The organism is Mesorhizobium sp. M0159, assembly GCF_040322295.1.
GTDB lineage: Bacteria > Pseudomonadota > Alphaproteobacteria > Rhizobiales > Rhizobiaceae > Mesorhizobium.
In genome coordinates, this window is record NZ_JAMYTF010000003.1 from 56,064 (window position 1) to 170,285 (window position 114,222).

Genomic DNA, 114,222 nt, shown 5'->3' on the forward strand with positions numbered 1-114,222 from the left:
ACGTCAGGCCGACACGATGGCACGCGCCGCGCACTTTGGCGATCTGGCTGCCGATCTGGCTGGGGCCTGTTCTGCTGGTCTGGGCTTTCACCGGCCCTGCCAGCGTTTGGACTCAAATCGGTGGCTTCTTCAGTGTCATGGCGGTCGTCACCTTCGGCGGCGCCTACGCAGCCCTTGCCTATGTCGCGCAGGCAGCGGTCGAGTACTTCGGCTGGCTGGCACCCGGTGAAATGGTCGACGGCCTCGGACTTGCCGAAACCACGCCGGGTCCGCTCATCCTGGTCTTGCAGTTCGTCGGCTTCGTTGCCGCGTTCCGCCAGCCGGGCTTGCTGGCGCCGCTGCTTGCCGGACTGTTTGGCGGGCTGTTCACGCTGTGGGCGACGTTTACCCCATGTTTCCTATGGATATTCCTTGGGGCGCCTTACATCGAAGCGCTGCGCGGCAACAAGGCGCTGTCGGCGGCGCTCGGTGCGATCACCGCCGCCGTCGTCGGCGTCATCATGAATCTCGCTCTATGGTTCGGCTTGCACGTCATCTTCGGCGAAGTGCGCAATGTCGGGCTTGGAATGGACGTGCCGGTGCTTTCATCGATAGACTGGCGCGCGGCGCTGCTTTCCTGTGCCTCGATGATCGCCATTCTGAAGCTGAAGATCGGTATGCTGCCGACGCTTGCCGGATCGGCGCTGGCCGGTGTCTTGTTGCTGGCGGCGAGCGGGTAACGCTCAGCCGCCCATTCTGCCGCGCGGCAGCTTGATCATATCGCCGAAGCGGGCGCGCAATTTGTCGTCGACCGGCTTTGGCACATGGCGCGGGAAGCGTTCGGCAAGCACGCGTTTCTTCTCGACGATCGCCCGCTGCAGGATATCGGGCCTGCCTTTCTCATTCCATTCCTTCGGCGAAAAGCGGTCGCCGACGGCCGGATAGAAATATTCGGTCTGCATCAGCCGCAGCGTCTGCTCGTTGCCGAGATAATGGCCCGGGCCCTTCAGGCAGACATCGGCAATCGTGTCGATCGACAGCGACTCGTCCGTCACTTCGATGCCGCGCACGCAGCGCAGGCAGTGGCCGAGCATGTCGTTGTCGATGATCAGGCTCTCAAGGCAAAAGCCGAGCAGCGAGGCGTGCATGCCGGCCGATTCGTAAACCAGGTTGAGGCCGGCAAGACCGGCCATCACGTCGGTTATGCCCTTTTCGTAGCCGGACTGAATATCAGGCAGTTTCGAATCTGTCATGCCGGCGGCCGAACCGCCCGGCAGGTCGTAAAATTGCGCCATCTGCGCGCAGGCCGCGGTCAGCACCGCCTGCTCGGCCGAACCGCCCGACATGGCGCCGGTCCGGAGATCCGAGACAAACGGCCAGGTACCGAAAATCGCCGGATGGCCTGGCTTGATGGCGTTGACGTAGATGAGGCCGACGAGCACTTCGGCGACCGCCTGCACCACGGCGCCGGCAATCGCCGCCGGTGCCGTCGCACCCGCCTGTCCTGCCGACAGCAGCAGGATCGGAATGCCGCCCTCGACGCAGGCTTCGAGAACGCCACAGGCGTCCTCGGCAAACTTCATCGGCGGCACGACGAAGCAGTTCGAATTGGAGACGAAAGGCCGCGCGCGAAAATTCTCTTCGCCGCCCGCGATCGCATAGAGCATGTCGAGCGCCGGCTTGACGTTCTCACGCACGGTAAACGAGGTGCCGACATGCTTCGACGTGCCCATGACGCAGGCGTAGAGCGTGTTGAAATCCATATCGAGCGGGTCGGGAATGTCGCGCGGCACCATCGGCCGCTGGAAGAAATGGATGTTGTCGAGCCCTTCGACTAGGCGCGCGGCATCATAAATGTCCTGCAGCAGCGACTCGCGATACTCACGCTTTTCGACATCGACAAGATGCACCGCAGCACCGGCCGTGCCGTAGTGCACACGCTTGCCCTGGATCACCATGTCGTGCTTCGGATCCTGGCCGTGGAGGGTGAAATGCCGCGCCGCGTTCTTGATGGTGTCGAGCACAAGGCCGCGAGGAAAGCGCAGGCGGCCGTCCTCACTGAAGGTCGCGCCGGCTTTGGTCAGCGCCTCGATGCAGGAGGGGATGGCGTTGGCGAAGCCGACCGTCTCAAGAAGGGTAAGCACGGCCTCGTGGATACGTTCGCAATCGCTGCCGCTGAGCGGGCTGTAGCTTCCGCCTTCGAGGCCGGCACGCACCGGCTTGACGTCGTCGGCAAGCGGTGCCGCCCGCATGGCGCGGCGCGCCTCGCGCCCGCCGGACCGCCGCGAACGCTGGTCTGCGGACACGTCCTGCTTCTCATGGGCCATTGGCATGAAGGCACTCCAACTTTAGCTGCGGAGCGGGCGCGGCGGTTGGTCCACCATCGGCCTGCTTCGTCCCCTCTATACAGCGACTATGCCGCCGGCATTGGCACAGCCTATGTGCCAGCCGGTCCCGTCGCATATGCCAAGGAGCTAAAGAACCGGCGCCGCACTACATGCGCCAGGCTCCGGTCGGGGAAGGGAGATCAGGCCGCTGCCGGCCTGCGTCCAGCTGCCGTCGCCAGTTCGCGGATGCCGGGTTCGATGTGCTGCAACGCGATCGAGGAAATGCCCAAGCGCATGAAACGCGATGGCTTTTCGGTGCGGTCGAAGAAGCGGTCGCCAGGCTCGATGATGACGCTGCGCGAGGCCGCGGCCTCCGCCAGCCCGCGCGAATCGGTGCCGCGCGGCCCCTCGAGCCAGAGCGACGTGCCGCCGGCCGAATCGGTCGAGCGCCACTCCGGCAGGAAGGCGGAAATCGCATGGACCAGACGCTTGCGCCTCTCGTCGAAGGCGCTCGACAGCCGCCGCACCAGCGCCTCGTGATGGCCGAGCGACAGGAACAATGCGACGGCGCGCTGGTTGTTCGCCGGCGGATGGCGCAGCATGAAGCGGCGTAGCGCCCGAAGCTCGGAGATCAGCCCGGCCGAGGCGACGATGTAGCCGAGCCTGAGGCCGGGAGCCAGCGTCTTCGACATCGAGCCGACATAGACGACGCGGCCGGAGCGATCGAGGCTCTTCAGCGCCTGCTGCGGCGCCTCGTCCAGGAGCTGGCTGTCATATCCGTCCTCGATGATGATCTGGTTGTGCCGGTTGGCGCGCGCCAAAAGCTCCTGCCGCCGCTCTGCCGACAGCGGCACCATGGTCGGGCAATGGTGGCTGGGCGTGACGAAGACGAAGCCGGAATCATTGGGAATGGCCGAGGTTACGATGCCGGAGTGGTCGACCGGAACCGGCTGGATCTCGGCGCCGGCCAGCCGGAAGATCGAACGTGCATCGGGATAGCCCGGGTCCTCCATCGCCACCTTGGAGCCCTTGGTCATCAACAGCGTCGCCAGCATGTAAAGCGCGTTCTGCGCGCCCAACGTCACGATGATCTCGTCCGGATTGGCGAAGATGCCGCGTCGCGGCAGCAGCCGTGCCTGGATCTGCTCGATCAGGAGCGGATCGTCGCGGTCGACCATGTCGGATGCCCAGTTGCGGATTTCGAGCACCGCCAACGCCATGCGGTTGCACTCGCGCCATTCGGCGGTCGGGAACAGCGCCGGGTCGAATTGGCCATAGACGAAGGGGTATGACGACTTGATCCAGTTGTCGTGCTTGGCCGGCGGCGGCATGTCGCTCGCCGCGATCTGCCGACGCGCCTTCCAGTCGATCTCGTTGGCCTGGTCGGGCGCCTTCTGATGCGGCTTGGCCGGCGTCGCCAGCACTTCGGGATTGACGAAATGGCCGCGGCGCTCGCGCGCCACCAGGAAGCCCTGATCGACCAGCTGCTGGAAGGCCAGCACCACGGTGCCGCGCGCCACGCCGAGTTTTTCGGCAAGAATCCGGCAGGACGGAAGCGGCATGGAAGCCGCGATCTGCCGGTCGAGGATGGCGGCGACGATCGCCTGGCGGATCTGCGCCTGCAGGGTCTGACCGGATTCCGCCGAAATCCGGAACAGGCCGGACCATATGGCCGTGTCGTTTCGCTGTGGCATGGGAGATGTTCCTCGATGGCCAGCTTTTTTCACTTGGCTGGACCAGTCGAATGTACCGGTGGCACAAGGTGTTGCGCCAATCAATTTTTCTGATCGCTGGGATTTATGCCAGTGATCCTTTGAGCCGGCCCACGCTGCGCTGCGGCATCGCTGCGCATTGAAACAGATGGAATTCGACCCGATAGTTTGCCGCGACGACACGCGCCGGAAACATCCGGCCTGATAAGATGCATCTCAAGAGACCGGAGCGAAGCAGTGGATCAATCGTCCTTTCAAAAGCAGCTCGACGCATTGCGCGATCATCGTGCGGCCAAATCGGGCTCGATGCGCGAGGCTTTCGCTGCCGATCCGCAGCGCTTCGAGAAATTCTCCGCCAGTGACGGCGACCTGCTGCTCGACTGGTCGAAATGCGCGGTCGATGCGCGGACTATGGAGTTGCTGGAGAAGCTGGCTGAGGCCGCTGACCTCGAAGGCCGGCGCGACGCGATGTTTGCCGGCAAGAAGATCAACGTCACTGAAGGCCGTGCCGTGCTGCACACGGCGCTGCGCAACCTGACCGGCAAGGGCATCGTGCTCGACGGCCAGGACGTGAAGGCGGAAGTCCTTGCCGTACTCGACGCGATGGGCGCCTTCGCCGACGCGGTGCGTTCCGGCAAGGCGGCCGGCGCGACCGGCAAGAAAATCACCGACATCGTCAACATCGGCATCGGCGGCTCCGATCTCGGCCCGGCCATGGCGACGCTGGCGCTGGCGCCCTATCATGACGGGCCGCGCGCGCATTACGTATCCAATATCGACGGTGCCCATATCCACGACACGCTGAAGGGTCTTTCCGCCGAAACCACCCTGTTCATCATCGCCTCCAAGACCTTCACCACGGTCGAGACGATGACCAATGCCGAAACCGCGCGCAGATGGGTCGAGAAGGCGCTCGGCAAGGAAGCGGTCGGCAAGCATTTCGCCGCCGTCTCGACGGCGCTCGACCTGGTCGCCAAATTCGGCATCGCGCCCGATCGCGTCTTCGGCTTCTGGGACTGGGTCGGCGGCCGCTATTCCGTCTGGGGTGCGATCGGTCTGCCGGTGATGATCGCCATCGGCCCGAAGGATTTTCACGCCTTTCTCGACGGCGCCCATGAGATGGACGAGCAGTTCCGCACCGCGCCGCTGGCGAAGAACCTGCCGGCGCTGATGGGGCTGATTGGCTGGTGGCACCGCGTGATCTGCAAATACCCCGCTCGCGCCGTCATCCCCTACGATCAGCGTCTGTCCAGGCTACCGGCCTATCTGCAGCAGCTCGACATGGAATCGAACGGCAAGAGCGTCACCCTGGACGGCGGCGCTGTAACGACGCCGACCGGCCCGCTGGTCTGGGGCGAGCCCGGCACCAATGGCCAGCATGCCTTCTTCCAGTTGCTGCATCAGGGCACCGATTTCATTCCGGTCGAATTCCTCGCCGCTGCCGTCGGCCACGAACCGGAGCTGAAGCATCACCACGACCTTCTGCTTGCCAATTGCCTGGCGCAGTCGGAAGCCTTCATGAAGGGCCGCACGCTTGAGGAAGCCCGCGCGCAGATGCTGGCGAAAGGCATGAAGCCCGCCGATGTCGACAGGATTGCTCCGCACCGCGTCTTCTCCGGCGACCGCCCCTCGGTGACGATTCTCTACAGAAAGCTCGACCCGCATACATTCGGACGGCTGATTGCGCTTTACGAACACCGCGTCTTTGTCGAAGGTACGCTGTTCAACATCAACTCCTTCGACCAATGGGGCGTCGAACTCGGCAAGGAACTGGCGACCGGGCTGCTGCCCGTCGTTGAAGGCAAGGAGAACGCCGCAAAGCGGGATGCCTCGACTGCCGGACTGGTGGAATACATCCACCGCTTGCGCGGCCCGGAGTGAAAAGCTTGGCGGACATTAAGGGAATATTGTTCGACAAGGACGGCACGCTCGTGGATTTCAACGCGACATGGCTGGGCATCGCCGACTTCATGGCGATGGATGCGGCCGAAGGCGATCGGTGGAAAGCAGACAGGCTGCTTGCGGCGGCGGGCTTCGACTTCGCCACCAAGCGCTTCAAGCCGGATTCGATTTTTGCCTCCGGTACCAACATGGACGTCGTCGAGCTGTGGTTTCCACGGCTGTCCGACGAGGACCAGATGCTTGCCGTCGCCCGCTTCAACGCCATCACTTCGGCGCAAGGATCGGCAATGGCGGTGGCGCTGCCGGGTGTGGTCGAGACGCTTGGGCTGCTTCACAGAAAATCCTACCGGCTTGGCGTCGCCACCAACGACTCGACCAGCGGCGCGGAAAAAACCTTGGTCACGCTGGGCGTCGCGCAGCTTTTCGACGCCGCCTATGGTTACGATGCGGTGGCCAATCCAAAACCGGCGCCGGATACGATCCTTGCCTTCTCGGACCTGACAGGGCTCAGGCCGGCGGCGATCGCAATGGTCGGCGACAATCGCCACGATCTGGAAATGGCGCGCGCCGGCGGCTGTGGCCTGGCGATTGGCGTGCTGTCCGGCACCGGCACACGTGAATCGCTGTCGCAGATCGCAGACGTCATCCTCGATTCAGTTGCCGATCTGCCCGATTTTCTAGCGGCGCGGGTCAGCGAGACAGTCTAGACTCGCAGCTAGCTGGTTCGAACGAGAACACGCCGCTCGGTTTCATCGCCGCATTCCTGCCTTCGCCGACATCCGGCACCTCGTATTCGGCCAGCAGGCGAAGCCGCGAGCGGGGCAGATAGGCGCGGCCCGGATCGCCGATCAGCACGGCGATGCCGGCTGCAAGGCAGCGGTCGAGGAAAGAAAGGGCCCGGCCGGCAAGATCATGGGCGTAAAACAGGTCGCCGACCACCACGACATCCACCGGTGGCGGCGGACCGCTGGTGATGTCTTCGCCAATGATCATGATAGCGACGCCGTTCGCAGTCGCGTTGAGACCGAGCGCAACCACACCATTGCGATCGATCTCGGCCGCGACGACCGCGCTTGCCCCGGCTTTTGCCGCTGCAATGCCGACGAGACCCGAACCGGCGCCGAGGTCGAGCACGCGACGGCCGGCCACGGTCTCCGGCCGGTCGAATATGTAGCGGGCGAGCACCGCGCCGCCGGCCCAGACATAGGCCCAGTACGGTGGCTCCGGTTCAGGTCCGTCTTTTTCGGTCGCATGTTGGTTCCATTCGAGAAGCCGCCTGAGCCCGCTTCCCGGATGGGCGGTGTAAAGCCGAATTTCGGGAAGCGCGGGCACGGGGGCGATCCGCATGTTCGCCCGGATGAACTCTGCCGGGTCCGGGCGCGAACCTATACTCACGGCGTTGGCGCCGGCGATGCAATCGCTCAAGCTGCGCCTAGCCCCGCAACGCCCGTCGCAGGATCTTGCCGACCGGTGTCTTCGGCAGCTCGGTGCGGAACTCAATATACCTGGGACGCTTATAGCCGGTCAGGTTCTCGCGGCAATAAGCCGTCAGCATGTCGGCGGTCAGTGCCGGGTCCTTCTTGACGACGAACAGCTTCGGCACTTCACCCGAATGCTCGTCCGGCACGCCGATCGCCGCCACTTCGAGTACGCCTGGATGCTGCGCCACCACTTCCTCGAGTTCGTTCGGATAGACGTTGAAGCCGGAAACCAGGATCATGTCCTTCTTGCGGTCTACGATCTTGGTGTAGCCAAGCTCGTCCATGAAGCCCATGTCGCCCGATTTGAAGAAGCCGTCCTCAGTCATCACCTTGGCGGTCTCGTCCGGCCGGTTCCAGTAGCCGGCCATCACCTGCGGTCCGCGGATGCAGATTTCGCCGACTTCGCCGAGCGGCAAATTGTTGCCGTCGTCGTCGCGGATGGCGATCTCGGTCGAGGGCAGCGGCAGGCCGATCGTACCGGTGTAAACGCCGTCGCTGAATTTGTTGATGGTTGTCCCCGGCGAGGTCTCGGTGAGCCCGTAGGCCTCGCTGATCGGGCAGCCGGTCAGCGCCTTCCAGCGTTCGGCGATGGCCCTCTGCACCGGCATGCCGCCACCCAGCGTCAGGATCAGCGGCTTGAAATCGAGCTTGCGAAAATCCTCATTATTGAGCAGCGCATTGAACAGCGTGTTGAGGCCCGGAAAGATGTGGATCGGGTATTTCTGCAGCTCCTTGACGAAGCCGGGAATGTCGCGCGGATTGGGGATGAGGACATTCTGCGCGCCTTGCTGCATGCCTACCAGCACGTTCGCCGTCAGCGCAAAAATGTGATAGAGCGGCAGCGCGCAGAGGAAGTTCAGATGCGCCGGCTTCGGCTTGACGGTAAAAGCGTCTTCGGCCCACAGCGCGTTCTGCGCGACGTTCGCCAAAATGTTGCTGTGCAAAAGCATCGCGCCCTTGGAGATGCCGGTCGTGCCGCCCGTGTATTGCAGGAAGGCGATGTCGTCGGCCGCGACCTTTGCGGGCCTGAAGGCCATGCCGGTGCCGGCCTTCAGCGCGGCGTTGAACTTGACATGGCCGGGCAGCGACCATGCCGGCACCATCTTCTTGACGCGGCGTACAACGAAGTTGACGATCGTTCCCTTGAGCCCGCCGAGCATGTCGCCCATCGAGGCGACCACGACATGCTTGACTGCGGTCCTGGCGATCACCGCCTGCAGGGTGCAGGCAAAATTTTCGAGGATGACAATGGCTTGAGCGCCGGAATCCTTGAGCTGGTGCTCCAGCTCGCGCGGCGTGTAGAGCGGATTGATGTTGACCACGACATAGCCGGCGCGAAGCACTGCCATAATCGCCACCGGATATTGCAGCACATTCGGCATCATCAGGGCGACGCGCGCGCCCTTCTGCAGCCCCGTTGATTGCAGATAGGCGCCGAAGGCGGCCGACTGTCGCTCGAGGTCGGCATAGGTGATCGATTTGCCCATGCAGACGAAGGCCGGCCGATTCGCAAACTGCTTGCACACGGCGACGAGAAAGTCGCCGATCGAACTGGAGGGCAGGTCGCCAATCTCGGCCGGCACGATCTTTGGGTAACTCTGGAGCCACGGTTTTTCAGGCAGGCCAGCGGCCAGTGCGGTGATCGCCCTCGGTAATCTCTTGGCCGGACCTGCCGGCGGTCGTGGCGCTGTCGGCACTGCCTTCGCCGCCGGCTTGGCGGCAGATTTTGCAGCAGGCGCAGTCTTGCCTGTTGCCGGTTTAGCAGCCGTTCCAGCCGTGGTCTTCGCCGCCGGCTTCGCGCTTGCCTTCGCGGTAGCCGTCGGCTTGGCGGCGGCCGCTTTTGGCTTGACCGCTTTCGATGTTGCCTCGGCCTTTGCTTTCGCCGCGTTGGTTGTCTTTGCCGGTTTTGCCACCTGTCGCTCCCTCAATCGTTCTTATTGTTTCGGCATGCTTGCGCGCCACCACCGCCTGATCAACAAAGATATCCCACCGCTTGCCGCAATATCCGGAACCTGGGAAAATCCGGCACGCTGCCCATCTATCTATGTATTGCCACAAGCGGCGGCCGTGCAAGCCTCGCCACCTGGAGTGCGGCAAGACTTGCCGTCAAACCTCTTGGCCGCGACCGGTTTTCGGACGCGCATCTCTTGAACCGAACGGCTCGATTCCCCCAATCGGCGGCATTACCGATCAACAAAAAATTGAAGTCGCTAATAATGTCGTGATCTGCGGATTCGGCTCGTTTTTTCCACAATTTGCCGCGTGCCGGAATTTTTTTCTGCTTCCCGTGGGTTAGGCAAACAAGCAGTTCCAAAGCTAGAAAAACGGTGCTTATATGCGGCCTTCGCGAGCCTGACAGAGGGGCTTGGAAGAACATCAGGGAGTGCTCAATGAAAAAGAAACTGACTTTTGCAGCCGCGTTGCTGGCTGCAAGCGTCCTCGGCGGCGTGGCCAATGCAAAACAACTGGTCTATTGCTCGGAGGCTTCGCCGGCCGGCTTCGACCCGTCGCCATGGAGCGGCGGCAACGACTTCGATGCCTCGTCGCGCACCATCTATTCGCGCCTGGTCGAGTTCGAGCATGGCAAGACCACCATCTCGCCCGGCCTGGCCGAGAGCTGGACGGTTTCCGACGACGGTCTCGAATACATCTTCAAGCTTCGCCCGGGTGTGAAATTCCAGACGACCGATTATTTCACGCCGACGCGCGACCTCAACGCCGACGACGTGATCTTTTCCTTCGAACGCCAGTGGAAGAAAGAAAGCCCGTGGTACAGCTATCTGGAAGGCACCGGCTGGGAATATTTCACCGGCATGGGCTTCCCCGATCTCCTGAAGGAAATCGTCAAGGTCGACGACCTGACGGTGAAATTCGTGCTGAACAAGCCTGAAGTCGCGTTCCTGCCGGACCTCGGCATGGATTTCGCCTCGATCGTTTCCAAGGAATATGCCGACCAGCTCGACAAGGCCGGCACCAGGCAGCAGTTCACCCAGAAGCCGGTCGGCACTGGTCCGTTCCAGTTCGTCGACTATCAGGTCGATGCGGTCGTGCGCTATGCAGCATGGGACGGCTACTATGGCGGCCGCCAGAAGATCGATGATCTGATCTTCGCCATCACGCCCGACCCCGCCGTGCGCGCGCAGAAGCTGAAGGCGGGCGAATGCGATATCATGTCATACCCGGCGCCGGCCGACATTGCCGGACTGCAGGCCGACGCGAACCTCAAGGTCGACGAGCAGGAAGGCCTGAACATCGGCTACATGGCTTACAACACGACGCAGCCGCCCTTCGACAAGGTCGAGGTCCGCAAGGCCCTCAACATGGCGGTAAACAAGAAGGCGATCATCGACGCGGTCTATCAGGGCGCCGGTGCGCCGGCCATCAACCCGATCCCGCCGACCATGTGGTCCTATAACAAGGACATCAAGGACGATCCCTATGATCCGGAGGCGGCCAAGAAGATGCTGGCCGATGCAGGCGTCAAGGATCTGTCGATGAAGATCTGGGCTATGCCGGTCAGCCGCCCCTACAACCCGAACGCCCAGCGCGTCGCCGAGTTGATCCAGGCCGACTATGCCGCCGTCGGGGTCAAGGCGGAGATCGTCAGTTACGAATGGACCGAGTATCGCCAGCGCGGCAAGGCTAAGGATCGCGATGGCGCCTTCCAACTGGGGTGGACCGGTGACAATGGCGATCCGGACAACTTCTTTTTCCTGCTCGGTTGCGATGCCATCGGCCAGTCCAATTATGCGATCTGGTGCAACCAGGAATTCGAAGCCCTGCTGAAAAAAGGCAAGGCGACGACGGACGTCGCTGAGCGCACCAAGATCTACGAGGAAGCTCAGGTGGTGTTCAAGCGTGAGGCTCCGTGGCTGACCATCGCCCACTCCAAGGTCTTCATGCCGATGAACAAGAAGGTGTCGGGCTTCGTTATGGACCCGCTCGGCATTCATCGGTTTGACGGCGTCGACGTCACCGAATAAGTCCTGAGAAATTGAACGGCGGCGCTGGACTTCCCGCGCCGCCGTTCTATGAAGCAAGATGCTCCGTTATCTCCTCCACAAGCTCGCTTTGATCATCCCGACCGTGTTCGGCATATCGCTGGCGGCGTTTGCTTTCGTCCGGCTTCTGCCCGGCGATCCTATCCTGGCCCTGGCGGGCGAGCGCGGCGTCAGCCCCGAGCGCTACGCCCAGCTCATCGAGCAGTTTGGCTACAACCGGCCCTATGTCATCCAATACCTGGAATATATCGGCAGGGTCCTGACCGGCGATTTCGGCATATCTATTGCCACCAAGCGGCCAGTGCTCGGCGAATTCCAGGCGCTGTTTCCAGCCACGCTGGAACTGGCGACAGTGGCGTTGATCATCGCCGTCCTGCTCGGCATTCCTGCCGGTATCTTCGCCGCGGTCAAGCGCGGCTCGTGGTTCGACCAGGCGACGATGGGTGTCGCGCTGACCGGCTATTCGATGCCGATCTTCTGGTGGGGGTTGCTGCTCATTATCTTCTTCTCCGGCTATCTCGGCTGGACGCCGGTTTCCGGCCGCATCGGCCTGCAGTATTTCTTCAGGCCGACGACCGGGTTCATGCTCATCGACAGCCTGATCTCCGGCAGGAGCGGCGCTTTCAAATCTGCCGTCAGCCATTTGATCCTGCCGTCGATCGTGCTGGCGACGATCCCGCTTGCCGTCATAGCGCGCCAGACGCGCTCGGCGATGCTCGAGGTGCTGGGCGAGGACTATGTCCGCACCGCGCGCGCCAAGGGCCTGGCGCCGCGCCGCGTCATCGGTCTGCACGCTTTTCGCAACGCGCTGATCCCGGTAGTCACCACCATTGGACTGCAGGTCGGCACCTTGATGGCGGGCGCCATTCTGACCGAGACCATTTTTTCCTGGCCGGGCATCGGCAAATGGATGATCGATGCCATCGGCAAGCGCGACTATGTCGTCGTCCAGAGCGGATTGCTGATCATCGCGCTGATCGTCATGGCGGTGAACCTGATCGTCGACGTGCTCTACGCCGTCATCAATCCGCGCATCCGGGTGCAGTGAGATGACCGACGAATCCGCCGCCGAAGCTACCGCCGCCTCCATCCCGACAGGCGGCAGGCAACGGGCTTTCGCCGAGTTCTGGCACTACTTCTCGATGAACACCGGCGCGGTCATCGGCCTTGTCGTGTTTTCGGCGCTGGTGCTGGTGGCGATCTTTGCGCCGTTCGTCGCCCCACATTCGCCCGACGAGCAGTTTCGCGATGCGCTGCTGGCACCCCCTGCCTGGCAGGAAGGCGGCAAATCGATGTTCCTGCTCGGCACCGACGCGGTCGGCCGCGACATGCTTTCACGGTTGATCTTCGGGGCGCGTTTCTCGCTGTTCATCGGTCTGGTGGTCGTTGTCTTCTCGCTCACCAGCGGCATCGTGCTTGGCGTGCTCGCCGGCTATTTCCGCGGCTGGGTCGACACGCTGATCATGCGCATCATGGATATCATCCTGGCCTTCCCGTCGCTGCTTCTGGCGCTGGTGCTGGTGGCGATCCTTGGCCCCGGCCTTTTCAATGCCATGCTGGCGATCGCGCTGGTGCTGCAGCCGCATTTTGCGCGCCTCACCCGCGCCGCCGTGATGGCCGAAAAGAACCGCGAATATGTCATCTCCGCCAAGGTGGCTGGTGCCGGTCATCTTCGCTTGATGGTGAGGACGATCCTGCCGAACTGCCTGGCACCGCTGATCGTGCAGGCGACGTTGTCCTTCTCCAACGCTATTCTCGAGGCTGCGGCGCTCGGCTTCCTCGGTGTCGGTGCGCAGCCGCCGACGCCGGAATGGGGCACGATGCTCGCCTCGGCGCGCGAGTTCATCCTGCGCGCGCCTTGGGTGGTGACCTTCCCCGGCCTTGCTATCCTGATCACTGTGCTTGCCATCAATCTGATCGGCGATGGCTTGCGCGATGCCTTCGATCCCAAGCTGAAGAGGTCATAATCCAATGCCTCTTCTCGAGATCAAGAACCTGACCGTTTCCTTCGACACCGCCGCTGGACCATTCATGGCGGTACAAGGCATCGACCTGTCGGTCGAACCGCGCGAGGTGCTGGCGATCGTCGGCGAATCCGGTTCGGGCAAGTCGGTGGCGATGCTGGCGGTGATGGGGCTTTTGCCCAATACCGCGACAGTGAGGGCCGACCGCATGGCCTTCGACGGCATCGACCTGCTCAAGCTCGGCCCATCCGAGCGGCGCAAGATCGTCGGCAAGGACATTTCGATGATCTTCCAGGAGCCGGTCGCCAGCCTCAACCCGTGCTTCACCGTCGGCTTCCAGATCGAGGAGGTGCTGCGCTTCCATATGGGCATGGACCGCGCCCAGCGCCGGGCGCGTGCCATCGAATTGATGAAGTTGGTCGGCATCGCCGACCCCGAGGAACGGCTGGGCTCCTTCCCGCACCAGATGTCGGGTGGTCAGTGTCAGCGCGTCATGATCGCCATCGCCATCGCCTGTAATCCCAAGCTTTTGATCGCCGACGAGCCAACCACGGCGCTCGACGTCACCATCCAGAAGCAGATCCTCGATCTGCTGGTCGGCCTGCAGGCCAAATATGGCATGGGCCTGATCATGATCACCCACAATATGGGGGTGGTTGCCGAGACCGCCGACCGTGTCATCGTCCAGTACAAGGGCCGCAAGATGGAAGAGGCCGACGTGCTGTCGCTGTTCGAGTCCCCCAAGAGCAACTACACGCGCGCGCTCCTGTCGGCACTGCCCGAAAACGCCGTCGGCGACCGGTTGCCTACTGTTTCCGACATGCTGTTTGAGCCGGCCCCATCTGTAGTCGCAGCCCGGTCCGCAGGAGGAACCGCCTCATGAGCGTGACCGTAGTCGAAGGCAAGAACATCGTGCGCGACTATCATGTCGGTGGCGGGCTTTTCCGCCCCTCCCGTACGGTTCATGCGGTCAAGGGTGTTTCGTTCAGCGTCGACAAGGGCAAGACGCTGGCCATCGTCGGCGAGAGCGGCTGCGGCAAGTCAACACTCGCCCGCATCATCACCCTGATCGACCCGGCGACCTCCGGCGAGCTTTTCATCGACGGCAAGAAGGTAGACATCGGCAGGAACGGCCTGTCGAAGGAAATGCGCCGCAAGGTCCAGATCGTCTTCCAGAACCCTTATGGTTCGCTCAATCCACGCCAGAAGATCGGCGACGTGCTTGGCGAGCCGCTGCTCATCAATACCGACAGCACGGCCGACGAGCGGCGCGATCTTGCCATGAAGATGCTAAAGAAGGTCGGTCTCGGCCCCGAGCACTTTAATCGCTACCCGCATATGTTTTCGGGCGGCCAGCGCCAGCGGATCGCCATCGCCCGCGCGCTGATGCTCAACCCCAGCCTTCTGGTGCTGGACGAGCCGGTCTCGGCACTTGATCTTTCGGTGCAGGCGCAGGTGCTGAACCTGCTCGCCGACCTGCAGGACGAGTTTCAGCTAACCTATGTTTTCATCAGCCACGACCTGTCGGTGGTGCGCTACATCGCCGACGACGTGATGGTAATGTACTTCGGCGAAGCGGTCGAATACGGCTCGCGCGACGAGGTCTTCGCCGACCCCAAGCACAGCTACACCAGGACGCTGTTCGCGGCGACGCCGCGTGCCGACGTTGCCAGCATCAAGGCACGGTTGGCCAAGAAGAAGGCCGCCTGATCCGGCGAGGTTTGCCGGCCGGCTACCGCTTCTCGATCCCCGGAATGCCGGAGATCTGCTCGGCGAGAAAGTCGACCAGCAGCCGCACCCGGGCAATGCCCGCACGCTCCGGAACGATTAGCATGCTCAGCGGGACGGGAGGCGGAAAATAGCCCGGCAGGACCACTTCCAGCCGGTCGGCCGCCAGAAGATCATCGACAAGCCAGTGGTGGGCGGGTGCGATGCCGCGTCCGGCGACAAGGGCTTCGCGCGCAGCAAGCCCATGGTCGACCAGAAATCTGCCGCCAAAGGGCACCGCAAAGGTCTCGTCGCCCGGCCCCTGCAAGGTGAGCGTGTCGCTTCCCGCGATGTTCGACATCCGGATGCCTTCATGGCCAGGCAGATCCTGCGGGACAGCCGGTCTGCCCCGCGCCGCCAGATAGGCCGGCGCCGCCACCAGCAGACGCCGGGATTGCCCGAGCGCCCGCAGTTTCATTGAGCTGTCGGTGAGCGGGCCGAGGCGAAGCGCGATGTCGACGCCCTCCCGCACAAGGTTGATGCGCTCGTCGGTAAGGCTGAGATCGATGCCGATGTAGGGATAGCGGTCCTGAAAGGCGAAGATCAGCCGGCTGACATGTAAGACCCCGAGCGCCGCCGTGCAGGATATCCGGATCGTGCCGGCTGACGCGCCGCGCGTGCCCCGCGCCTCATCGCCGGCCTGCTCGACGAGGCGCAGGATCTGGACGCTGTCGGCATAGTAACGGCTGCCTTCATCGGTCATCGTGACGCGCCGGGTGGTCCTGCTGAGCAAGGGCACTCCGACGGCCTCCTCGAGTTCTCGCAAATGCCGTGTGACCGTCGACTGCCCAACTCCGAGCTCGCGCGCCACCGCCGAGAGGCTGCCGCGCTCGGCGACGCGAACGAAGGTGCGCATGCGCTCAAGGGTGACGTCCGATCTATCCATTATTCGGCATTATCTTATACATTTCCTACATATAGTGGATCAGCCCACAGCTGGCTACCTTTGGTGTCTATCGTCCTTCTTCGGAGTAGACCCATGAAAGTCCTGCTTGTTTTTGCTCATCCTGAACCGCGTTCGCTCAACGGCGCACTGCGTGACGTCGCCATCGGGGAACTTGAGGCCCAAGGCCATGAGGTGCGGGTGTCTGACCTCTACGCCGATGGCTGGAAAGCCGAGGTAGACCGTGCCGACTTTCCGTCGTGGCCGCCTGAAGCACGCTTCCTGCCGGCCGGCGCCTCCAAAAAAGCTTTTGCGAGCGGCACTCTGACCGAAGACGTCAAAGTGGAGATCGACAAGCTGCTATGGGCCGATACCCTGATCCTCCAGTTCCCGCTGTGGTGGTACGCCATGCCGGCGATCCTCAAGGGCTGGGTCGATCGCGTGTACGCCTACGGCTTCGCCTATGGCGTTGGCGAGCACAGCGACAAGCGGTGGGGTGACCGCTTTGGTGAGGGAACGCTCGCCGGCAAGCGCGCAATGCTGATCGTGACCACCGGCGGCTGGGAGGAGCATTATTCCGCCCGCGGCGTCAACGGCCCGATCGACGACCTGCTGTTCCCGATCAATCACGGGATTCTATACTATCCGGGCTACGACGTGCTTCCGCCGTTCGTGGTTTACAGGGTGGACCGTTTCGGGGAGGCGGATTTCGAGCCTGTCGCGGAGCGACTGCGCGAAAGGATGCGAACGCTCGAGACAATCCGGCCCATTCGTTATCGGCAGCAGAATGGCGGCGATTACTTGATCCCAAGCATGCAATTGCGCCCCGGCTTGGAGAACCCGGGTGCGACCGCCTTTGCGCTTCACGAGGATCGCGCCGGCGCCGCCGCCCAGTCCGATCAGGACAGCCGGGCGATGATGGTGCGCAGCGCCTCGCCGAAGCGCCGGACTTCCTCGATCGTATTGTAATGCACCAGCGAGGCGCGCACGGCGCCGCTGTCCATGCTGAGGTTGAGCCGCTTCATCAGACGCGGCGCATACATGTGGCCGTCGCGAATGCCGATCTGCATCTCGGCCATTTCCTCGACGATCCTCTGCGGCGACAGCGTGCCGACATTGAAGCAGAAGGTCGGCACGCGCTCGCTGAGGCGTGCCTCTTCGGCCACGCCGTAGATCGTCGCGCCGCAATCTTTGAGCACCGCCAGCATTTCGCGCGCCAGCACCTGTTCGTAGTCGCGGATGGCATTCATGCCGGCGACGATGTTGTCGCGGCGCGACCGGTTATTCTCTGACAAGAAATTGCGGCCGATCGATTCGAGGTAGCGCACCGCGGCATCCATGCCGGAGACGTTCTCGTAAATGAAGGTACCGGCCTCGATCTTGTAGGGCGGCTCGTCGGGGATGAAATCTTCGCGGAAGGTCGGCAGGCGCTTCAGAGTTTCGAAGCGGCCCCACAGGAAGCCCATATGCGGCGAGAAATTCTTGTAGCCGGAGCAGACCAGATAGTCGCAATCCCAGGCCTGCACATCGATCAACCCGTGCGGCCCAAAATGCACGCAGTCGAGGAACACTTCGGCGCCTGCCGCATGCGCAATCCCAGCCACGGAGGCAACGTCGACAATCGAGCCGATCGAATGCGCCGTTACCGTGCAGGCGACGAGCCGGGTGTGCTCTGAGACCAGCGGGCGCAAATCGTCGACATGCAGATTGCCGTCCTCGCGCATCCGCCACCATTTGAACTTGGCGCCGGCGGGCGCCAGCGCCAGCCACGTCGCGATATTGGCATCGTGATCCATGTCGGTGATGACGATCTCGTCACGCTCCCCGTTTGGGCGCTCGGAAAGCATCTGGCCGATGCCGAGGCTGACCAGGCGGATGAACGAAGTGGCGTTCATGCCGAAACAGATCTCCGCCGGGTCGGTGGCGTTGATCAGCAAGGCCACGCTTTCGCGAGCGCCGGCGACGGCTTGGTCGACGGTGACGCTGCGGCCATAGCGGCCGCCGCGCTGCACATTATGCGCGACCAAATGGTTGGTGACCGCATCGAGCACGCTTTGCGGGATCTGCGCGCCGGCGGCATTGTCCATGAAGACGAAGTCCCCGGCTTGCTGCAAGGCGGGAAACATGGCGCGGATCGTCTCGACCGGGAAAGCTGCGGCATCGCCGGTTTTCGAAATCTGATGCTGGTTCAAGGTCGTCTCCTGCGAGGTGCGCTGACAGATTCAGCGGGTCTTTTCGGTTTGAAAGCGGCGTTCAAGGAGGCTGACGAGACGGACCATCGGCCAGAGAAAGATGAGATAGACCAGCGCCGCGCCGATCAGCGGTGAAGGATTGGCATAGAGCGATTGCGCGTTGGTCGCTTCCTTCAGCAGTTCGGGCAGCGCCACGGTGGAAGCGAGCGAAGTATCCTTGAACATCGAAACGCAATTGCTGGTCATTGGCGGAATGACGACGCGGATCGCCTGCGGCAGCACTACCTTGCGCAAGGTCAGCAAGAACGGCAGGCCGAGCGCCTGCGCCGCCTCGAACTGGCCGCGCGGAATGCTCTCTATACCGGAGCGGAACACCTCGGCCGAATAGGCCGCCATGATGATGGCGAAGGCCATCACCGCGGACGTCCACGATGACAGGCGAATACCGAGGAACGGCAGCGCATAGTAGATCAGGATCAGCACGACCAGCACCGGCATCGCCCGGAAAATGTCAATGTAGCCGACAGCCAGCAGCCGAAGCGGCTTTGGCGCATAGAGCCGCACCAGGCTGATCGCGAGGCCGACGGGAATACCGATGCCGATGCTCATGATTCCGAGCAGCAGGGTGTTCAGGAAACCGCGCAGCAGCGCCGGCAGGCTGGAGACCATGACGTCGGCGTTGAAGAAGGTGTCCAGCAGCGACATCGCAGCATTTCCGAAACGTTTGGCGTCCCGCGACGCTCGAGCCCGAGCCCGAAATCCGACATCGTGCCGGCATCGAAAGCCGGCACGACATTTAAGCGCGAACTGCCGCTCAGGCCTTCGGCATAGGCATTTCCTTGACGGTCGAGGAATCGGCAGGTGCGTCGCTGCCGAACCACTTCTTGTGGATCGCGGCCAGCGTGCCGTCCTTCTTCATCGCGGTCAGCGCGTCGTTCAGCTTGCCGAGCAGCGGGTGGTCTTTGGTCATCATCAGACCGTACTGCTCGCCGGTCTTGATGCGCTCTTTTACGGCGAGATCCTTCATCCTGGTGAAAGAATATTCCAGGCCCGGAATATCGCTGACCGCCGCATCGACGCGGCCGGAGCTGAGATCGAGCAGCAAATTCTGCTGCGTGTCGTAGCCCTTGACGTCACTGAACCCGTCCGCTTCCTGGTGGGCCGTGACCCAGGCTTCGCCGGTCGAGCCGGACAGCACGCCGACGATCTTGCCCTTGAGGTCGGCCTCGGCCTTGATCGGGCTGTCGGCCTTCGCGGCGATGCCCATGTCGGAATCATAGTAGGGCTGCGTGAACGACTGAGACTTCAGCCGCTCCGGCGTGATGGTGATCGACGAGATGGCGACGTCGATGCGCTTCGAGGTGGTGGCGGCGAACAGCGCCTGGAAACCGAGATCGGCGATATCAGTGGTCATGCCGATACGCTTTGCCGCCTCATTGATGATGTCGACTTCGAAACCCTCGAACGTGCCGCTCTCGTTCTTGTATTCAAAAGGCGGATTGGTCGGATAGGCGCCGACATTCAGCGTGCCTTCGGCGTAGGCCGGGCCGCCAGCGATGCCGATGGCAGCAGCAAGAAGCAGCAGGTTGCGACGGGTGAAGTTCATTTTCGTTCCCTCTGGTTGTGATCGGACGGGTTTGGCCCCGCACGGTTTTGATGCGCCAAGTGACGGGACTGCCGGAAAGCCCTCCCGGCACGGCAGTCGCAAGACATTGGATGCTATCCAAAGTACCGCGCTTTTCAAGGCGAAAGTTTTAAGCTTAAAAAATTGCCACGTGTTGCCGTCACTCCGGAATAACCGCCGTGGCCTGGATCTCGACCTTGGCGCGATCCTCGACCAGCGCCATCACCTGCATGGCGGCCATCGCCGGGAAATGCCGGCCGATCACCTCGCGATAGACCTCTCCGATCCCCTTGAGATTGGCCAAATATTCCGCCTTGTCGGTAAAGTACCAGGTCATCGAGGTGATATGTTCCGGCTTGGCGTCGGCCTCGGCGAGCACAGCAACAATATTGGCCAGCGTCTGCCGCACCTGGCCGACAAGATCATCGGTCTCGAAGCGGCCCTGTCCGTTCCAGCCGACCTGCCCGCCGACGAAGACAAGCTGCCCACGCGCGGCGACGCCATTGGCGTAGCCGACGGGTTTCGCCCAGCCTTCCGGCTGCAGGATGGTGTGCATGTCAAAACCTCCCAATGCTCAAATCCGGTCGCTCAAAACTCGAAGACAATAATTTTCACGCAAACTCCTGTCTCAGGCCGCTCCCATCACTTGCCGTGCAATCACCACCTTCTGCACGTCGGACGCTCCCTCGTAGATGCGCAGCGCCCGGATCTCGCGATACAGGCTTTCGACGATATGGCCCTTGCGGACGCCGTCGCCGCCATGCAGCTGCACAGCCTTGTCGATCACCTCCTGCGCTTTGTCGGTAGCGAACAGCTTGGCCATGGCGGCTTCGCGGGTAACCCGAGCCGCGCCCATGTCCTTGGTCCAGGCGGCACGATAGACCAGCAACGCGGCGGCATCGACATCCAGCGCCATGTCGGCGATGTGGCCCTGCACCATCTGCAGCTCGGCCATCGGCGCACCGAACAGCCTGCGCTCGGCCACTCTTGTGATGCTTTCGTCCAGCGCGCGCCGGGCAAAGCCGAGCGCCGCTGCGCCGACGGTCGAACGGAACACGTCGAGCACGGACATGGCGATGCGAAAACCGTCACCGGGTTTGCCGATCAGCGCCGAGGCTGGAATGCGTGCATTGTCGAAGGACAGCCGGGCGAGCGGGTGCGGCGCGATCACCTCCAGCCGCTCGGCAACGATCAGCCCCTCGGTTTCGGAAGGCACGACAAAGGCGGATAGCCCCTTGGCGCCGGGCGCTTCGCCGGTGCGGGCAAAGACAGCATAAAAGTCAGCGATACCGCCGTTGGAGATCCAGGTCTTTTCGCCGGACAAGAGATAGCTGTCGCGGTCACGCGTGGCCGTCATTTCCATATTGGCGACGTCCGAGCCCGAGCGCGGCTCCGACAGCGCGAAAGCCGAAATCGCCTTACCGGCCCGTGTCTTAGCCAGCCAATGCTGCTGGTCGGGCGAGCCGAACAGGCTGAGTGCGCCGGTGCCGAGCCCTTGCATGGCGAAGGCGAAATCGGCCAGCCCGTCATGCCGGGCCAGCGTCTCGCGCGTGAGGCAGAGCGTGCGCACGTCGAGTGCTGCAGGGTTGTCGGTATCGAGCGCCGTCGGCTTTAGCCAGCCGTCCTTACCGAGCTTGGCCACCAGCTCGCGACAGGCGGCGTCGACATCGTCATGCGCAACCGGCAGGTTCTTGGCGCACCATGCCTCCAGCCGCTCCGCCAGATCGCGGTGGCGATCCTCGAAGAACGGCCAGGAGAGGAAGGAACGGTCAGGCATTGCTGCCTCCACAATTCTCCGGCCCTGGCGCTCCACGGCGCCCCCCTCTGTCCTGCTGGACATCTCCCCCTCTAGGGGGGAGATTGGCGGCTTCGCTGCCACGGCTCTCCCTGCGATGTTGGAGATTGGCGAAAGCGGGCCTGATATCCAATCTCCCCCCTTGAGGGGGAGATGGCCGGCAGGCCAGAGGGGGGTGCTGTCCCGCCAGCGTGGAAGCGATCATCTCAATTTCCCTCGAACACCGGCTTCTCCTTGGCCACGAAAGCCGTGTACGCCCGCTCGAAATCGCGGGTCTGCATGCAGATCGCCTGCGCCTGCGCTTCCGCTTCGATCGCCTGGTCGAGACCCATCGACCATTCCTGGTTCAGCTGCGTCTTGGTCATGCCATGGGCGAAGGTCGGGCCGGAAACGATGCGCGCGGCCATGTCGAGCGCGTCGGCCTCAAGCGTTGCGGTATCGACCAGCCGGTTGTAGAAGCCCCAGCGCTCGCCTTCCTCGGCACTCATCGTGCGGCCGGTATAGAGCAGCTCGGCGGCCCGGCCCTGGCCAATGATGCGCGGCAGGATCGCGCAGGCCCCCATGTCGCAGCCGGCAAGGCCGACGCGGGTGAACAGGAATGCTGTCTTGGCCTGGGGCGTGGCGATGCGGATATCGGAGGCCATGGCGATAATCGCGCCGGCGCCGACCGCCACGCCATCGACCGCCGCAATAATCGGCTTGCCGCAATTCAGCATCGCCTTGACGAAATCGCCCGTCATGCGGGTGAAGGCGAGCAGCGCCTTCATGTCCATCTTGACCAGTGGGCCGATGATTTCGTGGACATCGCCGCCCGAGCAGAAATTGCCGCCATTGGGCAGGACCACCACAGCATCGACATCATCGGCGTAGACAAGGTCGCGAAATATGTCGCGCAATTCGGCATAGCTGTCGAAGGTCAGCGGGTTCTTGCGCTCCGGTCGATCGAGCCGGATCTTTGCGATCTTGCCTTCGACCTGCCAGAGGAAATGCTTCGGCTTGCGGCCGGCCAGCTTCGTCATTCCCGTCCCTCCCAATTGCTGCGGAAGGAGGTCAGCATGCCGGTCAGCCGGCGCGCCTCATCCTCGCTCACATTGCCCAGCAACTCGCCGACCCATTTCTCATGCGCGGCGGCGATCACGGCGAAAATCTTCGATCCCTCTTCTGTCAGCCGCACCATCGAGGTGCGGCGGTCGCCATTGCGTCGGGCCCGCATCACCAACCCTTCCGAGACCAGCCGGTCGATGATGCCGGTGACATTGCCGTTGGACACCAGCAGGAAGCGCGAAAGATCGCTCATCAGCATGCCCTCCGGCGCGCGGTAGAGCGCGGCCATCACGTCGAAGCGTGGCAGCGTTGTGTTGAACTCTTGCCGCAGTCGTTCGCGCAGCTCGGCCTCGATGGTGCGCGAGGCGCGCAGCAGGCGTATCCACAGCCGCAGGCGGTCCTTGCCGGGTCCGGAAGGGGCGGGCAGGGGACCGGCTACCATGTCTCACCTCCGGAGATCGAAATCGTCTGCCCGGTAATCGACCGGGCGGCGTCGCCACACAGATAAAGTACCGCGGCCGCAATTTCTTCCGGCTGGATGAAGCGGCCTTGCGGGTTGGTCGCGGCTAGGCTTGTCCGTGCCTGCTCGGACGAGCGGCCGGTCGTTTGGACGATGCGCTGGACGGTGCTCTCCAGCATCTCGGTTTCGACAAACCCTGGGCACACGGCATTCACTGTTATGCCGGACTTGGCGGTCTCGACGGCGAGTGCCCGCATCAGGCCGACGACGCCATGCTTGGCGGCAACGTAAGCTGCGACATAGGGATAGCCTTTCAGTCCGGCGGTGGAAGCGACGAAGATGATACGGCCAGTCTTGCGCACTGCCATGCCGGCCAACGCCGGCTTCACCGTCAGGAACGTACCGGTCAAGTTGACGTCGAGCGTGCGCTGCCAGTCTGCCAGCGAGGTCCGCTGCGCCGGGGCACTGCCGGACATGCCGGCATTGGCAACGACGATGTCGAACGCTCCGCGTGCCGCTTCCGCGGCCTCGTAGAGCGACGCCATCGACGTCTCGTCGGTGACGTCGGCGGCAATGGCGAAGATGGACTTGTTCTCCGCGGCGACCTCGGCAAGCGGCTCCACGCGCCGGCCGCAGATGGGCACGTCAACGCCCGCGCCGGCCAGCGCCAGCGCGATCGCGCGGCCGACGCCGGAGCCGCCGCCGGTGACCAGCGCATGACGCCCCGAAATCGTCGCCGCGGCACTCATACTTTCAACCCCGCTGCCGCTTCGCGTTCGGCCAGCCGGTAGAGCTGGTCGCGGCCGGGCAGATAGGGATCCGGCCATTTGACGCCGCGATCGCCAAGCATGACGGCCGCGTGCAGCGTCCAATACGGATCGGCAAGATGCGGCCTAGCCAGTGCGACGAGATCGGCGCGGCCCGCCATCAGGATCGAGTTGACGTGGTCCGGCTCATAGATATTGCCGACCGCCATCGTCGCCATGCCGACCTCGTTGCGGATGCGATCGGAAAACGGCGTCTGGAACATGCGGCCATAGACCGGTCTTGCCACGGCCGAAGTCTGGCCGGCCGATACGTCGCAGATGTCTACGCCGGCCTCATGCAGCAGCCGCGCGATCTCTACGGCATCGGCCGGCGTCACGCCTTCGATGCCCAGCCAGTCATTGGCGGAGATGCGCATCGAGATCGGCTTCTCGGCCGGCCACGCGGCGCGCACCGCATGAAAGATTTCCAAGGGGTAGCGCATGCGGTTTTCCAGCGAGCCGCCATAGGAGTCGGTGCGCCGGTTGGTCAAGGGCGTGATGAAGGAGGACAGGAGATAGCCGTGCGCGGCGTGGATTTCGAGCATGTCGAAGCCGCAGCGCGCCGCCATCTCGGCCGAAGCGACAAACTGGTCGCGCACCATATCCATGTCGGCGCGGTCCATCGCCTTAGGCACCTGGTTTTCCCGCGACCACGGCACGGAAGACGCTGCCATGACGGGCCAATTGCCTAAGGGCAGCGGCACGTCGGTTCCCTGCCAGCCGAGCCTGGTCGACCCCTTGGCACCGGAATGGCCGATCTGGGCGCAGATCTTGGCCTCGGTTTCGGCATGGACGAACTCGACCAGCCGCTTCCAGGCGACCTCATGCTCGGGCGCATAGAAACCGGGGCAGCCAGGCGTGATGCGGCCCTCCGCGCTGACGCAGGTCATCTCGATGTAGAGGAGACCGGCGCCGCCCTTGGCCCGTTCGGCGTAATGGGCGAAATGCCAATCGGTCGGACAGCCGTCGACCGCTTTGTACTGCGCCATCGGCGAGACGACGACGCGGTTCTGCAGCGCCATGCCGCGCAGCCGGAACGGCGCGAACATCGGCGCGCGACGCAGATTGTTGCCCCCGGCGCCGGCCTGGCGCTGGAACCACTCCTCGGCGCCGGCCAGCCATTCGGCATCGCGCAGCCGCAAATTCTCGTGACTGATGCGTTGCGAACGCGTCAGCAGCGAATAGTTGAACTGCACCGGATCGAGGCCGAGATAGCGCTCGACCTCCTCGAACCATTCGAGCGAATTGCGCGCCGCCGACTGCAGCTTCAGCACTTCGGTGCGGCGGGCGTCCTCATATTTGCTAAAGGCGGCCTCGAGGTCTGGCTCGGACTCGAGATAGTCGGCCAGCGCCACCGCGCTTTCCAGCGCCAGCTTGGTGCCGGAACCGATCGAGAAATGCGCGCTCGCCGCCGCGTCGCCCATCAGCGCCAGGTTCTTGTAGGACCAGCGTTCGCACAAGACGCGCGGGAAATTGATCCACGCCGAGCCGCGGATATGATTGGCGTTGGTCATCAGCGCGTGGCCGCCGAGATGACGGGCAAAGATGCGCTCGCAGACGGCAATCGATTCCTGCTGCGACATCGCGCCGAAGCCGAAGCGCTGCCAGGTCTGCTCGCTGCATTCGACGATGAAGGTCGCGGTATCGCTGTCGAACTGGTAGGCATGCGCCCACACCCAGCCATGCTCGGTCTTTTCGAAGATGAAGGTGAAGGCGTCGTCGAATTTCTGGTGGGTGCCGAGCCAGACGAACTTGCATCTACGAATGTCGATATCGGGCTTGAACACGTCGACGAAGGCGCTCCGCGCTTTCGAGTTCAACCCGTCGGCGGCGACAACCAGGTCGTGCGTCTCCATATATGGCTTGGGATCGGCGATGTCGGTTTCGAAGACCAGCTTGACGCCGAGTTCGCGCGCGCGCCGCTGCAGCAACGTGAGCAGCCGCTTGCGGCCAATGCCGCAAAAGCCGTGACCGGTCGAGACCGTGCGCACGCCGTCATGGATGACGGCGATATCGTCCCAAAAGGCGAAATGCTTGCGGATCCAGACGGCGCTGACCGGGTCGTTTTTGGTCAGATTCTCCAGCGTTTCGGCCGACAGCACGACGCCCCAGCCAAACGTATCATCGGCACGGTTGCGCTCGAACACCGTGACCTCATGCGCGGCATCCCTGAGCTTCAGCGAGATTGCAAAGTAGAGCCCGGCTGGTCCGCCGCCGAGAACCGCAACTTTCATCGTGCGATCTCCTCTTCGCTTCTGTTTGTCGAGTTTACGCCTGAGACGGATTAATTCAAGCTTGAAGTTTCAGGATTGAAACAATCCGCCCCAGAAACCCAGCTTGCCGGCAGTCGGCTTGCGCAGGCCAGGGACGCCCCGGGCTATTTTTCCGGGTTCTTCGGGCTCCACAGCACCGTCTCCGCATCTTTTTCATAGGCCATGCCATTGGGATAGCTGATCGCTTCCAACTGCAAGCCCCAGGGCGCCTGGAAGTAGAGGATGGTCTGGCCGGCGGCCGGGCCTTCGGTAACCGGCAGCGGTCCCATCCGCGTCTTGACGCCCTTGCCGTCAAGATAGGCTTTTGCGGTGGCGATGTCGTCGACATAGAAAGCGATATGGAAGCCGCCTATGTCGCTGTTGCGAGGCGTCAGGTCCTTCTGGTCCGGCGCGGTGTATTTGAACAGCTCGATGTTCGACCCGTGTCCGCAGCGGACCAGGGTGATCTCCTCAATCACCGCCTTGGGATCGACGCCCAGCAGATCCTGCATGAATGTGCCCTTGTCGTCGGCGAACGGGCCGAACGACATCGCCTTCTTGCAGCCAACCACCTCGGTGAAGAAATCGACCGCCTGCTCCATGTCGGGGACGGTGACGCCGGTGTGGTCGTGGCCACGCATGCCGGGAATGGAACTGGCGTAAGCCGTGCCGATGCCTCCCAGCACGGTGGCGGTGAGCACTGCGTAGCGGATTGCATTCTTCATGTCAGTCATCCTCCATCGCGGGACATTTTGCCGGGTGCACGCCTGAGGCCCGCTCTTTAGCGTGCGAATAGGATTGTGTTTCATGCCGGCGCCTTTGCGGCGGGAAGTAGCCAGGCATCATCGATCTCGGGCAGCGGAATGGCGGCGAGGAGGTCGCGCGTGTAGCCCTGCTGCGGCTGCTCGAACAAAGTATCGGTCGCGCTGGCTTCGACGATCGCGCCTTCGCGCATGACGATCACGTGCCGGCAGAGCCGCCGGATCACCGACAGGTCATGGCTGATGAAGGCAACGGTCAGGCCCATTTCGGCGGCGAGTTTTTCCAGCAGCGCCAGGATCTGTGCCTGCGTCGACACGTCGAGGCCTGAGACGATTTCGTCGGCCAGCACGAATTTCGGCGACAGCGCCAGCGCGCGGGCAATGCCGACGCGCTGGCGCTGGCCGCCCGACAGTTCGTGGCGGTAGCGGCTGGCGAAACCTTGCGGCAGGCCGACGCGCTGAAGCGCTTCAGCAACTCGGGCTTTCAGATTGTCGCCGAGGCCATTCTGTTTGAGTGGTGCGGCGATGATGCTGGCGATGGTGCGGCGCGGGTTGAGCGACGACATCGGATCCTGGAAGATCATCTGCAGATTGCGGCGCAGCGGCCGGAGCTCGGCCTCAGGCAGGTGTGTGATGTCGCGGCCGTCGAAGATGACGTTGCCGGCACTGGGCTCCAGAAGCCGCACCAACGCGCGGCCAAGCGTCGATTTGCCGGAGCCGGATTCGCCGACGATGCCGGTCACCGATCCCTTTGGCAGGTCGAAATCCAGCCCTTTCAGGATCTCGGCCAAGGGCGCGCGGCCGATCAGCGGCTTGCGCGTCATGTCGGGCAGCGCGACCTTCAGCCCACGCACGGAAAACAGCGGCTCAGCCATGCGGGCGCCTCCAGGCCTGATCGGCGGCGGCGATCTCCGAAGCAAGCCCGGCCAGCACCGTCTCGTCCACCGGCTTCAGCGAGGCGAAGGGGTCGGTGTAGCGTGGCGTCGCGGCCATCAGAGCTCGCGTGTAGGGGTGCTGCGGAGCGGCGAAGAGAGCGGCCGTTTCGGCCTCCTCGACCACCTTGCCAGCATAGAGCACCGAGACCTTCTGGCTGATCTTGGCGACGACGCCGAGATCATGGGTAACGAACAGGATCGCCGTGCCGTGCTCGCGCTGCAGTTGCGCGATCAGCCGCAGGATCTGCTTCTGCACAGTCACGTCGAGCGCCGTGGTCGGCTCGTCGGCGACGATCAGCCTTGGTTCGGCAGCAAACGCCGCGGCGATCAGCACGCGCTGGCGCATGCCGCCGGACAGCTCGTGCGGATAGCATTTGAGGACACGCTCGGGGTCGCGGATTTGCACCTCGTCCAGCAATTGGCGGATGCGTGCATCGGCCTTCTCGCCGCTCCAGCCGAGGATGCGCACCAGCCGGTCGGTCATCTGCGGGCCGATGCGGCGTGACGGGTTGAGTGCGGTCAGCGGATCCTGCGGGATCAGCGCCGTGCGCGCGCCGATCAGGGTGCGCCGTGCCTTGGCCTGCAGTTTGCCGAGGTCCTCGCCCTCAAGCAGCATGTCGCCTTCGACGATGCGCACGCTCGAAGGCAGCACGCCAAGCACCGCCTTGCCGATCATCGTCTTGCCGGCGCCGCTCTCGCCGACCAGCGCGCGCACCTCGCCGGGCTCGACGGCGAGCGACACCGAGCGCAGCACGCGCAAGCCATTAGGCAGCACCGCGCTAAGGCTGCGTATGTCGAGGCAGGGTTTCGCCAGCGCGTTCATCGCAGCACCGGATCGAAACGTGCCCTGAGGCCCTCGCCAAACTGGCTGAACGACAGCACCGTCAGGATCAGCGTGACCAGCGGGAACACCAGCACCCACCAAGCCTGATGGATCGACAGGCGGCCCTCGGCGATGATGCCGCCCCAGGTCGGGTCGTCGGTCGAGATCGACAGATTGACGAAGGACAGGATCGCCTCGACGATGACGGCAATGCCCATCTCCAGCGACAGCAGCGCGACGATCGATGGCACCACATTGGGCAGCACCTCGCACAGCATGATGCCGATGCGGCCGTAGCCGGCGATGCGGGCGTTCTCGACATAATCCATGCGCGACTGGCCCATGGTCTCGGCGCGGATCACCCGGCAGAAGCGCGTCCAGTCGATGACGGCAATGGCAATGATGACCGAGCTCAAGCCGGTGCCGAGCACGGCGACCAAAAGGATGGCAAACAGCACCGGCGGAAACGCCATCCAGACATCGACAACGCGCGAGATGATGCGGTCGGCCCAGCCGCCGAAATAACCAACGATCAGGCCGAGCGTCGAGCCGACCAGGCAGGCCGCGATGGCGGCGGCGAAGGCGACGATGAAGGCGATACGGGCGCCGAAGATCAGCCGTGACAGGAGATCGCGGCCGAGACTATCGGTGCCGAGCCAGTAGCCGGGCTCGGCTCCATCGAGCCAGAACGGCGGCAGGCGCTCCAGCATCAAATCCTGCGCCAGCGGGTCCTGCGGTGCGACCAGCGGCGCAAAAATTGCGGCCAGCAGCGCAATCAGCAGCCAGCCGCCGGCCAGCCACAGGCGTGCCCGCGAGCCATGTCTCGAAATGCGGGCCTCATCCATGGCGCAGCCTCGGATTGAGCAGGGCGTACATCATGTCGACGGCAAGGTTGATCAGCACAAACAGCAGCGCGAAGACCAGCACGATGCCCTGGATCAGCAGCAGGTCGCGGTTGATGACGGCATCGATCGCCATGTTGCCGAGACCTTCATAGGAAAACAGTCGTTCGACGATGACCGTGCCGCCGATCAGGAAGGTGAACTGCACGCCGACCAGCGTCAGCGTCGGCAGGGCCGCGTTCTTCAGCGCCTCGCGCAGGATGACCTGCGTTTCCGAAAAGCCCTTTACCCGCGCCAGCACGACGTAGTCGAGGTCGAGCACTTCCTTCAGCGACTGTTTCAGCAGCTGCGAGATGATCGCGGCCAGTGGCAGCGCCAGCGCAATCGCCGGCATCAGCATGTGTGCCAGCAGGTCCCTGGTCAGGTCGAAGCGCAGCCGTACGATGCTTTCGAACAGATAGAATTGCGTGGCGAAGGGCAGGTCGAGCTGCGGCGACACCCGGCCAGAAATGTCGAAGATAGGCACCAGCACGCCGAACAGAAGGATCAGCACCAGGCCCCACAGGAAATCGGGAATCGAGAGTGCCGCACCGCCGGCAATGTCGATGCCGGCTTCGACCGCGGTGCCGCGTTCGCGCGCGCCGAGGATCGCCGTCGTGCCGCCGATCGCCAGCGCCATCACAAGCGCGACGATGGCGAGTTCCAGCGTGGCCGGGAGGCGATTGAAGACCAGCCCAAGCACGTCCTGCCGCAGTGAGATCGACGTGCCGAAATCGCCCCTGACGACACCGGCCAGCCAGATGAAGAATTGCTGGACGATGGTCTTGTCCAGCCCGTAAAGCGCGCGCAGCCGAGCGATGTCGGCATCGGTCGCGCCGGGCGGCAGCATCATCGCGATCGGGTCGCCCGGCGCGACACGGATGACGATAAAGACGACGACGGCCACGCCGAACAGCGTGATCGCCATCGTCAGAAGACGGATCAGGAATCTTTGCAGCAGCATGGTCGCCCGTGGCGGAAAATGCGCGCCGTCATTCCGGACGGCGCGCGGCAAGCCGAAGACTGTCTCAGGCCGGGCTCATCAGCGCCGGCAGAAGTGCGCCCGACACATGCTGCACCACATTGACGCCCTTGGCATGCACGATCGGCTGCGCATACTGGATCAGCGGCAGCACATAGGCCTGTTCGGCGATGTATTTGTCGACGGCCTTCCAGCCGGCAATGCGCTTGGCCTCGTCCTTCTCGCCCCATAGTGGATTGATCATGTCGATCAGGTCCTGGCTGTCCCATACCGAATGCGGGCTTGGGCCATACATGGCAAAGCCGGTCGACGTGGTGGGATCGCCGATGGCATTGCCCCAATTGTAGAAGGCCGCCGGCGCCAGCTTGTCGGCGGCGCGCAGCTCGTAGTGCTTGGCGATCTCGTAGACCTCGATCGTTGCCTCGATGCCGACCTTGCGCCACATGCCGACGATCGCCTGGATCATCTCGTAGTCCTTGGGCTTGAAGCCCTTGGTCGTCTGTATCGTGAACTTGACCGGCTTTTCCGGCGAATAGCCGGAGGCGGCCAGCAGTTCCTTGGCCTTGTCCGGATTGTGCTCCACCTTGATCGACGCATCGTAGGCCTCGTATTCCGGCGTCTCCAGCGTATCGATGGGCTGGCCGTAACCGCGCAGCAGCCGGTCGACCAAAAGCTTTTTGTCGACCGCCATCACCGCCGCCTGGCGCACGTTCTTGTCCAGCATCACGTCGATGTCGTTGAAGAAGATCATGCCGATGTCGGAGACGTTCTTGCATGAGCCGGCAAGTCCATCCTTGGCGATCAGGCGGTCATATTCCTCATAGGGGATTTCCAGCGTCACCTGCGAGGAACCGGACTCGATCTCGGCGACGCGGCTCGCCGCATCGGTGACGAACTTGATGGTTACGTTTTCGAAGGCCGGCTTGCCGCCCCAGTAGTTCGGGTTGGCCTTGAGCCGCAGGAAGGCGTTGCGCTCGAATTTGTCGACCATATAGGGCCCGGTGCCGATCGGGGCTTTCTCAAAACCCTCGGCGCCGACCTTTTCGTAATAGGCCTTCGGCATGATGTAGCCGGTCAGGAACGACATCCACTTGAAATACACCGGGTCGAATTGCACGACGTCGCCGGTGATCTTGTTGCCGTCGATCTTGAAGTTGTTGACGTTCTTCCAGACGAACTGGATCGGGTTGCCGGTCTTTTCATCGCCCGCCCGCTGCAGCGACCAGACCACGTCTTCGGCCGTGAATGGCGAGCCGTCATGCCAGGTGACGCCCTCGCGCACCGTCATCATGATCTTGCTGCGATCCTCGTTCCAGCCCCATTCGGTGAGCAGGCCGGGCGCGAAAGAAAGATCCGGCTTCTGCGGGATGAACTGGTCGAACACCGACTGGTAGAGACCCTGGATGGTCGGGTTGACCGCCGAAGGCCCGGTGGTCGGGTCCCAGGACGGCAAATTGACATTGTAGGCGATGGTCAGTTCGCCGGCAGCCTTGGCGATTTGCGGCAGGCCGAGCGCCGTGGCGCCAAGTGCGGCCGCGCCATATCCGAGCAATTCTCGTCTGTTGATTGTCATGGTCGTTCCCCTGTTGCTTTTATGCGCGGTGTCGTTGTCAATCGGTGGGTTCAGGCTCCTTGGGCAACCGCGCCTTGTCCTCCTTCACCCTAGATGAAAAATGGAGCCTACCTCCCGCCAAGTTGTTGCGCGAGCATGTAGCCCGACGCCGCCCCGGTGCCGGCGCCGGGCCATGTTGCCGCCCCGGTCAGGTGCAGATTGCCGACCGGCGTGTTCCAGCCGGCGTAACCGCGCGCCGGCCGGAACAGGAAATTCTGCGCCAGATGATGGCTGCCGCAGATCTGGTCGCCGCCGACAAGGTTCGGGTTCTCGCGTTCGAGGTCGATGGGCGAGAACACGGCGCGGCCGAGGATCTTCCGACGAAGGCCGGGCGCATAGCGCTCGATAATGTCGAGGACGCGCTCGGCGTAGTGCTCCCTAGCCTCGTCCCAGTGAGCCGCCGCGATCGTGCCCGCTGCATCGCCTGCAATCTCGGCTGGCAGCATGCGCACCTGCACCCAAAGTACGTGCTTGCCGTCCGGCGCGCGCGAGGGATCGACGGCCGTCGGCTGGCCGACGACCAGCACCGGTTCATCCGGCAGCATGCCTGCCATCACCTGCTGGTAGGTCAGCGACATGGCGTCGAGCGACGGCGAAAGGTGCACATAGGCGAACTGCCGAAGCTCGGCGCCGGCGCGCCAGTCCGGCAGATCGTCGAGCGCCAGATGGATCATCAACGTCCCCGGCGCGTGGCGGAATTTTTTCACGGCCGTGTCGAAGCCGGTGTCGCCCGATCCGTTAGGCAACAGTTTCCCGGTCAGCGCCTTGGGCGCGACACCGGCGATGACGGCCTTGGTGGCTGTGTGGGTCTCGCCGGAAGCGAGCCGCACGCCGGTCGCTTTGCCGGCCGAAACCGTGATCTCGGCGACATCAGCCCCGGTGACGATCTTGCCGTCGGCGGCCGTGAGCATGCCCGACAGAGCGCGGATAATGGTGTCGGCGCCGCCTCTGCCGAGCACCATGCCGAAGCGCTGGTTGGCCATGGATTCGAGGTAAGGGAACACCGCGCCGCCGGCGATATCGGGGGCGAAGTCGAGATGCATGCCCCAGGTGGCGAGCGTCGCCCTGACATGCGGTGACTGGAAAGTCTCCTCGAGCCAGGCGCGGGGTGACGAAAGCAGCAACCGACCAGTATCGAGCGCGCCCGCAAAACCCTTCTTGCGCCAGAGGTTCCAGGCGGTGCCGGCGAGCGCACGGCCGCTCATCGGCGAGCCCAGCAGCCGGAACAGATGCTCGGCCTCCGCCGGGAATGCCGCAACCAGACGGCGCCATGTCTGTGCGTCCGCGTCGGAAAAAGCGGCCATGCGCGAGGCGGTCTTTTCCAGGTCGCTGCTGACGCCGAACCAGCGACCGTCGGGGAAGGCGCTGGCAAAACAGTCGGCCACCGGCACGAATTCCAGCCCGTGGGTTTTCAATTCATTTGCATATTTCTTGTGAAAGGCCGAGCCGGCGAACAGGCTGAGATTCATCGCGCCGAAATCGTGCCGGAAGCCCGGAAGCGTCAATTCGCGCGTCTGGACGGCGCCGCCGATCGTTGCATTACGCTCGAAAACTGCCGTTTTCCAGCCTTTGAGCGCCAGATGCGCGGCGCATGCCAGACTGTTGTGGCCTGCCCCGACAAATATGGCGTCGAACTCGCTCACGCCCCGTCCCATTTGCTTTATGCTTAAAGATAATTGCAGATGCATATGTTTTCGTCTAGTAGGATATTAAGGGCCGCGAGAGCCTTCAGCACCATCGAGAAAGAGGGAACAGAGACCATGGACACACAACAACTTCTAGGCGAAGTCGCCGGCCAGCTGCTTTCAGGCGCCATCCAGGTGGTCGACCTGACGGCGCCGCTCGGGCCCAACACGCCACTGATCAAGCTGCCGCCGGAACTGGCGGTCGACACGCCGAAGATCGAGATCCACGCCATCTCCGCCTATGACAAGAATGGCCCGTGGTGGGCGTGGAACTGGCTCAAGCTCGGCGAGCATTCGGGCACCCATTTCGACGCACCCAACCACTGGATCACCGGCAAGGATTATCCGGACGGCGCCACCGACACCATTCCGGCGCAGAACTTCGTCGGCCCGGTCAACGTCATCGACTGTTCGAAGCAAGCGGCAGCCGATCACGATTTCCTGCTCACCGTCGATCACATCAAGGCATGGGAAGCCGAACATGGCGCTATCAATCCCGGCGAGTGGGTGGTGATGCGCACCGACTGGTATAAGCGCAACGGCTCGGAAGCCGAGTTCCTCAACGCCAATGAGACCGGACCGCACACGCCTGGCCCGACCGCCGAAGCCATCCAGTATCTGATTAGCAAGGACATCAAGGGCTGGGGCAGCGAGACGATCGGCACGGATGCTGGAAAAGCAGGGGGAATGGAGCCGCCGTTTCCGGCGCACAGCCTGATGCACAAGGCCAACCGCTACGGCCTCGCCAGCCTCTGCAACCTCGACCGGCTGCCGCCGAAAGGCGCGATACTGATCGCTGCACCGCTCAAGATCGAGCACGGCACCGGCAGTCCGATCCGCGCGTTGGCGTTGGTGCCAAGGCAATAGGGTAGCTGCGGTCTTCGGGAGAAGATCATGTGCGGAAATGGCACTGTGGTGACGGAGTGGGAGCGGCAGCCTTGCAAAGCTGCGGCTCTACGGCGCCGTAGAGCGCCAATCTCTGCAATTGAACTCCTGCCGGCTAGGAGCACGCATCGATGAGCGCTCCCGATCACATCGTCGTCGGCAGCGGCATCAACGCGCTGGTCTGCTCGGCGATGCTTGGCGGCAAGGGGGCGAAGGTGCTGGTGCTCGAGCGCAACGACCGCATCGGCGGCTGCATGCGAACCGAAGAAATCACCGCGCCCGGCTTCATCCACGACGTGATGGCGACGACCTTTGTCCTGTTCATCACCTCGCCGGCGTATGCGGCGCTGGGCAAGGATCTGGCGCGGCACGGCCTGGAGTTTTGCAACACCTCCACGCCGACCGGTGTGCTGCGCCCGGACGGCAGCCATGCCGTCCTGCGCACCGATCGTATCGCCAATGTAGCGGCGATCAATGCGCTTGCCGCGGGCGACGGCGACCGGCACGCAAACGATGTCGGCGAGATCGAGCGCAACGCCGGTCTGCTGTTCGGACTGCTCGGTGGCAGCCTGTGGTCCTACCCGACGGCCAGGCTGCTGGCGGGTGAAGCCTGGCGGTGCGGCCCGCGTGGCCTTGCCGCCTTTCTCGGCAGCGCGCTGGTGCCAGCGCGCGGTTGGCTGGAAAGCACCTACCAGTCGGAAACCATGCGCGCGCTGTGGGCACCCTGGGTGCTGCATGCCGGCCTCGGGCCTGAGGACGCGTTCTCCGGCCAGATCGCCAAGGTCATCGCCTTCGCGCTTGAGGCGGCCGGCGCGCCGATCGTCAAGGGCGGTGCCAGGAATCTGCTGGCCGCCTTCGAAGCCTTGATCAGGGAACGCGGCGGCGAAATCCGCACCGGCGCCGACGTCGCGGCTATTGTCCAAAGCGGAGGCCGCGCCGCCGGCGTGCGGCTGGCTTCGGGCGAAACGATCAACGTGAACAAGAGCGTCATCTGCTCGGTCACGCCGACCCAGCTCTACCAGCGGCTGCTCGGCGACGCGGCGCCGAAAGCCGACGTCGAGGCAGCGCAAAAATACCGCTACGGCAAGGGCAATTTCCAGATCCACTATGCCTTGGACAAGCCGCCGGCATGGCGCGGCGAGGGCCTGGACAAGGTCGCGCTGCTGCATCTGACGCCGGGGCTCGACGGCGTCTCGAAGGCCTGCAACGAAGCCGTGCGCGGCATGCTGCCGGAGGTGCCGACCATGTGCGTCGGCCAGCCGCACGCGCTCGACCCATCGCGCTGCCCGGCCGGCAAGGCGGTCCTGTGGCTGCAACTGCCCGAGGCGCCACGGCATATCAAGGGCGATGCCGCCGGCAAACTGCAAACACCGGCAGACGGTCGCTGGACCGAGGCGCTGCGCGAAGCCTATGCCGACCGTGCCGAAGCGATCCTCGCCAGCCATATCGATGGGTTCAAGGACAGCGTCATCGCACGCCGCGCCTGTTCGCCGACCGACCTGGAAGCTATGAACATCAATCTGGTCGGCGGCGACCCCTATGGCGGTTCCTCGGCTATCGACCAGTCGTTTCTGTGGCGGCCGTTCAAGACGAGCCGCAATCACGCCACCGAGGTCAGGGGTCTCTACCACATCGGTGCCTCGACCCATCCGGGTGCTGGCTTGGGCGGCGGCTCCGGCTTTCTCCTGGCGGGGAGGCTGTGATGGAACAGAAGGTTGAAAAGCGCCAGCGCATCTCGACTTTGGGCCAGATCGGCCTGCAGCAATTCGCGCCCTATCTGATGAACCGCATCATGGGCCGCTACAACGCCACCTTGCGCGACAATTTCCGCAAGCAGGGCCTGACCATTCCGCAGGTGCGCACGCTGGCGGTGTTGTCGGTCACCGATGGCGTCACCGTCAACGATCTCTCGGTCTATACCGTCATCGAGCAGTCGACCTTGAGCCGGACGCTCGACACGCTGGAGGGGCAAGGGTTTGTGCGGCGCGAGCAGGGGGTCACCGACAGCCGTATCCGCCATGTATTCCTGACCGACGATGGCCGCGCCGAGTTCGCGCGCGCCTGGCCGGCCATGCACGACGCTTTCGAGGCAATGTTCGACGATGTCGACGATGCCGAATACGCGGCGCTGATCGCGACATTGCAGAAGATGCTGAAGAACATTCGCAAGCACGACATCTGATCTTACGCGCCGCCATCGGGGCGGTAACGGAAGGAGCCCAAAATGGCCGAACGGTCTTTTGCCAAGGAAGTCGAAAAGCTCAGGCTCGGCGCCGGCGAGGAGTTTTCCGGCGAAGGCATTCTCGCCATCACCAAGGCGCTGCTGCAATGCGGCGTCGGCTATGTCGGCGGCTATCAGGGCGCGCCGATCAGCCATTTGATGGACGTGCTGGCCGACGCGCAGGATATCCTGGGCGAGCTCGGCGTGCATTTCGAGGCGAGCGCCTCGGAAGCCACGGCCACCGCCATGCTTGCCGCATCGGTGCATTATCCTATCCGCGGCGCGGCGACCTTCAAGTCGACGGTCGGCACCAATGTCGCCTCCGACGCGCTCGCCAATCTCGCTTCCGGCGGCGTCACCGGCGGTGCATTGATCATCGTCGGCGAGGATTACGGCGAAGGCTCCTCGATCATGCAGGAGCGCAGCCACGCCTTTGCCATGAAGAGCCAGGTCTGGCTGCTCGACCCGCGACCGAACCTGCCGTCGATCGTCAAGGCGGTGCAGGACGGCTTCGAGCTGTCCGAGGTTTCCAACACGCCGGTCATGCTGCAGGTCCGTATTCGCTGCTGCCATGTCCACGGCCATTTCATCGCCAAGGACAACAAGCGCCCGGCAATGACTGTGGCCGATGCGCTCGAGGCGCCGCGCCGCGACACCGGCCGCATCGTGCTGCCGCCCGCGTCCTTCCTGCACGAGAAGGAAAAGGTGCAGAAACGCTGGCCGGCGGCGGTGGATTTCATCCGCACCAACAAGATCAACGAGTTTTTCGGCCCGGAGCACGGCTCGGTCGGCATCGTCATGCAGGGCGGCATGTACAATTCGGTCATCCGGGCGCTGCAGCGGCTTGGCCTCGCCGACACTTATGGCGACACCGACGTGCCGCTCTATGTGCTCAACGCCGTCTATCCCTTAGTCGACGACGAGTTCCTGTCTTTCTGCGAAGGCAAGGACGCCGTCCTCGTCGTCGAGGAAGGCCAGCCCAACTACATCGAACAGGCCTTTGCCGCGATGCTGCACAAGGCCGGCCGCGGCACCAGGCTCGTCGGCAAGGAACATCTGCCTATGGCCGGCGAATATACCGGCCAGGTGATGCTCGACGGCATCGGATCGTTCCTGCGCGCCACCATCCCGCATCTGCTGCCAAGCGAGGTCCGCGCGCCGAACAAGATCGGCGACGGGCTCGACACCGCCGACCTGATCAACGTCGTCCCGGGCCGGCCGCCCGGCTTCTGCGTCGGCTGCCCGGAGCGGCCGATCTTCGCCGCCACCAAGCTGGTCGAGCAGGAGCTGGGCAAGCACCACATCGCCTCCGACATTGGCTGCCATCTGTTCTCGATCATGCCGCCTTTCGAGCTAGGTGCCACTACCATGGGCTACGGGCTGGGGCCGGCCTCGGCTTCGGCGTTCAATTCGCCCGATGCCAAGCGCCGCTCGATCTCCTTCGTCGGCGACGGCGGCTTCTGGCACAACGGTCTGACCTCGTCGATCGGCAACGCGGTGTTCAACAAGAACGACGGCGTCATCGTCATCGTCGACAATTTCTATTCGGCCGCCACCGGCGGCCAGGACATCCTGTCGTCCCGCGCCGGCAACAAGACCAAGTCGACCAAGCACCCGATCACCGAGGCGGTGAAGGGCATGGGCGTCAAATGGCTGCGCCACATCGACCGCACCTACGACGTAACCAAGATGCAAGACACGCTGCGCGAGGCGCTGACGACGGACGAAAAGGGCCCGAAAGTCATTGTCGCCTCGTCCGAATGCATGCTCAACCGGCAGCGCCGCGAAAAGCCGCTGGTCGACAAGGCGATCAAGGGCGGGGCGCGCATAGTCAAGCCGAAATTCGGCGTCGACGAAGATATCTGCACCGGCGACCATGCCTGCATGCGGCTTTCCGGCTGCCCGTCGCTGTCGGTGAAGTCGCTGGACGACCCCCTGCGCGACGATCCGGTGGCGCATATCGACCAAAGCTGCGTCGGTTGCGGCAATTGCGGCGAGGTCGCCGATGCGGCGGTGCTCTGCCCATCCTTCTACCGCGCCGATGTCGTGCACAATCCGAGCCGCTGGGACCGTTTCCTTGAAGCCGCTCGCCGCGCCATGATCGGTCTCTTGCAGCGGCGCCGTGAAAGCCGGCGCCTGATATTCGCCGATGCTTGACGCCGTGCCCTCATCGCGCTCGAAAGCCGGCGCCCCCGAAGACGAGCGCGTCATCAAGCTTGCCGTGCTGGCGGTCGGTGGCCAGGGCGGTGGCGTGCTGGCCGACTGGATCACCGACGTCGCCGAGCGCAACGGCTACGTCGCGCAATCGACCTCGGTCGCCGGCGTCGCCCAGCGCACCGGCGCCACCATCTATTATGTCGAAATGTGCCCCGACACCGGCCGCCTGCCGGTCTTCGCGCTGTCGCCGTCGCAGGGCGACGTCGACATCCTGATTGCCGCCGAACTGATGGAGGCCGGCCGCGCCATCATCCGCGGCTTCGTCACGCCCGAGCGCACGACGCTGATCGCCTCGTCGCACCGCATCGCCGCGGTCTCGGAGAAGATCGAGCCCGGCGACGGTCGCGCCTCGTCCGCCAAGGTGCATGCCACGGCGGAAGCCGCGGCCAAGCGCTTCATTGCCTTCGACATGGAGAAGATCGCCGCCGACAATGGCTCGATGATCTCGGCCAGCCTGCTCGGCGCGCTGGCCGGCTCCGACGCCTTGCCGTTCAGTCGCGAAAGCTATGAGCAGGCGGTCAGTGCCGGCGGCCGCGGTGTGAAGGCCAGCCTCGCCGCCTTCGGCGCCGCCTACGATCGGGCGCGCGGCATCGCGAGTGCGCCTTCGGGCGACAAGACTGCAGGGCCGGCGGCCGCTGAAACCGGCTCGGGCGCCGCGACAGAAGTCAGCGGCCCGGAAAGCCTGTTGAAGGGCTGGCAACAATTGGCGGCGCGCGGCGCCACGCTGCCTGTACCCGTGCGCGAAATGGCGCTTCGCGGCCTGAAAAAAGTGGTCGACTATCAGGACGTTGCTTATGGCGGCGAGTATCTCGATAGGCTCGACCGGGCCGTCGCTCTGGACGATGCCGAACACGCCTACGCGCTGTCGATCGCCGCCGCCAAGCATCTGGCCAACGCGATGTGCTACGACGACATGATCCGCGTCGCCGACCTGAAGACGCGTTCTAGCCGCGACCGACGCGTACGCCGTGAGGTTGGCGTCAAGGACGGCTCGGTCCTGCAGGTGACCGAATATTTCCATCCGCGCATCGAGGAATTCTGCGGCACGCTGCCGGCCGGGCTCGGCAGCTACATCGAGGCGCGGCCGAAGCTCGCCGCCTTCCTCGACCGCCGCATCAACCGCGGCCGCCATATCCGCACCGACAGTTTTGCCGGCTTTGCCGCATTGTGGTTCATCGGCGGCCTGCGCCGCTGGCGCCGCCGGCTGCTGCGCCACAAGATCGAGACCGCGCATCTCGAGCGCTGGTATGCGCTGGCGCTGGGCCAAGTCGGCGAGGACTACGCGCTTGGCACGGAGATCCTCAACTGCCGCCGGCTGATCAAGGGCTACAGCGACACCCACGCCCGCGCGCAGTCGAAATTCGACCGGGTGCTGTCGGCGCTCGACCTGGTCAAGGGCCGCCCGGACGCCGCAGACTGGACCCGGCGCCTGCGCGAAGCCGCGCTGAAGGACGAAAAGGGCGACATGCTCGACGGCGCGCTGAAGACGGTGGCGTCGCTGGGCGACGGCGACGTTCCATCAAGTTGATCTGTGAAATGGTCCCGTTTAATTCATCGAGAATTTTGGTGCCGCTTAGGTGACTCGAACACCTGACCCCATCATTACGAATGATGTGCTCTACCAACTGAGCTAAAGCGGCCCGGGAAGCCGAGCTTCCAGGATGGGCTGCGTGATAGACGCAACCGGCCGCGAATTCAAGATGGCAGTCGCGATTTCAGGACGAGGCAATTCGTGCCGCCTCCGGCCGGGCGCAAGGGCAGCCGCCGCGCGGATCTACCATTGGCCGCGTGATGCCGCATCGGCACGCCGCCCGCCGCCGTGACCGGGAAAATCAGCGAAAAATGTTGATTCCTTTACCGAAAATCACCGAAATGAGCTTTGTGCCCCTCGGCAAGGCAGAATGCGGCCGCTCGCTTGTTGATTGATTGGTCGCCTGCGGCTAACGATCATGGCAAAGTGAGTGAAATTGCAGAGGGAATTCGCTTGGACGCGATCGAAAAAGCGATCCGCAATGCCTTCGAGAAAGGCAATGCCGACGACCGGGCGTTTCGCGAGCGGGTCTATCGATCGGCTTTCGCGGCACTCGACCGTGCCCTGCAGGCCAATCCAAACGTGACAGTGGAAGTCGCCATCAAGCGCCGCAAGGCGGTCCAGGCGAAGATCACCGAAATCGAATCGGAATTCCTGCCGGCGGTTGCCGACGTCGCCGCGCCGACCGACAGTTTGCAGGCAGCACCGGAGGTGGAGCCCCCGGCCGAAGCCGAAGCCGCGCCGTCGCCCGATGTCGTCGTTGACGGTCCGGCGCAGCCGCCCGAAGCCGATGCGCCGCGGTCGCGCGTCCTGCCGGTCGTTCCCGACATCATGCCCGATGCGCCTGTTGCCGAGGCGCCGGTGATCGACATGGGGGCTTCGGCTCCGACCGAAACCGACGATGCGGAAGTGACGCCCGACCGCGACGACCGGCGGGCGAGGCGGCGGCGCCTGCCCTTGACCGCGATCTTCTTCGGTGTGACGCTGCTCGCAGCCGCCGGCATCGGCCTTTATTTCGCCAACCAGACCGGCGTCTTCAAATCGGCGACCGAGCTCGACACAGCGCCACCGGAAGCGCCGCCAACGGTCGATGGCGAAGATTTCACGCCGGACGACACCGCTTCGCCGCCAAAGCAGGGCGAGGAGGACCAGGCGCGCGACTGGATCAACGTCTTTTCGCCGGGTGACCCGACGCAGGTCAATGCACCGTCGGACGCCAAGGCCGACGTTGTCCAGGACGAAAGCGGTTCCTTCCTGCGCATCCGCTCGGGCGCATCCGGCTCGGCCATCAGCTTCGACGTCGGACAAGGCGTGTTGGAAAGACTAGCCGGCAAGCATGCCACATTCGACATCATCGCGCGCTCCGAGGAGGGGCAGGAGACGCAGATTTCCGTCGATTGCAATTTCGGCGAACTCGGCGACTGCGGCCGCAAGCGCTATGCGGTCGGTCGCGAGCGCAATGAATATCTGTTCGACGTGCGCTTTCCCGACAAGCGTCCGGGTGCTGCCGGCACCATCGCCATCAATTCCGACTTCGACAAGCAGGGCAAGTCGGTCGACATCTACGAGATCCGCGTTTCAGTCGTTCCCTAAAGCACGTGGCGTTCGGACCGGCCTCATGCGACGCACTTTAGGTTCTTGTTTTGATGCATGTCGTTACCGCAAAACCGCTGCACACTTTTTGCGCGACATGCGTTAACTATCGAGCAGCGCCTGCAGCGTCTCGATGCGGTCGGCTTCCGCCGCCGGCTTGTCCCAGCGCAGCCGCGAAATGCGCGGAAAGCGCATGGCGACGCCGGATTTGTGCCGCGTCGAGCGGTTGAGCCCTTCGAAGGCTACCTCAAGCACCAGCCCGTTCCTGCGGTCGGCACGCACCGAGCGGACCGGGCCAAAGCGCTCGATCGTGTTGTCGCGGACATATTTGTCGATCTGCCTCAGTTCCTCGTCGGTGAAGCCGAAATAGGCCTTTCCCACCGGCACCAGCTCCTCCGATCCTTCCGGCCCGGACCAGACGCCGAATGTGTAGTCGGAATAGAAGCTCGAACGCTTGCCGTGGCCGCGCTGGGCATACATCAGCACCGCGTCGACCGTGTGCGGATCGCGCTTCCATTTGAACCACGGGCCCTTCGGCCGCCCGGCCACATAGGGCGAATCCCAGCGCTTCAGCATGACGCCTTCGATAACCGGATGCAGCGGCTTGCGGCGCAATTCCTCGAGTGCCTGCCAGTTGCTGAATTCGACCAGCGGCGACAGATCGAAGCGGCTCGGATCGAGTGTCCTGACGAAGGCCTCGAGCCGGCCGCGCCGTTCGCGGAAGGGAAGTCCGCGCAAATCCTCGTTACCAATCTGCAGCGCATCGTAGCAGCGCATGAAGGCGGGGTATTGCTGCTGGATCTTGGGTGACACGCTCTTCCGGTTCAGCCGCTGCTGCAGGTCCGAGAACGTGCCCGTCGCCTGCCTGGGGTCACCGACCAGAAGCTCGCCGTCGAGGGCTCCTGAAAAATCCATAGCCTCGGCAAGATCCGGAAAGGCGCCGGAGACGTCGTCACCGGTGCGGGAATAGAGCCGACGAATGCCGCCTTCGCAAACCGCCTGGACGCGGATGCCGTCCCATTTCCATTCGGCCGCGTAGTCGGCCGGGTCGAGCTTTTCGAGGTCGCCGTCGCCGACGGCATTCGACAGCATCACCGGCCTGAACAGCGCCAGCGCCGTCTTCCTGGGTTTTTCCGCTTTACCCTCCAGCCAGGCGAACAGCCCGATATAGGGCGGCGTCAGCCCGTGCCAGAGTTCCTCGATCTCGGCGATTTCGACCTTGCCGAAATCGGCCAGCGCCTGCTTGGCCAGCCGCGCCGAGACGCCGATGCGCAGGCCGCCGGTGACCAGCTTTATGATGGCGAAGCGCGCCGAAGTGCTGGCGCTGTCGAGCAGCCGGGCCAGCACCTGCGGCCCGTCGGAACGGCTCGCCGCCTGCAGCTTCGCCACCACCTCGGCCAGCGTCGGCTCGTGGTTCGCAATGTCGACCGGCGCCTGCGGCCAGACCAGCGACACGGTCTCGGCCAGGTCGCCGACATAGTCGTAGGAATAGCCGAACAGCACCGGATCCATGCGCTCGATCACCAGTGTGCGCAGCATCGCCGGCTTGACCGCGGCGATGGACAGATCGCCGGTGATGGCAGCCAGCGCCAGCCCGCGGTCCGGATCCTCGACGCTGCGGAAATAATCGGTCAAGAGCGTCAGCTTGCCGTTGCGCGACGGCGTCAGCACCAGCCGGTCGAGAAGCTCGGCGAAGCGGTTCATGAGCGGCGCGCCAATGGGAAAGGCTTGCGTTCTGTCGCGCCCCCCTCTGTCCTGCCGGACATCTCCCCCTCAAGGGGAGAGATTTGCTGTCGCGACTGCTTTCGCCAATTTCCAACGTTGCAGGATGAGCGGCAAAACCAAAGCTGCCGATCTCCCCCGTTGAGGGGGAGATGGCCGGCAGGCCAGAGGGGGGCGCCGTAGAGCGCCGTACCGGCGATTGCTGGATCCAAAAACACCATCAATCGCCCTCGTCCTCATAGCCGACGAGATGCAGCGGCCGGGCGGCAATGCCTTCGAGCTCGCACCAGCGCACCAGCGCCTCCTCGCGGCCATGCGTTACCCAGATTTCTTCGGCGCCGGTCTCCTTGATCGTCGCCGTCAGTTCGTCCCAGTCGGAGTGATCGGAAATGATCAGCGGCAGCTCGACGCCGCCCTGCTTGGCGCGCTGGCGGATGCGCATCCAGCCTGAGGCGAAGCACGACATCGGATCGGGAAAACGCCGCGCCCAGCGATCGGCGAAGGCGGATGGCGGGCCGACGACGAGGGCGCCGGCAAAGTCGCTTTTTTGGCCGGTCTCGACGGTCGCCGGTTCCAATGTGCCGAGATCGATATTCTGGCTCTGGTAATACTCGCTGAGCTTGGCCAGCGCGCCGTGGATGTAGATCGGCTTTTCGTAGCCGGCATCGCGCAGCAGCCGCATGACGCGCTGCGCCTTGCCCAGCGCATAGGCGCCGACCAGATGCGTTCGCTCGGGAAACTGCTCGGTCGATTTCAGCAGCCGGGCGATCTCTTCGGTATCGGGCGGATGCCGAAACACCGGCAGACCGAACGTCGCCTCGGTGATGAAGACGTCGCATTTGAGCGGCTCGAACGGCTCGCAGGTCGCGTCCTTCTGGCGCTTATAGTCGCCGGACGCGACGATGCATGTGCCCTGATGCGCGACCTTGATCTGGGCCGAGCCAAGCACATGACCAGCCGGGTGAAAGCTGACGGCCACACCGCCAAGCGCAATCGTCTCGCCGAGCACGGCGACTTGCGTCGTTCCGGCAAAACTGTCGCCGTAGCGCAGCCCCATGATATCGAGCGTCTGCTGCGTCGCCATCACCAAGCGGTGGCCGGAGCGGGCATGGTCGGAATGGCCATGTGTGATCAGCGCCCGGTTGACCGGCCGCACCGGGTCGATGAAGAAATCGCCGGGCGGGCAATACAGCCCTTCCGGCCGGGGATGAAGCAGGTCGCTGGCGCGCATGGCCCCAAGATAGGCGCTAATTCCGGCGCGGGAAGCCTGTTGTAAGTCACTGCTGACTCCAGCATAGAGCGCAAGCCGGCTGCAAACACCCGGCGGAACCCGATCGCATGAAACCGCTCCAGACCTCGTCCGGCGATTTGACCGCCGACCGCCGCGCCGACTATGCCGAAATGCTCTATGCATCCGGCGATCATGCGGCAGCGGCGGAATTGCTGCTCGGCGCGCTCGAACTGGCGCCGCAATGGCCAGCCGGCTGGTTCCGCCTCGGCGAGATGCAGGAGGCGGCGGGCGCGCCCGATCGTGCCGCGCAGGCCTGGACGACGGCACTGCGGCTCGACCCGGCGGACAGGCTCGGCGCGGTGCTCAAGCTGCAATTGATCGGCAGGGCGGCGGCGGCACAGGCGCCGCCCAGCGCCTTCGTCGAGACGCTGTACGACCACTATGCCGGGAGTTTCGAGGCTGAGCTGGTCGACAGGCTCGGCTATCGCCTGCCCGAATGTCTCGACCGCGCCATCCGGGCGGCACGGCCGGGCCGGTTTTCGCTGGTGCTCGATCTCGGCTGCGGCACCGGCCTCATGGGCCAGAAGCTGCGGCCGATCGCCGACCGGCTGGAGGGTTACGACATCTCGACCGGCATGCTGAGGCAGGCGCGCGCCAAAGGCGTCTACGATCTGCTCGTCAAGACGGACCTGCAGGATTTTTGCTATTCTGGCCCGAAAGCCGATCTGGTGACGGCGGCCGATGTGTTCATCTATCTCGGCGCACTCGACAAGGTGGTGAACAAGATTGCCGGAATGCTTGCCGGCGGCGGTCTGTTTGCGTTCTCCGTCGAGACGCTCCCGGGCGGAGAATCGTCTGACAGCGCCGGCTTCGCCCTGCAGCCGTCGCGCCGCTACGCGCATTCGCAAGGCTATGTAGAGCGGGTTCTGGATGCCGACGGCTTTTCGATCCTGTCGCTGCAGGCAACAATCATCCGGCAGGATCGCCGCCAACCGGTCGAAGGGCTGGCCGTAGTGGCAAGCTTGCTTTCCGGCAGCGTAAAATCTGGCTAAGACTTCTGCCGCTGCGCATGAGAAGCCGCAGCTGCGAAAGACAAGGAGCACGTTCATGCGCTGGAACATGACGGTCTTGGCATCTTGCCTGGCGATGGCCGGCTGCGTCGGCAATTCGATGTCCGAACGGCAGGACGAAAACGTCCAGTCCTCGCTGCAATATGACAAGGTGCCTTGCGATCAATTGCTGGCGCAACGAAACGGCCTGGCGCAGCAATATCATTTGCCGGTGGACGCCAAGCCGTCCTTCTCCAACCCGGCGACGGGCTTTGGCCCGTTCACGCCGGACATGCGCTCGAAAGCCAAACGCGACGCCGACCAGGCAAGCGGCAAGATCGACGCCATGAACCGGTCGATCAGCCGGCGCGAATGCGGCAAGCCGGCCAAGCAGAACAAGCTCGGCCTGACCTGACCGGATCCTAATCCGCCACCTTCCATTGCTCGCGCGAGGCGCTGGCGGGATAGACGCCGAGAATGCGCATTTCGCGCGAGAAAAAGCGCAACTCGTCGAGTGCCAGCTTGACCAGCGGATCGTCGGGATGGCCCTCTATGTCGGCGTAGAACAGCGTCGCCGTAAACGCGCCGAGCTGGTAGCTTTCCAGCTTGGTCATGTTGATGCCGTTGGTGGCAAACCCGCCCATCGCCTTGTAGAGCGCCGCCGGCACGTTGCGGACGCGGAAGATGAAGGTCGTCATCATCCTGGCGTCGGCCGAGGGACGTTCGGCCCATTGCTTGTTCTTGGTCAGCACAACGAAGCGGGTGACGTTGCTGTCGGTGTCCTCGACATTCTCCTCGATGATGTCGAGTCCGTAGAGGGTCGAGGCCAGCGCCGGCGCCAGCGCGGCCATGGTGCGGTCCTTCATCGCGGCGACCATCTTGGCGGCGCCCGCGGTGTCGCCGGCAACCGTCGCCTTCCAGCCGTTCTTGCGGATGTATTTGCGGCATTGGCCGAGCGCGTGGATGTGGCTGTGCACGGTCCTGATCTCGTCGCGCCTGACGCCGGGCAGCACCATCAGCTGGAAGTGGATCGGCAGAAAGTATTCGCCGATGATGTGCAGCTTCGATTCCGGCAAGAGGTGATGGATGTCGGCGACGCGGCCGGCAATGGTGTTCTCGATCGGGATCATCGCCAGATCGGCTTTGCCGGTCTCGACCGCATTGAAGGCGTCCTCGAAGGTCGGGCACGGCAACGGCTCCATCGACGGGAACATGTTGCGGCAGGCGGTGTCGGAATTGGCGCCCGGCTCGCCCTGGAAGGATATTTTGTTGGTCTTTTCAGCCATGCGCAGAGTCTCGGGGATTGGGGGAAGAATTTTTTAGTTGGAAAGGAGCGCCCTGGCGCGTTCGAGATCGCCCGGCGTATCGACGCCAAGCGGCACCGACTGCACGATCTCCGCATCGATGCGCATGCCGGCCTCCAGCGCCCGCAACTGCTCCAGCCGCTCGCGGCGCTCCAGCGGCGACGGCCTTAGCGCAACGAAGCGTTCGAGTGCGGCGCGGCGATAGGCATAGAGGCCGATGTGATGGTAGAGCGGACCTTCGCCCCAGGGCGCGGTGGCGCGGGTGAAATAGAGCGCCCTGAGCCGTGTCGCCGAGAGTGGCGAGCCGACCAGCTTGACGACGTTCGGATTGGTCTTTTCCTCGTCGCGGACGATCTCGACGCAGAGCGTGGCGATATCGACCGCTGCGTTCTCGAAAGGCTTCAGCGCGGCGCCGATAACAAGGGGGTCGATGGTCGGCAGATCGCCCTGCACATTGACGATCGTCTCGACGCTGTTGCCAGGGTCGAGAATGGCCAGCGCTTCGAAGATGCGGTCGGAGCCGGTTTCGTGGTCCGCCCGCGTCAGCACCGCCTCGAAACCGTGCGTGCGCACCGCCTCCGCAACGCCTTGCGTATCGGTGGCGACGACCACCCGGCCGAGCCCGGCTTCGGCGGCGCGGCGGGCGACGTGGACGATCATCGGAGTGCCGGCAATGTCGGCCAGCGGCTTGCCCGGCAGGCGCGTCGAGGCCATGCGGGCCGGGATCAGGATGAGCGTGGACATGAGGCGGGCAAAGGGCTCGAAAAAGAGGAGGACAAAGTGGCAAAAGGTCTCACTGGCAGCGCCCTTATAGGTGTTGCAACGCCGGAGCAAAAGACCTAGTTTCCGCGCGATTTGGCCGGTTCCACCGGGTGGATCACGATACCGACGGACGGAGTGGACGGATCGGTCCGCCGGAAAGGGAGCATGGGGCGTATGGATTCCAACGAAGTCAACAAGCTGCTCGCCGGTCTCCTCGGAACCGTGTTCATCGTCTTTTCCGTTGGCATCGTGTCCGACGCGCTGTTTGCCTCGCCGGCGCCGGAAAAGCCCGGCTTCGCCATCGAGGCGACCGAGCCCGCCGAAGGCGGCCCGGCCGCTCCCGCCGCAGCCGTGAAGCCGATTGCCGAGCTGCTGACCACTGCCAACGCCGAAGCGGGCGCCGCCATCTTCAAGAAATGCCAGGCTTGCCACTCCGGCGAAAAGGGTGGCCCCAACAAGGTCGGCCCCGATCTCTGGGACATCATCGACCGTCCGGTCGCCGAGCATGAGGGCTTTGCCTATTCGGCCGGCATGAAGGAGTTCTCCAAGGGCGGCAGCGAGAAGTGGACCTACGACAATCTCAACCACTTCATCACCTCGCCGAAGAAGTTCGTGAAGGGCACCGCGATGGGCTTCGCCGGCCTGCCGAAGGATGAGGACCGCGCCAACGTCATCGCCTATCTGCGCACGCTGTCGGACAATCCGAAGCCGCTGCCGGCGCCCGGCGCCTCGGCCGAAAATGAGCCCGCCAAGCCGGCCGAAGGTGCGGCCCCTGCCAAGCCGGCAGAAGGCGCGGCGCCAGCCGCTCCGGCGCCGGCTGCGCCCGCAAAATAACAAAACTGTAATGGCATAATCCTTGAAAAAGCCGGGTTCAGCCCGGCTTTTTTCATGGCGGATCGGCTGCGAAATCGCCCTAAGTTGTTGATTTATATGGGGCGCAGTTTTCGACCTCATCCGAGATCGGCGGGTTAGGGACCGAGTTATACAACGTTTTGTATTTAGGTTTTGTCTGGTGAGATCGTGTATGCTGGTCCGGAAGACTTCAAGGGGTAGGAGGTTAGGATGTCCATCAACGATCTGGTTGACTCTATCGAGCAGGTAGCGCGTTTGGCGGTGCTTGAGGCCAAGGCCGTCTATGTGTGCGAATTTCACCCGGATGCGACAATCACCAATGGCGATCCGGAGGCTGATAGGCTGGCCTATGCGATCGCCACCAATAAGCTTAAGCGTGAAGACGAAATGTTCATGCGTGAGGAGGTCATGGAGGCCGTCAAATATGAGCTTGATATGGCCAATGATGAATGCGCTCAGTGCGCGAGACACCGGGACGATTAGAGCCCCGTAGGCGTGTGCGAGGTCGCGGCCAGGGTATCGGGTGCGCCAGATCGTCCGCGCGCGTCCTGCACAGAGATAGATGTGAAGACGCTCTATTTGAAAGCGAGTTACGGCGGATGTCATCTTTCGACGCGGTCTTCAACTATGTGATAGTCGAACAAATGGCGGCTTTTGAAACTATTTCCAAAGCCGTTCCCCCTCCCCGTCTGACAAAGCACGGGAACCACTCTGTGTTGCGCTTTGAAGAAAAAACGCTGCAGCAGGCGCTTGTCCTAAAATCAGCTCGATTGATCAGCGGACTGCAGGCTGGGCGAAGGCTGCTCGATACCGGTTTCTTGCAGGAACTAGGCGCGATTCAGCGAATGCTCGATGAAATTGACGCAGACATCATGTTCCTTGCTGGACCGCTGATATTCGGAAGTGAGGAGCCTCCTCATCAAGCGTATCTGGACGAATTCTTTTCTGAAGAATTTGACAAGCCAGGTGATGCTATTGGATCAACGCAGGCCCGCAACCGCGTTAGCCGTAAAAAAATTCGTGCCTACAACGCGCGAACCTACTCATTTGGTGATTCAGTCGACAAGATCGTTGCAGTTACGGAAACGATCGAGAAAGCCTATTCAGGGTTCGTGCATGCGGCAGGCGGGCACACAATGGACATGTATTTCGGGAACCCTCCCCGATGGCACGTCAGCGGTATGTCGGGAACATTTCGGCATAAGGAATCGACGGATGATTTCACCAACTATGTCTATCGGTCTGTCGGCAGTATTTCCTTTGTGGCAAAGAGTATGAAACTGGACGACCTAGGTGTGCATCTGTGGCAGGTGTCAAAGAAGGTCGCAAAGGCTGCGGGCATCGACCTTTGGCAGGGCACCAGCTAGCACCTCCCTCGCGTACGCGCGACCCCCCTTGGTGCGAACGTGACGCTTCACGTTTGCGCCGGCGCGGCGGCTCCCTGTAACGCGCGGCCCAGTTTGGCTTCGGCTTCGTTCGCGGCCTTGTTGCCCTGTTCCCCGTCGCGCTCGGCTTGGAGGTCGCGCATGTCTTGAATCGATTTCCCGAACTGCTGATAGGCGAACGTCAAGTGTTCTTCGGCGGTGTCGAGGTCTTCGATTTTCGCCATTTCGTCCGGCGCACGCTCGGCGACAAACTGATCAATGATCGACTTGAGCGGGCGGGAGGTTGGGCCGACAAGGAGCTCATGCGCCTGAAGCGCGGCGATCACCGCATGGTCACCCCTCGACAGGGCAGCAGTGATTGCGGCGTCGCGGTCTTCTTGCTTCATTGACCGCAGGACATCGCGAAGCTCTCGCGCATTGCCGTAATCCGCCAGCAGTCCGGCCTTGCCTTTCGCTTCGTGTCGGAGCTTATCCTTGGCCTCCAAAACCTTGGACGCGGCGGCGCGAACGGATGCGGTGGCTAGGCTCGTGGCTTTCAGGAAGCCGTCCTTGTACTTCAATGCGGCGGCTTCGCGTGTCACCAACGGATCGACCACAGACCGCGTGGCGTCGAGGCCATCCCACAAATTGGACAAGCTCGACAGCGCCGAGAACACTCCAACTAATTCCGGCATGTCCGGGTTGGTGACGTTGCCACGCGCGATGTCGGCATTCAAAAGTGGCGGGCGAAGGGGTGTGCGCTTTCTCATGGTTTGGGCTCCGTGTGTTTCAAAAGGCGGTTCAAGTAGGCGTCCCGGCCTGCGTTTTTCCGGCCGATCGGATACGGCGATTCATACCGCTCGATGCCGGAGAGTGTGCGACCATCCGCTATCAGTTCCTGTTTTGCGTCACCCCCGACGCGGAGGCGGACGGGCACGTTGCTGTCGTCAGTCATGGTTCCAAAGTCCTCGTCTGCGCTGCTCCGCGACATAGTCCATGCCGGAGAACATCGAGTTGTCTTCCTCTTCATCAGCCCCACCGCCATAGCGGCCGATACCCATCTGAGGGACTTGCGGCGCGTTATCGATCGCCCAGATTGCGCCGGCGACCGAGTTCGCTACGTCATCGTGTGATCCGGGAGAGTGGTCGATTTGTTCCTTCCCAGTGCCGCGCGTTACGCGGCGTTCAAGACCGACGAACTGGTTGACGAGCTTGTCATTGTCGAGGAGGTCGACGGTGCCGGAGTTCAATGAGGGAAGGATTTCGCGATAGATGTCGCTCCGGCTCTTCGGCGCGAGAAGGTACGTGACGCCTGCCTTCGAGAAGAGTTCGCGCGGGAATTCGCCGCCATACCGATCGCCCATGACCTCGCTGAGGCCATATGAAATGAGTGTGTCGGAGAGGTCGGCCACGACGCGCTCCGGGGAGAAGGGCGGCTTGTGTTCCCGGATCGCGTCGAGAATGACCATGTCGTCTTCGCGATGGACAATGGCGAGCGTCCAGGCATCGGCCGCGCCGCCGCTCGGATCGGTAAATGCCGTGTAGCTGGTGAAGGGGACATAAGGCCGCTCGAACACGGCCGATGACACGAGACCTTCGACCTGTTCGCGCTTGATGAAGGCTTCGATGTCGCTTCGGAACTCCGCCAGATATTCGGCGGAGGCGGATGCGGCGTCCCGTTGGAGCGCCCGATCGACGACCTTTTGCGGCAGGCTCGGATTGAACGTCCGGCTGGCGCCCTTGGCGACCAGAATTGCGGGATCGCCGGTCGGGCCGAAATGGCTCTTGAAGGTCGCGTAAAGCTCGCCTCGTTTCGCGTATGGCGATGATATTGCGATCAAGGGTCCATTGGTGGTGGCGAGGCTGGGGCGGAGAGCCGTCAAGATTTCGCTATCGGGGTTGGCGCTGTCCTCCGCGGTGCGAAAAAAACTTATTTCGTCACAGATCGCGCCAATGGCGGTGATGCCGCGCAATCCCCGGAAGGACGCTGCCCTGATCTCAAGATCGATGCCGTTATCAAGTTCGATGGTCTCCTTGGTCTCGTTTTTGACCATCGCGCGGAGGAGCGAGACCTGTTCGAAGATGGCGGCGGCATAGCCGAAGGCGACAGCGGCCTGTTTTTGGGAGGCTGCGAGGTAAGGGAGCTTGCCGCGTTCGCCGGGGACAAGGAGATCCGACCAATCGCAAAGTGCGCTCAGGTAGGCGGACAATACCGACATTGATCTGGTCTTTCCGCCGCGTCGGCCGACGATCGCCCAGAATTCTTCGACTGGGGAAGAAGGCTCGCGGTCGCGGGAGGTGAGGAGGCGCCAAAGTTCGCGCTCTTCGTCGGTCAAGACCTCGCCCATCAGGCCAATGAGGATTGTGCGCCATGGGAGCCAAGATGGGCCGGGCAAGATCGGGGCAAACAGGAGCGGATCGCTCAAGGCCTCGCGCATGGAGACCTTCGGCCTCATGACTGTGCCGCCTTCTTGGAGGCGAGATAGCCGTCAACGGTGAGTTGCTTCTCCGGCATCTTGGTCAGGCCAATGTCGGTCAGCAGGCGACGAAGGGTGTTGGCGATCGTCGAGTACTTCGCCATGTCCACATCGAGGTCGAGGGCCATACGGGTTTCCTGAGCCTCGCACCAAGCGCTGATCGAGGCCGCGCGTCGGACTAGCTGAAGCTGGGCCTCTGTGACTTCGCCTCCGTAGGCTTGGACGACGAGGAGGGAGACCAGATCGCGATAGCGACGGAAGGTGGCTGACCGGCCGTCGACGCCTGCTAGCAGCTTGCTACCGTTCGACACGGCGCTACTGGCTGCGGGCTTGGTAGGCGCTATCGACTTCCTTTTCGCGGCCAACTTTCCCAGCCTTTCGGTGTATGCAGCGGTGTCTAAGGCCTCCGACGGAGGGAATTCCGCCAACGCAACTCCTTGATTTGTAAGGGAAAGTTGATCCGAAAACTACCGGTTCCTAACCGGTTAGCCGCGCCGAAAGCGCCATCGGACGGCCGGCGCAGGAAAAATCTGGTGTTTTCGGTCGCGTTTGGGGATTGGTTTCCCCATAGTGGACAAGCAACCAGCGTCCCGCGCCGTCCCTCTCGCGTCCCGGTCATAGGAGGGACGTGAAGAACACCATATTATTCATGGCTTCCCTCCTTCGTCCCTCCCCGTCCCTCCCTTTTCAATAAAAGTTCACAGAACACCGGAGACAAGAGACCGGAACGAGGGGTAGAGCGCTCAGCGCGTGTGCAAAGTTCGTTTCACAGAGGGACGGAGGGACGGTAAACGCTAACCCATACTCTGCATGGTCTTTAGCCGTCCCGCACCTCAACAACCGTCCCTCGCAAAACACAAAGAGGAAGCATCCAAAATCGATCTACATGTCGTCTTCGACGTTGATCGAGAAGCTTTCTCTGTGCCCATCATAGTGTCGAACAACATTGATCTTCCTCGCGAGCTTGTACTCACCCTTGTAATATCCGCGAGCCGTCTTGGGTTCTCCGAAGCGTATCTTGTCATGCACATAGCCTAGCTCGTGCATGACTGCTCCCAACCGATCGTTGTGGCCTTGGTTCCGCCGCTCCACCGGAATTCGAAGTAGGTCCCAAATGTCAGAAGCCTTGATCTTCAGATCGCCTTCGAGATGTCCAATGGCATCGTCAATAACGTCACGGAACGGCTCATCAAGCATTCGCTCATTTTGCACCTTGGCGGCATCCACCCAAAGCTCCTCCGCGAGCCTGATGCTTTCTCCGTTCGCCTCGCGTGCGACGGCTTCGGCCCATAGTTGATCTCGATCCCGACGCAATGCCACCAGGTTGAACTTCTTCACCTTAACTGGCCAGAAGCGACGGTTGCCAGTCTTGTCTTTTAGGAACTTCTCGGTGTTGGTTGTTCCGCCTATGACAAACTGTCTTGGGACCTCCGTTGTTGACCTGTCATAGGAGAGCCGTGCCACATCGTATCGACGCGACATAAATGACTTCAAGTTCTCAACCTCTGTCCGATTGATGCCGGTCAGCTCAGCCGCTTCGATAATCAATTTTCCTAGCGTCTGTTCTATCACTTCGCGAGATTTCGCGGTCAACGGAAGATCGTCCATGAACCAAGCGTCTCCGGCCAAGACATTTAGGGCGGTGCTCTTATTCGTTCCTTGCGCGCTTTCAAGCACAACCATTTCATCGAACTTACAACCCGGCTGCTGAATGCGCCGCACTGCTGCAATCAGAAATATCCCGGACACTGCCCGATTGAACGCGGTATCTTCGGCTCCGCCATAATCGATCAACCATTTGTCAATCCGCTCGACACCGTCCCATTTGAGACTGCCGAAGTAGGCTCGCACCGGGTGGAAGGAATTCCGCCGCGCGTAGTCGGCAATGACGGGTGTGAAGAGCCTTTCCGAAGCCAGGAAGTGATAGCGGGTGTCTATCTCTAGCCAAAGCCTTCGCATCGCCGCGTCATCTAGCTCCGGACCATAGCCGGGTAGTCCCTCGATGATGATCTTGTGAGCGAAAGCGTTGTAGCTGAGCTTAATCTCCATCAGGTCGCATGCTCTGCGGATGTTCTCTTGATCGGCGAGCGTCTTGCCTTTCGCGTCCTTGCGGAGGAGGCTGTTCTTGTCACGCCATTGATCGAGGCCGGGAGCATCGTTAATTAGCTCGCGAAGCTCCTTCCGGATGTCATTTTTCGACTTACCGATATCGTGTTGCGTCTGGACCCAATCGGAAATGTCTCCCTTCGGTTGGAGGCCCGGAAGATCGACCAGCCGGATGCTTTCTGGCTTATGCGGGAGAATGCTCTGCGCGACCTTCTCTGCGTGTTGTCGTCCCTTCGCGTCATTATCAACGAAGATGGTGACACGCATTCCCTTGAAGTGTGGGGAGAATTCCGGTTCCCATTTCATCGAGCCGAACGGATTGGTTGTGGCGGTGAAGCCGAACGTTATCAACGTCTCAGCGTCCCGCTCGCCTTCAGCGATCGTCACCAGCGAGCCGGGATTGGCCGTAGTATAGGCCTGTAGCTCCGGGAACTTGTAGAGAATTGGCAGCTCATCGCCGCGACCCACCCAGAAGTCTTCTCCCTTGGCCTTATCGGCTTCGCGATGATTGAGGTCATCGATGCGATCGCCAGAAGCGCGCATATCTTCGCGGATGGTCCGAAATGCCGGCACCCACCGCTCCATGACTTGATCGTAATTCTTGCCACGTTGGACGGTGAATGAATAATCGCGATTGGCTTTGTAATACTGATGATCTGAAATGTGAGTGGTCTTTTCAGACCATTTCTCACGATCGGTGTCGATATTCTCTGACATATGCCGCTTTCACTTGTATTTCAAGGCGCAGCGTTCTTCGTCCAAGCTTTACTCTCCTCAGTAAAACCGATAGATTCAGAGCCGCATTGACCTGCATTATCGAGAGACATTCCATTTACTGCCGGGGTGGCATCCACCGTCCCGGCAGTTTTTCTATTCGGGCGGCTTTATTTGTGACGCTTTGTACTTCTCTTTGAAGAACTCGGCAGCGTCCATATATGCCCCGTACACGCACCACGAAAACATCGAGCCGCCAGTGCCGCACCACTCGCATGCTTGGCGGATTTGGCGATGAAGTTCGCCGATCTCCTCGTGACGGTTTGGTCCGGTGATCTCAATTTCGATGCGGCACAAAAACGCTTTCAATTTAAGCGGATGCGACAGCGTCGAGCGCAGTTCCTTGCCGCTTAGTCCGTAGATGGTTCCCAGGTCAGGCTTCATCGTTTAACCCTCGGTGGCGCATCGGCCGTGGCGCGCTTCCGGCTTCTGGCGACGGATAGCGCATAGCGATAGCTAGTCACGGCGGCAGGCACCTTGCCGGCCTTCATCTCAGCGCGGTAGGCGAGTGCAAGCTCGCGAGCTGTCACCATGTCGTCGTCCGAAAGGAGGTGGCGTTGTTGAGCGGCGACGAGATCGGCGCGCAAGATCGCGCCCCAACCGACAGCCAGCGCGGCGGCGATTTGGGAAACAATGTCACGAGTGATAGCGGTGCCAGGTTCGGCGTCGACGGTCTCGGACATTTAGGCCGCGCCTCCGGCCTTCGGTTCCCTGTTTTTGAGCCATTCGCGAATTTGGCGCGGTGACCAGAGCCGCTTTCGCTCCGATGGGCGATACGGCGCAGGAAAGTCGCCGGCCTTGATAACGGCGCGAAGCTGAGTGTCCTTCAGTTTTTGGCCGTATTGAGGAAGGTCACGGCGTGGGATGGAGGGAATGTCGTCTCCCGGACCCGGCGCGAGGAGGGGAGTGGTGTCACGAGGTTGGGAGGGAGTAGATGCCGCTACTGCTTCCATGCTGTTTCTCCTTCGATCAAAAGCGTTCGCAGTCGTGCGCTATCGCTTGATCCGAAGAAGAGACGCGAAAATCCTGACGCAGGCTTCAGGCTTAATTCGTGGGGTTAATTCCTGTGACGTTTCGAGGAGGAACCGCTGACAAATAGGGCAAGCGCTTCGTAAGTGCAGTGATTGCGATCGGAGGCGATCTGCAACGCTTCCTCTGCTGAACGTCCTTCCGACCGGAGGTCTTCATAATCAAATTCGCCACGCCGCAGGCGAAGGTCCGCATCCGTCGCGCGCTGGCTCGGCGCGTTCGGATGTCCACGGCGCGATCGTTCACCAATGGAGAAATTGATCAGCACCGCCACAATCGTAATCTCGTGTGCGGGCTCTAACCTTCCCCCTCGGAGGTGTTCAACAATGAGTGGTTTCTCGGCATTCCATCCGCGCAGCGCGGCACTCATGCGTTTCGTTGGGCGGCCTCTTCCGGGGAGGTGACCAAATTGACGCCCTTCAAGAAAATCTGCCAGAAGGCCAAGCTCAAGGTTGCTAAGATTGCCCCTTTCAAGACGACTTATGAGCCAACCAGAATTGCCATTCTCAGCTTGCCACAGAACGTGATCAAACGAGACTAGACCTGTCAGTGTCGAGAATGGACTTTTCTTCAACCAGCGGCCCTCCTCATCGGCACGACATTCGGCGCGGACGGCGGATTAACAATCAGCCGGAGCCGATCGGCCCATAGCTGGAGAGCTTCGCGCTTCTCCTTCTCAAACTCATATTGATTGTACACTCGCTCCAATCCCTTCACATCGTGCCCGATTACCATTTCCGCGACGAGAGACGGCACCTTCAACGCGGCTAGCTGGGTGCGGACTGTCCGGCGCAGATCATGGTTGACGAATGGCGTCAGGGACGCCGGTTCCGGGTCGCCACGTTCGGCGGCAATCTTCTTCATCTCCACCAGCATCAATTCATCCAGTTTCTTTTTCGTGGTGCCGAAAGCGCGGGCTGGAATGCGGCCCTTCTTCAGGGAGAAGAGGAAAGAACCGGGACCGCCATTATCGAAGCGTGGAACGGTCGCGACGATTTCCAACGCGAGGTCGCTCAGCGAAACGCGGTGGATGGCTTTGCTTTTGAAGCGCTCCGAAGGGACAACCAAGACATTCTCCCGAAGATCAAATTCCGGCCATGACGCTTGCGCGATCTCATTGAGCCGCTGGCCGGTCGCGAGCAGGAGCCGGTACATCGGGCCATAAGGATATCCGAGCTCCTGAGTCGCGAGCCAAAAAGCGCGGATTTCGTCAGGGGTAAGGACCCTCTGGCGCGGATGTTTCTTCAGTTTGAAATCCTTCTTCTGCAAATGCACGATCGGGTTGTATCTCAGCCCAAACTTCTTCCGCCGCTCCGGGTTCATCGCCCAAGCGTAAATCCGCTTCACGTGGTCGAAGACATTGATGGCTTGATAAGGCGCACCAAGCTTCTCTCGGCCGGAGCTATATGTGCGCTTACGGTCCCGGATCGCCGCGACGAGCGCAAACACGTCCTCATCCTCGACTTCGGGCATTAGCTTCGATATCCATGGATTGCGTTCCGGGTCGAGCAATTCGGTTCGAATTTCCCTTTCTGACGCGATCAACCGGCGCTGTTTCCGAAACTCAGCATCAGCTAGGTAGGCCTCGACCACGGCGGAGAACACTCCGGCTTGCGCGGCAATCGCTTCCGCCGCTGCCTGCGCTTCCGCACGCTCTTGGGCTTCCTGCTCCTCAGCCGCCTTCTCCGCTGGGTCGATACCGGCGCGGCGCAGAGCCTCCCATTCGCGGACCTTGTCGCGGGCTTGGGCGAGGGTCACGAAGCCAGCACGGTCGATCTCGGAAAACTCGCCGATGGCGCGGGAGGTCGCGGACGTGGCGCCCTTCTTCCAGCGCGCGTTCATGTAGAAGATTTTCGCCCGGCCCGACACTCGTATGTGGAGAGCCTTCGTCTCCCCGGCGTCAGACACTTCGTAGAAGCCACCGTCAGGACGCGGCTTGAAGCCCGCGATCGATTTGACGGTCAGGCCATCTTTGGCCTTCGGAACGCTAAACTGAATACTCATGACATTAGACCTCGCTAAAACTAGGGACCGAATCAGACACCGTTTTGCGTCGGCTGTTAGCGTCTGATAGCGAGCAATATAGTTGTGAACCGAGCACGAAGGGAAGAGGCGACAAGAGAAATTGCTTAATTAATTGAACCACTTAGCCGACGTCTAGCGATCCGAAACGATCCCAATCGATGGATAGCGATGGATACCGTCGGACATACTTTCGTCGGGTTCAGCCCGGCTTTTTCGTTAGGAAAAACGCATATGCGACGACAAAGCCGCTCGGTTGCGGTTTTCAGCGCCGTCAAATGATCTAGATTGGGCCCAGACGCTATGGTGACGGCGCTATATCGCGAAGAGGAGAACGCATGACGGTTGGCCGAGCGCGGACGCTTCTGAAATCGGTGCTGATGCTGGCTGCCTTTGCCGGCGGCCTGCAGGCGGCCTTTGCGGACGAATGGCGCACGACCTCCTCGCTGATCGGCGAATCCAAATACGGCGACAATTTCCAGCACTACGACTACGTCAATCCGGATGCACCGAAGGGCGGTACGCTGAACTCGGTGGTGCCGGGCACGTTCGACAGCTTCAATCCTTATATCGTCCAGGGTTCTGCCGCCGCTGGTCTCGTCCCGTTTGGCGGCGGTCTGCTCTACGACACGCTGATGGAGCAGGCGACCGACGAAGGCAGCACCAGCCATTCGCTGGTCGCCGAAGCCTATAAATATCCGGCCGACTATTCCTCGGCGACCTACCGGCTCGATCCGCGGGCGAAGTGGCATGACGGCCAGCCGATTACGGTCGACGACGTGATCTGGTCGTTCCAGGTGTTAAAGGCCAGCAGCCCGCAATACAGCCGCTATTTCGAGAACGTCACCGACGCGGTCGCAATCTCCGATCGTGAGGTCGAGTTCCATTTCAGCCAGAAGGGCAACCGGGAATTGCCCAAGATCATCGGCGATCTCGTCGTGCTGCCCAAGCACTGGTGGGAAGGCACCGATGTCAACGGCAAGAAGCGCGACGTCACCCGGCCGACGCTGGAGCCGCCGCTGGGGTCGGCTGCCTACAAGATCGCCAGCTTCAAGCCAGGTTCGGAAATTGTCTGGCAGCGCGTGCCCGACTATTGGGCCGCCAAGCTGCCAGTGAAGATCGGCCGAGAGAATTTCGACACGAAGCGGTATACCTATATTCTCGATGAGAATGCGGCTTGGCAGGCATTTACCAAGGGTGGGCTTGAGGACATCAACGCGGAAAACAGCTCGAGACGCTGGTCGACGGCATATAACTTTCCCGCGATCAAGCAAGGCGACGTTGTCAAGAGGGAGTTCAAGACCGAGTCGCCTGAGCCGATGCAGGGTTTCGCGCTTAATCTGCGACGCCCGCAGTTTCAGGATCGACGCATACGCGAGGCGTTGACCGACGTGCTCGATTTCGAAAGCATGAATCGTACGCTGTTCTTCGGTCTTAACACCCGTACGAGCAGCTATTTCCAGGGCACCGACCTGACGTCCAGCGGCCTGCCGAAAGGCAAGGAGCTGGAGATTCTCGAGCAATATCGCGACAAGCTGCCGCCTGAAATCTTCACCGAGGAATTCAAGCTGCCGATCTACGAGACGCCGCAGGCGGAGCGTAAATACCTGAAGTCCGCGGTCGATCTGTTCGCCAAGGCTGGTTGGGTCATCAAGGGCGGCAAAATGGTCAATGCCCAGACGGGCCAGCAATTCAAGCTGGAGATCCTGGGACGGGATCCGACCGACGAAGTCATCGCAAATCCCTACGTCGATAATTTGCGCAAGATCGGTATCGATGCCGCACTTCGCATTGTTGACCCCAGCCAATATGTGAACCGCACCCGCAGCTTCGACTTCGACGTGGTGACGGGGATCTTCCCACAGTCGGATTCGCCCGGCAACGAGCAACGCGACTTCTGGAGTTCAAAAGCCGCCGACGCACCCGGCTCACGCAATCTGATGGGCATCAAGGATCCGATCATCGACGCGCTGGTCGACCGCGTTATCTACGCCACCGACCGCGACGATCTGGTTGCTGCCACCCATGCGCTCGACCGGGTTCTGTTGTGGAACTATTATGTCGTGCCGCAATGGCACAGGCCGGTGGTCTGGCTGGCCTACTGGAACAAGTTCGGCATGCCCGAAAAGCAGCCTGCCTATTTAGGCGTGGACACGGATTCCTGGTGGATCGATCCGGACAAGGAAAAGGCGCTGGCGGCCAAATACAAGAGTGGCAATTGATGGCGGCGCTGCCTCGTCGCGACTTCCTCGCCCTGGGCGGTGCTGCCGCCGCTGCGGCACTGCTGCCAGGCCGAGCTTTCGCGGCCATTCCGACCGGCGTGAAACTGCACGGGTTGTCGGCCTTCGGCGATCTCAAATATCCTCCGGATTTCACGCATTTCGACTATGTCAATCCAGACGCTCCCAAGGGCGGCCGGATGAATTTCGGCCCGCCGAACTCCACCCTCAATCAGAGCTTTCTGACTTTCAACACGTTGAACTCGCTGGTGTTGAAGGGGGATTCGCCGCCGCGCACCGAGCTCTGTTTCGATTCGCTGATGGCAAGGGCGCTCGATGAGCCGGATGCGGTCTACGGCGTGCTTGCCGAATCCGTTACCTTGTCGCAGGACCGCAACGGCTTCCGCTTCAGCCTGCGGCCACAAGCGCGCTTCCATGACGGCTCGCCGCTGACGGCTGAGGACGTTGCCTTCGCCTTGAACCTCTACAAAGACCGGGGACACCCGAACCTTTCCCAAGCGCTGCGGCATATGACGGATGCGGTCGCAATCGATCCGCTTACTGTCAGCCTTACCTTCAACGGCAAACAGTCGGCGCAGAATATCCTCGCGATCGCCGTAATGCCGATCGTGTCCAAAGCCTTCTATACGGCCAATGATTTCGACGCCTCGACGATGACCCCGCCGCTCAGCTCCGGGCCGTACAAGATGGGACGGGTCGTGGCCGGGCAGACTATCGAATATGAACGTGTCGCCGATTATTGGGGGCGCGATCTCGCCGTGAACCGCGGGCTTAATAATTTCGACCGTATCCGTATCGATTTCTATCTTGATCGCCAGGCAGCGTTTGAAGCGTTCAAGAAAGGCGATACGCATTTTCGCGAGGAGTTCACCGCGCGCGTATGGGCGACCGGCTACGACTTTCCAGCGCTGAAGGATGGCAGGGTCGTCAAACGCGAATTTCCCGGCGAGAAATCGCCCGACATGCAGGCTGTCGCGCTGAACCAGCGCCGGCCGCAATTCCGCGATGTGCGCGTGAGACAGGCGATCGCCTATTGCTTCGATTTCGAATGGACCAAGCGGGTACTGTTTTTCGGCTCCTACGAGCGCTCGCAATCGAACTTCGAACGATCGGACTACAAGGCCGAGGGCCCGCCCTCGCCCCAGGAATTGAAACTGCTGGAGCCGTTTCGACCCGAGTTGCCGCCGGAAACCTTCGGCGAACCGGTGGTGCAACCCGTCTCGGACGGTTCCGGTCACGACCGTAAGGTGCTGCGCGAAGCTTCGAGACTGCTTGCCGAAGCCGGCTGGAAGCGAGCGGGCAATTTCGTCGTCAATGAGAAGGGCGAGCGACTGCGGGTGGAAATGCTGGCCGAGGACGAGGGTCTCGTTCGCATTTTCGCGCCGTGGTCCGAGAATATGAAGGCGATTGGCATCGACGCTTCGATCCGGCAGGTCGATTCGACGCAATTTGAAGCGCGGCAAAGCAACTACGATTTCGATTTCAACATGCTACATTGGTTGATCGGGGCGACGCCTACTGCCGACGGCCTGGAAATCCTCTACAATTCCCGGATGGCGAAAACGCCGGGGATGCGCAACTATCCGGGTACGGAAAGCAAAGCCATCGACGCGCTGATCGAAGCAGCCGGCAAGGCGCAGAGCCGGATCGAACTCGTCACAGCGCTCAACGCGCTCGATCGGGTCTTGCGCGCGCGGCTAGACTGGATTCCAACATATCATCTGGCGAATCACCGGGCTGCCTTCTGGGATATGTTCGGCTTTCCCGCTCAAAAGCCGGATTACGACTTTCCGGTCGAGACGCTGTGGTGGTTCGACAAAGACAAGGCGGCAAAAATTGGCAAAGCCTGAGATTTTCGCACAAGCGAGGCAGAGAGCCTGATGGGCGCCTATATACTGCGCCGTATCCTGCTGATGATCCCGACCCTGTTCGGCATCATGGCGGTGTCATTTGCCGTCATCCAGTTCGCGCCGGGCGGGCCGGTCGAGCAGGTCATCGCCAGGCTGACCAACCAGGGCGGCAGCGATCGCCTCGGCGGCGGCGGCGGTGATGCCGGCGGCGCCAATTTCGATGTCGCCGGCGACGTCGGCTCGAAATACCGCGGCGCGCAAGGGCTCGATCCGGAATTCATCAAGAAGCTGGAGAAGCAGTTCGGCTTCGACAAGCCGCCGCTCGAGCGCTTCGGCATGATGCTGTGGAACTATCTCCGCTTCGATTTCGGCGACAGCTATTTCCGCGACATCTCGGTGCTCGACCTGATCCTGGAAAAGATGCCGGTGTCGATCTCGATCGGGCTGTGGATCACGCTTTTATCCTACCTGATCTCGATCCCGCTCGGCATCCGCAAGGCGGTCAAGGACGGCTCCACTTTCGACGTCTGGACCAGCGGCGTCGTCATCGTCGGCTACGCCATTCCGGGCTTCCTGTTCGGCATCTTGCTGATGGTGCTGTTTGCCGGCGGCTCGTTCTGGGACTGGTTTCCGCTGCGCGGCATCACCTCCGACAATTGGGACCAGCTGTCCTGGCCGCAGCGCATCGTCGACTATTTCTGGCATATGACCTTGCCGCTGACCGCGCTGGTGCTGTCGGCCTTCGCCACGACGACGCTGCTCACCAAGAATTCCTTCCTCGAGGAAATCCGCAAGCAATATGTGGTCACCGCCCGCGCCAAGGGCCTGTCGGAGCGGCAGGTGCTTTATGGCCACGTCTTCCGCAACGCCATGCTGATCGTCATCGCCGGTTTCCCCGGCGCCTTCATCTCGGCCTTCTTCACCGGCTCGCTGCTGATCGAGAACATATTTTCGCTCGACGGCCTCGGCCTGCTCGGCTTCAACTCGGTGGTGCAGCGCGACTATCCGGTAGTCTTCGCCAATCTCTTCATCTTCTCGCTGCTTGGCCTGTTCGTCGGGCTTTTGTCCGACCTGATCTACACCTGGGTCGATCCGCGCATCGATTTCGAGCGGAGAGACGTCTGATGGCGCGGACCATGGCCGAAACGGCGCCGGCTCGGATCGCGCGGCCCTTTCTGTCGCCGCTCAACCAGCGGCGCCTGCAGAACTTCAAGTCCAACCGGCGCGGCTACTGGTCGTTGTGGATATTCCTGTTCCTGTTCGTGCTGTCGCTGGTTTCGGAATTGGTCGCCAACGACAGGCCGATCATCGCCTCCTACAAGGGCGAGATCCTGTTTCCGGTCCTGGTCGCTTATCCCGAGGAGAAGTTCGGCGGCTTCTATGCCGTCACCGACTACCGCGACCCGGTCATCCAGGACGAGATCAACGCCAATGGCTGGATGATCTGGCCGCCGGTGCGCTACTCCTACCAGACCGTCAACAACGCCATTCCCGAAGCAGCACCGACCAAGCCGTCCTGGCTCTACGACAAGAAGACGCGCTGCAATCAGTATCCGAAAGGCGAGGCGGACCCCAATTGCATCGTCGGCAACTGGAACTGGCTGGGCACCGACGACCAGGCCCGCGACGTGCTGGCGCGCGTCATCTACGGCTTCAGGGTCTCGGTGCTGTTTGGTCTGATCCTGACCGCCGGCTCGGCGCTGATCGGCGTGGCGGCCGGCGCTCTCCAGGGCTATTTCGGCGGCTGGACCGACCTTCTGTTCCAGCGCTTCATCGAGATCTGGTCGGCCATCCCGGTGCTGTATCTGCTCTTGATCGTCGCCGCCATCCTGCCGCCCGGCTTCTTCATCCTGCTCGGGCTGATGCTGCTGTTCTCCTGGGTGGCACTGGTCGGCGTGGTGCGGGCCGAGTTCCTGCGCGCCCGCAACTTCGAATATGTCAATGCGGCGCGCGCGCTCGGCGTGTCCAACGTCACTATCATGTTCCGGCATCTGCTGCCCAATGCCATGGTGGCGACGCTGACCTTCCTGCCCTTCCTGCTCAGCGGCTCGATCTCGACGCTGACCTCGCTCGACTATCTCGGCTTCGGTCTGCCGCCCGGCGCCGCCTCGCTGGGTGAGTTGCTGAAGCAGGCACAGCGCAATCTCAACGCGCCATGGCTCGGCATTTCCGGCTTCGTCGTCATCTCGCTGATGCTGTCGCTGCTGGTCTTCGTCGGCGAGGCCACGCGCGACGCCTTCGATCCGCGCAAGACGTTCAGATGAGGGCGATGCAGGCTGGCATTCGGCATGTTATATTCTGGAAATGGCAATCCGGACAAAAGCGGACGTACCCTCAAGTGACCGGCGGCTTTGATCGGTGAAACACCAGTGGCAGCCATCGCTCGATCGCTGGAGAGCAAATTGGCCGATATGAGCGAACCCGGAGCCATGACCGTGTGTTGGCGTCCGTGCAGTCCGTCAATCCGCACGTTGGGGAAGGAAGGGTTATGAATAGGATCATCCTTGAACACTACCCGGCATCGAAGCTCCCTGATGAACTGCGAAAAGGCATAGCTCCGAGCGCCTCGGTCAAAGTGACAGTGGAGGAGGAGGCCAACAGGCCCCTTGGCCGCGAACAATTGCTTGAACTCATGCGGGATGCTCAGGCCAACGCGCCGGGAACAAGCCTCGACGAGGCTGTCGCGCGTGTTCGTGCCCTCCGCGATGAGTGGGAGGATTGATGGCTGCAGTCCGGCTTTATGTCGACACCAACATTTTCATCTATGCCTTTGAAAACAATGATGCGCTTGCAAAAAAACTGCTTCAGCTCATTTCACTGAACGAGGGCAGAAAGCAGCCTTTCCTGGCGACCAGTGAGATCGTGCTCGCGGAGTTGATGGTCGATCCCTTGAGAAAGAACAATGAGCGACTGATCGAGCTCTACGACAATATTTCAATCGGCAATGCCTTCATCTCAATTGGGACGATAACTCGCGACGTTCTCTGGCACGCAGCACAGTTGCGTTCGGAATTCCTTTCCTTGAGATTACCAGACGCGATCCATCTTTCCACAGCGACGCACTTCGGCTGCACGCAATTTCTGACCGCGGATACGAGATTGAAAGAGACCTATTCTATCGCACCAAATCGTCTCGTCCCACCTCAAATGGCAGCCAAAATTTCGATCATACGACCGGAAATTTCCGCCTTGGACAGGGTTGTCGCGGAAGTTGAGCTATGACCGCCCCTCTCCTTTCGATCCAGGACCTCAGCGTCGCCTTCACGCAAGGCGGCAGCCAGTCGATCGCCGTCGACCGTATTTCATTTGACCTCGCCAAGGGCGAGACGGTGGCGCTGGTCGGCGAATCCGGCTCCGGCAAGTCGGTCACCGCGCTGTCGGTGCTGAAGCTGCTGCCCTATCCGACCGCCAGCCACCCGTCGGGAAAGATCCTGTTCCTCGGCGCCGACCTGCTTGCCGCGGACGAGAGAGACTTGCGCCGCGTGCGCGGCAACAAGATCACCATGATCTTCCAGGAGCCGATGACCTCGCTCAACCCGCTGCACACGATCGAGCAGCAGATCGTCGAGGTGCTGAAGCTGCACCAGGGCCTGGGCGATCGCAACGCCAAGGCGCGCACGCTGGAACTTCTGCACGAGGTCGGCATCCGCGAACCGGAAAAACGGCTCGACGCCTATCCGCACCAGCTATCCGGCGGCCAGCGCCAGCGCGTCATGATCGCCATGGCGCTCGCCAACGAGCCTGAACTTTTGATCGCCGACGAGCCGACGACGGCGCTCGACGTCACCGTCCAGGCGCAGATCCTCGAGCTGCTCGCCGGCCTGAAAAGCCGCAAGAACATGTCGATGCTGTTCATCACCCACGATCTCGGCATCGTCAGGAAGATCGCCGACCGGGTCTGCGTGATGACCAAGGGCAAGATCGTCGAGACAGGGCCGACCAAGGAGATATTCGCCAATCCGCAGCACGCCTACACGCGGCATCTGCTTGCCGCCGAGCCGAAAGGCAAGCCGCCGGCGGCCAACCAGGCCGCCAGGCCGGTGATGGTCGGCAAGGACGTCAAGGTCTGGTTCCCGATCAAGAAGGGCTTCTTCCGGCGCACCGTCGACAATGTGAAGGCGGTCGACGGCATCGACGTCACCGTGCGGGCCGGTCAGACGCTCGGCGTCGTCGGCGAATCCGGCTCCGGCAAGACGACGCTCGGCCTGGCGCTGGCCAGGATGATCTCGTCGACCGGGAACATCCAGTTCAACGGACGCGGCATCGATCAGCTGTCCTTCAACGAAATGCGGCCGCTGCGGCGCGAGTTGCAGATCGTCTTCCAGGATCCGTTCGGTTCGCTCAGTCCGCGCATGTCGGTCGCCGAGATCATCGAGGAAGGGTTGAAGATCCATGAGCCGAAGCTGTCTCCTGATGCGCGCGACGAGCGTGTCGTCGACGTGCTCGGGGAAGTCGGCCTCGATCCGGCGACGCGCAACCGCTATCCGCACGAATTCTCCGGCGGCCAGCGCCAGCGCGTCGCCATCGCGCGCGCCATGGTGCTCAACCCGCGTTTCGTCATGCTGGATGAGCCGACCTCGGCGCTCGACATGAGCGTGCAGGCACAGGTCGTCGACCTCTTGCGCAGCCTGCAGGCCAAGCACAACCTCGCCTACCTCTTCATCAGCCACGATCTGAGGGTCATCCGCGCGCTCGCCAACGAAGTCATCGTCATGCGCAACGGCAGGATCGTCGAGGCCGGTCCTTCCGAACATATTTTCGGCAGCCCGCGGACCGACTATACAAAGGCGTTGATCTCGGCCGCCTTCAAGATCGAAACGGCGCCGGTCGGCATCGTCAGCGAGTAGATTTTCGCCAGAGATCATGCACAAAATCAAAACGCTGCCGCGCCTTGCGCGTCGGAACGCGAACGCTGTTGGTAAAAGGGAAAAACAATCCACAATGGAAAAAGGCCGCATCCTGCTTGCCCTCACCGGTATTCATCCGCTGCGCTGGCGCGAACTGCTGTCGGCGGAGCGCGAGGTGGTGCTCGAGCCGAATGGCGCCGGCGATCCCTCGATTACCTATGCTGTGGTGTGGAAACAGCGGCCGAACCTGTTGTCGTCGCTGCCCAATCTGCGCGCCATCTTCTCGATCGGCGCCGGCGTCGACCACATCTTCGCCGATCCCACCTTGCCCGACGTACCGGTCGTCAAGGTGGTGGCCGACAACCTGACCCAGTACATGACCGAATACGTCGTCTGGCGGGTGCTCGACCACCATCGCCAAGGCATGCTCTACCGCGCCCAGCAGCAGAAGAAGATCTGGCATGAACCGCAGCAGCGGCCGGCCAGCGACATCTCGGTCGGCATTATGGGGCTCGGCACGCTTGGCCGCGCGGCGGCATCGGTGCTGTTGTCGCTCGGCTTTCCCGTCAATGGCTGGTCGCGCAGCGATCGGCCGATGCAAGGTGTCTCGACTTACGCGGGCGAGGCCGGCCTGATCCCGTTCCTAAACGCCACCGACATCCTGGTGGTGCTGCTGCCGCTGACGCCACAGACGCACGGTATCATCAACCACGGCGTGCTGAAGGAGCTGCGGAAGCGCAACGGCCTCGGCGGCTCAGTGCTGATCAATGCCGGGCGCGGCAGGCTGCAGAAGGACGCCGACATTCTGCGCGCGCTGGACGACGGCACGCTGAAGGAAGCCAGCCTCGACGTGTTCGAGGTCGAGCCGTTGCCGAAGACCAGCCCGCTATGGAGCCACCCCAAAGTGTTCGTGACGCCGCACGCGGCGGCAACCTCCGATCCGGTCCACCTGGCGCCGATCATGCTGCGTCAGATGGATGCTTTCGAGCGCGGCGAAGCGCTGGAAAATGTGGTGGATCGCGACGCCGGGTATTAATTTGTTGGAGCGCCGCTTTCCAGTCTCAGCCCCAGCCGAGCGGCACGTAGTCGATCTCCATAAACGCCTCGACTTCCGGGATCCAGCGGTCGCGGACGAAGGCGACGTGGTCGGGATGGTCGTTATAGCCGGAATAGGCCCGCTGATCGGCGAACTCCATCGAGAAGCCGAAGCGGTAGTCGTTCTTGGGACTGACCTGCCGCAACTGCTCGAAATGCGTGACGCCCTTTATCGCCGTGAGGATCGTCTTAGCGTCGGCGAGGAACCGTTTTTCCTCGAGCGAATGCGGCTGGTGTTTCAGCGTGAACACGACGGTGTGACGGATCATTTTTTGCTCCTGCGATGTCTTCGTGTCACACGCTGTCGGCCCAGGCGCGGATGAGGTTATAGGCGATCGCGCCTTTCGGCGGCGTCACCAGGCCGCTCGGATGTTCCCTGGCCAGCATCGACAGCACCTCCTCGCGAAAGAACCAGCGGCAATCTTCCAGCTCGTTGAGGTCGGGCTGGATATCGTCGTTGAGCGGTTCGCCGAAGCAGCCGATCATCAGCGAGTAGGGAAACGGCCAGGGCTGGCTGGCGTGGTAGACGACGCGGCCGAGCCTGATGCCGGCTTCCTCCAGCGTTTCGCGCCGCACCGCCGCCTCGATCGTCTCGCCCGGCTCGATGAAACCGGCGAGCGCCGAATACATGCCGGGCCCGAAATGCCGGCCGCGGCCGAGCAGGCATTTTTCGCGTGTTGCCGTCAGCATGATCGCCACCGGGTCGGTGCGCGGAAAGTGCTCCGTACCGCAGGCCGGGCAATGCCGCTTGTAACCGCCCGCCCGCATCTCGGCTTCGGTGCCGCATTTGCTGCAGAAGCGATGGCTGGCATGCCAGGCGAGCAGCGCTGCCCCTTGCGCCAGCGCGCCGGCCGCCGCTTCGTCGATCAGCCCCTGCATATAGACCGAGCGATAGTCGATCGCCTTGATCGTCTCGGGAAGCTGCTCGGGCTCGACCCCGGCCGGCACCGCCAGCACCGGGCCGCTTTCGGAAAAACCGAGCAGGACGCCGTTTTCGAGCGATGCTTCGAGCGGCCGGCATTCGGCCACGCCGAACCAGGGGTCGAATGCGCCTTGCGCAAGCTTCAGATAGAGCCGACCGCCACGCATCAGCAAAAGCCGCGCCGAGGGATCGGCGAGTGCCTTTTCGACGGAATCGTCGGCGCGGTTTTCGGACTGCCGGTCGATAATGTTGCCGGCGAAGCCGACGAACTGGCTCGGCTCGCGCAAGGGCGCGTCAAACAGGCGAAAGCTCATGCAGACTCGGGAAGGTTCAAGGTGGACACGGGAGAGGCTTATAGCGCTGCCTTGATCTTTTCCGCAAACTTGCGAAGGTCGGAGCGCTGATAGGGCTCGCGCAGGCCGTGCCCCCACACCGGGCCGGGCCAGCCGGGATCGCCTTCCGAGCGCGCAATGACGTGTACATGCAATTGGCGCACGATGTTGCCGAGTGCGCCGGTGTTGATCTTGGTGCAGCCGGTCACCCGCTTCAGCGCCAGCGCCACCATGTTGGTCTCGAAGGTCAGCATCGCCTGGTCCAGCGGCGTCATGTCGTGGATTTCCTCGATGCCCGGCCGCTGCGGCACCAGCAGCAGCCATGGCCAGCGGCGGTCGTTCATGACGCGCAATTCGCACAGGCCGAGCCACATCAGCTGTTCGCTGTCGGCTTCCAGCTGGGCGTCAAGCGTGAATCCGGCCTTGAGGCCCGGCAGCATTGGCGTTTCCCACACTTTTTGACGTTTTTTGAACTCCATCGACGCTAGAGCGGCTTCCGAAGGGCCGCAAGGGGCAGCAAGCAACATTGGCCGTCGCGGCGCTGATTGTGCGCGAAGAAGTGAGGGCCCGGGCAAATTGCATCAGGTTGGCGCTGCCCCGCCGAGGTCGACGATTTTGATCGCGGCCACATTTTGTTCTTGCTTTGTGCCGGCAGCTATGCTATTAACCTCGCTATGGTGATTATTCGCACCAACGACCCGCCCGCCGAGGCGGGTTTTTGGTTTCCGCTTTCGCCGTCGCTCAAGGCCCCTATCATCCGCACTTGCATTTCATCGCCGGATTGCCGATATGGAGGCTGGGAGGTTGGTGGTGGACGGTCCACTCGCCAACCGGGTCAGGTCCGGAAGGAAGCAGCCCTAACGAGCCCGGAACGGGTCATTGTTCCAGCCTCCCGCCTCTTCGCCTTTTGCCCCGACATTGACGGCGCCAAGCCGTGCGGGCGAAACTATGCGCAGGAATCGGCCGCCTCCAGTGGCAGCCCTTGGAGCTTAACGGGCGAATGAGCGAAGCCGGAAACGAGGCCGGGAAATTGGACAAGCCTGCCGCCTACCGCGTGCTGGCGCGCAAATACCGACCGTCGAATTTCTCCGAACTGATCGGCCAGGAGCCGATGGTCCGCACGTTGACCAATGCTTTTGCCACCGGCCGCATCGCCCAGGCCTGGATGCTGACCGGCGTGCGTGGCGTCGGCAAGACGACGACCGCGCGCATACTCGCGCGGGCCCTGAACTACAAAACATCGACCGTCGACCAGCCGTCCGTCGACCTTGCCGTGCTCGGCGAGCATTGCCAGGCGATCATGGAAGGCCGGCATGTCGACGTCATCGAGATGGACGCCGCCTCGCATACCGGCATCGACGACATCAGGGACATCATCGAGCGTGTGCGCTACGCCCCGGTGTCGGCGCGCTACAAGGTCTACATCATCGACGAAGTGCACATGCTTTCCAACCAGGCCTTCAACGGCCTGCTGAAGACGCTGGAAGAGCCGCCGCCGCACGTCAAGTTCATCTTCGCCACCACCGAAATCCGCAAGGTGCCGATCACCGTCCTGTCGCGCTGCCAGCGTTTCGACCTCAGCCGCATCGATGCGGCAATGATCAAGGCCGACCTTGCCAGGATAGCCCGTCTGGAGGGCATCGAAGTCGAAGACGATGCGCTGGCGATGATCGCGCGCGCGGCCGAAGGCTCGATGCGCGATGCGCAGTCCATCCTCGACCAGGCGATCGCCCATGGCGGCGGCGCGGTCAGCGCCGAAGCGGTGCGTGCTATGCTCGGCCTTGCCGACCGTGCCCGCATCGTCGACCTGTTCGAACATGTCATGAAGGGCGACGTCGCCGCCGCACTTGCCGAATTCCGTGCCCAGTACGATACCGGCGCCGATCCTGCCGCGGTGCTGACCGACCTTGCCGAGTTCAACCATCTGGTCACCCGTCTGCGTTTCGTGCCGGCTGCCATCGACGACGCCTCGCTGTCCGAGGACGAGCGTCGGCGCGGCGCCGATTTCGCCAGCACGCTGTCGGTCAAGGTGCTGTCGCGGACGTGGCAGATGCTCTTGAAAGGTATTCCCGAGGTGCAGACCTCCAACCGCCCGGTCAGCGCCGCCGAGATGGTGCTGATCCGGCTGGCCCATGCCGCAGACCTGCCGACGCTGGACGAGGCGCTGAAATCGCTGGAGAACGGCGGTACCCTGCCGGGCGCCGCGCCGCGCGCGAATGGCACGCCGGCAAGCCCCGGCCCCGCAAACCATGCGCCTGCAAGCGGTGGTGCCGGCGCCGTGGCGCAGGCGCGGATGCCGACGGCCAATGGCGGCGCCCAGACAATGCGCCTGGTCGAGGCCGAGCCGGTGCCGACCAACTTCGTTGCTCCGCCGGAGCCGGCGGTCGAGGCGCCGCCGGTGCCGGTGAAATCGCTGGCCGACATTGTCGCCCTTGCCGACGCCCAGCGCGACATGGCCTTCAAGGTGCTGGTGAAGCGTTGCGTGCGCCTGGTGCGCATCGAGCCCGGTCGTATCGACGTCAGCCTGACCGACGATGCGCCGAAGATGTTGCTCAATGATTTGACCGCCAAGCTGCGCGCCTGGACCGGCCGCAACTGGCTGGTGTCGCTGTCGAAGGACGAGGGCGGCCAGACCTTGGCCGAGATGGAATCGACAAAGCGCGAAAACGCCTTCCTCGATGCCAAGAGCGACCCGACGGTCGCCGCCATCCTGGCGCGCTTTCCCGGCGCCAAGATCATCGACGTGCGCATTCCCGACGCGCCGGAAGCCGACGAGGCCGAAGTGCCGGTCGAGCCGCCGGCCGACGACGACGAAACCTGAAACAACCAGCACCAACTGCAAAGGACCGTGCGATGAAAGACCTTCTCGGCATGATGGGCAAGGCAAAGGAAATGCAGGCCAAGTTCCAGGCCATGCAGGATGAGATCGCCACGCTGGAAGCCACCGGGCAGGCCGGCGGCGGCCTGGTCAGCGTCACGCTGACCGGCAAATTCGAGATGAAGTCGCTGAAGATCGACCCGTCGCTGTTCAAGGAAGACGAGGTCGAGATTCTCGAGGACCTGCTTCTCGCTGCCCACAACGACGCCAGGACCAAGGTCGAGCAGATCATGCAGGAGAAGACCAGGGCGCTGACCGCGGGCCTACCGATCCCGCCGGGAATGAAACTGCCGTTCTAAGGCTAGTGCATGTCGCGCAAAAGTGTGCAGCGGTTTTGCGATAACGACATGCATCAAAACAAGAACCTAAAGCGCGTCGCATGAGGCCGGTCGAACGCGACGCGCTAGTCAATCGTATGCCGTTACAGTGGCCGAAGAGTGCAGCGGCCCAGTGCTCGCTCTACCGCCAGCTGTGTCTATTAGGCAACTCCCCACACTTAATAACGCTTTAGCCATCTTTTTGCCTGAAAGTGTCTCATTCTTGCCGCAACCAAGGGCGGGCTGGCAGCAGAATTGAGGGGACACCTGTTGATCTCTACCCGATGGAAGACGCCGTTGCGGCTCGGCGTCGTTATCTCGCCGCTGTTTTTGGCCGCTTGCAGTCAGACCGCCTCGCACGGCATGTCCAGCCTGACCGATGCTATTACGCCGAGTTTCCTGAGCTCGCGCTCCTACAATTCCACGCCGAAGGAAAAGGAGTGCCTGGAGCGGGCAATGTTCTTCGAGTCCAACCGGTCGAGCCGTGACGGCATGATTGCGGTCGGCACGGTGGTGATGAACCGGCTGCGGTCCGGCAATCACGGCAACACCATCTGCCAGGTCGTCGGCGAGCGCGGGCAGTTCGCGCCGGGCGTCATGACACGGCCGATGAATTCGAAGGCGATGCCCGACGTCGAGGAAGCCGCCGAGGCGGTGCTCAAGGGCGAGCGCAAAGCCAAGCTGAAGAATACCATGTTCTTCCACACCGCCGGCCTGCGCTTCCCCTACAAGAACATGCACTACACCATGGTCGCCGGCGGCAATGCCTTCTATGAAAAGCGCGGCCGCAACTGGCAGCCGTTGCCGGACGAACCGGTGGTCGCCATGGCCCAGGCCAAGCCGCAAGCGCCTGCCGCTCAGGCCATACTTGTCGCCTCGGCGGAGCCGGCACGCAGCGCCAAGCCGACATTCGCCAAAGCGACCTATGTGACCGCCGCGGCATCGCAGCCGGCAAAGCAGACAAGGGTGACTGCCGGGATGGCAACCGCGGCGAGGGCGACACCGGAGAAGCCGATGCTTGTGGCGCTGCAAGAGCCAATGCAGGAGCCGGATGCGGCCCGCTTCGGTGGAACCGCGAGCGCGCCGCCTGTCGCCTCCTTCGAGGCAGCGCCGGCAGAGCCGACAATGTCGTTCGAGGCGACGCCCGAGAACACTGACGCCATCGGCGCGATGATCGCCGGCCAGACCCGGCCACTGGAAGAAAACTGAGGACGGCAGCACTGGCCGCGACGTCGGCCTTCCCTTCTCCCACAACAAGGGAGAAGGGAAGAGCGGAGCCCCTGGCCGCTCAACTGTTCCAAAGCGTGCGGAAAAATCCTAAACCGGTGCGATGTCTAAGCGAATCGCCGGTCCCGAGATCGAACGCCTGATCCAGCTGCTGGCCAAGGTGCCGGGGCTCGGTCCGCGTTCGGCACGCCGCGCCGCGCTCCACCTCATCAAGAAGAAGGAACAGCTGCTGGCGCCGCTCGCCGCCGCCATGGGCGAGGCGGTCGACAAGGTGCGCATCTGCTCGACCTGCGGCAATGTCGATACCTCGGATCCATGCATGATCTGCACCGACCCCCGCCGCGACCCCACTACGCTCATCGTCGTCGAGGACGTGGCCGACCTTTGGGCGCTGGAGCGGGCGACAGCCATGAACGTGCGCTACCATGTGCTCGGCGGTACGCTGTCGCCGCTCGACGGCATTGGTCCTGATGAGCTAAACATCCGTTCGCTGGTCGATCGCGTCGCCGGCGGCGAAGTCAAGGAAGTGATCCTCGCCGTCAACGCCACGGTCGAGGGCCAGACCACCGCGCACTACCTCACCGACCAGCTTTCCGGCTTCGACATCAAGGTGACGCGCCTGGCGCACGGTGTTCCGGTCGGCGGCGAACTCGATTATCTCGACGAAGGCACGCTGGCCGCCGCACTGCGCTCGCGGACGGTGTTTTGAGGCGAGTTGCGGGGAGAGTGCTTCCGAGATGATTGCGTTCCGTCGCGCCCCCCTCTGTCCTGCCGGACATCTCCCCCACGAGGGGGGAGATTGGATGTCGCGCTGGCTTTCGCCAATCTTCAACGGTGCAAGGCTGGAGCAGAAATCGAAGCTGCCAATCTCCCCCCAAGTGGGGGAGATGTCCGGCAGGACAGAGGGGGGCGCGACAGAACGCCGAGCTCGCACACTAGCCTGCCTCTCGTTTCTAGCAGCCCTACTTGGGTTGATCCTCGCCACCCCCGCCTCGGCGGCAAAGATCGACGACCAGTTCCGCGCCTGGCTTGGCAACGACCTCTGGCCCGAAGCCAATGCCAAAGGCATCTCCAGGAAAACCTTCGATGCCGCCTTCGAAGGCGTCAAGCCGAACCTGAAGCTGCCCGACCTGGTGAAGCCGGGCGAGAAGGCGACGACGCCGCAGAAGCAGCATCAGGCCGAGTTCGGTTCGCCGGGCGCCTATTTCGCTGAAAAGATAGTCCGAGCGGTGACCGCCGGCGGCCGCACCCGCGAGGCGACCAACGCTAGGACTCTTGCCGCGATCGAGAAACGCTACGGCGTGCCTGGCGAAGTGCTGCTGGCGATCTGGGGCCGCGAGAGCGGCTTCGGCGCGGCGAAAATGCCTTATGACGCCTTCGAGGTGCTGGGCACCAAGGCGTTCATGTCGACCAAGAAGGAATTCTTCCGCACCGAGCTCTTGGCTGCGCTCGAGATCGTCGAGCGCGGGCTTGCCCCGGTCGGCGCGATGAAATCGTCTTGGGCAGGCGCGCTTGGCCAGCCGCAGTTCATGCCGACATCGTTCCTCAAGCATGCCGTCGATTTCGACGGCGACGGCCGCACCGACATCTGGAATTCGACGCCCGATATACTGGCATCGATCGCCAATTATCTCGTCCATTATGGCTGGGTCAGGGGCCGCGGCTGGGGCTTCGAGGTGACTGTGCCGGACAGCGTCTCGTGCTCGCTCGAAGGTCCGGACCAGGGCAAGAAGATTTCCCAGTGGGCTGATATGGGCATCAGGCGTGTGTCGGGTAAACCGTTCCCGGCGAGCGAACTGAAAGCCGAGGGCTTTCTTTTGATGCCGGCCGGGCGTAGCGGCCCGGCCTTCATCGTCACCCCCAATTTCTATGTGCTGAAGCAGTATAACACCAGCGATCTCTATGCCCTGTTCATCGGCCATGGCGCCGATCGCATCGCCCATGGCGACAGCAATTTCTCGGGCAATTGGGGCGCGGTCGGCGGGCTCTACCGCTCCGACATCGCCGCCCTGCAGCGGGCGCTGGAAGCTAAGGGCTACGATGTCGGCAGCGCCGACGGCCTGCCTGGCTTCAAGACGCGCCGCTCGATCGGCAAATGGCAGGCCAGCAACGGCCGTTCCGCTACCTGCTTTCCCGACGCCGACCTGGTTACCGCGCTGAAATAGCCGGATTTTCGCACCGCCGGTCTGGCCCAATCGACCGTTCTGCAAATGCTCGTTGCCGCGCTCGAAACCGCCGGATATGGTGAACCGGAACCGCACAAAAAATTGCCAAGACAACGGTCCGGGGATCACCGTTCGACGCGGCAAGAAATGCCACAACCCTGAGCCGGGAACTCAGGTCAACAAAAACAGGGAACAGTTAAAATGATGATGGAAAAGTTTGCTCTACGCTCCCGCTTCTTGCTCGCGGGCGCGGCCATGTCCGCGCTGCTTCTGGCCGGTGCGCCTGCCTTCGCGGTCACGCCCGCCGACACGCTGGTCGAGGGTTTCGCCATCGACGACATCATCACCATGGATCCGGGCGAAGCATTCGAATTGTCGACCGCAGAGGTCACCGGCAACACCTATGATCTTCTGGTACGCCTCGACCTCAGCGACACATCCAAGGTCAAGGGCGATCTCGCCGAAAGCTGGAGCGTCTCCGACGACGGCCTGACCTACACATTCAAGCTCAAGCCCGGCCTCAAATTCGCCTCCGGCAATCCGATCACGGCGGCCGACGTCGCCTATTCGTTCGAGCGCGCCATCAAGCTCGACAAGAGCCCGGCCTTCATCATCGGCCAGTTCGGTATCGATGGCGGCAATGTCATCGACAAGGCCAAGGCCGTCGACGACACGACGTTCCAGTTCACCGTCGACAAGGCCTATGCGCCGAGCTTCGTGCTGAACTGCCTGTCGGCGACGGTCGCCTCGGTCGTCGATGCCAAGCTGGTCAAGGAGCATGTCGCGGCGGTCACGCCGAGCGCCGACTACAAATGGGACAATGATTTCGGCAATGCCTGGCTGAAGACCGGCTATGCCGGCTCAGGTGCCTTCAAGCTGCGCGAATGGCGGGCCAACGAGGCCGTCGTGCTGGAGCGCAACGACAATTACTACGGCGAAAAAGCCAAGCTTGCCCGCGTCATCTATCGCAATATGAAGGAAAGCTCGGGCCAGCGCCTGGCGCTCGAAGCCGGCGATATCGACGTCGCCCGCAATCTCGAGCCGAACGACCTCGATGCCATCGCCAAGAATGCCGATCTCACCACCACCTCGGCGCCGAAGGGCACGGTCTTTTATATCAGCCTCAACCAGAAGAACCCGAACCTCGCCAAGCCCGAGGTTCGCCAGGCGTTCAAATATCTCGTCGACTACGACGCCTTGAGCACGACCATCCTCAAGGGCATCGGCGAGATCCACCAGACCTTCCTGCCCAAGGGCGTGCTCGGCGAACTGGACGAGAACCCGTTCAAGTTCGACGTCGCCAAGGCCAAGGAACTGCTCGCCAAGGCCGGCCTCGCCGACGGCTTCAGCGTCACCATGGACGTGCGTACCGGGCAGCCGACGACGGGCATGGCGGAATCGATCCAGCAGACGCTGGGACAGGCCGGCATCAAGCTGGAGATCATCCCCGGCGACGGCAAGCAGACGCTGACCAAATACCGCGCCCGCAACCACGACATCTATATCGGCCAGTGGGGCCAGGATTATTTCGATCCGAACTCCAACGCCCAGACCTTCGCCAGCAACCCCGACAATTCGGATGAAGGCAAGACCAAGACGCTGGCCTGGCGCAACGCCTGGGACATCCCGGACTTGACCAAGCAGACCGAAGCCGCCCTGCTCGAGAAGGACGCGGCCAAGCGCGCCGCAATGTACCAGGATCTCGAGAAGAAGATCCTCGATACCAGCCCCTTCGTCATCATCCACCAGCAGCTGGAAGTGGCCGGCCTGCGCAAGAACCTCAAGGGTTTTGCGCTCGGCCCGAGCTTCGACACCAACTTCGTCGGCCCCGTCTCGAAAGAGTGATGCCGGGGAGTGACGCCGGCGGACGCGCCGTATGAGTGTGGCTGAAAGCGAGGTGACGGCAGGGCGCGGCGGCGCCCGCGCCGTTGCCGTGGCCTCATCTATCGCCCGGTTCCTGGTCATCGCGATAACGACCTATCTCGGTCTGCTCGCGGTGACCTTCTTCATCGGCCGCGTGATCCCGATCGACCCGGTGTTGGCGGTGCTCGGCGACCGGGCGCCGGCCAACGTCGTCGAACGAACGCGCCGCGAGATGGGCCTCGACCTGCCGCTGGTCGAGCAGTTCTACATCTATGTCAAACATGCCCTGAACGGTGATTTCGGCACCTCGGTGCTGACCACCAATCCGGTGATGACCGATATCCGCCGCGCCTTTCCGGCGACGCTCGAACTGGCGACGTTGGGAACATTGATCGGTTCGGTGATCGGCGTGCCGCTTGGCGTGCTGGCCGCCGTGCGGCGCGGCAGCGTCATCGACCAGATCGTGCGCATCATCGGCCTTGTCGGCTATTCCGTGCCGATCTTCTGGCTGGGGCTGCTGGCGCTGGTGCTGTTCTACGCCAAGCTGCAATGGGTCGCCTTTCCCGGCCGGCTCGACGTCGTCTACGAATACACCTTCACGCCGATTACCGGCTTTTACCTGCTGGATGCGCTCTGGCAGCGGCAGTGGGATGTATTTGCCGATGCCTTCCGCCACATCATCCTGCCGGCTTCGCTACTCGGCTATTTCTCGCTCGCCTACATCAGCCGCATGACGCGCTCGTTCATGCTGAACGAACTCACCCAGGAATACATCGTCGCAGCGCGCGCCAAGGGCCTGTCGGAAACGCGCATCATCTGGGGTCACGCGCTGCGCAACGCCGCGGTGCCGATGGTCACGGTGATCGCTCTGTCCTATGCCGGGCTGCTCGAAGGCTCGGTGCTGACCGAGACAGTGTTTTCGTGGCCGGGCATCGGCCTCTACATCACCAACTCGCTGCAGAACGCCGACATGAATGCCGTGCTTGGCGGCACGATCATCATCGGCTCGGTCTTCATCGCCATCAATCTATTCTCCGACCTGCTCTACCGGCTGCTCGATCCAAGGACCAAGGCAGGATGAGGACCAAGGCAGGATGAGCACGGAAGCGATTCAAACCCGCCGCGACTGGCTGCTCAGCGAGCGGCCGGCGTCGCGCGTGCAGGCGAGGCTCGGCCGCGCCTATGTGGCGTGGCGGCGCTTTTCCGCCAACCGGCTGGCGTTTGCCGGCCTGCTCATCATCGTCGCCCTGCTGGTGGTCGCGGCATTCGCCGATGTGCTGGCGCCCTATTCGCCGACATTCGGCGACCTCAAGGGCTCGCGGCTGCTGGCGCCGAGTGCGGCGCACTGGTTCGGCACCGACGATCTCGGCCGCGATATCTATTCGCGCATCATCTTCGGCTCGCGCTGGACACTCTACGTCGTCATTCTGGTTGCCATTATCGCCGCGCCGATCGGCTTGCTGGTCGGCACCGTCGCCGGTTACGCCGGCGGCTGGACCGATGCGATCCTGATGCGCATCACCGACATCTTCCTCGCCTTTCCGAAGCTGATCCTGGCGCTGGCCTTTGTCGCGGCGCTCGGCCCCGGCATCGAAAATGCCGTGCTTGCCATCGCCATCACCTCGTGGCCGCCCTATGCGCGCATTGCCCGCGCCGAAACGCTGACGGTGCGCAATTCCGATTATATCAAGGCGGTGCAATTGATGGGCGCCTCGCCGTTTCGCATCGTGCTTCGCCACATCATGCCGCTGTGCATCTCCTCGCTGATCATCAGGGTGACGCTCGACATGGCCGGCATCATCCTGACCGCGGCCGGCCTCGGCTTCCTCGGCCTCGGCGCGCAGCCGCCGCTGCCCGAATGGGGCGCGATGATCGCGTCGGGCCGCCGCTTCGTGCTCGACCAGTGGTGGGTGGCGGGTGCTCCGGGCTTTGCCATCCTCATCGTCAGCCTCGGCTTCAACCTGCTCGGCGACGGACTGCGCGACGCGCTCGATCCCCGAAGTGGCGACCAATGAGTGGCGACCAATGAGCACGCTTCTCGAAGTCAACGACCTGCGCGTTACCTTCCCGACGCGCACCGGCCTGATCGCGGCGGTGCGCGGCGTCTCCTTCTCGCTCGGCCGCGAGCGGCTCGGCATTGTTGGCGAGAGCGGTTCGGGCAAGTCGCAGACCGGCCGCGCCATCATGGGCGTCACCCCGCCGCAGGCCGAGGTGACCGCGAAGACGCTCGCTTTTGACGGCATCGACCTGCTGGCCGCCCCGCCGCGCGAGCGCCGCGCGCTGCGCGGCAAGCGTATCGCCATGATCCTGCAGGATCCGAAATATTCGCTCGACCCGGTGATGAGCATCGGCCGCCAGATCGTCGAGACGCTGCGCACGCATGAGAAGGTCTCCAAGGCCGAAGCCCGCGACCGCGCGCTGGCCATGCTGGAGGCTGTGCAGATCCGCGATCCGGCCCGTGTCTTCGACCTGCATCCGCACGAGGTTTCCGGCGGCATGGGCCAGCGCGCCATGATCGCCATGATGCTGATCGCCGGGCCGGAAATGATGATCGCCGACGAGCCGACCTCGGCACTCGACGTCACTGTCCAGCTCGACGTGCTCGGCATCCTCGACCGGCTGGTCAGCGAGCGCGGCATGGGGCTGATCTTCATCTCGCACGATCTGCGCCTGGTCTCGTCCTTCTGTGATCGTGTGATCGTCATGTATGCCGGCAAGGTGGTCGAACAGCTCAAAGCCTCGGAGCTCGGCCGCGCCCAGCATCCCTATACGCGCGGCCTGCTCAACTGCATGCCCAAGATCGGCGCCGACCGTCACCCGCTGCCGGTGCTCGACCGCAAGCCGGAGTGGGCAGCATGACGGCAGCCCTTTCCGTCGACAGGCTGGAGGTGGTCTTCGACCGCTTCCGCGCGTTGAAAGGCGTCAGCCTCGAGGTCGAATCCGGTGAATCCTTCGGCCTGGTCGGCGAGTCCGGCTCCGGCAAGTCGACGTTGCTCAGGGCAATCGCCGGCCTGGCGCCGGCCGCATCAGGCACCATCGCGGTCAACGGCAAAATGCTCGGCGCGCGTCGCGACAAGGCGTTCTACCGCGAGGTGCAGATGGTCTTCCAGGACCCGTACGGTTCGCTGCACCCGCGCCAGACCGTCGACCGCCTGCTTCAGGAGCCGCTCGCCATTCACGGCTTCGCCGACGGCGAAAAGCGCATCCAGCGGGCACTCGACGAGGTCGGCCTCGGCACCGGGTTCCGTTTTCGCTATTCGCATCAATTGTCCGGCGGTCAGCGCCAGCGCGTGGCGATCGCCCGCGCCCTGATTCTGGAACCGTCGATCCTGCTGCTCGACGAGCCGACCTCGGCGCTCGACGCTTCGGTGCAGGCGGAGGTGCTGAACCTGCTGGAAGAGATCAGGCGCCGCCGCAAGCTGACCTTCCTGATGGTCAGCCACGACCTAGCCATCATCACCCACATGTGCGAACGGCTGATGGTGATGCAGAACGGCGAGGCGATGGAGAATCTGACCGCGGACGATCTTGTCGAACGCCGTGTCACCAAGGACTACACGCGCAATCTGCTGAGGGCCAGCGAAGGGTTTGTGAGAACCGCTTGAACCTTCTCACGGTGCGCAGGACCAACTGTCTTCGGGAGATTCCCATGCAGCAATGGACGTTCCCAGACCCGCCCAATGTCGCGGTGTTTTTGGATCGGGTCATAATTACCCGCGGCGACTGGATTGCACACGTCTCGCATGACGATGACGACGGCAGTTGGCAATTCCACAACAGCGAAATTGGACCTGTTGACGAAGGCGACATAATGATTGTCAGCTTGCAAAACGTTGTGCAGCGGGATGAAAGTATCCTTGCGTTGGCCGACTTGCCGGAAGGCTGGCATGCTTGGCGCGAGTCAAAATCGTCGCCGTGGCAGCGCGCCAGGTCGCGCCCTGTACCCTCCAACGATAACGAATGATCCGGCAAAGCCTTAAGTCGGACCTTGCACCGGTTCGCCGGTCTCCAAAACGGGTAGCTCTTTCCAGCCTTTCGGCTCCATGACCTGAACCACGCCGAATAGCGCGCCGGCAGGAACAGCAGCATGATCGCTGCGCCGGCGATAGTGCCGGCCATCATCGCGTAGCTGCCGGACCGCAGGCCCAATCGCCCGCCGCCAGTGCCAACTTGAGGAAAACCTGAAATAAGCCCAGAAGAGTCTCAACAGCCATCAAACGAGAGCGGGCGCCGGCCCGGTGAGGGATACGATGACAAATTCAGCCATTTCCGAACGCAAGAGCCAGTCGATTTCGCGCGGCGTCGGCATGACCACGCAGATCTATGCCGATCGCGCCGAAAACTCGGAGATCTGGGATGTGGAAGGCCGCCGCTACATCGATTTCTCGTCCGGCATCGCCGTCGTCAACACCGGCCACCGTCACCCCAGGGTGATCGAAGCGGTCAAGGCGCAGCTCGACCGCTTCACCCATACCTGCTACCAGGTCGTGCCCTACGAGAGCTATATCCGGCTGGCCGAACGGCTGAACGGCATGCTGCCCGGCAAGTTCGACAAAAAGACGATTTTTGTCACCACCGGCGCCGAGGCGGTTGAGAATGCAATCAAGATTGCCCGCAACGCCACCGGCCGGCCGGCGGTCATCGCTTTTTCCGGCGGCTTCCACGGACGCACCTTCATGGGCATGGCGCTGACCGGCAAGGTCGTGCCTTACAAGGTCGGCTTCGGCGCCATGCCGGCGGATGTCTTCCATGCGCCGTTCCCGGTTGCGCTGCACGGCGTGTCGGTCGCCGATTCGCTGGCTGCGCTCGACCGGCTGTTCAAGGCCGATGTCGATCCGGCCCGCGTCGCCGCGATCATCGTCGAGCCGGTGCAGGGCGAGGGCGGCTTCTACGAGGCGCCGCGCGATTTCATGACCGCATTGCGCAAGATCTGCGATCAGCACGGCATGCTGCTGATCGCCGACGAGGTGCAGACCGGCTTTGCCCGCACCGGCAAGATGTTTGCCATGGACCACCACGAGGTGGCGGCCGACATCACCACCATGGCCAAGAGCCTGGCTGGCGGCTTCCCGTTGGCGGCGGTCACCGGGCGTGCCGAGATCATGGATGCGCCGAACCCCGGCGGACTCGGCGGCACCTATGGCGGCAGCCCGATCGGCGTCGCCGCGGCGCATGCCGTGCTCGACGTCATCGACGAGGAGAAGCTCTGCGACCGGGCCAACACGCTGGGCAACCGTCTGAAGCAGCGCCTGCAAGCGATCCGCGACGAAGCCCCGGAAATCGTCGATATCAGAGGCCCCGGCTTCATGAACGCGGTCGAGTTCAACGATGTGACGAAGGGGCTGCCGTCGCCGGAACTCGCCAATGCGGTCCGGCTGAAGGCGCTCGACAAGGGCCTGATCCTGCTCACCTGCGGCGTCTACGGCAACGTCATCCGCTTCCTCGCGCCGATCACCATCCAGGACGGCGTCATGAACGAGGCGCTCGACATCCTGGAAAGTTCGATCCGCGAGGCCCGCGCCGCCTGAGCGATACGATTATCCTGCCGCCGGGGCCGGCTCTGCCTGCTGGAAGGCGGCGAGCGCCGCCTTCAGCCCGTCGGGCCCGGTCGCGACAATCTGCGGCGACGGCGAAAAGCCGGCGCCGAGCATCTTGCGGCCAAGCATGTGGTCGCCGGGCCGGTTGACCGATTCGATGCCGAGCAGCCGGCTTCCGGCATAGTGGTAGATGGAGAATTTGTTCTCGGCCACGTCGCCCAGCACGACATGGCTGTCGCCACCCGCAATCAGGCCGACCATCTGCAGCTTCATGTCACCGATATCGGACCAGAACCACGGCACCGCCGAGTAATTGTCGGTGTGGCCGGCGATAGTGCGTGCGGCGAGCCGCGCCTGGTCAGTGGCGTTCTGCACCGATTCCAGCCGCACGTCGCCGCCGGTGAACCAGTGCCGGTAAGACGCCGCGTCGCCGATGGCGAGGATTTCCGGCACCGACGTGCGCATCTGCTGGTCGACGCGGATGCCGTTGGCGATGGCAATGCCGGCGGCTTCGGCCAATTCGACATTCGGCACGACGCCGATGCCGATGACGACCATCTGCGCCGGCAATCTCTCGCCGGACGAGGTGATTGCAGCCGAAACACGGCCGTTCTCGCCCTCCAGCCGTTCGATGGTGGTGCCGGTAAGGATGCGCACACCGGTGGCCTCCAGCCGCTGGCGCACATGGCCGGCGATGGCCGGTGCCACGGCGCGGCCGAGCAGCCGGTCGACCGCCTCGACCACCGTAACCTTGCGGCCTGCCGCGGTGAGCGTCGCGGCAATCTCCAGGCCGATGAAGCCGCCGCCGAGGATGACGACCTCCTCGCTTTGCGCGCTCAATTCGCGGATCAGGCGGGCATCGCCGAGCGAGCGCAGCGACACAACGCCAGAAAGCTCCGAACCCGGCAGCGGCAGCAGGCGCGGCCGCGCGCCGGTGGCGAGGATCAGCCGGTCAAACGGCAACACGCCGCCGCCCGATATCTCCAGCCGGCGGCCGCCTACGTCGATGCGCTCGACCCGGAGGCCTGGCCGGTAGTCGATGCTGCTGCCGGTATAAAAAGGCTCGCCGCGCAACGGCTGCGGCTTTGCTTGCTGATCCTTGATGAAAGTCTTCGACAGCGGTGGCTTGTGGTAGGGCAGTTCGTTTTCGTCGCCGACCAGGATCACCGGGCCGTCATAGCCTTCTTCGCGCAGGCTGGCGGCCGCTTGCACGCCCGCATGACCCGCACCGACAATGACGACCCCGTTCTTCATAACAGCCCGATTCCTCATCCAAATCTAGGACGTCTCGCCAGGTGGCGATTGTCCGGCGCCGCCGCAAGAGCGCCGATCCGGGTCGCACCCGGAACGGCCGCCTGTCAACCGCGTCATGCGCCGGTATCCCTATACATCGGCGTTAAAGTTGACAGTTATAGTTTAGAATAATTCTAAACTGTTGTTTCAATTGAATTTTTCTACGTCACCAGTTGACATCCGACGTCTTCGCCGTTTTATGGAAGCTCGCGCGTCAGCGCATCCCTTTGATGTCTGGGCCTTGAACCCTTTCGATTGGAGGCATTTCGGTGTCTTTCTTCCGCGAACCGCGCGATGGCGCGACCCTTCTTTGCCCGCTGGCAACTGCCCGCCGCGGCGCCGGCATTTCATTGATTCCCGAGGAGAGACAATCATGAGAACGATGATGACCGCGCGGTATGGCGGCAGGCTTGCGACGATCGGCGCCACGGCGATGCTGACGGCGGCCGTGTTCGTGCTGCCGGCCAAGGCGCAAACCGATGCCAAGGCGGTCATCAAGACCTATTCCGACATTGCGCTCGCCAAATACGAGGATTCGCTGATCACGGCCGAGGCGCTCGACAAGGCTGTCGATGCGCTGCTCGCCAAGCCATCTGCCGAAACGCTGAACGCCGCCCGCGAGGCCTGGAAGGCATCGCGCGTTCCCTATCAGCAGACCGAGGTCTATCGCTTCGGCAATGCCATCGTCGACGACTGGGAAGGCAAGGTGAACTCCTGGCCGCTCGACGAAGGCTTGATCGACTATGTCGCCAAGAGCTACGGCACCGAGTCGGACGCCAACGCGCTCTACACCGCCAATGTGATCGCCAACAAGTCGATCGAGATCAACGGCAAGAAGGTCGACGCCACCGAGCTGACGCCGGAGTTCCTCTCCGGCACCCTGCAGGAGGCCGGCGGTATCGAGGCCAATGTGGCGACCGGCTATCACGCTATCGAATTCCTGCTTTGGGGTCAGGACCTGCACGGCACCGGTCCGGGCGCCGGCGAACGGCCCTACACCGATTACGACCTCGCCAATTGCACCGGCGGCAATTGCGACCGTCGCGGACAGTATCTGAAATCGGCGAGCGACCTTCTGGTTTCCGATCTAAAGGATATGGTCGACGACTGGAAGGAAGGCGGCGCCGCCCGCAAGAACCTTGTCGATGGCGAGCCGAACGCCGCCATTTCGACCATCTTCACCGGCATGGGCTCGCTGTCCTATGGCGAGCTCGCCGGAGAGCGGATGAAGCTCGGCCTCTTGTTGCACGACCCGGAAGAGGAGCACGATTGCTTCTCCGACAATACCTACAACTCCCATCTTTACGATGCGATCGGCATCCGTGCCGCCTATCACGGCAGCTACAAGCGGCTCGACGGCACTGTCGTCGAGGGGCCGTCGGTGGCCGACATGGTCAAGGCGGCCGACCCGGCGGTCGACAAGGAATTGTCGGACAAACTGGACGTCACTATCGCCAAGATGGAGGCCATCAAGGCGCGGGCGCTTGCCGGCGAGGCCTATGACCAGCAGATCGGAGAAGGCAACACGGAAGGCAATGCCACTGTGCAGGCGGCGATCGACGCGCTGGTCGATCAGACCAAGTCGATCGAACGCGCCGTCGGTACCCTGAAGCTCAATGCGATAGCCTTCGAGGGCTCGGACAGCCTCGATTCACCGGACAAGGTGTTCCAATAGACTATCGAAACCACCAGCCACGCGACGCAACGAAGCGCCGTTAGCCAGAGCGACAAATGCTGATCTGCCATTGCAACATCATCACCGAAAAGGAGATAGAGCAGACGATCGTCGGACTGCTGGATGAGGACCCCTGGCAGCTGATCGTGCCGGCGAAGGTCTATCACGCCATGCACAAGCGCGGTCGCTGTTGCGGCTGCTTCCCAAATGTGGTCGAAACGATCATTCGGGTCACCGAAAATTACCATGCCCGCTCGGCGGTGAGTGGCGTGGACATCGTTTCACACCTGGATCGCGTCAGAGGCCTGCGCGTCCAATACGGGAGCAGAACCCATGAAAGGCGAACAGCAGATCATAGAGCGGCTTAACGAGGCTCTGTTTCTGGAACTTGGGGCGGTCAATCAATACTGGGTGCATTTCCGGCTGCTGGAAGACTGGGGATACGCCAAGCTGGCGAAGAAGGAACGCGCTGAATCGATCGAGGAAATGCACCATGCCGACCGGCTCGTGGCGCGCATCATCTTCCTCGAGGGCCATCCGAACCTGCAGTCCGTGGCGCCGCTGCGCATCGGGCAGAATGTCAAGGAAGTGCTCGAATCCGATCTTGCCGGCGAATATGACGCGCGCACCGCCTACAAGCGTTCGCGCGAGGTTTGTAACGAAGCAGGCGACTACGTGACGATGAAGCTGTTCGAGGAATTGCTGGCTGACGAGGAAGGTCACATCGACTTCCTCGAAACGCAACTCGACCTGCTCGCCTCGATCGGCGAAGAAAAGTACGGCCAACTCAACGCAGCGTCGGCCGACGAGGCGGAATAAGGACATGCCGGAATGCGGCGCCCCCTAGATTTCATGCGCCGCTTGCGGCCGGCCGAGCATTGTGGCCTGCCGCCTCAGAAGAAGCCGCGATACGGTATCCTTCGCGGCGCCTTTCTTGCCGTGGTGGCGACGCTCACAGCCTCGGCGCTGGCCGGGGCGCCGCAACCGGCGGGGCTTGCCACCAGCCGCACGGATCTGACGCCGAAGGATCTGGCGCGCGTCATCGCCATCACCAGGCCGACCAGCGATTTCTCCAAGCCCGAGCAATTCGAGCTGATGCAGGGCGGCGCCGGCACCTCGAAGAAGGACGTCAACAAGGACGCCTTCTCGCAATCCTCTGCCAACATCAGCTTCGAGGAAGAGGGTACCTTCAAGCTCGGCAACGCCATTTTCCGCAAGAACTGGGTGTCCTCGCCATCCTCGACACAAGCCTCGGATGGGCTCGGTCCGTTGTTCAACGAGCGCGCCTGCCAGAACTGTCATCTGAAGGACGGCCGCGGCCATCCGCCCGAAGGCGACAGCGGCACCACCTCGATGTTCCTGCGCCTGGCAAGGGAAGCCAGTACCGAGGAGGAGAAAGCCGCGCTCGCCGATCACAAGGTGCTCAACTTTCCCGACCCGGTCTATGGCACGCAGCTGCAGGAATTGGCCGTTCCCGGTCTGCAGGGCGAAGGCAGGATGCATGTCGACTACCAGGACGAGAAGGTGAAATTGGCGGACGGCAGCACGGTGTCGCTGCGCAAGCCGAGCTATTCGGTCGACGGTCTCGCCTACGGGGCGCTCGATCCACACACCACGCTGTCGCCGCGCATGACGCCGCCGATGATCGGCCTTGGCCTGGTCGAGCAGATCGCTCCTGCCAACATCCTTACGCGTGCCGATGCGGCCGACCGCGATGGTGACGGGATTTCCGGCAGGCCAAACATAATACGCGACGCCAGCAGCGGTGAACTGACGCTCGGCCGTTTCGGCTGGAAGGCGCAGGCGGCATCGATCCGCCAGCAATCGGCGGACGCTTTTGCCGGCGATATCGGCATTTCGACGCCTGAGGTGCCGAAGCACTGGGGCGATTGCAGCGCCGCGGAAAAGACCTGCCTTGCCCTACCTAACGGTGTACAGGAGCGCCTCGGTCCGGTCGAAGCGCCGCCGCCGGTCATGGACCTCGTGACCTTCTATTCGCAAAACCTTGCCGTGCCGGCCCGGCGCGATCTCGACAGACCGGACGTGCTCGCCGGCAAAAAACTGTTCTACGATATGGGCTGCATCTCCTGCCATACGCCGAAATTCGTCACCCGTCGCGGCACCCCGAACAAGGCGCAGGCCTTCCAGCTGATCTGGCCTTATTCCGATTTCCTGCTGCATGACATGGGACCCGGTCTTGCCGACGGACAGGCGGTGGGCGAGGCCACGGGAAGCGAATGGCGCACGCCGCCACTGTGGGGCATCGGGCTCACCCAGACCGTCAGCGGCAACACCTTCTTCCTGCATGACGGGCGCGCACGAAACCTGGCCGAGGCGATTCTGTGGCATGGCGGCGAGGGCCAGAAGGCGCGTGACCGCTTTGCCGCTGCCGATGCGGCCGACCGCGCCGCGCTGATCAAGTTTCTGGGGTCGCTCTGATGCGGAAGCGTCTTGCATTCGCTCTGATGCTGGTCCTCGCCGGTGCGCTGCCGGCATCCGCGGCGGTGAAGGCTTCGGATGTGATCCAGCGGGCGATCGACGGCTTCGTCCGCCCGGCCTATGCCAGACTGCATGACCATGCGGACAGCTTGGCCAAGACCATGCACGCGCTTTGCCAAGCGCCCTCGCGGGACAATCTCGATGCGGCACGCGCCGAATTCTCGGGTGTCGTGGATGCCTGGTCGGTGGTGGAAATCATCCGTTTCGGGCCGATCGCGGAAAACAACCGGCTTGAGCGCATGCTGTTTTGGCCGGACCGCAAGAGCATCGGCCTGAAGCAGGTGCAGGCAGCACTTGCCGGCAAGGATCCGACAGCCGCCGATCCCGCCCAGCTGGCTACAAAGAGCGTCGCCACGCAAGGGCTCGGCGCACTGGAATTCGTCCTCTACGGCGACGGAGCCGGTCAATTGGTCGGCAGGGACGACACCTATCGCTGCGCCTACGGTGCGGCCATTGCCGGCAATGTCGAGACGATTGCCGGCGAGGTTGGCGATGCCTGGAACGAGCCCAACGGCTTTGCCGCGCTCTGGGCCAATCCGGGTCCGCAGAACGCGCTCTACCACGACGGAACTGAAGCGGTGACCGAACTGGTCGGCGTCTTCATCAACGAGCTGGAAATGGTCCGCGACGTACGCCTGAAAGGCTTCCTGGGCGCCAAGCCGGAGGCCGACAAACCGAAACAGGCGATCTATTGGCGCTCGCAAAACACCGCCCGCTCGCTGACCGGGAATCTGGCGGGCATGGACACGCTGTTCCAGGCCTCGCAGCTTGGCGACGCGCTGCCGCCCGATGCGCGCTGGATGGCAGAATCGGTCCACATCCAGCTCACCAACGGGATCGAGGCGGCCAAGGCGATCAGGGGACCGATCGACAAGGCACTTGCCGATCCGGCGCTGCGCCAGAAGCTCGACTATTTCTCGCTGGTGACATCCAGCCTGACGACCCTGATCGGCACCAGGCTGACCGCCGAATTCGGCCTGACCGCCGGGTTCTCGTCATTGGATGGCGACTGATCATGAGGACGCCGCTGATCGATCGGCGCGATTTCCTGAGGGCCGCAGGCGCTGGTTTCGTAGCGGCGATGGCGCCGTCGGCCTGGGCAAAGACACTCGACGCCGACGCGGTCTTCGCCACCGCTTTCGTCAAGCGCGACGGCAGCTATGGCGCGGCCGTCCTGTCCAAGGCCGGCAAGTTGTTGCACACGATCGATCTGCCCGATCGGGGCCACGATGTTACCTTCGACCCGGTGTCCAAGCGTTCGGTGGTGTTTGCCAGGCAGCCGGGCACCTTTGCTGTCGTCTTCGACCATACCGGCCGCGGTGAACCGCGCACCATTGCCAGCGTTGCCGGCCGGCATTTCTTCGGCCATGGCGTGTTCTCGGCCGATGGCACGCTGCTCTACGCAACCGAGAACGATTTCGACAATGCCGCCGGCGTCGTCGGCGTCTATGACGCGCATGCGAAATTCAAGCGCATCGGCGAGTTTCCGACCTACGGCACAGGCCCGCACGAGCTTTTGCTGCTTTCCGACGGCAGGACGATCGCTGTGGCCAATGGCGGCATCGAGACGCATCCGGATTATGGCCGCGCCGAGCTCAACATCGCAACGATGAAGCCTTCCTATGTTCTGGTCGACCGCCTTACCGGCGATCTCACCGAAAAGCACGAATTGCCGCCGGCGCTGCACCAATTGTCGATCCGCCATATGGATGCCGACCGGTCCGGCACCGTCTGGTTCGGCTGCCAGTACAGGGGGCCGGGTACCGACCGTGCCCCGCTGGTTGGCCGCGCGCCGCGCGGCAAGGACTTGCAATTGCTCGATATGTCGCAGGATGTGCTCTCCGGCTTCAGGAACTATATCGGCTCGGTCGCCGCCAATCCTGCCGCCGGCACCATCGCCGTGTCTTCGCCTGAGGGCAATTCGCTTGCCGTGATCGACACGGCCAGCGGCCGCGTCGTCGCTACCAAGGCTCTGGTCGAGGTCTGTGGCGTTGCGCCCGATGGGAAAGGCTTCATCGCGACGACGGGTGCCGGCGAAATCATCGAAGCCGGTGGCGCGACCCGTTCCGAGCCGGACTATGTCTGGGATAATCACGTGCTGCGTATCGAGCAGGTCGGCTAGTCCCGATACCTATTGTGGCGATTGCGTGCGGTGGAACTTACATTCTTGGACCCGCGCCGAAGCCAAGTCGCCTGATGATTTATCCATTATTCCCTTGCGGGGATGAGCCCTGGCGGGCAGAGGGAAGCTGTTTTCGAAACTGTCTCAACCGGCCGCTTCATGAAATTGCTTGCCGTCGACTGTGCCGCCAATCTCTGCGCCGCCTGCGTCTACGACGCGGCGGCCGGGAAAGAACTCGGCCGTTCGGTGCTCGATCTCGGTAAGGGTCATGCCGAGCATCTGATGGGTGTCATCGAAAAGGCGTTGGGGACCAGCAGAACCGACTATTCCGGCCTCGGCGCCATTGCCGTTTCGACGGGTCCGGGCTCCTTCACCGGTCTGCGCGTCGGCGTCTCGGCGGCGCGCGGCCTTGCGCTGGCGCTGAAAATCCCGGCGATCGGCGTGACGACTCTGGAGGCCCTGGCGGCGCAAGCGAGAGCGGCATTTCCCGGTCGCGCCGTGCTCGCCGCGCTCGATACAGGTCGCGAGGAGATCCATGCGGCACTTTACGATGAGAGGTCGGTGCTGATCTATGGTCCGGCTGTGACCACACTCTCGCAAGCCGCAGCCATGGCGGTCGACAGATCTGCGGTTCTCGCCGGCACGGCGGCAACCCAGATTGCCGCGGCGGCCGGGCGCAGCTTCGATCTCGGCGGGACGGCGGCCACCGCCGACATCGCCGTCTATGCCCGGCTGGCCGCGGCCCAAGGTGCCGGTAAACACGGCGAGAGCGAAAAACCGAAACCGCTCTATCTGCGCGGCGCCGACGCAAAGCCGCAGGCCGGCTTTATTCTATCGAGGCAAGACCATGATCCCAAAAAGTGGAAACCGGTTTTGGGAAAAGATCATGGTCCAAACGGAAACAAGTCCTGATGCGCATTCCCTTCCTCCAGTCGCGCCGCAGGGACTATGCGCTCGAGCCGTTGACGGTTGCCGATAGCGCGGCCATGTCGGTGCTGCATCGCGAGGATTTCGCGCGGCCGTGGACCGACGACGAATTCGCCGCCCTGCTCGAGCAGGACACGGTGTTCGGCTATGCCGCGCGCGAGACCGGACAGGGTGCCAAGCCGCCGGTCGGCTTCGTGCTGGCGCGGCTGGCGGCCGGCGAGGGGGAGATCCTGACGGTCGCGGTGGCACGCTCGCATCGGCGCCGGGGGCTCGGCTGGCAATTGATGGATGCGGTGCTGCGTGAACTGCACGCACAGCGCGCCGAGGCGCTTTTCCTCGAGGTCGACGAGACCAATGTCGCCGCGATCGCGCTCTACCGGCGGTTCGGCTTCCGCGAGGTCGGCAAGCGTGCCAACTATTACAAGTCGCCGGAGCACGGCCCGACCGGCGCGCTTGTCATGCGCCGCGATCTTCGTTAGCCAAACGCCGGGGTGGTGCGGATGATCGGAAAAATCAGGATTTTCCTGGCGCTGGGGCTGGTTGTCGTCGGCTCGCTGGTGCTTGTGCCGCTGCAGATCTTGTCGATGCGGACCGGGCTCTGGCGCGAGACCTTCATCCTGAAAATCTGGCACAGGATGATTGTCAGGACGCTGGGGCTGCGCATCCATGTCAAGGGAGCGCTGTCCGGCCAGCGCCCATTGCTGATTGCTGCCAACCACATCTCCTGGACCGACATCATGGTGCTGGGGTCGATGGTCGACGTGACGTTCATCGCCAGGGCCGATATGGCCGGCTGGCCGTTGATCGGCATGCTGTCGAAGCTGCAGCGCACGGTATTCATCGAACGTGAGCGTAAGCGTTCGTCGGGCGACCAGGCGAGCGAGATCGCCGGCCGCATGGCCAAGGGCGACGCCATGGTGCTGTTTGCCGAAGGCTCGACCGGCGACGGCAACATGATCCTGCCGTTCAAGAGCACGCTGTTCGGCGCCGCTACAATGGCGATTGCGGAAGGGGCGGCCGAACAGGTCTTCGTCCAGCCGGTGGCGATCGTCTATACGCGCCTGCATGGCGTGCCGCTCGGCCGCCGGCATCGGCCGGTTGCCGCCTGGATCGGCGATGAAGAGCTGATGCCGCACCTCAAGGTGCTGATGGCCGAGGGCGCCCTCGACGTCGAGGTGCATTTTGGCGAGGCGATTGCTTTCTCCAAGGGCTCCAGCCGCAAGGAGACGGCAAAGCAGATGGAACGCCAGGTGCGCGAGATGGTACAAGCGGCGCTCGCCGAACCGCGTCCGAGCCGGTAGGCTGCGCAGGTTCCGGCCAGATTCGTCTGTTTTTTGTCAGGGAAAGGCGTTAGAAGCCGCGAAATGGAATTGAACACGATAGAACGCGACGACATCGGCGCTGCCGCCGAAAACCTGGTCGTTCCGCCTGCCGCGACCAGAAAGGTCTTCGTCAAGACCTATGGCTGCCAGATGAACGTTTACGATTCGCAGCGCATGACCGATGCGCTGGCGGCCGACGGCTATGCCGCGACAGACGCTATCGGCGAGGCCGATCTGGTGCTGCTCAACACCTGCCACATCCGCGAGAAAGCGGCGGAAAAAGTCTATTCCGAACTTGGGCGCATCCGTGAGTTGAAGGCCGAGCGTGCAAAGGCCGGGCGCGAAATGCTGGTCGGCGTCGCCGGCTGCGTGGCGCAGGCCGAGGGTGCCGAGATCATCCGCCGCTCGCCGGCCGTCGACCTGGTCATCGGCCCGCAGACCTACCACCGGCTGCCCGGTGTGCTGGCGAGGGCGCGTGGCGGCGAAAAGATCGTCGAGACCGACTATGCCGTCGAGGACAAGTTCGAGTATCTGCCGCAGCCGAAGCGCGCCGAACTGATCAGGCGCGGCGTGACGGCGTTCTTGACCGTTCAGGAAGGCTGCGACAAGTTCTGCACCTTCTGTGTCGTGCCCTATACGCGCGGCTCGGAAGTCTCGCGGCCGGTGGCACAGATCGTCGCCGAGGCCGAGCGCCTGGCAGATGCCGGCGTGCGCGAGGTGACGCTGCTCGGCCAGAACGTCAACGCCTGGCACGGAAGAGGTGAAGACGGCGAGGAATGGGGCCTTGGCCGGCTGCTGTTCAGGCTGGCAGAGATTCCAGGCCTGGCGCGGCTGCGCTACACGACCAGTCATCCGCGCGACATGGAGGATGAATTGATCGCCGCCCATCGTGATTTGCCGACGCTGATGCCCTATCTACATTTACCGGTGCAGTCCGGCTCCGACCGCATACTCAAGGCGATGAACCGCAGGCATATGGCCAAGGACTATTTGACGTTGATCGACCGCATCCGTGCCGCGCGGAACGACATCGCACTGTCGGGCGACTTTATCGTCGGCTTTCCCGGCGAGACGGAAGCCGATTTCGAGGCGACGATGCAGTTGGTCGAAGACGTCAACTATGCCTCGGCCTTCTCGTTCAAATATTCTCCGCGCCCCGGCACGCCGGGCGCCGAGATGGGCGATCACGTGCCGGAGGCCGTCAAGGACGAGCGCCTGCAGCGGCTGCAGGCGCTGCTTCTGAAACAGCAGCAGCATTTCGGCGCAAGCCTGGTCGGCAGGACCATCGACACGCTGATCGAAAAGCCGGGCCGCCAGGCCGGCCAGAAGGTTGGCCGCTCGCCCTGGCTGCAGCCGGTTATTGTTGATGAAAAGGCCGGCGAAATCGGTGACATTATCCAGGTACGAATCACGAAGACGGGCTACAACAGCCTGTTCGCCGAATTGGCCTGAAGGTCTCGGCAGATGAGGAGAGACGGTTGAGCGCTGCTGAAGTGAAGAACCTGCCCCAGAACCTACCCTCGGGGGCCTCGGATATCGCGCACATCGTACTGACTTTCGACAACAACAAGCTTGCCAGCGCCCTTTACGGCCAGTTCGACGAGAATCTGGCCCGACTCGAGCAGAAGCTCGGCGTCGATATCCGCTCGCGCGGCAATCAATTGACCATCAAGGGCTCTTCCTCGGCCGCCGAGCAGGCACGCCGCGCCTTGGACAATCTTTACGGCATTCTGCAGAAAGGCACCGACATCGGCCAGTCCGATGTCGACGGCGCCGTGCGCATGGCGATCGCCAGCGACGACCAGCTGACGCTGCCGACACTGGAGCGCAAGGGCAAGGTGTCCGCCGCCCAGATATCGACGCGCAAGAAGACCATCTATGCCCGCTCGCTCAACCAGGACGCCTATATGCGCGCGCTGGAGCGGTCGGAACTCGTCTTCGGCATCGGCCCGGCCGGCACCGGAAAGACCTATCTGGCGGTGGCGCATGCGGCAATGCTGCTCGAACGCGGCATGGTCGAACGCATCGTGCTGTCGCGCCCCGCGGTCGAGGCCGGTGAACGGCTTGGCTTTCTGCCGGGTGACATGAAGGAGAAGGTCGATCCCTATCTGCGGCCGCTCTATGACGCGCTCTACGACATGATGCCGGCCGACAAGGTCGAGCGGGCGATTGCTGCTGAGGTCATCGAGATCGCGCCGCTGGCATTCATGCGCGGCCGTACGCTGGCGCACGCTGCCGTCATCCTCGACGAGGCGCAGAACACCACGCCGATGCAGATGAAGATGTTCCTGACCCGGCTCGGCGAGAACTCGCGCATGATCGTCACCGGTGATCCGACCCAGATCGATCTGCCGCCAAACACCAAGTCCGGCCTAGTCGAGGCGCTGAGAATCCTCGACGGCGTCACCGGCATGGTGACGGTCCGCTTCAACGAAGGCGACGTCGTCAGGCATCCGCTGGTCGCCGAGATCGTCAAGGCCTATGACCGCGACGGCAAGCTGGCCAGGGGCCTGGGTGTCGAAAGCTGATATGACTATGCGGCCGCATGGCTGAGGAGCAAAAGGCGGGGGGGCCGCTTCCCGTCGAGATCGATATCGCGATCGAGGCGGGCGACTGGCCCGACGAGACGACGCTGACGCGGCTGGTCGACCACGCCGTCTCGGCCGCCTTTGCCGAAACCGGTGCCGACGGCCGTTCCGAGCTCAGCATCGTCTTTTCCGACGATGCCCATATCCGCACGCTCAATGCCGGCTGGCGCGGCAAGGACAAGCCGACCAACGTCCTGTCTTTTCCGGCTTTTCCGTTTGCCAGGGGCGGGCCTCTGCCGCCGATGCTCGGTGACATCGTGCTGGCCGCCGAGACTGTCGCGCGCGAGGCGGCACTGGAAGACAAGCCCATCGAGGACCATATCTCCCATCTCGTCATCCATGGCCTGCTGCATTTGCTGGGCTATGATCACGAAACGGATGCCGAAGCGGAACTGATGGAAGCGACAGAGCGCGCAGCACTTGCGAGGCTTGCCATTCCCGATCCCTACACGTAATTACAAAAGACCAATTGACCGGACGATGATGAACGACAAACCAGAGACTGCCGCCCGCTCCGACGCCGGCAGTGTGATCAAGCCTTCCGAAACGACGGAAGAGGGCTCGAGTCCGAGTACCACGACCGGCAGCTTCGCCAGCGAGGCATCGCCTGCCGGTCCCTCCCTGTTCGATCGCGTGCTCGGGCTTTTCAGGCACCGCAACGGCACCAGCCTGCGCGAGGAGATTGCCGGTGCGCTTGCCGAAACGGCGAGCGATGCAGAATCCTTCTCGCCCGGCGAACGCGCCATGCTCAACAACATCCTGCGCCTGCGCGAAGTGCGCGTCGAGGACGTCATGGTGCCGCGCGCCGACATCGAGGCGGTCGAGATCACCACGAAGCTGGGTGATCTTCTGGGGCTGTTCGAGCAGTCCGGCCATTCCCGCATGCCGGTCTATTCGGAGACGCTCGACGATCCGCGCGGCATGGTTCATATCCGCGACGTGCTGGCGCACATCACCAAGGTCGCCCGCGTCAGAAAGGGCAGGACGACCAGGAAAACTCCGGTCGCGACGGTTCTCGATCTCGCCCAGGTCGATCTGGCGCGCACCATCGGCGATCTCAACCTGATCCGACCGGTGCTGTTCGTGCCGCCGTCGATGCTCGCCTCCGACCTGATGGGGCGGATGCAGACGACGCGGACCCAGATGGCGCTGGTCATCGACGAATATGGCGGCACTGACGGTCTCGTCTCGCTCGAGGATATCGTCGAGATGGTGGTCGGCGACATCGAGGACGAGCATGACGAGGACGAGCCGATGATTACCCAGGCCGGCGAAGGCGTCTTCATCGTCGACGGCAAGGCCGAGATCGACGACGTCGCCAAAATGATCGGCGAGGATTTCGCCGCCGGCGAGCACGGCGAATATGTCGACACGATCGGCGGCATGATCTTCAACACGCTTGGCCGGGTGCCAGCGCGCGGCGAAGTGGTGCAGGCCATACCCGGCTTCGAGTTTCATGTGCTCGACGCCGACCCACGCCGCGTCAAGCGCGTGCGCATCGTCGAGACACTGAAGGGCGAGCGCCGCCGCCGCGCCGTCCGCACCGAGCAGGCTTGAAAGACGCGACTTGCCCGATGCCGGTTGAGGACCCGTTCAAGCACTCGACTTAGGCTCCGGCGTCTTCTACCAGGATCCGCAGGCCGCATTGACCTGGCTTGAAAAGGCGTTCGGCTTCGAGCCGAGCATGGTTGTCAGCGATGCCGATGGCAGGCTCGTCCATTCCGAGATGCGGTTCGGCGATGGTTATATCATCGTCGATTCCGAATGGGCCGACCATATAGCCAGCCCGGCTTCAGTTGCAGGCAAGAACACGCGCGCGATCCTGAAGGCCATGTCTGGACCTTTTCCCAGACTGTCGGCTCTGTCCCACGCGTAGAGGCTGAGCGGCTGGGCGGGCTGAAGATACAAGGCTGGCATCGATAGCTATGAGCGGACTAGGTCGCCCGGTTTGGAGCCAAGCCCGCAGCCTGATAAATCTTGCTTCCTGATTCGCACGACTCGGAAGCATAGATGGAGCGCCAGGCCGGCCGGATAATTCTGCTTTGGGGCTGGCGGCGCGCGCTAGTGGCGTTTCTTGCCGGGGCGCTGACGGTTCTTGCCCAGGCGCCTTACGATTTCTTCGCCGTCTGTTTCGTTTCGTTCCCGCTGCTGGTGTGGCTCCTCGACGGCGCGACCGGCGAAGCCTCGGACGGTTTTCTGCGGCGCTTGCGGCCGGCTTTCGCCACCGGCTGGTGGTTCGGTTTCGGCTACTTTCTTGCCGGTCTCTGGTGGGTCGGCTCGGCGCTGCTGGTCGAGGCCGACAGCTTTGCCTGGGCCTTGCCGTTCGCGGTGGTCGGCATCCCCCTCGCGCTGGCCCTCTTTTACGGTTTCGCTGCCGTGGTTGCCCGGCTGTTGTGGAGCAACGACATCGGGCGCATCGCCGCGCTCGCCTTCGGCTTTGCGCTGGCGGAATGGCTGCGCGGCTTCCTGTTCACCGGCTTTCCGTGGAATGCCGTCGGCTATGCGGCGATGCCGGTGCCTTTGCTGATGCAGAGCGTCTCGGTGACCGGCATGGTCGGCATGAACGCGCTTGCGGTCTTCGTCTTCGCGCTGCCGGCGCTGCTTGCGGCGCGCCAGCATCTTCGCCTCGGCGCGGCGTTGCTTGTCGTTCTCGTCGCCGCCCATGCCGGCTTCGGCTATATCCGGCTCGCCGCCCCCGAAAAGCCGGCCGCCCGCAGCCTTGACGTCCGTATCGTGCAGCCTGCCGTCGACCTTACGGAAAAATGGGATACCTCGGTGCGTGACCGTATCTTCGCCACCATGATGGGGCTTTCGGCTAAGGCGCCGGAACCCGGCCATGACAGGCCGCAATTGATCCTGTGGCCGGAGACGTCCGTGCCGTTTCTGTTCACCGAACGTCCGGATGCCCTGCCTGCGATCGGAGAGATGCTTGGCGATGGCCAGATGCTGGTCGCCGGCGTCGTTCGCGAGGAAGGCGGCTCGGTGGCCGGCAGCCGTTACTACAACTCTGTGGTGGCGATCGACGAAAGGGGCGAAATCGTCGATGCCGTCGACAAGGTCCACCTGGTACCCTTCGGCGAATACCTGCCTTTCGCCGATCTGCTCGGCCGCTTCGGGCTTGAGCAGCTTGTTGCCGGTCCAATGACCTTCGCGGCGGGCAATGAGCGGCATCCGATCGCGCTGCCCGGCGGTATCCGGGCGCTGCCGTTTATTTGCTATGAGGTCATCTTTCCCGATCTGGTCGCAGTTGACGCAACGTCAGCCGAGCTTATTGTGAACGTCACCAATGACGCCTGGTTCGGCGACACGCCGGGGCCGTACCAGCACTTCAGGCAGGCGCAGATCCGGGCGGTGGAGAATGGGGTGCCCCTGTTGCGCGCGGCTAATAACGGCATTTCGGCCGTTGTCGACCCGCGCGGTCGCATCGTCGACGCGCTGGCAATCGATGCACGCGGCGCGATCGATGTGCGTGTGCCGATCTCCGACCAAGCCATCGTTTCCTCCGGCCAACGACGCATTAACGGAATGCTGATCATGTTTTTGCTTGCCGTTGCGGCATGCATTTTGAACGTAAGGCAAAGGCTACGGGCGAATTGACAGCCGACACATTAGAAACTCATACTGTAAGCGCCTGAAAATTTTCGAAGTCGATAAGGTCGTTCTGTTGGGGCACGGGCCGCGGCGTCGTTTGGGCAGCAAAATAGAAAAAGCCGGAAAAATTCGGCGAGGAAAAAATGACAGAAGAAAACAAGAAAAAGCCGAATCCGATCGACATCCACGTCGGAAGCCGCATCCGGCTTCGCCGCAATATGCTGGGAATGAGCCAGGAAAAACTGGGTGAAAACCTCGGCATAACGTTCCAGCAGATCCAAAAGTACGAAAAGGGCACCAATCGCGTCGGCGCCAGCCGTTTGCAGGCAATCGCCTCCATACTCGGCGTCCCCGTCGCCTTCTTTTTCGAGGATGCGCCCGGTCAGGAGCCCGTGGGCAGCCGTGGATTTGCCGAGGATGCTTCGATGACCTCCGCCGTCGAATTCTGCGGCAGCCCGGAAGGCCTCCAGCTGAATCGCGCCTTCGTCAAGATCGCCGACGTGAAAGTGCGCCGCAAGATCATCGAGCTGGTGAAGTCGCTTTCCACCGACGAAGTCGATTGATGGCCCGTGAAGAGTTCAACAAGGAAGGGGTCGTCGTAGCTGGGCATGCAATTTCTCGCGGCTGCGCGCATTGAGGGATGTTCATTCCGCAGATGCGCTAAAGCGCAGATCGATTTCGCTCGACACGCTTCCTCGAAGTCGTTTTCCTCAGTCTGTTGGTGCAAGGGCTGATCGCAGTGCGCCCTGCCGCCGTCTCGGGATACAAAGATAATAACGTCAAAATTCATGCCAGAACGGCTGCATGGCTTGACGAGCGACGCCCGGCACCGTTAACAACTGGCGCGCCAAAATCGGCGGCCTGCCGATATTTTTTTCAAGAGGGGACACCCGTGACGCGGCACAATTACTTCTTCACCTCGGAATCCGTTGCCGAGGGCCATCCCGACAAGGTCTGCGACCGCATCTCCGACGAGATTGTCGATCTCGTCTATCGCGAAGCCAGAAAGACCGGCATGGACCCGTGGAAGGTCCGCGTTGCCTGCGAGACGCTTGCGACGACCAATCGCGTTGTCATCGCCGGCGAGGTGCGCGTCCCCGAGACGCTGCTCAAGAAGGACAAGGAGGGCAACGTCCTGAAGGATGCGGCCGGCCATCCGATTGTCAACCCGGCCAAGTTCAAGTCGGTCGCTCGCAAGGCGATCCGCGAAATCGGCTACGAGCAGGCCGGCTTCCACTGGAAGACAGCCAAGATCGAGGTCCTGCTGCACGGCCAGTCGCCGGATATCGGCCAAGGCGTCGACAACGCCTCCGACCGGCAAGGCGAGGAGGGAGCCGGCGACCAGGGCATCATGTTTGGCTATGCCTGCCGCGAAACCCCGGACCTGATGCCGGCGCCGATCTATTACAGCCACAAGATCCTCGAATTGCTGGCGGCTGCGCGCCATGAAGGCAGCGGTGATGCCGGCAGGCTCGGGCCGGATGCCAAGAGCCAGGTCACCGTCCGCTATGTCGACGGCAAAGCGGCGGAAGTGACGCAGATCGTGCTGTCGACCCAGCATCTCGATGAGACGTGGGATTCGAAGAAGGTGCGCAACGTCGTCGAGCCCTATATTCGCGAAGCACTGGGCGACCTGAAGATTGCCGACAATTGCAACTGGTACATCAATCCGACCGGCAAGTTCGTCATCGGCGGGCCTGATGGCGACGCCGGCCTGACCGGCCGCAAGATCATCGTCGACACTTATGGTGGGGCTGCGCCTCATGGCGGCGGCGCTTTTTCTGGCAAGGACACCACCAAGGTCGACCGCTCGGCGGCCTATGCGGCGCGTTATCTTGCCAAGAACGTGGTTGCCGCAAAGCTCGCCGATCGCTGCACCATCCAGCTTTCCTATGCGATCGGTGTCGCCCAGCCGCTGTCGATCTACGTCGACCTGCACGGCACCGGCAAGGTTGACGAGGCAAAACTCGAGCGTGCACTGCGCGCCGTGATGGACCTGTCGCCTTCCGGCATCCGCCGCCACCTCGATCTCAACAAGCCGATCTATGCCAAGACGTCGTCCTACGGCCATTTTGGCCGCAAGGCCGGCCGCGACGGATCCTTCTCCTGGGAGAAGACCGATCTCGCCAAGGCGCTCAAGGACGCTCTCGCCGAACCGGTCGCCGAAGCAGTCGCCGCCTAACCGCGGCGCCTATGGATCCGAAGGACCGGCCAAGCCGTGCGACCGAGGCCTTTTTCGGTCGCCGGCGCGGCAAGACCATTCGACCACAACAGGCAGCGGCGCTGGAGAGCGGCTTCGCCGCCTACAGGCTCGATCTGACGGTTGAACCGCCGGCCGACTTGCGCAGCCTTTTCGAAGCCGAAGTTTCGGCTGTCCAGCTCGAAATCGGTTTTGGCGGCGGCGAACATCTTCTGCACCGTGCTACGGCCAGCCAGGCGACCGGCTTTATCGGCGTCGAGCCTTTCGTCAACGGCATGGCCAAGATGATGATGGCGGTCCGGGAGCGGCCGCTTGCCAATCTGCGCGTCTATGACGACGACGCCACACGTCTGCTGGACTGGCTGCCGCAGGCTTCGCTTGACGGCATTGACCTTCTCTATCCGGATCCGTGGCCGAAGAAGAAGCACTGGAAGCGGCGCTTGGTCAGCCCGGTCAATCTCGACCGCTTCGCGCGCGTCCTGAGGCACGGCGGAAAGTTCCACTTTGCGTCCGATATCGACAGCTATGTGAACTGGACGCTCCTGCATTGCCGGGCGCACGACGCCTTCACGTGGCAGGCAAGCGAAGCAGCCGACTGGCACCGGCCCTATGATGGCTGGCCGGGGACGCGCTATGAGGCCAAGGCCATTCGCGAAGGCCGACGGCCCGCCTATCTCACCTTCGTGCGCAAATAAGCGGGAAATTAGAGCTGAGCACAAGGCGAGCGGGCCGAAGGCTCTCGGCGCTCACTTGGCTCAGAAGCGACGGATCTTGTCGAAGGCTGCCGGCTCCATGCCGAGATTGCGCAGATCATGCGCACGCGGCTTGCGACCGCTTTCCACAGCCCGCGACGCGGCTACGGCACTGCCGAACACGCTAAAGACATCGCCTATGGCTGAAAAAAATCCACGATTGTTCATGATGGTACCCTTTCGAGCGCAGTGAGCGCTCCAATTGTGCAATGCAACATAGATAGTCGTGCGTGGCCGGTGCTCAAAGGGGGATCACGGCATGGGCGCCATGCATTTGGCGCAGCGCTGCGGACTCGGAGCCCTGCCGTCATGCAGGACGGGCTTGAAATGAGGACCACGATCGTCTATATCAGCTTCAAATTCTTGGTCGGTATGACGAAGAGTGGGTCCACCCGGTCCCGCTCTTTTTTATTACCTGCCGACCAACAGAAATCGAGTGACAGGACCGAATGACAGTGACGGCAAGCGAAGGCGACGACCGCATCATCCGCGAAAGCGGCATCGATGCGCGCATCGCGCTGATCGTTCAGCCGGTACTGCGCGCCATTGGCTTCCGCTTGGTACGTGTGCACCTGTCGGGCCAGAACGGGCTGACGCTGCAGATCATGGCCGAGCGCGAGGACGGCACCATGACGGTCGAGGATTGTGAAGAGGTCAGCCGGGCGGTGTCGCCGGCGCTCGATGTCGATGATCCGATCGAGAAGGCTTATCATCTCGAAGTGTCGTCGCCGGGCATCGACCGGCCGCTGGTCCGCAAATCGGACTTTGCAGCCTGGACCGGCCATCTGGTGAAGATGGAAACGTCGGTTCTCGTCGCCGACCGTAAGCGCTTCAAGGGCAAGATCGCCGAAAGCGACGCGGACGGTGTGCTGATCGAGCGTGACAAGGCCGCTTACGGCGAGGAGCCGACGGTACATGTTCCCTACGATGCGATTGCCGAAGCGCGGCTGATTCTGACCGACGACCTTATCCGCGATGCGCTGTCGAAGGACAATCGGGCGCGCAAGGAAGCCAGGAAACGCCGCGGCGAACCCGAAGACGCACCAGAGGGTGCGGAAGACGAAACCGAACAGGAAATGTGATTGGGCTGCCGGCCGTAAAGGTCGGCAATAAGCTCGGGAGAAAGAAGATGGTTGTAAGCGCCAACAGGCTTGAACTGCTGCAGATCGCCGATGCGGTCGCGCGTGAAAAGTCGATCGACAAGTCGATCGTCATCGCCGCCATGGCCGATGCGATCCAGAAGGCCGCGCGCTCGCGCTACGGCCAGGAAACCAATATCCGCGCCGACATCAATGCCAACACCGGCGAGATGAAGCTGCAGCGGCTGATGGAAGTGGTCGAGAAGGTCGATGACTACGCGACGCAGATTGCCATTTCCTCGGCGCGCGAGCGCAATCCGGACGCCCAGCTCGGCGATTTCATTGCCGAACAGCTACCGCCGATGGATTTTGGCCGCATCGCCGCCCAGTCCGCCAAGCAGGTCATCGTGCAGAAGGTGCGCGAGGCCGAGCGCGACCGGCAATATGACGAATACAAGGACCGTATCGGCGAGATCGTCAACGGTACCGTCAAGCGCGTCGAATACGGCAACGTCATCGTCGATCTCGGCCGCGGCGAAGCGATCATCCGCCGCGACGAGCTGATTCCGCGCGAAAACTACAAGTATGGCGATCGCGTCCGTGCCTATGTCTATGACGTGCGCCGCGAACAGCGCGGCCCGCAGATCTTCCTGTCGCGCACCCATCCGCAGTTCATGGCGAAGCTGTTCACCATGGAAGTGCCGGAAATCTACGACGGCATCATCGAGATCAAGTCGGTCGCCCGCGATCCGGGTTCGCGCGCCAAGATCGCTGTCATCTCGCGCGACAGCTCCATCGATCCGGTCGGTGCCTGCGTCGGTATGCGCGGCAGCCGCGTCCAGGCGGTCGTCGGTGAATTGCAGGGCGAGAAGATCGACATCATTCCTTGGTCGCCTTCGGCGGCGTCCTTCATTGTCAATGCATTGCAGCCGGCGGAAGTCGCCAAGGTCGTGCTCGACGAGGATGCCGAGCGCATCGAGGTCGTCGTTCCCGACGATCAGCTGTCGCTGGCCATCGGCCGCCGCGGCCAGAACGTCCGTCTTGCCTCGCAGCTCACCGGCTGGGATATCGACATCCTGACCGAGCAGGAAGAGAGCGAACGCCGCCAGAAGGAATTCGTCGAACGGTCGTCGCTGTTCATGGAAGCCCTCGACGTCGACGAGATGGTCGGCCAGGTGCTCGCTTCCGAAGGCTTCACCAGCGTCGAGGAGGTCGCGTATGTCGATTCCGGCGAAATCGCGTCGATCGACGGCTTCGACGAGGACACGGCTTCGGAAATCCAGACCCGCGCCCGCGAATATCTGGAGAAGATCGAAGCCGAGCATGACGAGAAGCGCAAGGCGCTCGGCGTCAAGGACGAGCTGCGCGAGATTCCCGGCATCACCACCGCCATGATGGTGACGCTCGGCGAGGACGGCGTGAAGACGATCGAGGATTTCGCCGGCTACGCCGCCGACGACCTGACCGGTTGGAAGGAACGCAAGGACGGCGAGACGAAGGTATTCCCGGGTGTGCTCGCCAACCACGGCGTATCACGCGCCGATGCCGAGCAGATGGTCCTGGCCGCTCGCCTGAAGGCTGGCTGGATCACCGAAGACGAGCTTGCCGCCGAGGGCGTGCCGGTTGACGAAACCGTCGGTGCGTGAGGTGAAACCGCATCGCACCGAACCCGCCCTTGGACGAGATGAACGATCGCACCTGCATCGTCACCCGCAGGCAAGCCGAAACGGATGAACTGATCCGTTTCGTCGTCGGCCCGGATTCGGCCGTCGTTCCGGACATCAAGAGAAACCTGCCCGGCCGCGGTTGCTGGGTGACGGCCGACCGCCTACATATAGAAAAGGCAGCGGCCAAAAACCTGTTTGCCCGTGCTTTTAAGGCGCAGGTGAGCGTGCCGGCCGATCTTGGCGGCATGGTCGACGCGCTGCTTTCCAGGTCCGCTCTGGGCATGCTTGGCCTGGCCCGCAAGGCGGGCGCCATAGCACTCGGAGCGACCAAGGTCGAGAGCGCCGTGCGCGGCGGACTTGCACTTTTCGTGCTCCACGCGACCGAGGCTTCCGACGATGGCGTCCGCAAGATAAGCCAGGCGCGACGGGCAACCGTCCACCTCGGCGGGCCTGCGATCCGCGCTTACAAACTTTTCTCCGAGGCCGAGTTGAGCTTGGCATTGGGGGGTACAAATGTGATACATGCTGCCGTTCTCGCGGGAGACGCGGGCAGGGCGGTCCAGAAGCGCATGGTTGCGCTCGACCGATATCGGGGCGGTTCCCCGGACGATCTGGCAATGCTTGCGGCCGTTGCTGACGAAGATGATGCCGCAGAGGATATGGAATGAGCGATACGAAATCGGGCGACGACAAGACGCTGAGTGTTACGCCGAAGAAGACCTTGACGCTGAAGCGCCCCGGTATGGAACAGGGCACGGTGCGCCAGAACTTCTCGCACGGCCGCACCAAGTCGGTGGTCGTCGAGACCAAGAAGCGCAAGTTCTCGCTGCCCGGCGACAAGCCGGAGCCGGCGGCAGCGCCTGTGTCCGTCTTCACGCCGAAGCCGGTCGCGGCAGCGCCCGCCGTGCAGGAAGCTCCCAAGGCGCCTCCCCCTCCGCCGCCGGTCGAACGCGGCGGCATGGTGCTGAACGAGTTGTCGCGCCAGGAAATGGAAGCACGCCGCCGGGCTCTCGAGGGCTCGAAGGTCCGCGATGTCGAGGATCGCCAGCGCGCCATCGAGGAAGCCAAGCGCCGCAGCGAGGACGAAGAGCGCCGCCGCCGCGAGCGCGAGGAATCGGCTCGCCGTCAGGCCGAGGAAGAGGCACGGCTGCAAGCCGAGGCCGAATCCCGCCGCCGTGCCGAGGAAGAGGCGCGCCGCCGTGCGCCGCTCGCCGCCGAACTGGCAACAGTCGATGACGAGGAAGAGGTCAAACCGAAGCGGACCGGTGCCGGCGCACCAGTGCGCCGTCTGGTCACACCGGAAGTGGCGCGTCCGGCCAAACCGACCAAGGGCGAGGAAGACCGCCGCCGCGGCAAGCTGACGCTGAATTCGGCGCTTTCCGACGAGGATGCGCGCGCCCGCTCGCTCTCGTCGATGCGCCGCCGTCAGGAGAAATTCAAGCGCGCGTTGCATAACGAGCCACGCGAGAAAGTCATGCGTGAAGTGATCCTGCCCGAAACCATCACCATCCAGGAGCTGGCGCAGCGCATGTCCGAGCGCGCTGTCGACGTGGTCAAGTTCTTCATGAAGCAGGGCCAGATCCTGAAGCCTGGTGACGTCATCGACGCCGACACGGCCGAACTCGTCGCCACCGAATTTGGCCACACGGTCCGCCGCGTCGCCGAGTCCGACATCGAAGAGGGCTTGTTCAACATCGCCGATCGTCCCGAGGACCTGCAGCCGCGTCCGCCGGTGGTAACGATCATGGGCCATGTCGATCACGGCAAGACCTCGTTGCTCGATGCCATCCGCAATGCCAACGTCGTCTCCGGCGAGGCCGGCGGCATTACCCAGCATATCGGCGCCTATCAGGTCGAGAAGAACGGTCACAAGGTTACCTTCATCGACACGCCCGGCCACGCCGCCTTCACGGCGATGCGTGCCCGCGGTGCCCAGGCGACCGATATCGCCATCCTCGTGGTGGCAGCTGACGACAGCGTCATGCCGCAGACGATCGAATCGATCAATCACGCCAAGGCGGCCGGCGTTCCGATCATTGTGGCGATCAACAAGATCGACAAGCATGACGCCGACCCGCAGAAGGTGCGTTCGGAACTGCTGCGCCACGAGGTGTTCGTCGAATCCATGGGCGGTGAGGTGCTGGATGTCGAGGTGTCGGCGACCAAGGGCATCAATCTCGACAAGTTGCTCGAAGCGATCCTGCTGCAGGCCGAAATCCTCGACCTGAAGGCCAATCCGGACCGCACCGCCGAAGGCGTGGTCATCGAAGCCCAGCTCGACAAGGGCCGCGGCCCAGTCGCTACCGTGCTGGTGCAGACCGGCACGTTGATGCCGGGCGACATTCTCGTCGCCGGCAACGAATGGGGCCGGGTACGCGCGCTCGTCAATGATCGCGGCGAGCAGGTCAAGGAAGCGCCGCCGGCAATGCCGGTGGAGGTGCTCGGCCTGCAAGGCACGCCGCAGGCCGGCGACCGCTTCGCCGTGGTCAACAACGAGGCCCGCGCCCGCGAGATCACCGAATATCGCCAGCGTCTGGCGCGTGAGAAGGCGGTGGCCAGGCATGCCGGCCAGCGCGGCTCGCTTGAACAGATGATGTCGCAGTTGCAGACCAGCGGATTGAAGGAATTCCCGCTGGTCATCAAGGGCGACGTGCAGGGCTCGATCGAGGCGATCAACGCCGCGCTCGACAATCTCGGCACCGACGAGGTGCGTGCGCGCATCGTCCATGCGGGGGCTGGCGGCATTACCGAAAGCGACGTGTCGCTGGCGGAAACTTCGGGGGCTGCGATCATCGGCTTCAACGTTCGCGCCAATGCGCAGGCCCGCGCAGCCGCGGCTGCGGCCGGCATCGAGATCCGCTACTATTCGATCATCTACAATCTGGTCGATGATGTGAAAGCGGCGCTCTCCGGCCTGCTCTCGCCGGAGCGTCGCGAGACCTTCATCGGCAATGCCGAGATCCTCGAGATCTTCGACATCACCAAGGTCGGCAAGATCGCCGGCTGCCGTGTCACCGAAGGCAAGGTCGAGCGTGGTGCGGGCGTGCGCCTGATCCGCGACAACGTCGTCATCCACGAAGGCACGCTGAAGACCCTGAAGCGCTTCAAGGACGAGGTTTCGGAAGTTCCGGGCGGCCAGGAATGCGGCATGGCCTTCCAGAACTACGAGGACATGCGCGTCGGTGACGTCATCGAGTGCTTCCGCGTCGAGATGGTGACCAGGACGCTATAAAGCGCTTGGCACCGATATGGGCCAGGACGTTCCAAATTTGGAAGGTATGTTCCCTCTATGGGAGTATACCTTCCAGACAAATGATACGCAGCTTAAACGTGCTGCGCGTTCGTTTTCCGATCTGAGGTATGGTCGATCCAGGCGTTGGATTCTTACAGGGCTTGCTTGGCTGATTTTGATAGCCGCAATTCTTTTGATTATCTGGACATCTGCGTTGGCCGTCGCTCTGCTGGAGTACCTTGCAAAGGGCGTGGTTTCCAGTCAGACAATTTACGTTCTGGCCCCAATTGCTATGGGGACAATATATATAATAATAGCTCGTAGTTTTTTGGTTCCTTTAAAAAGGAAGGCAAATAATAAGAAGCTTGGCAATATCGCTGAATCGGTTAAGATTTTCGACGGGTATATTATCCAGTTTTTGGACGAGAGCTCGATAAAGAATCGAAAGATAGAACGGATGCATCTCAGCAACGATTATTTATTCTTCGTTATTGACGACGGCACCCGTTTCGTTTTTGTCCCGAGAGATGTCGTTACCGCCGATGCGCTTGCGAAAATAATAATCTGGGTAGCTGACGCTCGGTCATAGAATGAGGACCAATTAACGCAGGTTCCCAAGGGTAGCCAAGCCAGTTCAACAGCGCTAAGTGGGCGGCTTGAGGCGGTTCGAACCCGCGCGAAGGAAGAATTTTTATGCCTAGACCATCAACGGCTGGCCCATCCCAGCGCATGCTGCGTGTCGGCGAGCAGGTGCGCCATGCGCTGTCCGAGACCTTGCAGCGCGGCGAGATCCTCGATCCGCTGATCGAGAACACGGTGGTTTCGGTCTCGGAAGTGCGCATGGCGCCCGATCTCAAGATCGCCACCGCCTTCGTTTCGCCGCTCGGCGCCAAGGATGCCGGGGCGGTGATCGAGGCGCTCAACAAGCATGCGAAGTTCGTGCGCGGCCGCGTCTCCGGCGCGCTGCGCCAGATGAAGTACATGCCGGAATTCCGCTTCCGGCTCGACACCAGCTACGACAATTTCCAGAAGATAAACGAGTTGCTGCACTCGCCCGAAGTGGCGCGCGATCTCGACCCCGACGACAAAGACAAAGACGACAGGAAGGACAGCGAATAGTGGCGCGTCGCGGCAAGAAGAAGGGCCGGCCGATCTCGGGCTGGCTGGTGCTGGACAAGCCGGTCGGCATGGGCTCGACTGAAGCCGTCTCCAAGATCAAATGGCTGTTCCAGGCGGAAAAGGCCGGCCATGCCGGCACGCTCGACCCGCTGGCGTCCGGCATGCTGCCGATCGCGCTCGGCGAAGCGACCAAGACCGTGCCATACGTCCAGGACGGCGCCAAGGTCTACCGCTTCACGGTTGCCTGGGGCGAGGAGCGCTCGACCGACGACCTGGAAGGCCCGGCGACCAAAAGCTCGGACCGCCGTCCGGCGGAAGCCGACGTACGGGCGCTGCTTTCGAAATATACCGGCGTCATCATGCAGACGCCGCCGCAATTTTCGGCGATCAAGATCGCCGGCGAGCGCGCCTACGACCTTGCCCGCGATGGCGAGACGATCGACATTCCGCCACGCGAGGTTGAGATCGGCCGGCTCGACCTGGTCGAGCACATGGCAGATCGCACCATCTTCGAGGTCGAATGCGGCAAGGGCACCTATGTCCGCTCGCTGGCGCGCGACGTGGGGCGCGACCTTGGCTGCTTCGGTCACATCGCCGAGCTGCGGCGGGTCGAGGTCGAGCCGTTCACGCAGGAAGATTTCGTCACCTTGGCCGAGCTGGAAGCCGCCCGCTTCGGCGAACAGAGCGAGGAAGGTTCGCAAACAGCGGACGCGCCGATCGACTTCGGTGCCATCGATGCACTTCTGGTCGACACCGCCGCGGCGCTCGAATGCTTGCCGCAGGTTGCGATCAGCGACGATGCGGCAACCAAAATCCGCCTCGGCAATCCGGTCATCATTCGCGGCCGTGACGCGCCGGTAGAAGCTGAGGAGGCCTGCGCCACCGCGCGCGGCAAGCTGGTCGCCATCGGCGCCATCGAGCAAGGCATGTTCAAGCCAAAGCGGGTCTTTGTCGGGTAACAGCTGTCTCTCGGCGCATGATCTCCAACCGGATTCTATTTTGCGAAAGGATCATGCGCTAAATCAACAGGGCGACGGCGTCGTTTGCCGTCCGAAGGGATGCGCGGCACCGACGCTGCATTCGAGGGGGCACATGGCAAAGGCTGAGACGGGCAGGAAGCGGGCGGTGCTCAACACACGGCGGCCGCCCGTCGGGGCTTCGCCCGGCACGCTGATCGCCGACCCGGCGGCACGCCGTTCCGAGCTCAGGCTGACATTGATCTCGCCCGAAAAGTTCAAGACCATCGACAATGCCAGCATCGACGACGTCAACACCCATTGCCACAATTGGCCGGTTATCTGGCTCGATTGCACAGGCCTCGCCAACATCCAGCTGATCGAGGAGATCGGCCGGATCTTCAACCTGCATCCGTTGGCGCTGGAAGATGTCGTCAACACCGGCCAGCGGCCGAAGGTGGATTTCTTCGAGGACCATGCCTTTGTCGTCGTCAGGATGATCGACGATGTCACCGCGCATCGCTACGAACAGATCGCCGTCTTCTTCGGCAGGAACTTCGTCGTCACCTTCCAGGAGCGCGAAGGCGACCCGTTCGATCCCGTGCGCAAGCGGATCGCAAGCTCGGTGCCCAACCGCTTGCGCTCGCGCGGCGCCGACTATCTCGCCTATGCTTTGATCGACGCCATCGTCGACAGCTATTTCCCGCCGATCGAGGCTGCCGGCGAATTGGTCGACAGCATTGAGGACCAGATGCTGAACCAGGCGCACAAGCATCAGATGCGGCAGCTTCACGAATTGCGGCGCGATGCCAATGTGCTGAAGGGCGTGCTTTGGCCGATGCGCGACGCGCTGGCGACCATGATCCGCAACGACGTCTCTTATGTGAAGGCCGAAACCAAGATATTTCTGAACGACACGCTCGATCATTCGCTGCGATTGATCGAACTGGTCGAAACCCAGCGCGACATGCTGACCGGCCTGATCGAGATGCACTTGTCGCTCAGCCAGGCGCGCACCAACGACGTCATCAGCTATCTGACGATCGTCTCGGTGATCTTCATGCCGCTTACCTTTCTCGTCGGCGTATGGGGCATGAATTTCGACCCCGACACCTCGCCCTGGAACATGCCGGAGCTGAAAGCCTATTACGGCTATCCCCTGTCGCTCGTCTTCATGGCGCTTGTTGCGGTCGGGCTCTTTGCGTACTTCAAATGGAAGAAATGGCTCTGACTAGGCGGAAGTGCCCGTTTATGCAGCAAAAAGCCGGCTTGTGAATTAGGCTGGCCTTTTTGTCGGAATTGCACTATATGCGCCGCAGCCTCGCGCTTTGACGCGTTGCTTGCACCGGCCCCTGCTGGACGACATCCCGGCTGAGGGCGTCCCGTTTCCTCAAACAGACAAGGAAAAACACGATGTCGATTACTGCCGAACGCAAGAAGGAATTGATGGGCGAATTCGCAACCGCCAAGGGCGATACCGGGTCTCCGGAAGTCCAGGTGGCCATCCTTTCGGAGCGCATCAAGAACCTGACCGACCATTTCAAGGACCACAAGAAGGATAACCATTCCCGCCGTGGTCTGCTCGCTCTCGTTTCCCAGCGCCGCAGCCTGCTTGATTATCTCAAGCGCAAGGACGACGCGCGCTATCAGACGCTGATCGAGAAGCTCGGTCTGCGCCGTTGACGAATTGACCGGCGGGTTCTTTCGAGAGCCCGCCGGTCGCGCATTGGAGCATCGGGTCATCCAAGGCTCCATGAAGGAAGTAGGAAGGAAGTAGAGCGCCGCGCATCGGTTTGGATGCGCAAAGGACGCTCTGAAGTTTAGATTTGCGCAGGATATTTTCCGAAAACCTGGTTTTCGGGTTCACGCGCAAGGCCACTCGGATCGATTGGCCAACCCGGTTTCGAAACAGCAGAGGGCCGCTCGAAACCGCCCATGGACGGTCATGGGGCAGGATTGCAGGACGCTCGTGCGGCACCGCGCCGAATAAGCCGAGCCTCCCGTTGTCTTGCCCGTGGCTGCCCGAGAAAGGAAGCCAAGGGAAAGGGGCATCCGCGCACGCTGAAACGGCGCGGCCCTTTCCGCATACGAAGGACAAGACATGTTCAATTACCACAAAGTGGAAATCGAATGGGGCGGCCGCCCGCTCATTCTCGAAACCGGCAAGATCGCGCGTCAGGCTGATGGCGCGGTGCTGGCCACCTACGGCGAAACCAAGGTTCTCGCCACCGTCGTCTCGATGAAAGAGCCGAAACCCGGCCTCGATTTCTTCCCGCTGACGGTCAACTACCAGGAAAAGACTTACGCCGCCGGCAAGATCCCGGGTGGTTATTTCAAGCGTGAAGGCCGTCCGAGCGAGAAGGAAACGCTGGTTTCCCGCCTGATCGACCGCCCGATCCGCCCGCTCTTCGCCGAAGGCTACAAGAACGACACCCAGATCGTCGTCACCGTCGTCCAGCACGATCTCGAAAATGACCCGGACATCCTGTCGATCGTCGCCACCTCCGCGGCCCTGACCTTGTCCGGCGTGCCGTTCATGGGCCCGGTTGGCGGCGCCCGCGTCGGCTACATCAACGGCGAATATGTGCTCAACCCGCATGTCGACGAGATGCAGGAATCGAAGCTCGACCTGGTCGTCGCCGGCACCGCCGACGCCGTGCTGATGGTCGAGTCCGAAGCCAAGGAACTCGGCGAGGACCTTATGCTTGGCGCCGTCATGTTCGGCCACAGGGGCTTCCAGCCGGTGATCGACGCGATCATCAAGCTGGCTGAAGTCGCGGCCAAGGACCCGCGCGACTTCACCGCGCCGGACTATTCCGCACTTGAAGCCGAGATGCTCAAGATCGTCGAAGGCGAGCTTCGCGACGCCTACAAGATCACCGACAAGCAGAAGCGCTATGCCGCCGTCGACGCCGTCAAG

At 62.7% G+C, this 114,222-nt stretch carries 108 protein-coding genes, 1 tRNA gene and 1 other RNA gene (2 of these 110 running past the window's edge); 70 read left to right on the forward strand and 40 right to left on the reverse strand.

All coding sequences use genetic code 11. The features are described 5' to 3' along the window. Positions 1-719: the 3' portion of a chromate efflux transporter gene (gene chrA / locus NKJ32_RS03900; protein WP_352826834.1), read on the forward strand. 670 nt of this gene lie to the left of the window's left edge; only the last 719 of its 1,389 coding nucleotides appear in the window; its start codon lies beyond the left edge, outside the window; its stop codon occupies positions 717-719. Positions 720-722: 3 nt separating this feature from the next. Here chrA and NKJ32_RS03905 read toward each other — a convergent pair whose 3' ends face one another. Continuing rightward, positions 723-2,312 carry a trimethylamine methyltransferase family protein gene (locus NKJ32_RS03905; protein WP_352826836.1) on the reverse strand — a complete coding sequence of 530 codons (1,590 nt, stop codon included), beginning with the start codon at positions 2,310-2,312 and terminating at the stop codon, positions 723-725. Between the two features lie 194 nt (positions 2,313-2,506). Next, positions 2,507-4,000 (reverse strand): MocR-like pyridoxine biosynthesis transcription factor PdxR, encoded by a 1,494-nt coding sequence (gene pdxR, locus NKJ32_RS03910; protein ID WP_023676815.1) that lies wholly within the window; start codon positions 3,998-4,000, stop codon positions 2,507-2,509. A gap of 255 nt (positions 4,001-4,255) precedes the next feature. Between pdxR and pgi the strand changes: the two genes are divergently transcribed. Next, positions 4,256-5,899, forward strand: a complete 1,644-nt coding sequence (pgi, locus tag NKJ32_RS03915) for a glucose-6-phosphate isomerase (protein WP_352826837.1) — start codon at positions 4,256-4,258, stop codon at positions 5,897-5,899. Between the two features lie 5 nt (positions 5,900-5,904). Next, positions 5,905-6,627 (forward strand): HAD family hydrolase, encoded by a 723-nt coding sequence (locus NKJ32_RS03920; RefSeq protein WP_352591240.1) that lies wholly within the window; start codon positions 5,905-5,907, stop codon positions 6,625-6,627. On the opposite strand, the gene NKJ32_RS03925 is transcribed toward NKJ32_RS03920, so the two are convergent. Beyond that, positions 6,611-7,267, reverse strand: a complete 657-nt coding sequence (locus NKJ32_RS03925; RefSeq protein WP_352826839.1) for a class I SAM-dependent methyltransferase — start codon at positions 7,265-7,267, stop codon at positions 6,611-6,613. The two genes, NKJ32_RS03920 and NKJ32_RS03925, sit on opposite strands and share 17 nt — an antisense overlap. An 85-nt stretch (positions 7,268-7,352) precedes the next feature. Next, positions 7,353-9,098 (reverse strand): long-chain fatty acid--CoA ligase, encoded by a 1,746-nt coding sequence (locus NKJ32_RS03930; protein WP_352826840.1) that lies wholly within the window; start codon positions 9,096-9,098, stop codon positions 7,353-7,355. A 46-nt stretch (positions 9,099-9,144) separates the two neighbouring features. On the opposite strand from NKJ32_RS03930, the gene NKJ32_RS03935 reads away from it, so the two are divergent. The 6 genes from NKJ32_RS03935 to NKJ32_RS03960 all read left to right on the forward strand — a co-directional run bounded on the left by NKJ32_RS03935 (position 9,145) and on the right by NKJ32_RS03960 (position 15,076). Next, positions 9,145-9,552, forward strand: coding sequence for a hypothetical protein (locus NKJ32_RS03935; RefSeq protein ID WP_352826841.1), 408 nt, complete (start codon positions 9,145-9,147; stop codon positions 9,550-9,552). A 239-nt stretch (positions 9,553-9,791) separates the two neighbouring features. Further along, on the forward strand, positions 9,792-11,384 hold the full coding sequence (locus tag NKJ32_RS03940) for an ABC transporter substrate-binding protein (protein WP_352826843.1): 1,593 nt from the start codon (positions 9,792-9,794) through the stop codon (positions 11,382-11,384). 58 nt (positions 11,385-11,442) lie between these two features. Continuing rightward, positions 11,443-12,450 carry an ABC transporter permease subunit gene (locus tag NKJ32_RS03945; protein WP_023676822.1) on the forward strand — a complete coding sequence of 336 codons (1,008 nt, stop codon included), beginning with the start codon at positions 11,443-11,445 and terminating at the stop codon, positions 12,448-12,450. A 1-nt stretch (position 12,451) separates the two neighbouring features. Further along, complete coding sequence (locus NKJ32_RS03950) at positions 12,452-13,369, forward strand: ABC transporter permease subunit (RefSeq protein WP_023676823.1); 918 nt, start codon at positions 12,452-12,454, stop codon at positions 13,367-13,369. A gap of 4 nt (positions 13,370-13,373) precedes the next feature. Beyond that, the gene (locus NKJ32_RS03955) at positions 13,374-14,249 is read left to right on the forward strand and encodes an ABC transporter ATP-binding protein (protein ID WP_023676824.1); all 876 of its coding nucleotides are present in this window, start codon (positions 13,374-13,376) and stop codon (positions 14,247-14,249) included. After that, a complete protein-coding gene (locus NKJ32_RS03960) occupies positions 14,246-15,076 on the forward strand; it encodes a dipeptide ABC transporter ATP-binding protein (protein ID WP_023676825.1) in 831 nt (276 codons plus the stop codon). The genes NKJ32_RS03955 and NKJ32_RS03960 overlap by 4 nt, the downstream gene beginning before the upstream one ends. A gap of 22 nt (positions 15,077-15,098) precedes the next feature. On the opposite strand, the gene NKJ32_RS03965 is transcribed toward NKJ32_RS03960, so the two are convergent. Next, entirely contained in the window at positions 15,099-16,019 is a 921-nt protein-coding gene (locus NKJ32_RS03965; RefSeq protein ID WP_352570260.1) for a LysR family transcriptional regulator, read from the reverse strand. Positions 16,020-16,112: 93 nt separating this feature from the next. Between NKJ32_RS03965 and NKJ32_RS03970 the strand changes: the two genes are divergently transcribed. After that, on the forward strand, positions 16,113-16,985 hold the full coding sequence (locus tag NKJ32_RS03970) for an NAD(P)H-dependent oxidoreductase (RefSeq protein ID WP_352570262.1): 873 nt from the start codon (positions 16,113-16,115) through the stop codon (positions 16,983-16,985). Here the strand turns inward: NKJ32_RS03970 and NKJ32_RS03975 are convergent. The 16 genes from NKJ32_RS03975 to NKJ32_RS04050 all read right to left on the reverse strand — a co-directional run bounded on the left by NKJ32_RS03975 (position 16,916) and on the right by NKJ32_RS04050 (position 33,826). Further along, positions 16,916-18,208 carry a cysteine desulfurase-like protein gene (locus NKJ32_RS03975; RefSeq protein ID WP_023676828.1) on the reverse strand — a complete coding sequence of 431 codons (1,293 nt, stop codon included), beginning with the start codon at positions 18,206-18,208 and terminating at the stop codon, positions 16,916-16,918. The two genes, NKJ32_RS03970 and NKJ32_RS03975, sit on opposite strands and share 70 nt — an antisense overlap. A gap of 30 nt (positions 18,209-18,238) precedes the next feature. Continuing rightward, positions 18,239-18,913 (reverse strand): amino acid ABC transporter permease, encoded by a 675-nt coding sequence (locus NKJ32_RS03980; RefSeq protein WP_292656040.1) that lies wholly within the window; start codon positions 18,911-18,913, stop codon positions 18,239-18,241. A gap of 109 nt (positions 18,914-19,022) precedes the next feature. Next, positions 19,023-19,814: an ABC transporter substrate-binding protein gene (locus NKJ32_RS03985; protein WP_352570264.1), complete on the reverse strand. Its 792-nt coding sequence runs from the start codon at positions 19,812-19,814 to the stop codon at positions 19,023-19,025. Positions 19,815-19,992: 178 nt separating this feature from the next. Then, positions 19,993-20,388: a RidA family protein gene (locus tag NKJ32_RS03990; protein ID WP_023676831.1), complete on the reverse strand. Its 396-nt coding sequence runs from the start codon at positions 20,386-20,388 to the stop codon at positions 19,993-19,995. Between the two features lie 72 nt (positions 20,389-20,460). Next, positions 20,461-21,609, reverse strand: coding sequence for an acyl-CoA dehydrogenase family protein (locus NKJ32_RS03995; RefSeq protein ID WP_352570266.1), 1,149 nt, complete (start codon positions 21,607-21,609; stop codon positions 20,461-20,463). Between the two features lie 224 nt (positions 21,610-21,833). Next, on the reverse strand, positions 21,834-22,646 hold the full coding sequence (locus NKJ32_RS04000; protein ID WP_023676833.1) for an enoyl-CoA hydratase family protein: 813 nt from the start codon (positions 22,644-22,646) through the stop codon (positions 21,834-21,836). After that, positions 22,643-23,113: a MarR family winged helix-turn-helix transcriptional regulator gene (locus NKJ32_RS04005; RefSeq protein ID WP_023676834.1), complete on the reverse strand. Its 471-nt coding sequence runs from the start codon at positions 23,111-23,113 to the stop codon at positions 22,643-22,645. Before NKJ32_RS04005 ends, NKJ32_RS04000 begins: the two co-directional genes overlap by 4 nt. Beyond that, the gene (locus NKJ32_RS04010; RefSeq protein WP_352826845.1) at positions 23,107-23,880 is read right to left on the reverse strand and encodes an SDR family NAD(P)-dependent oxidoreductase; all 774 of its coding nucleotides are present in this window, start codon (positions 23,878-23,880) and stop codon (positions 23,107-23,109) included. Before NKJ32_RS04010 ends, NKJ32_RS04005 begins: the two co-directional genes overlap by 7 nt. Continuing rightward, positions 23,877-26,171 (reverse strand): bifunctional salicylyl-CoA 5-hydroxylase/oxidoreductase, encoded by a 2,295-nt coding sequence (locus NKJ32_RS04015; protein WP_352826847.1) that lies wholly within the window; start codon positions 26,169-26,171, stop codon positions 23,877-23,879. The genes NKJ32_RS04010 and NKJ32_RS04015 overlap by 4 nt, the downstream gene beginning before the upstream one ends. 143 nt (positions 26,172-26,314) lie before the next feature. After that, positions 26,315-26,914 (reverse strand): VOC family protein, encoded by a 600-nt coding sequence (locus NKJ32_RS04020; RefSeq protein ID WP_352826849.1) that lies wholly within the window; start codon positions 26,912-26,914, stop codon positions 26,315-26,317. An 80-nt stretch (positions 26,915-26,994) separates the two neighbouring features. After that, positions 26,995-27,825, reverse strand: a complete 831-nt coding sequence (locus tag NKJ32_RS04025; RefSeq protein WP_352826850.1) for an ATP-binding cassette domain-containing protein — start codon at positions 27,823-27,825, stop codon at positions 26,995-26,997. After that, positions 27,818-28,708, reverse strand: a complete 891-nt coding sequence (locus NKJ32_RS04030; protein WP_352826851.1) for an ABC transporter ATP-binding protein — start codon at positions 28,706-28,708, stop codon at positions 27,818-27,820. Before NKJ32_RS04030 ends, NKJ32_RS04025 begins: the two co-directional genes overlap by 8 nt. Continuing rightward, positions 28,705-29,553, reverse strand: a complete 849-nt coding sequence (locus NKJ32_RS04035) for an ABC transporter permease (RefSeq protein ID WP_352570275.1) — start codon at positions 29,551-29,553, stop codon at positions 28,705-28,707. The genes NKJ32_RS04030 and NKJ32_RS04035 overlap by 4 nt, the downstream gene beginning before the upstream one ends. Continuing rightward, on the reverse strand, positions 29,546-30,553 hold the full coding sequence (locus tag NKJ32_RS04040; RefSeq protein ID WP_352826853.1) for an ABC transporter permease: 1,008 nt from the start codon (positions 30,551-30,553) through the stop codon (positions 29,546-29,548). Before NKJ32_RS04040 ends, NKJ32_RS04035 begins: the two co-directional genes overlap by 8 nt. Before the next feature lie 64 nt (positions 30,554-30,617). Next, entirely contained in the window at positions 30,618-32,144 is a 1,527-nt protein-coding gene (locus NKJ32_RS04045) for an ABC transporter substrate-binding protein (RefSeq protein WP_023676842.1), read from the reverse strand. Positions 32,145-32,251: 107 nt separating this feature from the next. Beyond that, complete coding sequence (locus NKJ32_RS04050; RefSeq protein WP_023676843.1) at positions 32,252-33,826, reverse strand: phytoene desaturase family protein; 1,575 nt, start codon at positions 33,824-33,826, stop codon at positions 32,252-32,254. Positions 33,827-33,943: 117 nt separating this feature from the next. Between NKJ32_RS04050 and NKJ32_RS04055 the strand changes: the two genes are divergently transcribed. The 5 genes from NKJ32_RS04055 (at position 33,944) to NKJ32_RS04075 (ending at position 40,719) form a co-directional block, all read left to right on the forward strand. Then, complete coding sequence (locus tag NKJ32_RS04055; RefSeq protein WP_023676844.1) at positions 33,944-34,735, forward strand: cyclase family protein; 792 nt, start codon at positions 33,944-33,946, stop codon at positions 34,733-34,735. Positions 34,736-34,884: 149 nt separating this feature from the next. Further along, a complete protein-coding gene (locus NKJ32_RS04060) occupies positions 34,885-36,456 on the forward strand; it encodes a phytoene desaturase family protein (RefSeq protein ID WP_352570279.1) in 1,572 nt (523 codons plus the stop codon). Continuing rightward, positions 36,456-36,935, forward strand: a complete 480-nt coding sequence (locus tag NKJ32_RS04065; RefSeq protein ID WP_352455076.1) for a MarR family winged helix-turn-helix transcriptional regulator — start codon at positions 36,456-36,458, stop codon at positions 36,933-36,935. Before NKJ32_RS04060 ends, NKJ32_RS04065 begins: the two co-directional genes overlap by 1 nt. 42 nt (positions 36,936-36,977) lie before the next feature. Then, complete coding sequence (locus NKJ32_RS04070; RefSeq protein WP_352570280.1) at positions 36,978-39,131, forward strand: thiamine pyrophosphate-dependent enzyme; 2,154 nt, start codon at positions 36,978-36,980, stop codon at positions 39,129-39,131. Further along, the gene (locus NKJ32_RS04075; RefSeq protein WP_352826855.1) at positions 39,124-40,719 is read left to right on the forward strand and encodes an indolepyruvate oxidoreductase subunit beta family protein; all 1,596 of its coding nucleotides are present in this window, start codon (positions 39,124-39,126) and stop codon (positions 40,717-40,719) included. Before NKJ32_RS04070 ends, NKJ32_RS04075 begins: the two co-directional genes overlap by 8 nt. Before the next feature lie 36 nt (positions 40,720-40,755). Here NKJ32_RS04075 and NKJ32_RS04080 read toward each other — a convergent pair. Beyond that, positions 40,756-40,831 (reverse strand) — tRNA-Thr (locus tag NKJ32_RS04080). Between the two features lie 344 nt (positions 40,832-41,175). Here NKJ32_RS04080 and NKJ32_RS04085 point away from each other — a divergent pair. Next, on the forward strand, positions 41,176-42,315 hold the full coding sequence (locus tag NKJ32_RS04085) for a hypothetical protein (protein ID WP_352826856.1): 1,140 nt from the start codon (positions 41,176-41,178) through the stop codon (positions 42,313-42,315). A 102-nt stretch (positions 42,316-42,417) separates the two neighbouring features. Here NKJ32_RS04085 and NKJ32_RS04090 read toward each other — a convergent pair whose 3' ends face one another. Both NKJ32_RS04090 and NKJ32_RS04095 read right to left on the reverse strand, forming a co-directional pair. Next, complete coding sequence (locus NKJ32_RS04090; protein WP_352591291.1) at positions 42,418-44,019, reverse strand: cisplatin damage response ATP-dependent DNA ligase; 1,602 nt, start codon at positions 44,017-44,019, stop codon at positions 42,418-42,420. 238 nt (positions 44,020-44,257) lie between these two features. Further along, positions 44,258-45,268 (reverse strand): ligase-associated DNA damage response exonuclease, encoded by a 1,011-nt coding sequence (locus NKJ32_RS04095; RefSeq protein WP_352826857.1) that lies wholly within the window; start codon positions 45,266-45,268, stop codon positions 44,258-44,260. 107 nt (positions 45,269-45,375) lie between these two features. Here NKJ32_RS04095 and NKJ32_RS04100 point away from each other — a divergent pair, with 107 nt between their 5' ends. Further along, on the forward strand, positions 45,376-46,320 hold the full coding sequence (locus tag NKJ32_RS04100; protein ID WP_352455081.1) for a class I SAM-dependent methyltransferase: 945 nt from the start codon (positions 45,376-45,378) through the stop codon (positions 46,318-46,320). Between the two features lie 55 nt (positions 46,321-46,375). Continuing rightward, positions 46,376-46,732, forward strand: a complete 357-nt coding sequence (locus NKJ32_RS04105; RefSeq protein ID WP_352455082.1) for a hypothetical protein — start codon at positions 46,376-46,378, stop codon at positions 46,730-46,732. Between the two features lie 7 nt (positions 46,733-46,739). Here NKJ32_RS04105 and NKJ32_RS04110 read toward each other — a convergent pair whose 3' ends face one another. Together NKJ32_RS04110 and NKJ32_RS04115 are read right to left on the reverse strand one after the other, a co-directional pair. Continuing rightward, positions 46,740-47,603 (reverse strand): prephenate dehydratase, encoded by an 864-nt coding sequence (locus tag NKJ32_RS04110; protein WP_352455083.1) that lies wholly within the window; start codon positions 47,601-47,603, stop codon positions 46,740-46,742. Positions 47,604-47,636: 33 nt separating this feature from the next. Beyond that, positions 47,637-48,365 carry a 3-deoxy-manno-octulosonate cytidylyltransferase gene (locus NKJ32_RS04115; protein WP_352455084.1) on the reverse strand — a complete coding sequence of 243 codons (729 nt, stop codon included), beginning with the start codon at positions 48,363-48,365 and terminating at the stop codon, positions 47,637-47,639. A gap of 192 nt (positions 48,366-48,557) precedes the next feature. On the opposite strand from NKJ32_RS04115, the gene NKJ32_RS04120 reads away from it, so the two are divergent. The 3 genes from NKJ32_RS04120 to NKJ32_RS04130 all read left to right on the forward strand — a co-directional run bounded on the left by NKJ32_RS04120 (position 48,558) and on the right by NKJ32_RS04130 (position 50,602). Then, on the forward strand, positions 48,558-49,217 hold the full coding sequence (locus NKJ32_RS04120; RefSeq protein ID WP_352455085.1) for a c-type cytochrome: 660 nt from the start codon (positions 48,558-48,560) through the stop codon (positions 49,215-49,217). A 228-nt stretch (positions 49,218-49,445) separates the two neighbouring features. After that, a complete protein-coding gene (locus NKJ32_RS04125; protein WP_352826860.1) occupies positions 49,446-49,718 on the forward strand; it encodes a hypothetical protein in 273 nt (90 codons plus the stop codon). A gap of 116 nt (positions 49,719-49,834) precedes the next feature. Then, positions 49,835-50,602, forward strand: a complete 768-nt coding sequence (locus tag NKJ32_RS04130; protein WP_352826861.1) for a hypothetical protein — start codon at positions 49,835-49,837, stop codon at positions 50,600-50,602. A 47-nt stretch (positions 50,603-50,649) separates the two neighbouring features. Here the strand turns inward: NKJ32_RS04130 and NKJ32_RS04135 are convergent, their stop codons facing one another. The 9 genes from NKJ32_RS04135 to NKJ32_RS04175 form a co-directional block, all read right to left on the reverse strand. Further along, positions 50,650-51,369 carry a hypothetical protein gene (locus tag NKJ32_RS04135; protein WP_352826862.1) on the reverse strand — a complete coding sequence of 240 codons (720 nt, stop codon included), beginning with the start codon at positions 51,367-51,369 and terminating at the stop codon, positions 50,650-50,652. Further along, the gene (locus NKJ32_RS04140; protein WP_352826863.1) at positions 51,366-51,554 is read right to left on the reverse strand and encodes a hypothetical protein; all 189 of its coding nucleotides are present in this window, start codon (positions 51,552-51,554) and stop codon (positions 51,366-51,368) included. Before NKJ32_RS04140 ends, NKJ32_RS04135 begins: the two co-directional genes overlap by 4 nt. Next, positions 51,547-53,055 (reverse strand): hypothetical protein, encoded by a 1,509-nt coding sequence (locus NKJ32_RS04145; RefSeq protein ID WP_352826864.1) that lies wholly within the window; start codon positions 53,053-53,055, stop codon positions 51,547-51,549. Before NKJ32_RS04145 ends, NKJ32_RS04140 begins: the two co-directional genes overlap by 8 nt. Continuing rightward, positions 53,052-53,204, reverse strand: coding sequence for a hypothetical protein (locus tag NKJ32_RS04150; protein ID WP_352826866.1), 153 nt, complete (start codon positions 53,202-53,204; stop codon positions 53,052-53,054). The genes NKJ32_RS04145 and NKJ32_RS04150 overlap by 4 nt, the downstream gene beginning before the upstream one ends. A 754-nt stretch (positions 53,205-53,958) precedes the next feature. Further along, positions 53,959-55,899: a virulence-associated E family protein gene (locus NKJ32_RS04155; protein ID WP_352826867.1), complete on the reverse strand. Its 1,941-nt coding sequence runs from the start codon at positions 55,897-55,899 to the stop codon at positions 53,959-53,961. Positions 55,900-56,052: 153 nt separating this feature from the next. Then, positions 56,053-56,340 (reverse strand): hypothetical protein, encoded by a 288-nt coding sequence (locus NKJ32_RS04160; protein WP_352826868.1) that lies wholly within the window; start codon positions 56,338-56,340, stop codon positions 56,053-56,055. Further along, positions 56,337-56,639 carry a hypothetical protein gene (locus NKJ32_RS04165; RefSeq protein WP_352826869.1) on the reverse strand — a complete coding sequence of 101 codons (303 nt, stop codon included), beginning with the start codon at positions 56,637-56,639 and terminating at the stop codon, positions 56,337-56,339. The genes NKJ32_RS04160 and NKJ32_RS04165 overlap by 4 nt, the downstream gene beginning before the upstream one ends. Positions 56,640-57,013: 374 nt before the next feature. Continuing rightward, a complete protein-coding gene (locus NKJ32_RS04170) occupies positions 57,014-57,559 on the reverse strand; it encodes a hypothetical protein (protein ID WP_352826870.1) in 546 nt (181 codons plus the stop codon). After that, positions 57,556-58,989 (reverse strand): site-specific integrase, encoded by a 1,434-nt coding sequence (locus tag NKJ32_RS04175; protein ID WP_352826871.1) that lies wholly within the window; start codon positions 58,987-58,989, stop codon positions 57,556-57,558. Before NKJ32_RS04175 ends, NKJ32_RS04170 begins: the two co-directional genes overlap by 4 nt. A 356-nt stretch (positions 58,990-59,345) precedes the next feature. On the opposite strand from NKJ32_RS04175, the gene NKJ32_RS04180 reads away from it, so the two are divergent. The 8 genes from NKJ32_RS04180 (at position 59,346) to NKJ32_RS04215 (ending at position 68,980) form a co-directional block, all read left to right on the forward strand. Then, entirely contained in the window at positions 59,346-61,229 is a 1,884-nt protein-coding gene (locus tag NKJ32_RS04180; RefSeq protein WP_352826873.1) for an extracellular solute-binding protein, read from the forward strand. Then, positions 61,229-63,097 (forward strand): extracellular solute-binding protein, encoded by a 1,869-nt coding sequence (locus NKJ32_RS04185; protein WP_352826874.1) that lies wholly within the window; start codon positions 61,229-61,231, stop codon positions 63,095-63,097. Before NKJ32_RS04180 ends, NKJ32_RS04185 begins: the two co-directional genes overlap by 1 nt. A gap of 30 nt (positions 63,098-63,127) precedes the next feature. Further along, positions 63,128-64,222 carry a microcin C ABC transporter permease YejB gene (locus NKJ32_RS04190; RefSeq protein WP_352635800.1) on the forward strand — a complete coding sequence of 365 codons (1,095 nt, stop codon included), beginning with the start codon at positions 63,128-63,130 and terminating at the stop codon, positions 64,220-64,222. Continuing rightward, positions 64,222-65,361 carry an ABC transporter permease gene (locus NKJ32_RS04195; RefSeq protein ID WP_352826875.1) on the forward strand — a complete coding sequence of 380 codons (1,140 nt, stop codon included), beginning with the start codon at positions 64,222-64,224 and terminating at the stop codon, positions 65,359-65,361. The genes NKJ32_RS04190 and NKJ32_RS04195 overlap by 1 nt, the downstream gene beginning before the upstream one ends. 224 nt (positions 65,362-65,585) lie before the next feature. Further along, a complete protein-coding gene (locus NKJ32_RS04200; RefSeq protein ID WP_031211801.1) occupies positions 65,586-65,819 on the forward strand; it encodes a hypothetical protein in 234 nt (77 codons plus the stop codon). After that, complete coding sequence (locus tag NKJ32_RS04205) at positions 65,819-66,319, forward strand: type II toxin-antitoxin system VapC family toxin (protein ID WP_352826876.1); 501 nt, start codon at positions 65,819-65,821, stop codon at positions 66,317-66,319. Before NKJ32_RS04200 ends, NKJ32_RS04205 begins: the two co-directional genes overlap by 1 nt. Next, the gene (locus NKJ32_RS04210; RefSeq protein ID WP_352826877.1) at positions 66,316-67,944 is read left to right on the forward strand and encodes an ABC transporter ATP-binding protein; all 1,629 of its coding nucleotides are present in this window, start codon (positions 66,316-66,318) and stop codon (positions 67,942-67,944) included. The genes NKJ32_RS04205 and NKJ32_RS04210 overlap by 4 nt, the downstream gene beginning before the upstream one ends. A 94-nt stretch (positions 67,945-68,038) precedes the next feature. Then, positions 68,039-68,980, forward strand: a complete 942-nt coding sequence (locus tag NKJ32_RS04215; protein ID WP_352455091.1) for a 2-hydroxyacid dehydrogenase — start codon at positions 68,039-68,041, stop codon at positions 68,978-68,980. A gap of 25 nt (positions 68,981-69,005) precedes the next feature. Here NKJ32_RS04215 and NKJ32_RS04220 read toward each other — a convergent pair whose 3' ends face one another. The 3 genes from NKJ32_RS04220 to NKJ32_RS04230 are packed head-to-tail and all read right to left on the reverse strand — an operon-like array spanning position 69,006 to position 70,733. Then, positions 69,006-69,308 (reverse strand): Dabb family protein, encoded by a 303-nt coding sequence (locus NKJ32_RS04220; RefSeq protein ID WP_352826878.1) that lies wholly within the window; start codon positions 69,306-69,308, stop codon positions 69,006-69,008. A 25-nt stretch (positions 69,309-69,333) separates the two neighbouring features. Then, positions 69,334-70,275: an NAD(+) diphosphatase gene (gene nudC / locus NKJ32_RS04225; RefSeq protein ID WP_352826880.1), complete on the reverse strand. Its 942-nt coding sequence runs from the start codon at positions 70,273-70,275 to the stop codon at positions 69,334-69,336. Positions 70,276-70,313: 38 nt separating this feature from the next. After that, a complete protein-coding gene (locus NKJ32_RS04230; protein ID WP_023676868.1) occupies positions 70,314-70,733 on the reverse strand; it encodes an HIT family protein in 420 nt (139 codons plus the stop codon). Between the two features lie 359 nt (positions 70,734-71,092). On the opposite strand from NKJ32_RS04230, the gene ffs reads away from it, so the two are divergent. The 13 genes from ffs to NKJ32_RS04295 all read left to right on the forward strand — a co-directional run bounded on the left by ffs (position 71,093) and on the right by NKJ32_RS04295 (position 84,271). Next, positions 71,093-71,189: signal recognition particle sRNA small type (ffs, locus tag NKJ32_RS04235), an RNA gene on the forward strand. Positions 71,190-71,293: 104 nt separating this feature from the next. Next, the gene (locus NKJ32_RS04240; protein ID WP_352826881.1) at positions 71,294-73,114 is read left to right on the forward strand and encodes a DNA polymerase III subunit gamma/tau; all 1,821 of its coding nucleotides are present in this window, start codon (positions 71,294-71,296) and stop codon (positions 73,112-73,114) included. 32 nt (positions 73,115-73,146) lie between these two features. Continuing rightward, a complete protein-coding gene (locus NKJ32_RS04245) occupies positions 73,147-73,470 on the forward strand; it encodes a YbaB/EbfC family nucleoid-associated protein (RefSeq protein WP_023676870.1) in 324 nt (107 codons plus the stop codon). A gap of 288 nt (positions 73,471-73,758) precedes the next feature. Further along, on the forward strand, positions 73,759-74,697 hold the full coding sequence (locus tag NKJ32_RS04250; protein WP_352826882.1) for a cell wall hydrolase: 939 nt from the start codon (positions 73,759-73,761) through the stop codon (positions 74,695-74,697). Positions 74,698-74,818: 121 nt separating this feature from the next. After that, the gene (recR, locus tag NKJ32_RS04255; RefSeq protein ID WP_352448580.1) at positions 74,819-75,424 is read left to right on the forward strand and encodes a recombination mediator RecR; all 606 of its coding nucleotides are present in this window, start codon (positions 74,819-74,821) and stop codon (positions 75,422-75,424) included. A gap of 178 nt (positions 75,425-75,602) precedes the next feature. Then, positions 75,603-76,880 (forward strand): lytic murein transglycosylase, encoded by a 1,278-nt coding sequence (locus NKJ32_RS04260; protein WP_352826946.1) that lies wholly within the window; start codon positions 75,603-75,605, stop codon positions 76,878-76,880. Positions 76,881-77,081: 201 nt separating this feature from the next. Beyond that, positions 77,082-78,725: an ABC transporter substrate-binding protein gene (locus NKJ32_RS04265; RefSeq protein WP_352826884.1), complete on the forward strand. Its 1,644-nt coding sequence runs from the start codon at positions 77,082-77,084 to the stop codon at positions 78,723-78,725. A gap of 31 nt (positions 78,726-78,756) precedes the next feature. After that, on the forward strand, positions 78,757-79,824 hold the full coding sequence (locus NKJ32_RS04270) for an ABC transporter permease (protein ID WP_023676874.1): 1,068 nt from the start codon (positions 78,757-78,759) through the stop codon (positions 79,822-79,824). 13 nt (positions 79,825-79,837) lie between these two features. Further along, positions 79,838-80,758: a nickel transporter permease gene (nikC, locus tag NKJ32_RS04275; RefSeq protein ID WP_352448584.1), complete on the forward strand. Its 921-nt coding sequence runs from the start codon at positions 79,838-79,840 to the stop codon at positions 80,756-80,758. Between the two features lie 10 nt (positions 80,759-80,768). Next, positions 80,769-81,602, forward strand: coding sequence for an ABC transporter ATP-binding protein (locus NKJ32_RS04280; protein ID WP_352826885.1), 834 nt, complete (start codon positions 80,769-80,771; stop codon positions 81,600-81,602). Continuing rightward, positions 81,599-82,348, forward strand: coding sequence for an ABC transporter ATP-binding protein (locus NKJ32_RS04285; protein WP_352589019.1), 750 nt, complete (start codon positions 81,599-81,601; stop codon positions 82,346-82,348). The genes NKJ32_RS04280 and NKJ32_RS04285 overlap by 4 nt, the downstream gene beginning before the upstream one ends. Before the next feature lie 44 nt (positions 82,349-82,392). Then, a complete protein-coding gene (locus NKJ32_RS04290) occupies positions 82,393-82,707 on the forward strand; it encodes a hypothetical protein (protein ID WP_352448586.1) in 315 nt (104 codons plus the stop codon). A 286-nt stretch (positions 82,708-82,993) separates the two neighbouring features. Next, positions 82,994-84,271: a 4-aminobutyrate--2-oxoglutarate transaminase gene (locus NKJ32_RS04295; protein WP_352448587.1), complete on the forward strand. Its 1,278-nt coding sequence runs from the start codon at positions 82,994-82,996 to the stop codon at positions 84,269-84,271. Positions 84,272-84,280: 9 nt separating this feature from the next. Here NKJ32_RS04295 and NKJ32_RS04300 read toward each other — a convergent pair whose 3' ends face one another. Beyond that, positions 84,281-85,534: an NAD(P)/FAD-dependent oxidoreductase gene (locus NKJ32_RS04300; protein ID WP_352589025.1), complete on the reverse strand. Its 1,254-nt coding sequence runs from the start codon at positions 85,532-85,534 to the stop codon at positions 84,281-84,283. Between the two features lie 424 nt (positions 85,535-85,958). On the opposite strand from NKJ32_RS04300, the gene NKJ32_RS04305 reads away from it, so the two are divergent. The 18 genes from NKJ32_RS04305 to trmB all read left to right on the forward strand — a co-directional run bounded on the left by NKJ32_RS04305 (position 85,959) and on the right by trmB (position 103,192). Continuing rightward, positions 85,959-87,248: an imelysin family protein gene (locus NKJ32_RS04305; protein WP_352589317.1), complete on the forward strand. Its 1,290-nt coding sequence runs from the start codon at positions 85,959-85,961 to the stop codon at positions 87,246-87,248. Positions 87,249-87,304: 56 nt separating this feature from the next. After that, positions 87,305-87,616 (forward strand): (2Fe-2S)-binding protein, encoded by a 312-nt coding sequence (locus NKJ32_RS04310; RefSeq protein WP_352570320.1) that lies wholly within the window; start codon positions 87,305-87,307, stop codon positions 87,614-87,616. Continuing rightward, a complete protein-coding gene (gene bfr / locus NKJ32_RS04315) occupies positions 87,582-88,067 on the forward strand; it encodes a bacterioferritin (protein WP_023676883.1) in 486 nt (161 codons plus the stop codon). Before NKJ32_RS04310 ends, bfr begins: the two co-directional genes overlap by 35 nt. A 12-nt stretch (positions 88,068-88,079) precedes the next feature. Continuing rightward, the gene (locus tag NKJ32_RS04320; RefSeq protein WP_352589028.1) at positions 88,080-89,687 is read left to right on the forward strand and encodes a di-heme oxidoreductase family protein; all 1,608 of its coding nucleotides are present in this window, start codon (positions 88,080-88,082) and stop codon (positions 89,685-89,687) included. Then, entirely contained in the window at positions 89,687-90,760 is a 1,074-nt protein-coding gene (locus tag NKJ32_RS04325) for an imelysin family protein (protein WP_352589031.1), read from the forward strand. The genes NKJ32_RS04320 and NKJ32_RS04325 overlap by 1 nt, the downstream gene beginning before the upstream one ends. A 2-nt stretch (positions 90,761-90,762) precedes the next feature. Continuing rightward, a complete protein-coding gene (locus NKJ32_RS04330; RefSeq protein ID WP_352570326.1) occupies positions 90,763-91,869 on the forward strand; it encodes a DUF1513 domain-containing protein in 1,107 nt (368 codons plus the stop codon). A gap of 159 nt (positions 91,870-92,028) precedes the next feature. Then, positions 92,029-92,781: a tRNA (adenosine(37)-N6)-threonylcarbamoyltransferase complex dimerization subunit type 1 TsaB gene (gene tsaB, locus NKJ32_RS04335; protein ID WP_352826888.1), complete on the forward strand. Its 753-nt coding sequence runs from the start codon at positions 92,029-92,031 to the stop codon at positions 92,779-92,781. Continuing rightward, entirely contained in the window at positions 92,781-93,275 is a 495-nt protein-coding gene (rimI, locus tag NKJ32_RS04340) for a ribosomal protein S18-alanine N-acetyltransferase (RefSeq protein ID WP_023676888.1), read from the forward strand. The genes tsaB and rimI overlap by 1 nt, the downstream gene beginning before the upstream one ends. A 21-nt stretch (positions 93,276-93,296) precedes the next feature. Then, positions 93,297-94,097 carry a lyso-ornithine lipid O-acyltransferase gene (gene olsA / locus NKJ32_RS04345; RefSeq protein ID WP_352570330.1) on the forward strand — a complete coding sequence of 267 codons (801 nt, stop codon included), beginning with the start codon at positions 93,297-93,299 and terminating at the stop codon, positions 94,095-94,097. Between the two features lie 63 nt (positions 94,098-94,160). After that, positions 94,161-95,570, forward strand: coding sequence for a tRNA (N6-isopentenyl adenosine(37)-C2)-methylthiotransferase MiaB (gene miaB / locus NKJ32_RS04350; protein WP_352570332.1), 1,410 nt, complete (start codon positions 94,161-94,163; stop codon positions 95,568-95,570). Between the two features lie 26 nt (positions 95,571-95,596). Further along, positions 95,597-96,646, forward strand: a complete 1,050-nt coding sequence (locus tag NKJ32_RS04355; protein WP_023676891.1) for a PhoH family protein — start codon at positions 95,597-95,599, stop codon at positions 96,644-96,646. Between the two features lie 17 nt (positions 96,647-96,663). Further along, positions 96,664-97,161 (forward strand): rRNA maturation RNase YbeY, encoded by a 498-nt coding sequence (gene ybeY / locus NKJ32_RS04360; protein WP_352589041.1) that lies wholly within the window; start codon positions 96,664-96,666, stop codon positions 97,159-97,161. Positions 97,162-97,189: 28 nt separating this feature from the next. Next, a complete protein-coding gene (locus NKJ32_RS04365) occupies positions 97,190-98,263 on the forward strand; it encodes a hemolysin family protein (RefSeq protein ID WP_352448597.1) in 1,074 nt (357 codons plus the stop codon). A gap of 88 nt (positions 98,264-98,351) precedes the next feature. After that, positions 98,352-98,582: a VOC family protein gene (locus tag NKJ32_RS04370; protein WP_352589044.1), complete on the forward strand. Its 231-nt coding sequence runs from the start codon at positions 98,352-98,354 to the stop codon at positions 98,580-98,582. Between the two features lie 134 nt (positions 98,583-98,716). After that, complete coding sequence (gene lnt / locus NKJ32_RS04375) at positions 98,717-100,303, forward strand: apolipoprotein N-acyltransferase (RefSeq protein ID WP_352589047.1); 1,587 nt, start codon at positions 98,717-98,719, stop codon at positions 100,301-100,303. 137 nt (positions 100,304-100,440) lie between these two features. Further along, complete coding sequence (locus tag NKJ32_RS04380) at positions 100,441-100,860, forward strand: helix-turn-helix domain-containing protein (protein WP_352589050.1); 420 nt, start codon at positions 100,441-100,443, stop codon at positions 100,858-100,860. Between the two features lie 329 nt (positions 100,861-101,189). After that, complete coding sequence (metK, locus tag NKJ32_RS04385; RefSeq protein ID WP_023676896.1) at positions 101,190-102,479, forward strand: methionine adenosyltransferase; 1,290 nt, start codon at positions 101,190-101,192, stop codon at positions 102,477-102,479. Positions 102,480-102,490: 11 nt separating this feature from the next. Next, positions 102,491-103,192: a tRNA (guanine(46)-N(7))-methyltransferase TrmB gene (gene trmB, locus NKJ32_RS04390; RefSeq protein WP_352589053.1), complete on the forward strand. Its 702-nt coding sequence runs from the start codon at positions 102,491-102,493 to the stop codon at positions 103,190-103,192. Positions 103,193-103,252: 60 nt separating this feature from the next. Here the strand turns inward: trmB and NKJ32_RS04395 are convergent, their stop codons facing one another. Next, complete coding sequence (locus tag NKJ32_RS04395) at positions 103,253-103,417, reverse strand: hypothetical protein (RefSeq protein WP_352448601.1); 165 nt, start codon at positions 103,415-103,417, stop codon at positions 103,253-103,255. A gap of 281 nt (positions 103,418-103,698) precedes the next feature. Between NKJ32_RS04395 and rimP the strand changes: the two genes are divergently transcribed. The 10 genes from rimP to pnp all read left to right on the forward strand — a co-directional run. Next, on the forward strand, positions 103,699-104,331 hold the full coding sequence (gene rimP, locus NKJ32_RS04400) for a ribosome maturation factor RimP (protein ID WP_352589057.1): 633 nt from the start codon (positions 103,699-103,701) through the stop codon (positions 104,329-104,331). 47 nt (positions 104,332-104,378) lie between these two features. After that, complete coding sequence (gene nusA, locus NKJ32_RS04405) at positions 104,379-105,974, forward strand: transcription termination factor NusA (protein WP_352589060.1); 1,596 nt, start codon at positions 104,379-104,381, stop codon at positions 105,972-105,974. 38 nt (positions 105,975-106,012) lie between these two features. Continuing rightward, positions 106,013-106,663 carry an RNA-binding protein gene (locus NKJ32_RS04410; protein WP_352589063.1) on the forward strand — a complete coding sequence of 217 codons (651 nt, stop codon included), beginning with the start codon at positions 106,013-106,015 and terminating at the stop codon, positions 106,661-106,663. Beyond that, entirely contained in the window at positions 106,660-109,227 is a 2,568-nt protein-coding gene (gene infB, locus NKJ32_RS04415) for a translation initiation factor IF-2 (RefSeq protein WP_352589066.1), read from the forward strand. The genes NKJ32_RS04410 and infB overlap by 4 nt, the downstream gene beginning before the upstream one ends. Before the next feature lie 16 nt (positions 109,228-109,243). Continuing rightward, a complete protein-coding gene (locus NKJ32_RS04420; RefSeq protein WP_352826891.1) occupies positions 109,244-109,816 on the forward strand; it encodes a hypothetical protein in 573 nt (190 codons plus the stop codon). Between the two features lie 104 nt (positions 109,817-109,920). After that, on the forward strand, positions 109,921-110,346 hold the full coding sequence (rbfA, locus tag NKJ32_RS04425) for a 30S ribosome-binding factor RbfA (RefSeq protein ID WP_352826893.1): 426 nt from the start codon (positions 109,921-109,923) through the stop codon (positions 110,344-110,346). Continuing rightward, the gene (gene truB / locus NKJ32_RS04430; protein WP_352589075.1) at positions 110,346-111,305 is read left to right on the forward strand and encodes a tRNA pseudouridine(55) synthase TruB; all 960 of its coding nucleotides are present in this window, start codon (positions 110,346-110,348) and stop codon (positions 111,303-111,305) included. The genes rbfA and truB overlap by 1 nt, the downstream gene beginning before the upstream one ends. Positions 111,306-111,438: 133 nt before the next feature. Further along, complete coding sequence (corA, locus tag NKJ32_RS04435; protein ID WP_023676906.1) at positions 111,439-112,533, forward strand: magnesium/cobalt transporter CorA; 1,095 nt, start codon at positions 111,439-111,441, stop codon at positions 112,531-112,533. Positions 112,534-112,673: 140 nt separating this feature from the next. Beyond that, complete coding sequence (rpsO, locus tag NKJ32_RS04440) at positions 112,674-112,985, forward strand: 30S ribosomal protein S15 (protein ID WP_280940423.1); 312 nt, start codon at positions 112,674-112,676, stop codon at positions 112,983-112,985. Between the two features lie 418 nt (positions 112,986-113,403). After that, positions 113,404-114,222 carry the beginning of a polyribonucleotide nucleotidyltransferase gene (gene pnp, locus NKJ32_RS04445; protein WP_352826894.1) on the forward strand. 1,329 nt of this gene lie beyond the right edge of the window, so only the first 819 of its 2,148 coding nucleotides appear in the window; it begins with the start codon at positions 113,404-113,406; its stop codon lies beyond the right edge, outside the window.

Coding starts and splice junctions, on each gene's coding strand:
- NKJ32_RS04190 (WP_352635800.1), top strand. CDS start 63,128: ATGGGCGCCTATATACTGCGCCGTATCCTGCTGATGATCCCGACCCTG.
- NKJ32_RS04320 (WP_352589028.1), top strand. CDS start 88,080: ATGCGGCGCCCCCTAGATTTCATGCGCCGCTTGCGGCCGGCCGAGCAT.
- NKJ32_RS03985 (WP_352570264.1), bottom strand. CDS start 19,814: ATGAACTTCACCCGTCGCAACCTGCTGCTTCTTGCTGCTGCCATCGGC.
- NKJ32_RS03945 (WP_023676822.1), top strand. CDS start 11,443: ATGCTCCGTTATCTCCTCCACAAGCTCGCTTTGATCATCCCGACCGTG.
- trmB (WP_352589053.1), top strand. CDS start 102,491: ATGGATCCGAAGGACCGGCCAAGCCGTGCGACCGAGGCCTTTTTCGGT.
- nusA (WP_352589060.1), top strand. CDS start 104,379: ATGGTTGTAAGCGCCAACAGGCTTGAACTGCTGCAGATCGCCGATGCG.
- NKJ32_RS03990 (WP_023676831.1), bottom strand. CDS start 20,388: ATGCACACCATCCTGCAGCCGGAAGGCTGGGCGAAACCCGTCGGCTAC.
- rimP (WP_352589057.1), top strand. CDS start 103,699: ATGACAGTGACGGCAAGCGAAGGCGACGACCGCATCATCCGCGAAAGC.
- NKJ32_RS04095 (WP_352826857.1), bottom strand. CDS start 45,268: ATGCGCGCCAGCGACCTGCTTCATCCCCGGCCGGAAGGGCTGTATTGC.
- NKJ32_RS04015 (WP_352826847.1), bottom strand. CDS start 26,171: ATGAAAGTTGCGGTTCTCGGCGGCGGACCAGCCGGGCTCTACTTTGCA.
- NKJ32_RS04065 (WP_352455076.1), top strand. CDS start 36,456: ATGGAACAGAAGGTTGAAAAGCGCCAGCGCATCTCGACTTTGGGCCAG.
- NKJ32_RS04045 (WP_023676842.1), bottom strand. CDS start 32,144: ATGACAATCAACAGACGAGAATTGCTCGGATATGGCGCGGCCGCACTT.
- NKJ32_RS04150 (WP_352826866.1), bottom strand. CDS start 53,204: ATGGCCCTCGACCTCGATGTGGACATGGCGAAGTACTCGACGATCGCC.
- recR (WP_352448580.1), top strand. CDS start 74,819: ATGTCTAAGCGAATCGCCGGTCCCGAGATCGAACGCCTGATCCAGCTG.
- NKJ32_RS03980 (WP_292656040.1), bottom strand. CDS start 18,913: ATGTCGCTGCTGGACACCTTCTTCAACGCCGACGTCATGGTCTCCAGC.
- NKJ32_RS04200 (WP_031211801.1), top strand. CDS start 65,586: ATGAATAGGATCATCCTTGAACACTACCCGGCATCGAAGCTCCCTGAT.
- NKJ32_RS04005 (WP_023676834.1), bottom strand. CDS start 23,113: ATGGTAGCCGGTCCCCTGCCCGCCCCTTCCGGACCCGGCAAGGACCGC.
- NKJ32_RS04020 (WP_352826849.1), bottom strand. CDS start 26,914: ATGAAGAATGCAATCCGCTACGCAGTGCTCACCGCCACCGTGCTGGGA.
- NKJ32_RS04125 (WP_352826860.1), top strand. CDS start 49,446: ATGTCCATCAACGATCTGGTTGACTCTATCGAGCAGGTAGCGCGTTTG.
- NKJ32_RS04230 (WP_023676868.1), bottom strand. CDS start 70,733: ATGCTGCCGGGCCTCAAGGCCGGATTCACGCTTGACGCCCAGCTGGAA.
- NKJ32_RS04300 (WP_352589025.1), bottom strand. CDS start 85,534: ATGAAGAACGGGGTCGTCATTGTCGGTGCGGGTCATGCGGGCGTGCAA.
- NKJ32_RS04285 (WP_352589019.1), top strand. CDS start 81,599: ATGACGGCAGCCCTTTCCGTCGACAGGCTGGAGGTGGTCTTCGACCGC.
- NKJ32_RS04325 (WP_352589031.1), top strand. CDS start 89,687: ATGCGGAAGCGTCTTGCATTCGCTCTGATGCTGGTCCTCGCCGGTGCG.
- NKJ32_RS04380 (WP_352589050.1), top strand. CDS start 100,441: ATGACAGAAGAAAACAAGAAAAAGCCGAATCCGATCGACATCCACGTC.
- ybeY (WP_352589041.1), top strand. CDS start 96,664: ATGGCTGAGGAGCAAAAGGCGGGGGGGCCGCTTCCCGTCGAGATCGAT.
- NKJ32_RS04410 (WP_352589063.1), top strand. CDS start 106,013: ATGAACGATCGCACCTGCATCGTCACCCGCAGGCAAGCCGAAACGGAT.
- NKJ32_RS03940 (WP_352826843.1), top strand. CDS start 9,792: ATGAAAAAGAAACTGACTTTTGCAGCCGCGTTGCTGGCTGCAAGCGTC.
- bfr (WP_023676883.1), top strand. CDS start 87,582: ATGAAAGGCGAACAGCAGATCATAGAGCGGCTTAACGAGGCTCTGTTT.
- NKJ32_RS04260 (WP_352826946.1), top strand. CDS start 75,603: ATGTCCGGCAGGACAGAGGGGGGCGCGACAGAACGCCGAGCTCGCACA.
- infB (WP_352589066.1), top strand. CDS start 106,660: ATGAGCGATACGAAATCGGGCGACGACAAGACGCTGAGTGTTACGCCG.
- NKJ32_RS04040 (WP_352826853.1), bottom strand. CDS start 30,553: ATGCTGCTGCAAAGATTCCTGATCCGTCTTCTGACGATGGCGATCACG.
- NKJ32_RS03995 (WP_352570266.1), bottom strand. CDS start 21,609: ATGCCTGACCGTTCCTTCCTCTCCTGGCCGTTCTTCGAGGATCGCCAC.
- NKJ32_RS04290 (WP_352448586.1), top strand. CDS start 82,393: ATGCAGCAATGGACGTTCCCAGACCCGCCCAATGTCGCGGTGTTTTTG.
- NKJ32_RS04070 (WP_352570280.1), top strand. CDS start 36,978: ATGGCCGAACGGTCTTTTGCCAAGGAAGTCGAAAAGCTCAGGCTCGGC.
- NKJ32_RS04160 (WP_352826868.1), bottom strand. CDS start 56,340: ATGAAGCCTGACCTGGGAACCATCTACGGACTAAGCGGCAAGGAACTG.
- NKJ32_RS04110 (WP_352455083.1), bottom strand. CDS start 47,603: ATGGCTGAAAAGACCAACAAAATATCCTTCCAGGGCGAGCCGGGCGCC.
- NKJ32_RS04120 (WP_352455085.1), top strand. CDS start 48,558: ATGGATTCCAACGAAGTCAACAAGCTGCTCGCCGGTCTCCTCGGAACC.
- NKJ32_RS04030 (WP_352826851.1), bottom strand. CDS start 28,708: ATGAACGCGCTGGCGAAACCCTGCCTCGACATACGCAGCCTTAGCGCG.
- NKJ32_RS04140 (WP_352826863.1), bottom strand. CDS start 51,554: ATGACTGACGACAGCAACGTGCCCGTCCGCCTCCGCGTCGGGGGTGAC.
- NKJ32_RS04025 (WP_352826850.1), bottom strand. CDS start 27,825: ATGGCTGAGCCGCTGTTTTCCGTGCGTGGGCTGAAGGTCGCGCTGCCC.
- NKJ32_RS04105 (WP_352455082.1), top strand. CDS start 46,376: ATGCGCTGGAACATGACGGTCTTGGCATCTTGCCTGGCGATGGCCGGC.
- NKJ32_RS04195 (WP_352826875.1), top strand. CDS start 64,222: ATGGCGCGGACCATGGCCGAAACGGCGCCGGCTCGGATCGCGCGGCCC.
- NKJ32_RS04155 (WP_352826867.1), bottom strand. CDS start 55,899: ATGTCAGAGAATATCGACACCGATCGTGAGAAATGGTCTGAAAAGACC.
- NKJ32_RS04310 (WP_352570320.1), top strand. CDS start 87,305: ATGCTGATCTGCCATTGCAACATCATCACCGAAAAGGAGATAGAGCAG.
- NKJ32_RS04130 (WP_352826861.1), top strand. CDS start 49,835: ATGTCATCTTTCGACGCGGTCTTCAACTATGTGATAGTCGAACAAATG.
- NKJ32_RS03960 (WP_023676825.1), top strand. CDS start 14,246: ATGAGCGTGACCGTAGTCGAAGGCAAGAACATCGTGCGCGACTATCAT.
- NKJ32_RS03955 (WP_023676824.1), top strand. CDS start 13,374: ATGCCTCTTCTCGAGATCAAGAACCTGACCGTTTCCTTCGACACCGCC.
- NKJ32_RS04395 (WP_352448601.1), bottom strand. CDS start 103,417: ATGAACAATCGTGGATTTTTTTCAGCCATAGGCGATGTCTTTAGCGTG.
- NKJ32_RS04245 (WP_023676870.1), top strand. CDS start 73,147: ATGAAAGACCTTCTCGGCATGATGGGCAAGGCAAAGGAAATGCAGGCC.
- NKJ32_RS04135 (WP_352826862.1), bottom strand. CDS start 51,369: ATGAGAAAGCGCACACCCCTTCGCCCGCCACTTTTGAATGCCGACATC.
- NKJ32_RS04265 (WP_352826884.1), top strand. CDS start 77,082: ATGATGATGGAAAAGTTTGCTCTACGCTCCCGCTTCTTGCTCGCGGGC.
- NKJ32_RS03905 (WP_352826836.1), bottom strand. CDS start 2,312: ATGCCAATGGCCCATGAGAAGCAGGACGTGTCCGCAGACCAGCGTTCG.
- NKJ32_RS04060 (WP_352570279.1), top strand. CDS start 34,885: ATGAGCGCTCCCGATCACATCGTCGTCGGCAGCGGCATCAACGCGCTG.
- NKJ32_RS04180 (WP_352826873.1), top strand. CDS start 59,346: ATGACGGTTGGCCGAGCGCGGACGCTTCTGAAATCGGTGCTGATGCTG.
- NKJ32_RS04100 (WP_352455081.1), top strand. CDS start 45,376: ATGAAACCGCTCCAGACCTCGTCCGGCGATTTGACCGCCGACCGCCGC.
- rimI (WP_023676888.1), top strand. CDS start 92,781: ATGCGCATTCCCTTCCTCCAGTCGCGCCGCAGGGACTATGCGCTCGAG.
- NKJ32_RS04270 (WP_023676874.1), top strand. CDS start 78,757: ATGAGTGTGGCTGAAAGCGAGGTGACGGCAGGGCGCGGCGGCGCCCGC.
- NKJ32_RS03970 (WP_352570262.1), top strand. CDS start 16,113: ATGAAAGTCCTGCTTGTTTTTGCTCATCCTGAACCGCGTTCGCTCAAC.
- NKJ32_RS04215 (WP_352455091.1), top strand. CDS start 68,039: ATGGAAAAAGGCCGCATCCTGCTTGCCCTCACCGGTATTCATCCGCTG.
- NKJ32_RS03950 (WP_023676823.1), top strand. CDS start 12,452: ATGACCGACGAATCCGCCGCCGAAGCTACCGCCGCCTCCATCCCGACA.
- NKJ32_RS04220 (WP_352826878.1), bottom strand. CDS start 69,308: ATGATCCGTCACACCGTCGTGTTCACGCTGAAACACCAGCCGCATTCG.
- NKJ32_RS04145 (WP_352826864.1), bottom strand. CDS start 53,055: ATGAGGCCGAAGGTCTCCATGCGCGAGGCCTTGAGCGATCCGCTCCTG.
- nikC (WP_352448584.1), top strand. CDS start 79,838: ATGAGCACGGAAGCGATTCAAACCCGCCGCGACTGGCTGCTCAGCGAG.
- NKJ32_RS04240 (WP_352826881.1), top strand. CDS start 71,294: ATGAGCGAAGCCGGAAACGAGGCCGGGAAATTGGACAAGCCTGCCGCC.
- tsaB (WP_352826888.1), top strand. CDS start 92,029: ATGAAATTGCTTGCCGTCGACTGTGCCGCCAATCTCTGCGCCGCCTGC.
- NKJ32_RS04010 (WP_352826845.1), bottom strand. CDS start 23,880: ATGAGTGCCGCGGCGACGATTTCGGGGCGTCATGCGCTGGTCACCGGC.
- NKJ32_RS04305 (WP_352589317.1), top strand. CDS start 85,959: ATGACCGCGCGGTATGGCGGCAGGCTTGCGACGATCGGCGCCACGGCG.
- pdxR (WP_023676815.1), bottom strand. CDS start 4,000: ATGCCACAGCGAAACGACACGGCCATATGGTCCGGCCTGTTCCGGATT.
- NKJ32_RS04205 (WP_352826876.1), top strand. CDS start 65,819: ATGGCTGCAGTCCGGCTTTATGTCGACACCAACATTTTCATCTATGCC.
- olsA (WP_352570330.1), top strand. CDS start 93,297: ATGATCGGAAAAATCAGGATTTTCCTGGCGCTGGGGCTGGTTGTCGTC.
- lnt (WP_352589047.1), top strand. CDS start 98,717: ATGGAGCGCCAGGCCGGCCGGATAATTCTGCTTTGGGGCTGGCGGCGC.
- NKJ32_RS04115 (WP_352455084.1), bottom strand. CDS start 48,365: ATGTCCACGCTCATCCTGATCCCGGCCCGCATGGCCTCGACGCGCCTG.
- NKJ32_RS04420 (WP_352826891.1), top strand. CDS start 109,244: ATGGGCCAGGACGTTCCAAATTTGGAAGGTATGTTCCCTCTATGGGAG.
- NKJ32_RS04175 (WP_352826871.1), bottom strand. CDS start 58,989: ATGAGTATTCAGTTTAGCGTTCCGAAGGCCAAAGATGGCCTGACCGTC.
- NKJ32_RS04090 (WP_352591291.1), bottom strand. CDS start 44,019: ATGAACCGCTTCGCCGAGCTTCTCGACCGGCTGGTGCTGACGCCGTCG.
- NKJ32_RS04055 (WP_023676844.1), top strand. CDS start 33,944: ATGGACACACAACAACTTCTAGGCGAAGTCGCCGGCCAGCTGCTTTCA.
- NKJ32_RS04035 (WP_352570275.1), bottom strand. CDS start 29,553: ATGGATGAGGCCCGCATTTCGAGACATGGCTCGCGGGCACGCCTGTGG.
- NKJ32_RS03925 (WP_352826839.1), bottom strand. CDS start 7,267: ATGCGGATCGCCCCCGTGCCCGCGCTTCCCGAAATTCGGCTTTACACC.
- NKJ32_RS04365 (WP_352448597.1), top strand. CDS start 97,190: ATGAACGACAAACCAGAGACTGCCGCCCGCTCCGACGCCGGCAGTGTG.
- NKJ32_RS04280 (WP_352826885.1), top strand. CDS start 80,769: ATGAGCACGCTTCTCGAAGTCAACGACCTGCGCGTTACCTTCCCGACG.
- rbfA (WP_352826893.1), top strand. CDS start 109,921: ATGCCTAGACCATCAACGGCTGGCCCATCCCAGCGCATGCTGCGTGTC.
- corA (WP_023676906.1), top strand. CDS start 111,439: ATGGCAAAGGCTGAGACGGGCAGGAAGCGGGCGGTGCTCAACACACGG.
- NKJ32_RS04075 (WP_352826855.1), top strand. CDS start 39,124: ATGCTTGACGCCGTGCCCTCATCGCGCTCGAAAGCCGGCGCCCCCGAA.
- NKJ32_RS04000 (WP_023676833.1), bottom strand. CDS start 22,646: ATGACGAAGCTGGCCGGCCGCAAGCCGAAGCATTTCCTCTGGCAGGTC.
- NKJ32_RS04330 (WP_352570326.1), top strand. CDS start 90,763: ATGAGGACGCCGCTGATCGATCGGCGCGATTTCCTGAGGGCCGCAGGC.
- NKJ32_RS04165 (WP_352826869.1), bottom strand. CDS start 56,639: ATGTCCGAGACCGTCGACGCCGAACCTGGCACCGCTATCACTCGTGAC.
- miaB (WP_352570332.1), top strand. CDS start 94,161: ATGGAATTGAACACGATAGAACGCGACGACATCGGCGCTGCCGCCGAA.
- nudC (WP_352826880.1), bottom strand. CDS start 70,275: ATGAGCTTTCGCCTGTTTGACGCGCCCTTGCGCGAGCCGAGCCAGTTC.
- NKJ32_RS04185 (WP_352826874.1), top strand. CDS start 61,229: ATGGCGGCGCTGCCTCGTCGCGACTTCCTCGCCCTGGGCGGTGCTGCC.
- NKJ32_RS04295 (WP_352448587.1), top strand. CDS start 82,994: ATGACAAATTCAGCCATTTCCGAACGCAAGAGCCAGTCGATTTCGCGC.
- NKJ32_RS04210 (WP_352826877.1), top strand. CDS start 66,316: ATGACCGCCCCTCTCCTTTCGATCCAGGACCTCAGCGTCGCCTTCACG.
- NKJ32_RS03965 (WP_352570260.1), bottom strand. CDS start 16,019: ATGGATAGATCGGACGTCACCCTTGAGCGCATGCGCACCTTCGTTCGC.